A 108,994-nucleotide genomic window follows, 5' to 3' on the forward strand; every position below is an offset into this window, starting at 1 on the left:
GTTGAGCTAACCAATACTAATTGCCCGTGAGGCTTGACCATATAACACCCAAGCAATTTGAGTCGAAAGGCCAGATTGCGGTGACTGTGAAGACGACACAAACCGAAAGTTTGTCTCGCAAACAGCCTGATCTATCACATACCCATTTGCTGAAGCGTGCCGCAAGGCCACGACTCGGTACCCGAATTTCTTGACGACCATAGAGCATTGGAACCACCTGATCCCATCCCGAACTCAGCAGTGAAACGATGCATCGCCGATGGTAGTGTGGGGTTTCCCCATGTGAGAGTAGGTCATCGTCAAGATTAAATTCCGAAACCCCTCATCGCTTACGCGATGAGGGGTTTTGTTTTTGTGGATCAGAAAAACAGCTTTTGGTTTCTATGCATCATGCGTGCGCGTGGCTATCATGCGTGCCTCATTGCCAGGCGATCTATACATGCTGACGTTGTTAAAGCTTCTTGCTGACGGTGCCTTCCATTCCGGGCAAGTGCTCGGAGAGGCTCTTGGGGTTAGCCGAAGCGCCGTCTGGAAGCAGCTTCAGCTGCTCGAAGCTGATCTGGGTATTGAGATTCACAAGGTTCGTGGGCGCGGCTATCGGCTCGCCGCGCCGATCTCGCTTTTAAGTAGTGGTGCGATTACCCGCTCTGGGCTTCCTTCGGATTGGTCAGTGCATATCGTTGACTCCATCGACTCGACAAACGCCGAAGCGGCTCGCCTTATTGAAAATGCCAGCGGCATGCCGATGCTTGTGCTCGCGGAGCGCCAGCTTGCCGGTCGAGGGCGGCGGGGCCGCAAGTGGGTCAGTCCTTACGCCGAAAATCTCTATTACAGTCTCGTGGTGCGCATTGATGGCGGAATGCGTCAGCTCGAAGGTCTCAGTTTGCTCGTGGGGCTTGCGGTCATGAGTGTTCTGCAGGAGATCGGTGTCAAAGGTGCAGGCCTTAAATGGCCGAACGATGTTCTCGTGGGTAAACAAAAGATCGCCGGCATACTGCTCGAACTGATCGGAGACCCAGCTGATGTCTGTCATGTGGTTATTGGCGTGGGTATCAATGTGAATATGCAGGTGACGACTGAGGTTGACCAGTTGTGGACGTCTGTTCGCCTGGAGACTGGTCGCATGTCGAATCGTAATGATCTTGCGGCGCTTCTCAGTCAGAAGCTCGAGTCATTTATGCATAGGCACCGTCAGGAGGGCTTTTCGGCATTCCAGGAAGAATGGGAGCGTAATCATCTGTGGCAAGGTGCCCCGGTGACGTTGCTTTCTGGGATGGATGCTGTGAAGGGGATCGTGATGGGAATCGATGCGCTTGGTGCTTTGCGCCTCGACGTTGGTGGTGTAGAAAAAAGCTTTAGCGGTGGCGAGCTGAGTCTGAGGTTGCGCGATGATTCTTGAACTCGATTGCGGCAACAGCTTCATCAAATGGCGGGTTACCGGTAGAGGCACCGCTACCGTAATAGCCGGAGGGGTCGTGGACTCCGATGAAGCGTTGCTTCGATGTCTTCGCGAGTACCTTGGCCTGATGTTGAGTCATTGTCGTCTGGTGAGCGTGCGCAGCACTGAGGAGACAGACAGGCTTATGGCGGCCCTGTCGGATGCGTTCTCTATAGTACCTGTCTGTGCAGCGTCGGCTTCAAGCCTCGCAGGCGTGAAAAACGGTTACGAAGAATTCGAACGTTTGGGTTTGGATCGTTGGCTTGCACTTGTTGGCGCCTATCACGGGGCAGGGCAGGCGTGCCTGGTGATTGATCTTGGTACGGCTGTTACATCAGACTTCGTAAGCGGTGACGGAGAGCACCTCGGGGGGTTCATATGTCCTGGCATGCCTTTGATGAGGAGTCAGTTGCGTACGCACACGCGTCGAATCCGCTATGACGATGCCACCGGTCAAAGGGCCTTGGTGAGCTTCATTCCTGGCCGTTCAACCGCGGAGGCTGTAGAGCGAGGGTGTTCCTTGATGTTGCGTGGGTTTGTTTTGACTCAGGTCGAAATTGCGCGCGGATATTGGGGGGAAGATTTCACTGTTTTCGTTACTGGTGGGGATGCTGGTCTGGTCGTGGATGTACTTCCTGACGTCCGCATCGTTCCGGATCTGGTGTTCGTCGGCCTGGCATTGGCTTGTCCGTTAACCTGAGGTGTCTATGCGCTGGTTATTTCTCCTTCTGCTGATGCTGAACGGTTTGTACTACGTCTGGCATCAGCAGGAAGCTCCATTAAGGGCAAAAGAGGTTATGCCCTTGTCGTTGCATCGCGCTGCTCAGCAGGACATCCGCCTTATAAGTGAGTCCGATCCGTCTCGTCTATCCAGGGATGTCGACTCAAGCTGTCTCTATCTCGGCGGCCTGCCCCGGCAAGAGGATGCGCGCGCAGTTGAACAGCGTCTGACAAGTCTTGATATCCAGTCTCGGCTTGAGAGCTCGCAGTCAGCCTCTGCTGCGGGTTACTGGCTAAAAATTGCCCCGGAAAGCCGGCGGCTTGTTGAGGCTGGAGTCATAAGCCAGCTGACGCAGGATTTCCCGCAATTAAAAAACAAAATAATGTCATGCGAGGGCGTTGCAACTGCCGATTAGTTTGCATAGAATGGCGCCCGCTTCGCAGTGAGCTGTAAATCTCGCGAACGAAGTGAGTATCGTCAACGCTTGTAAGCTCAGGTTTTTAATGAGAAAAAGGTTGACAGAAGGGTAGCATGAGTTGAGAATGCTGCCTCGCTTAGGAGGGGTTCCCGAGCGGCCAAAGGGATCAGACTGTAAATCTGACGTCTACGACTTCGAAGGTTCGAATCCTTCCCCCTCCACCATATTTAGCGCGAGCTGCAAATTGCGCGGGTATAGTTTAGTGGTAGAACCTCAGCCTTCCAAGCTGATGATGCGGGTTCGATTCCCGCTACCCGCTCCACGTTTGCGGTTCAAGCAAGTTGTTTTGCTCTTGTAGCTCAGTTGGTAGAGCACACCCTTGGTAAGGGTGAGGTCAGCGGTTCGAATCCGCTCAAGAGCTCCATTGCTAAAGGCAGATATGAGAATATCTGCCTTTGTTTTAAGTGGTCCGGTTGTGCTTGGTCCGCTTAAGCTTTGTTCGGTTTGCTGCTCAGTGATGGGTAGATATGAATGAAGTGTTGAAAAACTCTCGTCAGGTCCGCATAATGTTCGGCCTGATTTTGCTTTTAGGTCAGTAGCTCAATTGGCAGAGCGACGGTCTCCAAAACCGTAGGTTGGGGGTTCGATTCCCTCCTGACCTGCCAGATTCTCTAGATGTAATCTGGCTTTCTTTTCACAGGATCTCCGTAGATGAATCCCAAGGCTGAAGCATCAGACTCTCGCTTTGATTTGCTGAAATGGCTCTTGGTAGTCGTTTTGGTTGTCGTGGGCGTTGTCGGCAATCAGTACTATTCTGCTGAGCCGATCCTGTATCGTGTTCTCGCTCTGCTTGTTATTGCTGCTGCTGCTGCGTTTGCAGCGCTGCAGACCGGCAAGGGCAAGGCTTTTTTCGTTTTGGCGAAGGAAGCTCGCGCAGAGATTCGTAAAGTCGTTTGGCCTACTCGCCAAGAAACCACGCAGACCACGCTGATTGTTGTCGCGGTTGTGTTGGTTATGGCGTTGCTGTTGTGGGGGCTTGATTCCCTGCTCGGCTGGCTTGTTTCCTTGATAGTTGGCTAAGGGTGTCCCGTGGCTAAGCGTTGGTACGTAGTGCATGCTTACTCGGGTTACGAGAAGCATGTCATGCGCTCGTTGGTCGAGCGTGTGAAGCTGGCAGGCATGGAAGATGGCTTCGGCGAAATTCTGGTTCCCACTGAAGAAGTGGTTGAAATGCGTAATGGCCAGAAACGCAAGAGCGAACGCAAGTTCTTCCCAGGTTATGTGCTTGTTCAGATGGACATGAACGAGGGTACTTGGCACTTGGTCAAGGATACCCCGCGTGTCATGGGCTTTATCGGCGGAACTGCTGATAAGCCTGCGCCTATTACCGACAAAGAGGCGGAAGCAATTCTGCGTCGTGTTGCTGATGGTAGCGATAAGCCAAAGCCGAAGACGTTGTTCGAGCCGGGCGAGGTCGTCAGAGTTACGGACGGTCCGTTCGCCGATTTCAATGGCACGGTCGAAGAAGTAAATTACGAAAAGAGCCGTATTCAAGTGGCGGTGCTCATTTTCGGACGCTCTACTCCGGTAGAGCTTGAGTTCAGTCAGGTCGAAAAGGCATAGCTGAGCTGGAATCCCACACCCCGCAGCCCTAGGCTGTGGGGTTTTTTCGTCACTGGGAAATACGCGTAAGTAACCGGGGAGCCTTTGTTGGCGTTCGAACCCGTAATTGGAGTGCCTCATGGCCAAGAAGATAACCGCATACATCAAGTTGCAAGTGAAAGCCGCTCAGGCTAACCCAAGCCCGCCAGTTGGCCCGGCCCTGGGTCAGCACGGCGTGAACATCATGGAATTCTGCAAAGCCTTCAACGCCCGTACTCAGGGCATTGAGCCAGGTCTGCCGACTCCAGTGATCATCACTGTCTACAGCGACCGTAGCTTCACTTTCGAAACAAAAAGCACCCCTGCTTCGGTTCTGCTGAAGAAGGCTGCAGGCTTGACCAGCGGCTCGGCTCGCCCGAACACCGTTAAAGTTGGCACCGTGACTCGTGCTCAGCTGGAAGATATCGCTAAAGCAAAAAATGCGGATCTGACTGCTGCAGACATGGATGCGGCCGTGCGTACTATCGCCGGCTCCGCTCGTAGCATGGGCCTTAACGTGGAGGGTGTGTAATGGCTAAGCTGACCAAGCGTCAAAAGGCTATCGCTGGCAAAATTGAAGCTGGCAAGTCGTACAATTTCGTAGACGCAGCTGCTCTGCTGGCTGAGCTGTCGACTGTCAAGTTCAGCGAGTCTGTAGACGTTGCTGTCAACCTGGGCGTTGACCCTCGCAAGTCTGACCAGGTTGTTCGTAGCGCAACAGTTCTGCCGCACGGCACTGGTAAAACTGTACGCGTTGCAGTGTTCACCCAGGGTCCTGCTGCTGAAGCTGCTTTGGCTGCTGGTGCTGACCGCGTAGGTATGGATGATCTGGCTGCTGAAATGAAAGCTGGCGATCTGAACTACGACGTCGTAATTGCTTCTCCGGACGCAATGCGTGTTGTGGGTCAGTTGGGTCAGGTTCTCGGTCCTCGTGGCCTGATGCCTAACCCTAAAGTCGGTACCGTTACTCCTGACGTTGCTAACGCCGTCAAGAACGCCAAGGCTGGTCAGGTTCGTTATCGCACCGACAAAAACGGCATCATCCACACTTCCGTTGGCAAGGTCGGTTTCGACGCTGTCAAGCTGAAGGAAAACGTTGAAGCACTGATCGCTGACCTCAAGCGTATCAAGCCAGCTTCTTCAAAAGGTATTTACGTCAAGCGCGTTACCCTGAGCACCACTATGGGCCCGGGCCTGGTCATCGACCAAGGTTCGTTGGACGCGTAAGACGCAGGCGACACGCTGATGTGTCGTTGAAAAAATTGGGGTCCCTGCCTGGCGGGGGCTATCCAAGACCGTAGGCGACTCAGGTCTTAAAAGAACAGCCTACGCAGATGGTGCTCCCGGTTCCTTACCGAATCAGACACCAAAACGACATCTGGCCTTGGTCAGATGAAACGGTAACAAGCAGGAGTTAAACCCGTGGCAATTAAACTCGAAGACAAGAAGGCCATCGTCGCTGAAGTCAACGAGGCTGCCAAAGTCGCTCTGTCCGCTGTTGTGGCTGATGCCCGTGGCGTGACAGTAGGTGCAATGACCGGACTCCGTAAAGAGGCTCGTGAAGCTGGCGTTTACGTACGTGTTGTACGTAATACCCTGCTCAAGCGCGCAGTTGAAGGTACTGATTACAGTGTCCTCAACGACGTGTTCACAGGCCCGACCTTGATCGCTTTCTCCAACGAACATCCAGGCGCTGCTGCCCGCTTGTTCAAAGAGTTCGCGAAAGGTCAGGACAAGTTCGAGATCAAGGCAGCTGCGTTCGAGGGCAAGTTCCTCGCAGCTAATCAGATCGACGTGCTGGCAACCTTGCCGACCCGTGACGAAGCAATCTCCCAGCTGATGAGCGTGATTCAAGGCGCTACCAGCAAGTTGGCTCGTACTCTGGCGGCTATTCGCGACCAAAAAGAAGCTGCTGCAGCCTAAGGCTCCGCACCTTCTCTCGCGTATTTTTGTTTATTTCGATGGTCGCGTAGGCCGTCCCCCAATTCAGGAATTAGATTCATGTCTATCTCTCAAGACGATATCCTCAACGCAGTTGGCGAAATGTCCGTTCTGCAGGTTGTTGAGCTGATCAAAGCCTTCGAAGAAAAGTTCGGTGTTACTGCCGCTGCTGCTTCGGCTGGCCCAGCTGCTGCTGCCGCTGTTGTTGAAGAGCAAACTGAATTCAACGTCATGCTGCTGGAAGCTGGCGAGAAGAAAGTTAACGTGATCAAGGCTGTTCGTGAGCTGACCGGTCTGGGCTTGAAAGAAGCCAAGGCAGTAGTTGACGGCGCTCCAGCAATGGTTCTGGAAGCAGTTGCGAAAGACGCTGCTGACAAAGCCAAAGCTACTCTGGAAGAAGCAGGCGCTAAAGTCGAGCTGAAATAAGCATCGATTTGAGTGTCCAGCCAACGCGTTAAGCGAAGGGCTGATGGCTGGTGGCTTTTGCCACCGGCCTTTTTCCGTTACGGATGATTGGCAATGCCAGCGTCCTGACGTGCAAGAGCCACCGATGACGGTGGCGCAAACCAAGGGGTTTGCACGATTTTCTGGCTGCTTCCGTCGGGAGGGAGCCAAACAAGCAGGTGACCAAGCTGGGGAACGCTGATGGCTTACTCATATACTGAGAAAAAACGTATCCGCAAGGACTTTAGCAAGTTGCCGGACGTAATGGATGTGCCGTATCTATTGGCCATCCAGCTGGATTCGTATCGCGAATTCCTGCAGGCGGGAGCGACCAAAGATCAGTTCCGCGACGTCGGTCTGCATGCAGCCTTCAAATCCGTTTTCCCGATCATCAGCTACTCCGGCAATGCTGCGCTGGAGTACGTAGGTTATCGCTTGGGCGAACCGGCATTTGATGTCAAGGAATGCGTGCTGCGTGGTGTTACATACGCTGTACCTTTGCGAGTCAAGGTTCGTCTGATCATCTTCGACAAAGAGTCGTCGAACAAAGCGATCAAGGACATCAAAGAGCAAGAAGTCTACATGGGTGAAATCCCCCTGATGACTGAAAACGGTACCTTCGTAATCAACGGTACCGAGCGCGTTATCGTGTCTCAGCTTCACCGCTCCCCTGGCGTATTCTTCGACCACGACCGTGGCAAGACGCACAGCTCCGGTAAGCTTTTGTACTCCGCTCGTATCATTCCTTACCGCGGTTCGTGGCTGGACTTCGAGTTCGATCCGAAAGACTGCGTATTCGTCCGTATCGACCGTCGTCGCAAGCTGCCTGCGTCCGTACTTCTGCGCGCGCTGGGTTACACCACCGAGCAAGTGCTCGATGCTTTCTACACCACCAACGTTTTCCATGTGCGCGGTGAAAATCTGAGCCTGGAGCTGGTGCCACAGCGCCTGCGTGGTGAAATTGCCGTCCTGGATATTCTGGACGACAAGGGCAAGGTCATTGTCGAGCAGGGTCGCCGTATCACTGCCCGTCACATCAACCAGCTGGAAAAAGCCGGGATCAAAGAGCTGGAAGTACCTCTGGACTACGTCCTGGGTCGTACGACTGCCAAGGTCATCGTGCATCCTGCCACGGGTGAGATCATTGCTGAGTGCAACACCGAGCTGAACAGTGAAATCCTGGCAAAAATCGCCAAGGGTCAGGTCGTTCGCATCGAGACTCTGTACACCAACGATATCGACTGTGGTCCGTTCGTTTCCGATACGTTGAAGATCGACTCCACCAGCAACCAACTGGAAGCGCTGGTCGAGATTTATCGCATGATGCGTCCTGGTGAGCCACCGACCAAAGACGCTGCTGAAACACTGTTCAACAACCTGTTCTTCAGTCCTGAGCGTTATGACCTGTCTGCTGTAGGTCGTATGAAGTTCAACCGTCGTATCGGTCGTACCGAGATCGAAGGTTCGGGCGTGCTGTGCAAGGAAGACATCGTTGCGGTCCTCAAGACCCTCGTTGACATCCGCAACGGCAAAGGCATTGTCGACGACATCGACCACTTGGGTAACCGTCGTGTTCGCTGTGTTGGCGAAATGGCCGAGAACCAGTTCCGTGTCGGTCTGGTCCGTGTTGAGCGCGCTGTCAAAGAGCGTCTCTCCATGGCAGAAAGCGAAGGCCTGATGCCTCAGGACCTGATCAACGCCAAGCCTGTTGCGGCAGCGGTCAAAGAGTTCTTCGGTTCCAGCCAGCTGTCCCAGTTCATGGACCAGAACAACCCGCTGTCCGAAATCACCCACAAGCGTCGTGTTTCTGCACTCGGCCCTGGCGGTCTGACTCGTGAACGTGCCGGCTTTGAAGTTCGAGACGTTCACCCGACTCACTACGGTCGCGTGTGCCCGATTGAAACGCCGGAAGGTCCGAACATCGGTCTGATCAACTCCTTGGCGGCTTATGCTCGCACCAACCAGTACGGCTTCCTCGAAAGCCCGTACCGTGTTGTGAAGGAAGGTCTGGTTACTGACGAGATCGTGTTCCTTTCGGCGATTGAAGAAGCGGACCACGTCATTGCACAGGCTTCGGCCGCAATGAACGACAAGCAAGAGCTCATTGACGAGCTGGTTGCTGTGCGTCACTTGAACGAATTTACGGTCAAGGCGCCTGCCGATGTAACCCTGATGGACGTATCGCCCAAGCAGGTAGTTTCGGTAGCAGCTTCCCTGATCCCGTTCCTCGAGCACGACGACGCCAACCGTGCGTTGATGGGTTCGAACATGCAGCGTCAGGCTGTACCTACTCTGCGCGCTGACAAGCCGCTGGTTGGTACTGGCATGGAGCGCAACGTTGCGCGCGACTCCGGCGTCTGCGTCGTGGCTCGTCGTGGCGGCGTGATCGACTCGGTTGATGCCAGCCGTATCGTTGTACGTGTTGCTGATGACGAAGTTGAAACCGGTGAGGCGGGTGTAGATATCTACAACCTGACCAAATACACCCGTTCCAACCAGAACACCTGCATCAACCAGCGTCCGCTGGTGAGCAAGGGTGATCGTGTTCAGCGCAGCGACATCATGGCGGATGGTCCTTCCACCGACATGGGTGAGCTGGCGCTGGGTCAGAACATGCGCATCGCGTTCATGGCCTGGAACGGTTTCAACTTCGAAGACTCCATCTGTCTCTCTGAACGTGTTGTTCAGGAAGACCGCTTTACCACGATCCACATTCAGGAACTGACCTGTGTGGCCCGTGATACCAAGCTTGGGCCTGAAGAAATCACAGCCGACATCCCGAACGTCGGTGAAGCGGCTCTGAACAAGCTCGACGAAGCGGGTATCGTTTATGTCGGTGCCGAAGTTGGCGCTGGTGACATCCTGGTGGGCAAGGTCACTCCGAAAGGCGAGACACAGCTGACACCAGAAGAAAAACTGCTGCGCGCGATCTTCGGCGAGAAGGCCAGCGATGTTAAGGACACCTCCCTGCGTGTGCCAACCGGCACCAAAGGTACTGTCATTGACGTACAGGTCTTCACTCGTGACGGCGTTGAGCGTGATGCACGTGCTCTGTCGATCGAGAAATCGCAACTCGACGAGATCCGCAAGGATCTGAACGAAGAGTTCCGTATCGTTGAAGGCGCTACCTTCGAACGTCTGCGCTCCGCGCTGGTCGGTCGTGTAGCAGAAGGCGGAGCTGGCCTGAAAAAAGGTCAGGACATCACCGATGAAATTCTCGACGGTCTAGAGCATGGTCAGTGGTTCAAACTGCGCATGGCTGAAGATGCTCTGAACGAGCAGCTCGAGAAGGCCCAGGCCTACATCGTTGATCGTCGTCGCCTGCTGGATGACAAGTTCGAAGACAAGAAACGCAAACTGCAGCAAGGCGATGACCTGGCTCCGGGTGTGTTGAAAATCGTCAAGGTCTACCTGGCAATCCGTCGTCGCATCCAGCCGGGCGACAAGATGGCCGGTCGTCACGGTAACAAGGGTGTGGTCTCTGTGATCATGCCAGTTGAAGACATGCCGCATGATGCCAATGGCACGCCGGTTGATATCGTCCTCAACCCGTTGGGTGTACCTTCGCGTATGAACGTTGGTCAGATTCTCGAAACTCACCTGGGCCTTGCAGCCAAAGGTTTGGGCGAGAAGATCAACCGCATGCTCGAAGAGCAGCGTAAAGTTGCTGAACTGCGCAAGTTCTTGAACGAGATCTACAACGAAATCGGCGGTCGTCAGGAAAGCCTGGAAGACCTGTCCGACAAGGAGATCCTGGACCTCGCCAAGAACCTTCGTAACGGCGTGCCTATGGCAACTCCGGTATTCGACGGAGCCAAGGAAAGCGAAATCAAGGCAATGCTCAAGCTGGCAGATATGCCGGAAAGCGGCCAGATGCAGCTGTTTGATGGCCGTACGGGCAACAAGTTTGAGCGCGCTGTAACGGTTGGCTACATGTACATGCTGAAGCTGAACCACTTGGTGGACGACAAGATGCACGCGCGTTCCACTGGTTCTTACAGCCTGGTTACCCAGCAGCCGCTGGGTGGTAAGGCACAGTTCGGTGGTCAGCGTTTCGGGGAGATGGAAGTGTGGGCGCTGGAAGCATACGGCGCGGCGTACACTCTGCAAGAAATGCTCACAGTGAAGTCGGACGATGTGAACGGTCGTACCAAGATGTACAAAAACATCGTGGACGGCGATCACCGTATGGAGCCGGGCATGCCCGAGTCTTTCAACGTGTTGATCAAAGAAATCCGTTCGCTCGGTATCGATATCGATCTGGAAACCGAATAACACGTGACGCGAATCGGGGGCAGGGCGGTATTGCCTGCTCCCTGCTCCGCCAGGAGGAAAAGCCTTGAAAGACCTACTGAATTTGCTGAAAAACCAGGGTCAAGTCGAAGAGTTCGACGCAATCCGTATCGGACTTGCATCGCCTGAGATGATCCGTTCATGGTCGTTCGGTGAAGTTAAAAAGCCGGAAACCATCAACTACCGTACGTTCAAACCTGAGCGTGATGGTCTGTTCTGCGCCAAGATCTTTGGCCCGGTAAAAGATTATGAGTGCCTGTGCGGTAAGTACAAGCGCCTGAAGCACCGCGGCGTCATCTGCGAAAAATGCGGTGTTGAAGTGGCTTTGGCCAAGGTTCGTCGTGAGCGTATGGCTCACATCGAACTGGCTTCCCCAGTTGCACACATCTGGTTCCTGAAATCGCTGCCGTCCCGTATCGGCTTGCTGATGGACATGACCCTGCGTGATATCGAGCGTGTTCTCTATTTCGAGAGCTATGTCGTTATCGATCCGGGCATGACCACCCTTGAAAAAGGTCAGCTCCTGAACGACGAGCAGTATTTCGAAGCGCTGGAAGAGTTCGGTGATGACTTCGATGCCCGCATGGGTGCCGAGGCTGTCCGTGAGCTGCTGCATGCCATCGATCTGGAGCACGAAATTGGCCGTCTGCGCGAAGAGATTCCGCAAACCAATTCCGAGACCAAAATCAAGAAGCTGTCCAAGCGTTTGAAGCTGATGGAAGCTTTCCAGGGTTCTGGCAACCTTCCTGAGTGGATGGTGCTGACCGTTCTGCCGGTTCTGCCGCCAGATCTGCGTCCTCTGGTTCCGCTTGACGGTGGTCGTTTCGCGACCTCTGACCTCAACGATCTGTATCGTCGAGTGATCAACCGTAACAACCGTTTGAAGCGTCTGCTGGATCTGTCCGCTCCTGACATCATCGTGCGCAACGAAAAGCGCATGTTGCAGGAAGCTGTCGATGCACTGCTCGACAACGGCCGTCGCGGTCGTGCTATCACCGGTTCGAACAAGCGTCCTCTGAAGTCCCTGGCTGACATGATCAAGGGTAAGCAGGGTCGTTTCCGTCAGAACTTGCTCGGTAAGCGTGTTGACTACTCGGGTCGTTCGGTAATTACCGTGGGGCCGACCCTGCGTCTGCACCAGTGCGGTCTGCCGAAGAAAATGGCTCTCGAGCTGTTCAAGCCGTTCATTTTCGGCAAGCTGGAAATGCGTGGCCTGGCAACGACCATCAAAGCTGCCAAGAAGATGGTTGAGCGTGAGCTGCCGGAAGTGTGGGACGTTCTCGCCGAAGTGATTCGCGAACACCCAGTGCTTCTGAACCGTGCACCGACGCTTCACCGTCTGGGCATCCAGGCGTTTGAACCTGTACTGATCGAAGGTAAGGCTATTCAGCTGCACCCTCTGGTCTGTGCTGCGTACAACGCCGACTTCGACGGCGACCAGATGGCTGTTCACGTACCTTTGACGCTGGAAGCCCAGCTCGAAGCGCGTGCGCTGATGATGTCGACCAACAACATCCTGTCGCCAGCCAACGGTGAGCCAATCATCGTTCCTTCGCAGGACGTTGTATTGGGTCTGTATTACATGACTCGCGAAGCGATCAACGCCAAAGGCGAAGGTCGTGTGTTTGCGGATCTGCAGGAAGTCGACCGCGTATTCCGCGCCGGCGAAGCGGCTCTGCACGCCAAGGTCAAGGTTCGCATCAACGAAACCGTCAATGATCGTGATGGTGGCAGCGTCAAGAACACTCGTATCGTCGACACCACTGTCGGCCGTGCGCTGCTGTTCCAGGTGGTTCCGGCCGGCCTGTCTTACGACGTCGTCAACCAGCCGATGAAGAAGAAAGCGATCTCCAAACTGATCAACCAGTGCTATCGCGTGGTTGGTTTGAAAGAGACCGTCATCTTTGCTGACCAGTTGATGTATACCGGTTTTGCCTATTCGACTATTTCGGGTGTTTCCATCGGTGTTAACGACTTCGTTATTCCGGATGAAAAAGCTCGCATCATCGACGCGGCGACCGAAGAAGTAAAAGAGATCGAAAGTCAGTACGCCTCCGGCCTGGTAACCCAGGGCGAGAAGTACAACAAGGTAATCGACCTTTGGTCCAAGGCAAACGACGAAGTCTCCAAGGCGATGATGTCGAACCTGTCCAAAGAGCGTGTTATCGACCGTCACGGCGTCGAAGTTGATCAGGAATCCTTCAACTCGATGTACATGATGGCTGACTCCGGTGCTCGTGGTTCGGCAGCCCAGATCCGTCAGTTGGCGGGTATGCGTGGTTTGATGGCCAAGCCAGACGGCTCGATCATCGAAACGCCAATTACTGCAAACTTCCGTGAAGGCTTGAGCGTACTTCAGTACTTCATCTCAACTCACGGTGCTCGTAAGGGTCTTGCGGATACCGCGTTGAAGACAGCTAACTCCGGTTATCTGACTCGTCGTCTGGTAGACGTCGCGCAGGATCTGGTGGTTACCGAGGTTGACTGCGGTACCGAGCACGGCCTGCTGATGACGCCGCACATTGAAGGCGGTGACGTTGTAGAGCCTCTGGGTGAGCGCGTGCTGGGTCGAGTAATCGCTCGCGACGTATTCAAACCAGGTACTGAAGAAGTCATCGTGCCTGCAGGCACGCTGGTCGACGAGAAGTGGGTTGAGTTCATCGAGCTGAACAGCATCGACGAAGTTATCGTTCGCTCGCCAATCAGCTGTGAAACCCGCTATGGCATCTGCGCCAAGTGCTACGGTCGCGACCTCGCACGCGGTCACCAGGTCAACATCGGTGAAGCTGTCGGCGTAATCGCTGCACAGTCGATCGGTGAGCCGGGTACTCAGCTGACCATGCGTACGTTCCACATCGGTGGTGCGGCAAGCCGGACCTCGGCAGCAGACAGCGTTCAGGTCAAGAATGGCGGTACCGTCCGTCTTCATAACCTGAAGCATGTTGAGCGCGTCGACGGTTGCCTGGTAGCGGTATCCCGCTCCGGTGAACTGGCTATCGCTGATGACTTCGGTCGTGAGCGTGAGCGTTACAAACTGCCATACGGTGCAGTGATTTCGGTGAAGGAAGGCGACAAGGTCGACGCTGGCTCTATCGTGGCCAAGTGGGATCCGCACACTCACCCAATCGTTACCGAGATGAAAGGTACTGTTACCTACGTCGGCATGGAAGAAGGCATCACGATCAAGCGTCAGACAGACGAATTGACCGGTATGACCAACATTGAAGTGCTTGACGCAAAAGACCGCCCAGCTGCCGGCAAGGACATCCGTCCAGCCGTCAAGATGGTCGGTCTGGATGGCAAGGATCTGCTGTTGCCAGGTACTGACGTACCGGCTCAGTACTTCCTGCCGGCAAACGCCCTCGTTGGTGTTGCTGACGGTGCTCAGATTGCGATCGGTGATGTTATCGCTCGTATTCCGCAAGAAACTTCGAAGACCCGTGACATCACCGGTGGTCTGCCGCGTGTTGCCGACCTGTTCGAAGCTCGTCGTCCGAAAGAGGCGTCGATCCTTGCTGAAGTCAGCGGTACCATCGCATTCGGTAAAGAGACCAAAGGCAAACGCCGTCTGGTCATTACCCCGAACGACGGTAGCGATCCGTACGAAGAGCTGATTCCAAAGTGGCGTCACCTGAACGTCTTCGAAGGCGAACAAGTGAACCGTGGTGAGGTTATCTCTGACGGTCCTAGCGATCCACACGACATCCTGCGTCTGCTGGGTGTAAGTGCGCTGGCCAAGTACATCGTCAACGAGATTCAGGACGTATACCGTCTGCAAGGCGTGAAGATCAACGACAAGCACATCGAGACCATCCTGCGTCAGATGCTGCGTAAAGTTGAAATTGCCGAGTCTGGCGATTCCAGCTTCATCAAGGGCGACCAGATGGAGTTGACTCACGTACTCGTAGAAAACGAGCGTTTGAGCACGGAAGACAAGTTCGTCTCCAAGTTCACTCGTGTGTTGCTGGGTATCACCAAGGCATCGCTGTCCACCGAGTCGTTCATTTCCGCGGCCTCCTTCCAGGAGACTACCCGCGTACTGACCGAAGCGGCTGTGACAGGCAAGCGCGACTACCTGCGCGGCCTGAAGGAAAACGTGGTTGTGGGTCGTTTGATCCCTGCCGGTACCGGCCTGGCTTATCACAGCGAGCGCAAGCGTCGCCGTGAAATGGACAAGCCTTTGCGTGTCAGCGCCAGCGAGGTAGAAGCTGCCCTGACCGAAGCGTTGAACTCCAGCGGTAACTGAGACTAGAGCCTCGGCATTTTTCTTCGACAAACAGCACTATTGTGAGGTTTGTCGGGGGAGGAGGTCGGGGCTTTGTCTTGACTGGGGGCAGGATCCTCTTTAGACTCTTGTACCCCTAAATTTGGCGGGGCTTGCGCCCTGTCATTTTGCTTTTCTTGCAAGACAATAGCGTCGCAAGACAACAGTGGAGCTAGTAGATGGCAACTATCAACCAGCTGGTACGTCAGCCGCGTAAGCGTATCGTCGAGAAATCCGACGTGCCTGCGCTGCAGAACTGCCCGCAACGTCGCGGTGTGTGCACTCGTGTGTATACCACCACGCCGAAAAAACCTAACTCGGCATTGCGTAAAGTCTGCCGTGTGCGCCTAACCAACGGTTTCGAGGTTTCCTCGTACATCGGTGGTGAAGGTCACAACCTGCAAGAGCACAGCGTGGTACTGATCCGCGGCGGTCGTGTAAAAGACTTGCCAGGTGTTCGTTATCACACCGTTCGTGGTTCTCTGGATACTTCCGGCGTTAAAGGCCGTAACCAGGGTCGCTCGAAATACGGTACCAAGAAGCCTAAGTAGTAATTGGCTTCTGTTAAAAATTGCAGATTTCTATTTTTCTGAGTCGATAAGAGTAAGGTCGGGCGCATCCTTTTTTGGATGGTGGTCCCGAGCTAACCTGAAGACCGTTTGAGGGCTTATCCATGCCAAGAAGACGCGTAGCAGCCAAGCGCGAAGTGCTTGACGATCCAAAATACGGAAGCCAAATTCTGGCCAAGTTCATGAACCACGTTATGGAAAGCGGCAAGAAAGCCGTTGCCGAGCGTATCGTTTATGGCGCGCTGGAAAAGGTTAAAGAACGCAAGAACAGCGATCCCCTGGAAATCTTCGAGAAAGCTCTCGACGCCATCGCTCCGCTGGTCGAAGTGAAGTCGCGCCGTGTAGGCGGTGCTACTTACCAGGTTCCTGTCGAAGTTCGTCCGTCCCGTCGTAATGCTCTGGCAATGCGTTGGCTGGTAGACTTCGCGCGCAAGCGCGGTGAGAAGTCTATGGCTCTGCGTTTGGCTGGCGAACTGTTGGACGCCGCCGAAGGTAAAGGTGCTGCGGTCAAGAAGCGTGAAGACGTGCACCGTATGGCCGAGGCCAACAAGGCTTTCTCGCACTACCGCTTCTAATTTCAGCGTCACTAATTTTGCGAGGGCTTTATGGCTCGTACTACTCCGATTAACCGCTACCGTAACATCGGTATCGTTGCTCACGTGGATGCTGGTAAAACCACCACCACCGAGCGCGTCCTTTTTTACACTGGCGTAAATCACAAGATGGGCGAGGTGCATGACGGCGCCGCGACCATGGACTGGATGGTGCAGGAGCAGGAGCGTGGTATTACTATCACCTCCGCTGCAACCACGGCCTTTTGGTCGGGTTCTGCCAAGCAGTTCGACAAATATCGCTTCAACATCATCGATACTCCCGGCCACGTTGACTTCACTATTGAAGTTGAGCGTTCGCTGCGTGTACTCGACGGTGCTGTCGTTGTTTTCTGCGGCACCTCAGGTGTTGAGCCTCAGTCGGAAACCGTATGGCGTCAAGCCAACAAGTACGGCGTTCCGCGTCTTGTTTACGTAAACAAGATGGACCGTGCTGGTGCGAACTTCCTGCGCGTGATCGGTCAGATCAAGCAGCGTCTGGGTCACACCCCAGTGCCTATCCAGTTGGCTATCGGTGCAGAAGACAATTTCCAGGGTCAGATCGATCTGATCTCCATGGAAGCTGTCTACTGGGATGATGCTGACAAGGGTATGGCTGCTCGTCGCGAGCCGATCCCTGCTGAATTGCAGGAACTGGCTGAAGAGTGGCGCAGCAACATGGTAGAGGCTGCGGCCGAAGCCAACGAAGAGCTGATGAACAAGTACCTCGAAGGTGAAGAGCTCACCATCGAGGAAATCAAGGCCGCTCTGCGTCAGCGTACTATCGCTGGCGAAATCGTACTTGCTGTTTGCGGTTCTTCGTTCAAGAACAAGGGCGTGCCTCTGGTTCTTGATGCTGTTATCGACTACCTGCCTGCACCGGTCGACATTCCTGCCATCAAGGGTTCCGACCCGGATGACGAGACTGTTGAAATGGAGCGTCACGCAGACGACAGCGAGCCGTTCTCGGCTCTGGCGTTCAAGATCGCTACCGACCCGTTCGTAGGTACCTTGACGTTCGCTCGCGTTTACTCGGGTGTTTTGAGCTCCGGCGACGGCGTGATCAACTCGGTAAAAGGCAAGAAAGAGCGCGTGGGTCGTATGGTGCAAATGCACGCAAACACCCGCGAAGAAATCAAGGAAGTACGCGCTGGCGACATCGCGGCCTTGATCGGCATGAAGGACGTCACCACTGGTGATACTCTCTGCTCCGCTGACAAGCCAATCATCCTGGTTCGTATGGACTTCCCGGAGCCGGTTATTTCGGTTGCCGTTGAGCCTAAAACCAAGGATGACCAGGAAAAAATGGGTATCGCTCTGGGCAAGCTTGCTCAGGAAGATCCATCTTTCCGCGTCAAGACTGATGAAGAGACTGGTCAAACGATCATCTCTGGCATGGGCGAGTTGCACTTGGACATCCTGGTTGACCGGATGCGCCGTGAGTTCAACGTTGAAGCCAACATCGGTAAACCACAGGTTTCCTATCGTGAGAAGATCACGAAGGCTTGTGAGATCGAAGGCAAGTTCGTTCGTCAATCCGGCGGTCGTGGTCAGTTCGGCCATTGCTGGATTCGTTTTGCACCTGCTGACGAAGGTCAGGAAGGTCTGCAGTTCGTGAACGAAGTGGTTGGTGGTGTTGTTCCCAAGGAATACATCCCTGCCATCCAGAAGGGTATCGAAGAGCAGATGAAGAACGGTGTTGTTGCCGGCTATCCGCTGATCGGCCTGAAGGCTACCGTTTTCGATGGTTCTTACCACGACGTCGACTCCAACGAGATGGCGTTTAAGGTGGCAGCCTCCATGGCGACCAAGCAACTTGCTACCAAAGGTGGCGGTGTTGTTCTTGAGCCGATCATGAAGGTTGAAGTTGTAACACCTGAGGACTACATGGGTGACGTGATGGGTGACCTGAATCGTCGTCGTGGTCTGATCCAGGGTATGGAAGATACGGTTTCTGGCAAGGTAATCCGCGCCGAGGTTCCGTTGGGTGAGATGTTCGGTTATGCGACCGACGTCCGTTCCATGTCTCAGGGTCGCGCGAGCTACTCTATGGAATTCTCCAAATACTCCGAGGCTCCGTCGAACGTCGTCGAAGCTATCGTTAAAAAACAAGGCTGATTCAGCCCCTTTAGGCTAGGAGTTAATTGTCGTGGCTAAAGAAAAATTTGATCGTTCCCTACCGCACGTCAACGTTGGCACAATCGGTCACGTTGACCATGGTAAAACCACTCTGACTGCTGCTCTGACTCGCGTCTGCTCCGAAGTTTTCGGTTCGGCTCGTGTTGACTTCGACAAGATCGACAGCGCACCAGAAGAAAAAGCTCGTGGTATCACCATCAACACTGCTCACGTTGAATACAACTCGGCTGTGCGTCACTACGCTCACGTTGACTGCCCGGGTCACGCTGACTATGTGAAAAACATGATCACCGGTGCTGCCCAGATGGACGGCGCGATCCTGGTTTGTTCGGCTGCTGATGGTCCGATGCCACAGACTCGCGAGCACATCCTGCTGTCCCGTCAGGTTGGCGTTCCGTACATCGTGGTCTTCCTGAACAAGGCTGACCTGGTAGACGACGCTGAGCTGCTGGAACTGGTTGAGATGGAAGTGCGCGATCTGCTGAGCACTTACGACTTCCCGGGTGACGATACCCCAATCATCATCGGCTCTGCCCGTATGGCGCTTGAAGGTAACGACGAGAACGAGATGGGCACCACTGCCGTCAAGAAGCTGGTTGAGACTCTGGATAGCTACATTCCTCAGCCTGAGCGTGCTATCGACAAGCCGTTCCTGATGCCTATCGAAGACGTATTCTCGATCTCCGGTCGCGGTACTGTTGTGACTGGTCGTGTTGAGCGCGGTATCGTCAAGGTCCAGGATCCTCTGGAAATCGTTGGTCTGCGTGACACTACCGTCACCACCTGCACCGGCGTTGAAATGTTCCGCAAGCTGCTGGACGAAGGTCGTGCTGGTGAGAACTGTGGCGTTCTGCTGCGTGGCACCAAGCGTGACGACGTTGAGCGTGGCCAGGTTCTGGTCAAGCCAGGCACCGTCAAGCCGCACACTCAGTTCGAAGCTGAAATCTACGTTCTGAGCAAAGAAGAAGGCGGTCGTCACACTCCTTTCTTCAAAGGCTATCGTCCACAGTTCTACTTCCGTACTACCGACGTAACTGGTAGCTGCGAACTGCCGGAAGGCGTTGAGATGGTAATGCCAGGTGATAACGTTAAAGTTTCCGTTACCCTGATCAAGCCAATCGCAATGGAAGACGGTCTGCGTTTCGCTATTCGTGAAGGCGGTCGTACCGTCGGCGCTGGCGTCGTAGCCAAAATCATCGCGTAAGTGATGAGTTGAAAAAAAGCCCCCGCTTGCGGGGGCTTTTTTATTGGGTTGACACCCTGTTCGCTCGTCTATAGAATTGCGCCTCCTTTTAACGGGCGTATTGCGCTCGGTGGGAACAGCAATCTGGAGTCTGAATCCAATGCAAAACCAGCAAATCCGTATCAGGTTGAAGGCTTTTGACCATCGCCTGATCGACCAATCAACCCAGGAAATCGTGGAAACCGCGAAACGTACTGGTGCACAGGTGCGTGGTCCGATTCCACTGCCGACTCGTAAAGAGCGGTTCACCGTTCTGGTTTCCCCGCACGTCAACAAAGACGCGCGCGACCAGTATGAGATCCGTACTCATAAGCGCGTCCTGGACATCGTCCAGCCAACGGATAAAACCGTTGACGCTCTTATGAAGCTTGATCTTGCGGCCGGTGTGGAAGTTCAGATCAGCCTCGGCTAAGACTTGGGTCTTAGTCGTGTAACGCTCTGAAATGGGCGGCCATAGCGGGTGAAAGCCCCGTACACTCATGAGGTTTACAACATGACTATTGGTGTAGTCGGTCGTAAATGCGGTATGACCCGTATTTTCACCGAAGAAGGTGTCTCCATTCCGGTCACGGTCATTGAGATCGAGCCGAATCGCGTCACTCAGTTCAAAACCGAAGAAACCGATGGCTATCGTGCAGTGCAAGTCACTGTCGGCGAGCGTCGTGCTTCGCGTGTTACAGCCGCGCAGGCTGGCCACTTCGCCAAGGCGAACGTAGCTGCCGGTCGAACCGTAATGGAATTCCGTCTTGAAGAAGGCGACTACCAGGCCGGCGACCAGATCAACGCTGAAATCTTCGCTGCTGGTCAACTGGTTGATGTAACCGGTCAGTCCAAAGGTAAAGGCTTCCAGGGTACGATCAAGCGCTGGAATTTCCGTGGTCAGGATAACACCCACGGTAACTCCGTCTCCCACCGCGTCCCAGGCTCTATCGGCCAGTGCCAGACTCCTGGTCGTGTATTCAAGGGCAAAAAAATGTCCGGTCATATGGGCGCTGAGCGCGTGACCGTGCAGTCCCTGGAAGTAGTGCGCGTGGACGCTGAACGCAATCTGTTGTTGGTCAAGGGTGCTGTTCCTGGCGCTACTGGCGGCAACCTGGTTGTACGTCCGGCAGCCAAGGCTCGCGGTTAAGGGGAAGCTGACATGCAATTAAATGTAAATGACGCTCAAGCAATCGAAGTTTCCGAACTGACATTTGGCGGCGAATTCAACGAGACGCTGGTTCACCAGGCAGTCGTGGCCTACATGGCTGGCGGTCGTCAGGGTAGCAAGCAGCAAAAGACCCGTTCTGATGTTTCCGGTGGCGGTAAGCGCCCGTGGCGTCAAAAGGGTACTGGCCGTGCTCGTGCCGGTACTATCCGTAGCCCAATCTGGCGTGGCGGCGGTACCACTTTCGCAGCTCGTCCACAGGACCACTCTCAGAAGCTCAACAAGAAGATGTATCGCGCAGCACTGCGCTCCATCCTTGCTGAACTGGTTCGTACTGATCGTCTGGTCGTGGTTCAGGATTTCGCTGTTGAAGCACCGAAAACCAAAGACCTGCTGAACAAGCTGACTGGCATGGGCCTGACTGACGTCCTGATCGTGTCTGACGCTGTTGACCAGAATCTGTACCTGGCTGCTCGCAACCTGCCGCACGTTGATGTACGTGACGTTCAAGGTTCCGATCCAGTTAGTCTGATCGCATACGACAAGGTGTTGATCACTGTGTCGGCCGTGAAGAAATTCGAGGAGCTGCTGGGATGAACCAGGAACGCGTATTTAAAGTTCTACTTGGCCCGCACGTTTCCGAGAAGGCCACGGTTCTGGCTGACAAGAAAGGCCAGTTCGTTTTCAAGGTTGCAACTGACGCAACCAAGCTGGAAATCAAGAAGGCCGTCGAAAGCCTGTTCAGCGTGAAAGTTGAGCGTGTTACTACCCTGAACGTTCTGGGTAAGAGCAAGCGCACTGCTCGCGGTCTGGGCAAGCGTAATGACTGGAAGAAGGCAGTTATCTCCCTTCAGCCAGGCCAAGATCTCGATTTCAGCAGCAGTGCTGAGTAAGGAAGGGGTGCATCATGGCAATCGTTAAATGCAAACCGACTTCCCCTGGCCGCCGTTTTGTGGTCAAGGTGGTCAACCAGGAGCTGCATAAAGGCGCTCCTCACGCACCGCTGCTCGAGAAAAAATCGAAGTCTGGTGGTCGTAACAACAATGGCCGTATCACTACCCGTCACATCGGTGGTGGCCATAAGCAGCATTATCGTCTGGTCGACTTCCGTCGTAACGACAAGGATGGCATCGCTGCCACTGTCGAGCGTATCGAATACGATCCAAACCGTACTGCTCACATTGCTCTGCTGCTTTACGCAGACGGCGAGCGCCGCTACATCATCGCCCCTAAAGGCGTGAGTGCTGGCGACCAGCTGATTGCAGGTGCTCTGGCACCAATCAAGCCGGGCAACGCTTTGCAACTGCGTAACATTCCAGTTGGTAGCACCGTACACGGCATCGAATTGAAGCCAGGTAAAGGCGCACAGATCGCACGTTCCGCTGGTGCATCCGCACAGCTGATCGCTCGTGAAGGCGTGTACGTTACCCTGCGTCTTCGCTCCGGTGAAATGCGTAAAGTATTGGCTGAATGCCGTGCGACGCTTGGCGAAGTCTCGAACTCCGAGCACAGCCTTCGTTCGCTGGGTAAAGCTGGTGCCAAACGCTGGCGTGGCGTTCGCCCAACCGTTCGTGGTGTTGCCATGAACCCGGTTGACCACCCACATGGTGGTGGTGAAGGTCGTACCTCTGGTGGTCGTCATCCGGTATCGCCGTGGGGCTTCCCGACTAAGGGCGCGAAGACTCGTGGTAATAAGCGTACCGACAAAATGATCGTCCGTCGTCGCAAGTAAATAGAGGGATACGACAGTGCCACGTTCTCTGAAAAAAGGTCCTTTTATCGATCTTCACCTACTGAAGAAGATCGAAGTGGCGGCGGAAAAGAATGATCGCAAACCGGTGAAAACCTGGTCGCGTCGTTCGATGATCCTGCCACAAATGGTCGGTTTGACCATTGCAGTGCATAACGGTCGTCAGCATGTTCCCGTTCTCGTGAGCGAAGACATGGTCGGCCATAAACTGGGCGAGTTTGCCGGTACCCGCACATATCGTGGGCACGTGGCAGACAAGAAAGCCAAGCGTTAAGGGGTAAGGAACGATGGAAGTAGCCGCTAAGTTGTCGGGCGCTCGAATCTCCGCCCAGAAAGCCCGCTTGGTCGCCGACCAGATCCGCGGGAAGAAGGTGGGCGAAGCGCTCAACCTGTTGGCTTTCAGCAGTAAGAAAGCCGCCGAGATCCTGAAGAAAGTGCTGGAGTCGGCTGTAGCCAACGCCGAGCACAACGAAGGCGCAGACGTTGATGACCTCAAGGTCTCCACCGTTTTCGTCAACGAAGGGCGTTCGCTGAAGCGCATCATGCCACGTGCTAAAGGCCGTGCTGATCGCATCGTCAAGCGGTCTTGCCATATCACTGTCAAGGTTGCTGACAAGTAACGGAGTCGAAGAGATGGGTCAGAAAGTACATCCCATTGGCATTCGCCTGGGAATCGTCAAGGAGCACACCTCCGTCTGGTACGCAGACGGTCGGACTTATGCGGACTATTTGTTCGCTGATCTGAAGGTGCGCGAGTATCTCCAAGACAAACTAAAAAGCGCGTCCGTAAGCCGTATCGATATCCATCGTCCGGCTCAGACAGCACGTATCACCATCCACACCGCTCGTCCTGGCATTGTGATCGGGAAGAAAGGTGAAGATGTTGAGAAACTGCGTCAGGACCTGACCAAGCAAATGGGTGTGCCTGTGCACATCAATATCGAAGAGATCCGCAAGCCGGAGCTGGACGGTATGTTGGTTGCGCAGAGCGTAGCTCAGCAGCTGGAGCGTCGCGTAATGTTCCGTCGCGCTATGAAGCGCGCTGTACAGAACGCCATGCGCATTGGTGCCAAAGGCATCAAAATCCAAGTGAGCGGTCGTCTCGGCGGTGCTGAAATCGCACGTACTGAATGGTATCGCGAAGGTCGTGTGCCATTGCACACACTGCGTGCCGACATCGACTATGCCAACTACGAAGCTCACACCACTTACGGTGTGATCGGTGTAAAGGTTTGGATCTTCAAAGGCGAAGTAATTGGTGGTCGCCAAGAAGAACTGAAACCACAAGCACCAGCGCCTCGTAAAAAAGCTGCTAAGTAAGGGGTACGCCAAATGTTGCAACCAAAGCGTACGAAGTTCCGCAAGCAGATGACCGGCCACAACCGTGGTCTGGCACTGCGCGGTAGCAAAGTCAGCTTCGGCGAGTATGCGCTGAAGTCTGTTGCTCGTGGTCGTCTCACCGCTCGTCAGATCGAGTCAGCGCGTCGTGCACTGACCCGTCACGTTAAACGTGGCGGCAAGATCTGGATCCGTGTATTCCCGGACAAGCCAGTTACCAAGAAGCCCCTAGAAGTTCGTATGGGTAAAGGTAAGGGTAACGTGGAGTACTGGGTTGCCCAGATTCAGCCAGGCAAAGTCCTGTATGAAATCGAGGGTGTTTCTGAAGAGCTGGCGCGTGAGGCTTTCGCCCTGGCTGCTGCAAAGCTGCCGCTCGCCACCTCCTTTGTTAAGCGGACGGTGATGTGATGAAAGCGAATGAACTTCGTGAAAAATCAGCACAGCAGCTGAACGAGCAACTGCTCGGCCTGCTGCGCGACCAGTTCAATCTGCGTATGCAGAAAGCAACTGGCCAGTTGGGGCAGTCGCACCTGCTCTCGCAAGTCAAGCGTGACATTGCTCGCGTGAAGACTGTGCTCAACCAGCAGGCAGGTAAGTAATCATGGCTGAAGCCGAAAAGAACGTCCGTACGCTGACTGGCCGTGTTGTCAGCGACAAAATGGACAAGACCATCACCGTTCTGATTGAGCGTCGCGTCAAGCACCCAATCTACGGTAAATACGTTAAGCGTTCGACTAAGCTGCACGCGCACGACGAAACCAATCAATGCCACATCGGCGACAAAGTCACGATTCGTGAAACTCGTCCGGTAGCCAAGACCAAGTCTTGGGCGTTGGTTGATATCCTCGAACGCGCTGTGGAAGTCTAAGGACTAGGGGTCGGAGAAATTATATGATTCAGACTCAATCCATGCTCGATGTGGCCGATAACAGCGGCGCTCGCCGCGTTATGTGCATCAAGGTGCTGGGTGGCTCCCATCGTCGTTACGCTGGTATCGGTGACATCATCAAAGTGACCGTCAAGGAAGCAATTCCGCGCGGCAAGGTGAAGAAAGGCCAAGTGATGACTGCAGTAGTAGTCCGCACTCGCCATGGTGTTCGTCGTGCAGACGGCTCCATCATCCGCTTCGATGGCAACGCTGCTGTTCTGTTGAACAACAAGCAAGAGCCGATCGGTACCCGTATCTTTGGGCCAGTGACCCGTGAACTTCGTACTGAGAAGTTCATGAAGATCGTCTCGCTCGCCCCAGAAGTTCTGTAAGGAGATCCGACATGCAAAAGATTCGTCGTGACGACGAGATCATCGTGATCGCCGGCAAAGACAAAGGTAAGCGCGGTAAGGTGCTCAAGGTTCTCGCTGATGACCGTCTGGTCGTTGGTGGGATCAACCTGGTGAAGCGTCATACCAAGCCTAACCCGATGTCGGGCGTACAGGGCGGTATCGTCGAGAAAGAAGCGCCACTGCACGCTTCCAACGTCGCCATTTTCAACGGCGCAACCAACAAGGCTGACCGCGTTGGTTTCAAAGTTGAAGACGGCAAGAAAATTCGTGTCTTCAAGTCGACCCAAAAAGCGGTTGATGCTTGAACACTGCTAGGTAGAAGACCATGGCACGACTAAAAGAGATTTATCGGAAGGAAATCGCTCCGAAGCTTAAGGAAGAACTTAAGCTCGCGAACGTGATGGAAGTTCCGCGCGTTACCAAAATCACCCTGAACATGGGTCTGGGCGAAGCGATCGGCGACAAAAAAGTCATCGAGCACGCTGTTGCTGACCTGGAAAAGATCACCGGTCAAAAAGTCGTTGTGACTTACGCTCGGAAATCCATCGCTGGCTTTAAAGTCCGTGAAGGATGGCCGATCGGCGTCAAAGTGACTCTGCGCCGCGATCGTATGTACGAATTCCTGGATCGTCTGCTGTCGATCTCCCTGCCTCGGGTTCGCGACTTCCGCGGCCTGAATGCCAAGTCCTTCGATGGTCGTGGTAACTACAGCATGGGCGTGAAAGAGCAGATCATTTTCCCGGAAATCGACTACGACAAGATCGATGCTCTCCGTGGTCTGGACATCACCCTGACCACCACTGCCAAGAACGATGACGAAGGTCGCGCATTGCTGCGTGCTTTCAAATTCCCGTTCCGCAACTGATTGGAGTAGGAAAATGGCCAAGAAGAGCATGAAGAACCGTGAGCTGAAGCGTCAGCTCACAGTTGCCAAGTACGCCAAGAAGCGTGCTGAGCTGAAAGCTATCATCGTTGATCTGAACGCAAGTCCAGAAGCGCGTTGGGAAGCTACCGTAGCTCTGCAGAAGCAACCACGTGATGCAAGCGCTGCGCGCATGCGTAACCGTTGCCGCATCACTGGTCGTCCACACGGTGTTTACCGCAAGTTCGGCCTCGGCCGTAACAAGTTGCGTGAAGCAGCTATGCGTGGCGACGTTCCAGGTCTGGTTAAAGCCAGCTGGTAAGGCGTACTTCTCGTTTCTTTCCGATCGGCGGCGCAAGTCACTGGTCGGGATGAAGCCTGAATTTGAATCAAGCCCCTTTTGGGGCTTGATTCATTTCTGGGGTAGGACTAGAATTGCCGGCTCGCCTGAGCCCGTGTTTTTACTTGCCCGGAAAAATCTCGGCGATAAGCTGTAGCCGTAAGGCTAATTATTTTGTTTTAGGAGCGTCTAGCCCATGAGTATGCAGGACCCGTTAGCGGACATGCTAACTCGTATCCGTAATGCCCAGATGGCTGAAAAGCCCGTCGTAAGCATGCCATCTTCCACGTTGAAGGTTGCTGTAGCCAAAGTCCTCAAGGACGAAGGTTACATTGCGGGTTATCAGATCAGCAGCGAAGTTAAACCATCGCTGTCCATCGAGCTTAAGTACTTCGAAGGCCGTCCGGTCATTGAAGAAGTTAAGCGCGTCAGCCGCCCAGGCTTGCGTCAGTACAAGTCCTCCGACGATCTGCCAAAAGTTCGTGGCGGTCTCGGTGTGTCTATCGTCTCCACCAACAAAGGTGTGATGACGGATCGTGCTGCGCGCGCTGCCGGTGTCGGCGGCGAAGTGCTTTGCACTGTGTTCTAAGGGGGGGATAAGCATGTCACGCGTAGCTAAGAACCCCGTTAAGTTGCCATCCGGCGTCGAAGTTAAACTCGTCGGCCAGCAGCTTTCGGTGAAGGGTGCCAAGGGCACTCTAGAACTGAACGTCCATTCGTCTGTTGAGATTGTTGAAGAAGCTGGTGAGCTGCGTTTCGCTGCTCGCAATGGCGATCAACAAACCCGCGCAATGGCAGGCACGACTCGTGCACTGGTTAACAACATGGTCCAAGGCGTAAGCCAAGGCTTCGAGCGCAAGCTCCAGCTGGTCGGTGTTGGTTACAAAGCGCAAGCAAAAGGCACGGTCCTGAACCTGGCACTTGGCTTCTCGCACCCGGTGGATTACGAATTGCCGAATGGCATCACCGCTGAGACCCCCAGCCAGACCGATATCCTGATTCGCGGTATCGATAAGCAGTTGGTTGGTCAAGTGGCCGCTGAGATCCGCGACTTCCGCCGTCCTGAGCCTTACAAAGGCAAAGGTGTGCGTTACGCGGACGAAGTCGTCCGCCGTAAAGAAGCCAAGAAGAAGTAGGGCATAGCAAATGACCGTCAAAAAAGTTACCCGACTGCGTCGCGCTCGCAAAGCACGCCTGAAAATGCACGAGCTAGAAGTCGTGCGTCTCTGCGTGCACCGCTCTTCGCAGCACATTTATGCCCAGGTCATTTCGGCCGACGGCAGCAAAGTCCTGGCAAGCGCCTCGACTTTGGACAAAGAACTGCGTGATGGCGCCACTGGCAACATCGACGCGGCCACTAAGGTTGGCAAGCTGGTCGCCGAGCGTGCAAAAGCCGCGGGCGTATCGCAAGTGGCTTTCGACCGTTCTGGCTTCAAGTACCACGGCCGTGTCAAAGCGCTGGCTGATGCTGCTCGTGAAGGCGGGCTGGAGTTCTAAGTTATGGCAAATAACGACCAAAAACGCGACGAAGGCTACATCGAGAAGCTGGTTCAAGTTAACCGCGTGGCCAAAACCGTAAAAGGTGGCCGTATCTTCACTTTCACTGCGTTGACCGTAGTGGGTGATGGTAAAGGGCGCGTTGGCTTCGGCCGTGGCAAGTCACGTGAAGTGCCTGCTGCAATCCAGAAAGCGATGGAAGCTGCACGCCGCAACATGATCCAGGTTGATCTGAACGGCACCACTCTGCAGTACGCAATGAAGTCCGCTCATGGCGCTTCGAAGGTGTACATGCAGCCTGCTTCTGAGGGTACCGGTATCATCGCTGGCGGCGCTATGCGCGCAGTGCTGGAAGTTGCTGGTGTTCAGAACGTGTTGGCCAAGTGCTACGGCTCGACTAACCCGGTAAACGTGGTTCACGCTACGTTCAAGGGTCTGAAGGGCATGCAGTCTCCTGAGTCCATCGCTGCCAAACGTGGCAAGCGTGTTGAGGAGATCATCTGATCATGGCTACCGTTAAAGTAACGCTGATCAAAAGCATGACCGGCCGCATCCCTAACCACAGACTGTGTGTTAAGGGTTTGGGTCTGCGTCGCATCGGTCACACTGTAGAAGTCCTGGATACTCCCGAAAATCGCGGGATGATCAACAAGGCTTACTACATGCTGCGAGTCGAGGGTTAATCGATGAAACTCAATGATCTGAGTCCAGCGCCGGGTTCCCGTCGCGAAAAGCATCGTCCGGGCCGTGGTATCGGTAGCGGTTTGGGTAAGACTGGTGGCCGCGGCCACAAAGGTCAAACCTCCCGCTCCGGTGGCACCATTGCTCCGGGCTTTGAGGGCGGCCAACAGCCGCTGCATCGTCGCCTGCCAAAATTCGGTTTCGTATCCCTGAAAGCCATGGATCGCGCAGAAGTGCGTTTGTCCGAGCTGGCTAAAGTGGAAGGCGACATCGTAACTGTGCAGTCCCTGAAAGATGCCAACGTGATTAACCAGAACGTTCAGCGTGTGAAAATCATGCTGTCGGGCGAAGTTACTCGCGCTGTCACCATCAAGGGTATCGCCGCCACCAAAGGTGCGCGTGCGGCTATCGAAGCAGCTGGCGGCAAGTTCGAGGAATAAATGGCTAAGCAAGGTGCTCTCTCAGCGCTCAGCAAAGGCGGGTTATCCGAGCTCTGGGCTCGACTGCGTTTTCTATTCCTGGCGATTATCGTCTATCGGATAGGTGCGCATATCCCAGTTCCCGGTATCAACCCAGATCGGCTGGCGGAACTGTTTCGACAGAATGAGGGGACCATTCTTAGCTTGTTCAACATGTTTTCCGGTGGTGCGCTGGAACGGATGAGTATCTTTGCATTGGGGATCATGCCGTACATTTCGGCATCGATCATCATGCAGTTGATGACCGCCGTCAGCCCACAACTGGAGCAGTTGAAGAAGGAAGGTGAGGCTGGTCGTCGTAAGATCAGCCAGTACACCCGCTATGGCACCGTCGTCCTGGCCCTGGTTCAAGCGATCGGCATGTCCGTTGGCTTGGCCGGTCAGGGCGTTGCTTTCTCTGGCGACCTGGGTTTCCACTTTGTGGCCGTTACCACCTTCGTGGCTGGTGCGATGTTCATGATGTGGCTCGGGGAGCAGATTACAGAGCGCGGTGTTGGCAACGGTATCTCGATGTTGATTTTTTCGGGTATCGTCGCCGGTCTTCCGAGAGCAATAGGGCAGTCTTTCGAGTCTGCACGTCAGGGCGATATCAATATCTTCGCTCTGGTTGCGATCGGTTTGCTGGCAGTAGCGATTATCGGTTTTGTGGTGTTCATTGAGCGTGGCCAGCGTCGTATCGCTGTTCACTACGCCAAGCGTCAGCAGGGCCGCAAGGTCTTTGCTGCGCAGACCAGCCACTTGCCGCTGAAAGTGAACATGGCTGGTGTGATTCCAGCTATTTTCGCGAGCAGCATCTTGCTGTTCCCGGCTTCGTTGGGTTCCTGGTTCGGTCAGTCTGAAGGTTTGGGCTGGTTGCAGGATATCTCGCAGTCGATCGCTCCTGGTCAGCCGTTGAATATTCTGCTGTTTAGTGCAGGGATTATTTTCTTCTGCTTCTTCTATACGGCGTTGATGTTCAATCCGAAAGACGTAGCGGAAAACCTGAAGAAGTCCGGTGCCTTTATTCCGGGTATCCGTCCAGGCGAGCAGTCTGCGCGCTACATTGATGGCGTTCTGACTCGCTTGACCATGTTCGGTGCTCTATATATGACGGCCGTGTGTCTGCTTCCCCAGTTTCTGGTGGTTGCGGCAAACGTACCGTTCTACCTTGGCGGGACCTCGTTGCTGATCGTGGTCGTGGTTGTGATGGACTTTATGTCTCAAGTGCAATCCCACCTCGTTTCGCACCAGTATGAATCCCTGATGAAGAAAGCCAACCTGAAGGGCTACGGTGGCAGCGGCGGTATGCTGCGCTGAAGCACCCCTAAGGTTCGAGGAGTTGGTGATGAAAGTTCGTGCATCGGTGAAAAAGCTGTGCCGTAACTGCAAGATTATTCGCCGCGAAGGTGTTGTTCGAGTAATTTGCAGCGCGGAACCACGTCATAAGCAGCGCCAAGGCTGATTGTGATTTGTGCTTAAGCCCAGCAGCTAGTGCGCTGCTGGGTTGATTATTTGTTACTACAGCGATATTATCTCGCGCCCTATTTCTTGGCTTCCGGGGCGTAGGTAGCTGTCAATTGGAGTCCCACTGAATGGCCCGTATTGCAGGCGTTAACATTCCAGATAACAAGCATACTGTTATCTCGCTGACCTACATCTATGGTGTTGGTCGCACCACCGCACAGAAAATTTGTGCAACCACCGGGGTTAACCCGGCGGTGAAGATCAAAGATCTGAGCGACGAGCAGATTGAACAGCTGCGTGGCGAAGTGGCGAAGTTCACCACTGAAGGTGACCTGCGTCGCGAAATCAACATGAAAATCAAGCGCTTGATGGACCTGGGCTGCTATCGCGGCCTGCGTCATCGTCGTGGTCTTCCAGTGCGCGGTCAGCGTACCAAGACTAACGCGCGTACTCGCAAAGGTCCGCGTAAGCCGATCCGCAAGTAATCGCTCCAGCGCAACGACAGGAATTTAGTCATGGCAAAACCTGCTGCTCGTCCTCGTAAAAAAGTTAAAAAGACAGTGGTTGATGGCATCGCCCACATCCACGCGTCTTTTAACAACACAATCGTCACCATCACCGATCGTCAAGGTAATGCGCTTTCTTGGGCTACCTCCGGCGGTTCGGGTTTCCGTGGTTCCCGCAAGTCCACCCCGTTCGCTGCTCAAGTAGCTGCTGAGCGTGCTGGTCAAGCTGCGCTGGAGTACGGTCTGAAGAACCTCGACGTCAACGTCAAGGGTCCAGGCCCAGGTCGCGAATCCGCTGTCCGTGCATTGAACGGCTGTGGCTATAAGATCGCCAGCATCACCGACGTGACGCCAATCCCGCACAACGGGTGCCGTCCGCCGAAGAAGCGCCGCGTGTAATCCAGGAGACTGTAAAAAATGGCTCGTTACATTGGTCCAAAGTGCAAGCTTGCTCGTCGTGAAGGCACCGATCTCTTTTTGAAGAGCGGCGTTCGCGCTATCGAATCCAAGTGCAACATCGAAGCAGCTCCAGGCATCCACGGTCAGCGCCGCGGTCGCCAGTCCGATTACGGTACTCAGCTGCGTGAAAAGCAAAAAGTCCGTCGTATCTACGGCGTTCTCGAGCGTCAGTTCAGCGGCTACTACAAAGAAGCCGCCGGCAAGAAAGGCGCAACAGGTGAGAACCTGCTGCAGCTGCTCGAATGCCGTCTGGACAACGTTGTATATCGCATGGGCTTCGGCTCTACTCGTGCAGAATCCCGTCAATTGGTTTCGCACAAGTCGGTTAGCGTGAACGGCAAAACCGTTAACGTTCCTTCTTACCAGGTTCGTGCTGGCGACGTAGTTGCTATCCGCGAAAAGGCTAAGAACCAGCTGCGTATTGTCCAGGCTCTCGATCTGTGTGCCCAACGTGGCCGCGTAGAATGGGTAGAAGTAGACACTGAGAAGAAATCGGGCGTTTTCAAAAGCGTACCAGCTCGCAGTGATCTGTCCGCCGACATCAACGAAAGCCTGATTGTCGAGCTCTACTCCAAGTAAGGGCTAGAAAATAGGTGCATCCATGCAGATTTCGGTAAATGAGTTCCTGACACCCCGCCACATTGATGTGCAGGTTGTCAGTCCAACCCGCGCCAAGATCACTCTCGAGCCTCTCGAGCGTGGTTTTGGCCATACCCTGGGCAACGCGCTTCGCCGCATTTTGTTGTCCTCCATGCCCGGCTGTGCAGTAGTCGAGGCCGAGATTGACGGTGTACTCCATGAGTACAGCGCCATCGAAGGTGTACAGGAAGACGTCATTGAAATCCTGTTGAACCTTAAAGGTCTGGCTATCAAGCTGCACGGTCGAGACGAAGTTACGCTGACCTTGTCGAAGAAGGGTTCGGGGGTGGTTACCGCTGCCGATATTCAGCTGGATCATGATGTCGAGATCGTTAATCCCGATCACGTAATCGCTAACCTGGCGTCTAACGGCGCCTTGAACATGAAGCTCACCGTAGCTCGTGGTCGTGGTTATGAGCCGGCAGACTCGCGTCAAAGCGATGAAGACGAAAGCCGCAGCATTGGTCGCTTGCAGCTTGACTCTTCGTTCAGCCCGGTTCGCCGTATCGCATACGTGGTGGAAAACGCCCGTGTCGAGCAGCGCACCAACCTGGACAAGCTGGTTATTGATCTGGAAACCAACGGTACTCTAGATCCTGAAGAGGCTATTCGCCGCGCTGCAACCATTCTGCAACAGCAGTTGGCTGCGTTCGTCGACCTCAAAGGTGACAGCGAACCAGTGGTAATCGAACAGGAAGACGAGATCGATCCGATCCTGCTCCGTCCGGTTGACGATTTGGAACTGACTGTACGTTCGGCTAACTGCCTTAAGGCGGAGAACATCTACTACATCGGCGACCTGATTCAGCGCACCGAAGTAGAGCTGTTGAAAACTCCGAACCTTGGGAAGAAGTCTTTGACTGAGATCAAAGATGTTCTGGCCTCCCGTGGTCTGTCCCTCAGCATGCGCCTCGACAACTGGCCGCCGGCATGTCTTAAGAAGGACGACAAGGCTACGGCCTGATCGTCGTAATCACCGAACGTGAGTTTGGTAAGGAATGAACCATGCGTCATCGTAAAAGTGGACGTCACCTGAGCCGTACCAGCTCGCACCGCAAGGCCATGTTTCAAAACATGGCGGTGTCGCTGTTCGAGCACGAGCTGATCAAGACTACCCTGCCGAAAGCCAAGGAACTGCGCCGCGTTGCCGAGCCGCTGATCACTCTGGCCAAGGAAGACAGCGTAGCTAACCGTCGTTTGGCTTTCGACCGTACTCGCTCGAAAGAAATCGTCGGCAAGCTGTTCAACGATCTGGGCAAGCGTTATGCAACCCGTCAGGGCGGCTATCTGCGAATCCTCAAGTGCGGTTTCCGTGCTGGCGACAACGCGCCAATGGCGTACGTCGAGTTGGTTGATCGTCCTGTTGGTGGCTCTGTAGAAGCCGCTGAATAAGACATCAGTTTGTACAAAAGACCGGGCCTAGTGCCTGGTTTTTTGTTCATGGAAATTGATGAATGCTATCGACTTACGACAATTAATAAATTTCCTTGTTTTTCGCTCATGCACGATACTTCGCCTCAAGCCGATTAGCCGGCTCCAAGAGAGCCTGAGGAAAAAATTGCATGAGCCAGAAGACGCTTACGACCGCCAGTGGTGCGCCAGTCGCCGACAACCAGAACTCTCGTTCGGCGGGCCCCCGTGGTCCTTTGCTGTTGGATGACTTTCATCTTATCGAGAAGCTCGCCCACTTCAATCGCGAGAACATTCCTGAACGTCGCGTTCATGCGAAGGGTTCGGGTGCTCACGGTACGTTTACCGTTACCCGCGACATCACCCCCTACACCAGCGCCAACCTGTTCAATACCGTTGGCAAGCAGACTCCAATCTTCCTGCGTTTCTCCACCGTGGGTGGTGAGCGTGGATCGGCTGATACCGAGCGTGACCCACGTGGTTTTGCGGTAAAGTTCTATACCGAAGAAGGCAATTGGGACATTGTTGGCAACAACACGCCTGTGTTCTTCATTCGCGACCCCTTGAAGTTCCCGGACTTCATTCACACCCAGAAGCGCCTGCCTCAGACAAATCTTAAAAGCCCGCAGATGATGTGGGATTTCTGGTCGCACTCGCCTGAGGCGTTGCATCAGGTCACTATTCTGTTCTCGGATCGCGGTATTCCTGATGGCTACCGTCATATGCACGGCTTCGGCAGTCATACCTACAGCCTGATCAATGCTGCCGGTGAGCGGTACTGGGTGAAGTGGCACTACAAGAGCAAGCAAGGCATCAAGAATCTGACGCCCGCTGATGCTGCACGTATCGCGGGTACTGATCCGGATTACGCCCAGCGCGATCTGTTCTCCGCCATTGAACAGGGTGATTTCCCTAAATGGCAGGTGTGCATTCAGCTGATGACCGAAGCTCAGGCGGCGAGTCATCACGAGAATCCGTTCGATGTGACCAAGACCTGGTCGCAGAAAGAGTACCCGCTGATTGAAGTCGGCGAGTTGGAGTTGAATCGCAACCCTCTGAACTACTTTGCCGAAGTCGAGCAAGCGGCTTTCGGCCCGAGCAACATGGTCCCAGGTGTTGGTCTTTCCCCGGACCGTATGCTGCAGGGCCGCGTGTTTGCGTACGCTGATGCCCATCGCTACCGCGTAGGTACCAACCATCAGCAACTGCCTATCAACGCTCCGAAGAACCCGGTCTACAGCTACCAGAGAGATGGTTCGATGGCTTTTGGTACCAACGGCGGCGCGGCGCCTAACTACGAGCCAAACAGCTACACCGACGCGCCGAAACAGGATTCGCGTTATGCAGAACCTGCGTTGTCGCTGAGTGGCACGGCTGATCGTCACGATCACCGCGAAGACACTGATTACTACAGTCAGGCGGGAAAGCTATTCAATTTGATGGATGCCGATCAGAAGGCGTTACTGATCAACAACATTGCGGGTGCTATGGGGGGCGTATCCAGCGACATCGTCCAGCGTCAACTCCAGCACTTCTACAAAGCTGATCCAGCTTATGGTGAGGGTATTGCGAATGCGTTGGGCGTAAAGCTTGGCTGAGTCGAAGTGAGAAACAGAACCGCCCTCATTTGGGCGGTTTTTCGCTTCTGAACGGCGTAATATCGACGCTTTTTGTCTGTTTATTGCGTTTTTCTCAGTGACCTCAGGCAGCGCTTGGTTCAAACTGTTGCCTTTGAAGCAGGAGATCTGGTGCGATGCAAGGCCACCCGGACGTAATCGATTATCTCAACACATTGCTCACCGGCGAACTGGCGGCTCGTGACCAATATTTCATCCATTCACGCATGTACGAAGATTGGGGTTTCGCCAAGCTTTACGAGCGCATCAATCACGAAATGGAAGAAGAGGCGCAACACGCTGATGCGTTGATGCGTCGGATCCTGATGCTTGAAGGTACGCCACGCATGCGTCCAGATGATCTGGACATCGGTACGACGGTACCTGAGATGCTTGCCAGCGATCTGCGCCTTGAGTACAAGGTCAGGGCCGCGCTGTGCAAGGGCATTGCGCTCTGCGAGCTTCACAAGGACTACATCAGTCGGGACATTCTGCGTATTCAGTTGGCTGACACAGAAGAAGATCACACTTACTGGCTGGAACAGCAGATGGGGCTGATCAAGTCCATCGGACTGCAGAATTACCTGCAATCGCAGTTCTGACTTCACAACCGCATAAAAAAGCTCCTGCACGCAAGTGACAGGAGCTTTTTTGTATCCCGGGTCTGAGCGAAGTCAGACCCGGTTATTCACACTACGACACCTTAAGCCCTGTCACGTATCAACAGCGGTTTGAGGTAGTGCCCGGTATACGATTGCTCCATCTCGGCCACTTGCTCCGGTGTGCCGGTTGCAATGATCTGACCGCCTCTGGAACCGCCTTCCGGCCCAAGGTCGACCAACCAGTCCGCTGTTTTGATAACGTCCAGGTTGTGCTCGATCACTACGACCGTATTGCCGTGATCGCGCAGGCGATGCAGCACATCGAGCAGTTGCTGAATGTCGGCAAAGTGCAGGCCGGTAGTAGGCTCGTCCAGAATGTAGAGCGTCTTGCCGGTATCGCGCTTGGACAGCTCACGCGACAGCTTGACCCTCTGCGCTTCGCCGCCTGAAAGCGTCGTCGCCGACTGACCCAGTTTGATGTAGGACAGCCCCACATCCATCAGCGTCTGAAGTTTGCGGGCCAGCGCGGGGACCGCGTCGAAAAACTCACGCGCTTCCTCGATGGTCATTTCCAGCACTTCGTGGATGTTCTTGCCTTTGTACTTGATTTCAAGCGTTTCACGGTTGTAACGCTTGCTCTTGCACACATCGCACGGCACATAGATGTCCGGCAGAAAGTGCATCTCTACCTTGATCAGGCCATCGCCCTGGCAAGCTTCGCAGCGGCCGCCCTTGACGTTGAAGGAGAAACGCCCTGGTCCATAGCCACGCGAGCGCGACTCTGGCACGCCAGCAAAGAGTTCGCGGATCGGTGTGAACAACCCGGTATACGTCGCCGGGTTGGAGCGCGGGGTACGGCCGATCGGGCTTTGGTCGATGTCTACGACCTTGTCCAGGTGCTGCAGACCATTGATGCTGTCGTGCGTCGCAGCTTCGAGCGTCGTTGCGCCATTCAGGGCCGTGGCGCTGAGCGGGAACAGCGTGTTGTTGATCAGCGTCGATTTGCCCGAGCCGGAAACCCCCGTCACGCAGGTCAGCAAGCCAATCGGGATTTCCAGATTCACGTTCTGCAAGTTGTTGCCGCGTGCGCCTTTGAGGGTCAGCGACAGCTTCTTGTTGCGAGGCGTGCGTTTGGCAGGGACCTGGATTTTCACGCGGCCCGACAGGTATTTGCCCGTCAGCGAGTCAGGGTGCGACATCACTTCATCGGGCGTGCCCTCGGCAACGATATGCCCGCCATGCACGCCAGCCCCAGGGCCGATGTCCACAACGTAGTCGGCCAAACGGATGGCATCTTCGTCATGCTCGACCACGATCACCGTATTACCGATGTCGCGCAGATGCTTGAGCGTGCCCAGCAACCGGTCGTTGTCGCGTTGGTGCAGGCCAATGGACGGTTCGTCGAGGATGTACATGACCCCGACCAGCCCTGCGCCAATCTGGCTGGCAAGCCGAATACGTTGGGCTTCGCCGCCCGATAGCGTGTCGGCGCTACGGTCGAGTGTCAGGTAGTCCAGGCCGACGTTGACCAGGAACTGCAGGCGCTCACGGATTTCCTTGAGAATCTTGTCGGCAATTTCACCGCGTCGCCCTGTAAGCTTCAAACCATCGAAATAGCTGGTGGCGTCGCCAATCGGAAGATTGGTTACCGCAGGCAGCGTCTTCTCACCCACCCACACATGGCGCGCTTCACGGCGCAGACGTGTGCCACGGCAATCAGGGCAGGGCTGGGTACCCAGGAACTTGGCCAGTTCTTCGCGCACAGTGGCTGATTCGGTTTCGCGGTAACGGCGTTCTAGATTGGGCACGATGCCCTCGAACGGGTGTGCGCGTTTGACGATGTCACCGCGATCATTCAGGTAACGGAAGTCGACATTCTGCGAGCCGCTGCCGTTGAGCAGAATTTTTTGCTGGTCGGCGGGCAGCTCCTTGAACGGTACTTCAAGGCTGAAGCCGTAATGCTTGGACAACGAACCGAGCATCTGGAAGTAGTAAACGTTTCGTCTGTCCCAGCCGCGTATTGCACCTTCGGCCAGTGTCAGCTCAGCGTTCACCAGTCGCTTGATGTCGAAAAACTGTTTTACGCCCAGGCCGTCACAGGTCGGACATGCGCCAGCCGGGTTGTTGAACGAGAAAAGCTTGGGCTCGAGCTCGCTGATCGCATGACCGCAGATCGGGCAGGCGAAGCGTGCGGAGAAGATGACTTCCTCGCCTGGTTCGTCATCCATCGGCGCCACCAGGGCGATACCGTCCGCCAGTTTCAAGGCGGTTTCGAACGATTCGGCCAGACGCTGTTGCAGATCGGCACGTACCTTGAAGCGGTCGACGACCACGTCAATGGAATGCTTTTTCTGTTTATCCAGCTTTGGCAGCTCATCCAGCTCACATAACCTGCCGTTGACGCGGGCACGCACGAACCCTTGCGCGCGCAGCTCTTCGAAGACAGAAAGGTGTTCGCCCTTGCGCTCACGAATGACCGGCGCAAGCAGCATCAGCTTGCTGCCCTCAGGTTGAGTCAGCACCAGATCGACCATCTGGCTGACCGTCTGGGCTTCGAGTGGGATATCGTGATCAGGGCAACGAGGCTGACCGACTCGTGCGTACAACAGACGCAGATAGTCGTAGATCTCGGTGATCGTCCCGACCGTCGAGCGCGGGTTGTGAGACGTGGATTTCTGCTCGATGGAAATCGCCGGCGACAAACCTTCGATCGTATCGACGTCCGGCTTTTCCATCATCGACAAAAACTGCCGTGCATAGGCCGACAGCGACTCGACATAGCGCCGCTGCCCTTCGGCGTACAGCGTGTCAAAGGCCAGCGATGATTTGCCAGAACCGGACAGCCCGGTAATGACGATCAGCTTGTCGCGTGGCAGGGTGAGGTCAATATTTTTCAGGTTGTGGGTTCGAGCCCCACGAATCAGGATCTTGTCCAAAATGGCCTCGCACGGCGGGCGTCGAAAACGTAGCAGTATACGGGTAAATACTGGATGGATACACACTATCCCATCCGCTTTGCCGCTGCTGATGAAGACTCTGTCATCTAGACGCGTCAAAGCGTCGCGATATACCCCGTCAATCGATGGGACTGGTAGAATCGCCGCCGGTTCACACGAGGTTTATCCATGCACGATCTCCACAGCGAACGAATGAGCCGCGGCGAGACCCGCGCTGCAGGCGGTCTGGCGCTTGTGTTCGCGTTCCGCATGCTCGGCATGTTCATGGTGCTGCCGGTATTGGCAACCTATGGCATGGACCTGGCGGGCGCGAGTCCTGCACTGATTGGTCTGGCCATCGGCGCCTATGGCTTGACTCAGGCCGTTCTGCAGATTCCCTTCGGTATTATTTCCGACCGGATCGGCCGACGACCGGTTATCTATCTCGGCCTGATAGTTTTCGCCATTGGCAGCGTCGTGGCAGCAAGCGCCGATTCAATCTGGGGCATCATCGCGGGTCGCATTCTGCAGGGCGCCGGCGCTATTTCCGCAGCAGTCATGGCATTGCTCTCCGACCTGACCCGTGAGCAGCATCGCACCAAGGCGATGGCCATGATCGGCATGACCATCGGTCTGTCGTTCGCGGTTGCGATGGTCGTGGGCCCATTGTTGACCGGCGCGTTTGGCTTGTCCGGGTTGTTTCTGGCCACTGGCGGCATGGCGTTGCTGGGTATTCTGATCGTCGCTTTCATCGTACCCAAGGCCAACGGGCCGCTGCTGCATCGTGAGTCCGGTGTCGCCAGGCAAGCACTGGGCGCGACATTGCGTCATCCCGACCTGTTGCGTCTGGATTTGGGTATCTTCGTGTTGCACGCGATGCTCATGTCCAGTTTCGTGGCGTTACCGTTGGCACTGGTGGAAAAAGCCGGTTTGCCCAAGGAACAGCACTGGTGGGTCTACCTGACGGCTTTGCTGGTTTCGTTCTTCGCCATGATTCCTTTCATCATTTACGGTGAGAAGAAACGTCAGATGAAGCGCGTCCTGCTCGGGGCCGTATTCCTATTGATGCTGTCTGAGCTATTCTTCTGGAAGTTCGGTGACACGTTACGGGCACTGGTAATCGGTACAGTGGTATTCTTCACCGCGTTCAATCTGCTGGAAGCGTCTTTGCCGTCGCTGATCAGCAAGGTATCGCCGGCTGGCGGAAAAGGGACGGCGATGGGGGTTTATTCCACCAGCCAGTTCCTTGGTTCGGCGGCAGGTGGGATACTGGGCGGCTGGTTGTTCCAGCATGGTGGGCTCGATGTGGTGTTCCTGGGTGGTGCAGCCATGGCCGCCGTCTGGCTTGCTTTTGCAATGACCATGCGTGAACCGCCTTACGTGACCAGCCTACGTCTGCCGTTGGCGCCAGAGGCGCAGCGTGATGCAGGCCTGGCAGAGCGTTTAATGTCCGTAGCAGGCGTAACGGATGCAGTGGTGGTTGCCGAAGAGGCAGCTATCTATATCAAACTCGATACAAAATTATTGGATCGTGCCTCTCTCGAACAGCTGGTCAACCCGGCATCAGAAGCGCGCGAAACCTAGGAGAACGTTATGGCCCGTGGGGTTAACAAAGTCATATTGGTCGGTACATGCGGCCAGGATCCCGAAGTTCGCTACTTGCCTAACGGTAACGCCGTGACCAACCTGAGTCTGGCCACCAGCGAACAATGGACTGACAAGCAGAGCGGTCAGAAAGTCGAAAAGACCGAATGGCACCGTGTTTCGATGTTCGGCAAGGTTGCTGAAATTGCTGGCGAGTACCTGCGCAAGGGTTCGCAGGTCTACATCGAAGGCAAGCTGCAGACACGCGAGTGGGAAAAAGACGGCATCAAGCGTTACACCACCGAAATCGTCGTCGACATGCAAGGCACCATGCAATTGCTGGGTGGCCGTCCACAGGGCGACGCTCAACAAGGTCAGGGTGGCGGCAACTACAATCAGTCAGCTCCTCGTCCTCAGCAGTCGCGCCCGCAGCAGTCGGCACCGCCACAGCAGTCCTACAATCAGCAACCGCCACAACAACGCGAATCCCGCCCTGCGCCGCAGCAGCAAGCGCCGCAGCCAGCTGCTGATTTCGACAGCTTTGATGACGATATTCCGTTCTAGCGGTCACCTTAGACTTTTTTGTAAAGTTTTGTCTGGAGCCCCCGCACTGCGGGGGTTTTGCTTTTATAGCGAACTGCGATCGCGCCTCAGATACCACTTACACAGCGGGCCGCTTGTAAGTCATGCGTATTCAATGTGAATGCCGCGGTGTGCCGCTGCGGGCGATCACCCGCATGTGCAGGGTGGCGGGTTCCAGGCAGCCGCCTGTGGACAACTGGCCTACCAGTTGGCGGTAGAGTTCCTGCCAGGGCGTTTGTGACGGTGGGATCGAGGGCGTCCAGGCTTCGCGGCGCCGGACGAGTTCGTCTTCGTCGACCAACAGGTTGACCGAGCGGGCGTTGAGGTCAACGCGCAGTCTGTCGTTGGTGCGCAGCAGGGCAAGGCCGCCGCCGATGGCCGCTTCTGGGGACATGTTTAGGATTGACGGGCTGGCGGACGTGCCGCTTTGACGGCCATCGCCGAGGCAGGGCAGGGAGTCGATGCCGCTTTTGATGAGCGCGGCGGGCGGGTCCATGTTGACCACTTCAGCGCTGCCGGGATAACCGACGGTGCCTGCGCCGCGAATGACCAGGATGCAGCGCTCGTCGACGTCCAGCGCCGGGTCGTCGATTCGGGCGTGATAGTCCTCCGGCCCTTCGAACACGATAGCGCGGGCCTCGAAGCTGTTCTCGGCGCCGGGCTCGGACAGGTACGTCTTGCGGAAGGCTTCGCCGACGACCGACATCTTCATGATCGCGCTGTCGAAGAAATTGCCGCTGAGCACGATGAATCCGGCACTGTGTTTGAGGGGCGCGTCGTAAGGCAGAATCACCTCTGTATTGCTGGTGACTGCTGTGCGCACGATGTCGCCGATGGTTTTGCCGCTGACCGTGGCGCATTGTTCATGCAAGCGCCCGGCTTTTTGCAACTCATGCATCACCGCAGGTACGCCGCCTGCACGGTGGAAGCCTTCGCCGAGGTATTTGCCTGCGGGCATGCAGTTCACCAGCAGAGGGACGTCGACACCGATGCGCTGCCAGTCATCGAGGCTCAGCTCCACGCCCATGTGCCGCGCAATCGCGATCAGGTGTGGCGGGCAATTGCTCGAAGCGCCCAGTGCCGAGGCGACGGCAATCGCATTCTCGAAAGCCTCGCGTGTCATGATCTGTGACGGCCGCACATCCTGCATGACCAGTTCACAGATGCGCTTGCCTGTTGCATAGGCCATTTGCCCGCGCTCGCGATACGGTGCAGGGATGCTGGCGCAACCGGGTAACGACATGCCAAGCGCTTCGGCCAGCGCGTTCATCGACAGGGCGGTGCCCATGGTGTTGCAGTGGCCCACCGATGGCGACGCGGCGGTGGTCATGTCCATGAAACCTTCATAGTCGATTTCTTCCGCTGCCAGCAACTTGCGTGCATGCCACAGTACCGTGCCCGAGCCGATCAGGTCGCCCTTGTAATGGCCGTCGAGCATCGGTCCGCCCGACAGCACGATTGCGGGCAGGTCGGTGGTCGCAGCGGCCATCAGGCAGGCAGGCGTAGTTTTGTCGCAGCCGGTAGTGAGCACTACGCCATCCAGCGGGTAGCCGTGCAGAATCTCCACCAGCCCCAGGTAGGCCAGGTTACGGTCCAGCGCGGCGGTCGGGCGGCGGCTTTGCTCGGCAATCGGGTGTACCGGGAACTCCATCGGAATCCCGCCTGCGTCACGAATGCCCGCCTTTACCCGCTGGGCCAGTTCGATGTGATGGCGGTTGCAGGGCGTGAGGTCGCTGCCGGTCTGGGCGATACCGATGATCGGGCGACCGGACTGCAGCTCGCTGCGCGTCAGGCCGTAATTCATGTAGCGCTCGACGTACAGCGCAGTAAGGTCGGCATGTTCCGGATCGTCGAACCATTGCTGGCTGCGCAGTGGGCGTTTCGGGGGCAGGCTCATGGGCATGTTCTCTTGTTATGGGCTGATATCGGAGTGGTGCGCGAGAATGGTTCAGCGATTCAACAATCCTCGCGCCGCCAGATTATGGAACAGCGCGCCGAGGCCGAACGTCCAGGGCGTGGCCGCGTCACTGTAGGTGACCTGATTGTGCAGGCTGCCCAGCAACGGGCTGCTGATGCTCACGCGGTCGCCTTGTTTGTGGGTGAATCCGGCGCCGGGATGATCACGGTCCTGGGTGGGCGCGAACAGCGTTCCGAGGAACAGCACCAGCCCGTCGGGGTATTGGTGATTGGCGTTCAGCGTCTGCGCGACAATGTCCAGTGGATCGCGACTGATCTGATCCATCGAACTGGCACCGTGCAGCACATAGCCGTCATCGCCTTGTACCTCTAGATCGATAACGCTGCGACGCACATCGTCCAGGCTGAAATGCTCGTCAAAAAGACGAATGAACGGACCGATTGCACATGACGCGTTGTTGTCCTTGGCCTTGCCCAGTAACAAAGCACTGCGGCCCTCGAAATCGCGCAGGTTGACGTCATTGCCCAGCGCCGCGCCATGAACCTGACCACGGCTGTTGACCGCCAGCACGACCTCGGGCTCCGGGTTGTTCCATAGCGAACCGGGGTGAATACCGATCTGGCTGGCGCTACCCACTGCCGACAGCACCGGAGCCTTGGTGAAAATCTCGGCGTCCGGGCCGATGCCGACTTCCAGATATTGTGACCACATGCCTTTTGCGATCAGCACGGCTTTCAGGCGCCTGGCTTGTTCGGAGCCTGGCTTGACGGCGCGCAGGTTGTCGCCGATGACCTCACGCACCAGCGTTCTCACGCCCTCGGCCAGCGCCGCGTCCCCTCCGGCTTTTTCCTCGATCACGCGTTCGATCATGCTGGCAGCGAAGGTCACGCCTGCGGCCTTGATGACGTGCAAGTCCAGCGGCGCAAGCAGATAAGGTTTGGCCGGGTCGGCGTGTGACCCGGTGTTGGCCAGCAAGGCATCGATGCTGGTGACGAATTTGCCCGGCGCCTGCCGCACGGCCTCTAGAGGTGAGTCCCGCTCCAGCAGTTCGCTGACGGTGGCAAAGTGCGCGGACAGGTCGAACACCCCGTCAGCCCGCAGCACAATGGGCGAGGGGCCAGCCAGTGTGCCGGGGATCCAGGCGCGCCCGATCAGCGTGGCAGGTGAGCCATCCTTGGGCAGGGTATTTTCGGGCGTTAGGCTTATCGGCATGACACGCATCCTGATCCATAAAACCTGCACGCTAGGTCGCCGGGTGGATAAACTCCAATGGCAAATTTTCACTTATCGATAACCTGACGTTATTACCATGCCGAGGTGAGCCCTGTGTCCGATCTGTCGTTTTCCAGTTTCTGCAACTGGCTCAAATTCCGTCATTTGACGCTGATCGATACGTTGGGCCGTACCCAGAACATGCACGCGGCTGCTCAGCAGATGAACCTCAGCCAGCCCGCACTGAGCAAAATGCTCAAGGAAATCGAAAGCTTGTTGGGTTTTGCAATTTTCGAACGCTTGCCGCGCAGCATGGTGCCGACGTCACTGGGTATTCAGGTGGTGCGCTACGCCCAGTTGGCCCTGAACGATGCACGGACGTTCGTTGAACAGATCAACAACCTCAGCGCGGGCGGACATGGGCACCTCAAGGTTGGCGGGATCTTTGCCGCCACCGCGGTTGTGCTGCCCGAAGCGATTGTGCAGATCAAGGAGCGCTGGCCCCTGCTGGCAATCGAGGTGGTCGAGCAGACCAGCGACCACTTGATGGAAATGCTGGAAGAACGCACGCTGGACCTGGCGATCGGACGTTTTACCGAGCAGGGTCAACAACAACGCTACGACTTTCAGGCGTTGGCGCCAGAGCCGTTCAGTATCGTGGTCAACAGCCGTCATCCGCTGTGCGAAGCGGGGCCGATGACGTTGCGTCAGTTGGTGGACTGGCCTTGGATGCTTTACCCCAACGGCACGCCGATCCGCGGTCGTATGGAAGAGGCGTTCGCCAACGCAGGCGTCGATGTGCCTCGCAACACCATCGAAACCATCTCCATGCAGACTTTTTTGAAAGTCCTTCAGAGCGGCCCGATGATCGGCATGCTGCCCGATGCCATGGTGGCGCAGCATCTGGAGAGTGGCCTGCTCAGGACCCTGGAAACGCAGATGCATCTGGTCCCGCAGTTCTACGGCATTCTGACCCGCAAGAGCGAGCCGCTGACGGGCCCGGCATCTGAATTTGCCGCGATTCTGTTGGAAAACGCGCGCCTTACTCAAGCAAAAAACAACTGATTGCGCTGTTGACTCGATAACCAGAAGTTATCGTTTAATCAGCAAATGCCATTGGGATTGAATCGATCCCTGACCTAGATTACTGACCAGCACCTGCAACGGGGCGGTCAGTGATGTGTGCAGTGCCGCTCAGCCAGACCCACTCAATAAAAACAATGAGGCATGCCTGCATGCCAAGGGTTATTCACATGCAAACGAATGCCGAGCCGAACGCTCACGACGCTGATTTCGAGGACCGCACGTACCGTAAAGTCATCCTGCGAATTCTGCCGGTCCTGCTGCTGTGCTACATGGCCGCCTACCTGGATCGGGTCAACATCGGTTTCGCCAAGCTGGATATGCTCAACGACCTGCAATTCAGCAACACTGTCTATGCGCTGGGTGCGAGCATGTTCTTCTGGGGCTACTTTCTTTTCGAAGTGCCCAGCAACCTCTTGCTGCACAGGCTAGGCGCACGCTTCTGGATCGCCCGGATCATGTTCACCTGGGCGCTTGTGTCTATCGCAGTTGCCTTCACCGTGCCGCTCGCCCGATTTTTCCACATCGAATCGAGCACCATGTTTTACGTGCTGCGCTTCCTGTTGGGTATATGCGAAGCCGGCTTTTTCCCCGGCGTGATCCTGTACCTCAATTACTGGTTCCCGACCCATCGGCAAAGCCGCGTGATGTCGGGTTTTCTTATGGCGTTGCCGGTCAGTCTGACGCTGGGCGGCATGCTGTCGGGATGGTTGATGACCAGCATGAACGGCTGGCATGGCATGGCCGGGTGGCAGTGGATGCTGATCGTCGAGGGCATTCCGTCGATCATCATGGCGGTGGTGGTCATCGGTTTTCTGTGTGACAACATTGATTCAGCCAAATGGCTGTCAGCAGCCGAAAAGGCCATGCTCAAGGCTAACCTTCTGGCCGACAATACGGGCAAGGCTTCGAAGCTCAGTGAAGTCTTCTTCAATCCGCGTGTCTGGCTGCTGGTACTGATTCTGCTGACCTTCAATACCGGGTTTTACGGGCTGGCATTCTGGATGCCATCGATCATCAAGAGCGCCGGTATCGCCAATACTTTCCACATTGGTTTGTTGACCGCCATCCCTTACAGCATTGCAACCGTCGCCATGCTGCTCAATGCACGGCACTCCAATCGCACCGGCGAGCGTCGTCTTCATGCCGCGATCCCGGCGTTCATTGGCGGTGTTGGTCTGATTCTCAGCGCCTACTTTGCACACAACCTGGTGCTCTCCGTGCTGTTCCTCAGCGTGGCTGCATCCGGCATTCTCAGCTTGATGCCGATCTTCTGGACGCTGCCTGGCACCTTGCTTTCCGGTGTGGCGGCGGCAGCCGGTATCGGCATGATCAACGCCATCGGCAACCTGTCCGGTTTTACCGGTTCGATGATTACCGCCGTTGCGGAGACGATGACCGGCGACATCAATAACGGCACTTATGTGCTGGCGCTTTGCTTGCTGGTCAGTGGCGGGCTGATCCTGATGATCCCGCGCAGCATGTTGGGCAGAGCAAGCGCGGCCAAAGCCGCTGACGCATCGACCATCCTCGGCATGGAGAAAGCATGATGATGAATAACAAGCGCGTGCTGATCACCGCAGCCGGTCAGGGCATTGGTCTGGCCAGCGCCAGGGCGTTTGCCATGGCTGGCGCAACCGTTGTCGCAACCGACATTGAGCTCGGCAACCTTGAGGGCATCGAGGGGGTTGAGGCCATCAAGCTGGACGTGACGTCAATGCAGGATATCCAGGCTATCAGTGAACGTATCGGCCCGATCGACGTGCTGTTCAACTGCGCAGGCTACGTTCATTCCGGCACGATTCTGCAGTGTGACGAGGCGGCGTGGCAGCGTTCGATGGACCTCAACGTCACGGCGATGTATCGCATGATTCAGACGTTTCTGCCCGGCATGCTCAGTCGCGGCGGTGGCTCTATCATCAACATGGCCTCGGTAGCGTCCAGCGTCAAAGGCGTGCCCAATCGGTTTGCCTACAGTGCCAGCAAGGCAGCGGTTGTTGGGCTGACCAAGTCGGTCGCCACCGATTTCATTGGCCAGGGCATTCGCTGCAATGCTATTTGTCCGGGGACGGTGGACTCGCCCTCGCTGCGCCAGCGCATTGCCGCTCAGGCCCAACAGCAGGGTGTATCCGAGGCACAGGTTTACCAGCAGTTCGTTGACCGCCAACCCATGGGACGCATCGGCAGCGTCGAGGAGATTGCCCAATTGGTGCTCTACCTCGGCTCCGACGCCTCGTCCTATACCACAGGCGCAGTACATGTCATTGATGGCGGTATGAGCGTTTGACCCTGCTGCATTTGGGTAAAACGCAACGCGACCGCATGCACTTTGTTCAGAACAGGAGAACCCGATGAAATTGCTACGTTACGGTGACAAAGGCGCGGAAAAACCCGGCCTGCTTGATGCCAGCGGTCAGATTCGTGATTTGTCTGCGCATATCAAAGACATCGCAGGCGACGCGTTGACGCCAACCGGTCTCGCGGCGCTGGCGGCGCTTGATCCTGCCAGCCTGCCTGTGGTGTCAGGTCAGCCGCGCATTGGCGCCTGTGTCGGGAAGGTGGGCAAGTTTGTCTGCATTGGTCTGAACTACGCCGACCATGCCGCCGAGTCCAACATGGAGGTCCCGAAAGAGCCGGTGATCTTCAATAAATGGACCAGCGCCATCTGTGGCCCGAACGACAACATCGAGATCCCGCGTGGCTCGGTCAAGACCGACTGGGAAGTAGAACTGGGTGTGGTGATCGGCAAAGGCGGGCGTTACATTGATGAAGCCAATGCCCTGGAGCATGTGGCTGGCTATTGCGTGATCAACGATGTGTCCGAGCGGGAATGGCAACTGGAGCGCGGTGGTACCTGGGACAAGGGCAAAGGTTTCGATACGTTCGGGCCGCTTGGGCCCTGGCTGGTAACGCGTGATGAAATCGCCGATCCGCATGCGCTGGATTTGTGGCTGGAGGTAGACGGCCATCGTTATCAACAGGGCAACACCCGTACGCTGGTGTTTGGTATCCCGCAGTTGATTGCCTACCTGAGTCGCTGCATGAGCCTGCAACCAGGTGATGTGATTTCTACAGGCACGCCGCCGGGTGTCGGACTGGGCGTCAAGCCTGAGCCGGTATTTCTGCGCGCTGGGCAGCGTATTCGCCTGGGGATTGCGGGTTTGGGCGAGCAGAACCAACTGACCGTGCAGGCTGATTGATTCCGCGCGGTCCGATGAATGGCAGCCGCCCTCAAAGCGGATGCCATTCCCGCAGCAGGGTCAGCTTGAAACGAAGGCCAGCAGGTCTTCATTGAGCTGTTGGGCGTGAGTGACGGCGAAGCCGTGAGGTGCGCCTGTGTAAACCTTCAGCTCGGCACCTTCGATCATCGAAGCTGCTGCCTTGCCTGTGGTCTCGAATGGCACGACCTGATCGCCATCGCCATGAATCACCAGCGTCGGCACATTGATCTTCGCCATGTCCGGGCGGAAATCGGTCTCGGAAAATGCCGTAACGCAATCCACAGTACCTTTCAGCGACGCCATCAGTGCAATGTTCAAGGTCTGGGTCAGCACGCCGTCCGACACTGTCTGGCCTTTGTTCAGGCCATAGAACGGGGTGGAAAAATCAGCGATGAACTGCGCGCGATCTTTCAACAAACCTGCCTTGATACCCTCAAAGACTGACTTGTCGACGCCTTCAGGATGGTCCGCTGTCTTGATAAAAAATGGCGTTACGGCACCCAGCAAGGCCAGTTTGGCGACGCGTCCAGTGCCGTGGTTTGCAATGTAGCGCGTGACATCACCGCCGCCCATCGAAAAGCCCACCAGCGTGACGTCGTTCAGGTCGAGATGTTCGATCAGTTGCGCGATGTCATCGGCGAACGTGTTGTAGTCATAGCCTGTCCACGGCTGGCTCGATCGACCAAATCCGCGGCGGTCGAAGGCGATGGTGCGGTAGCCTCGGCTGCTCAGGTATTCCATCTGGTATTCCCACATGTCTGCGTCCAGCGGCCAGCCGTGGCTGAACAAGACGGGTTTGCCGGTGCCCCAGTCCTTGAAGTAAATCTCGGTGCCGTCTTTGGTCGTGAAGGTGCTCATGCAGATTCCTCTCGTGTCGGGTTTATGGACAGACGCTGTGGTCTGGCTGCGCGATGTCAGTATTCACCCATGTCGCAAGCAGTAATTGCGCGGATGTGCTCATCTGATTCAGTGCTGAACTCGGCACATCCAGACAATTTCTGGCAGCAGGCTCGCCGCATAATTCCCGTGAATCAATCCCCGCAAGAGACTCCGGATCATGCTGCCAACTGCACCGCACCATCAGTTCGACGCGAGGCTGCCGAGCGCTTCGGCGACGCTGGCCTGGGGCCTTTTATTCATGCGGATCAGCGTTTCGCTGTTGCTGCTGGTCGTGCATGGGCTCCCGAAGCTTTTCAACTGGAGCACCGAAGTACACCGCATCGAGGATCCGTTCGGTCTGGGTGGCAGCCTGACGCTGGGCTTGGCAGTGTTCGCAGAAGTGATCTGTCCGCTGCTGCTGATACTGGGTATTTATGCACGTCTGGCGTGCCTGCCGGTGCTAGCCGTGCTGGCGATCGCGGTGCTGGTGGTGCATCCCGAATGGTCGCTCGAACAAGGCCAGTTCGCCTGGCTGCTGATTATCCTGTTTGCCGGTCTGGCGCTGACAGGCCCCGGCCCGCTTGTCTTGAGGGTGAAATGAGCGAATCGCCAGTCACCTGACGTCTTGATTTCGACGAACTCCTGAAACATCGGCTCATGTATTTCCCCGCCAAAAACGAACTTGCCGCGCTAACGGGAATCAGTTTCATGGGGTTAAAGTCCCCCTCGATCTGTCCCCTGGAGAAAAACGCGTGGCGTCTCAGCTGAAAACCTTGATCCTGACGGGTCTGCTGTTGTTCGCGGGCAGTTCCCATGTCCAGGCGGCCGACGTGCCGTTACTGCCCATGGGGGCAGCGGTGCCTCAGGACAATAAGGCGGCCGAAAAGGCCGACGCGAAAGCAGATGCCAAGGCGGCTGACAAGCCTGCGGCGAAAGCCGACGAAAAGACTGTCGAAAAAGCAGACGCCAAACCGGAAGAGGGTACCGACGCTGCGGCGGCTGAGCCAACTGCGGAAATCCTGGTTCAGGGTGGTCTGCTCGGTGCCATAAGCTCAAGCATTGATGACATCCAGCAAAAGCTCAATCTGGATGACAACCTGCTGGATGCCTGGCAAGTTCGGGCCGACAAGGCTGCGGACGAACTCGACAAGCTGGTCAACAAGCGCACGACTCGCTCGCCCTGGAGCGTTGTCGGTGACTTCCTGATCCTTTCTTTTGTGTGGATCGCAGCCTTCGCAATTTTGACCACCAGTGGCCGGTTTCTGGCCGTTCGACTGTGCCGAACGGCCTTCCTCCGCGTTCGTCAGCGCAGTCAGGCGTTGCTCAAATACGTACTGCCTTTCACGTTGCCCGCGATTATCTGTCTGCCGCTGACCCTCTACGTCAGTCACTTCATGCCGTCGTCGGTCGGCCGGGCCCTGGCCCTGTGTTTTGCCTACGCCACCAGCAGCGGCATTGTTTCCACATCCGTGCTGCTGTGCGTGATCGTGATGTTCAACTCGGGCCACAAACGCGCAGCCGTGCGCATGATTCGCCGTTACTCACCGAGGCCGCTGTTTGTGGTCGGCTTTCTGGCTGCGCTGAGTGATGCGCTGACCAGCCCGCAGATCGCCCGCCAGTTGGGCAGCAACGTCACCACCAGTGTCGCGGTGTTTACCGGGCTGTTTGCGTCCGTAGTGTTCTGCATGCTGATCATCAAGGTGCGCCGTCCGGTGGCGCACCTGATCCGTAACCGCTCGCTCAGCAGCCGATTGCAGCGGCCAGCGCTGCAACAGTCACTGAAAGTGTTTTCCAGCCTGTGGTATTTGCCGATTCTGCTGATGATTCTGGTCTCGGCAATCAACCTGATCGGCGCAGGCGAAGACAGCCAGGAGGCGTTGCGCTGTGCGCTGCTCACCACCATTCTGCTGATCGCTACGGTGTTTTTGAGTACAGTCTTTCAACACCTGTTCAAGCCTGCTGAAGCACTGGGTCGCGGCGGGCATGCCTACAAGGCGCGCCTGCTGAGCCTGTTGTATGCCGTGCTGCGGATTGGCCTGGCAATCACGTTCATTGAAGTGCTGGGTCGGATCTGGGGCTTCTCGATGTTCGAGTTCGCTCAGCGCAATACGTTGGGACGCGTGATCAGTGATTCGCTGAGCAGCATTGGTCTTATTTTCGTGGTCACCTGGTTGCTGTGGGTGGTGCTGGACACGGCGATTCAGGAAGCGCTCAAGCCGCCGCTCAACCATCGCAACTCCCGTCAGCCCAGTACCCGGATCAAGACCATCCTGCCGTTGCTGCGTAATGCCGTGAAAATCATTCTGGTGGTGATCTGTGCGATCACGACCATGGCTAATCTGGGCATCAACGTCGCACCGCTCCTGGCGGGTGCTGGTGTGGTCGGTCTGGCGATCGGTTTCGGTTCTCAACAATTGGTACAGGACGTGATCACCGGTCTGTTCATCATCGTCGAAGACACCTTCTCCATTGGCGATTGGGTCGTGCTCAGTACCGGGCACTCCGGCACCGTCGAAAGCCTGACGATCCGTACCGTACGCCTGCGCGACGGCAAGGGGTTTGTGCATTCGGTACCGTTCGGGCAGATCAAGGCAGTCACTAACCAGTCGCGCCAATTTGCTTACGCCTTCTTCTCGGTGCAGTTCACCTACGACTCTGATATTGATGACGCACTCTCGTTGATTCGTGAAGTGGGGCAGTCGATTACCGAAGACATTCTGCTCAAAAACAATCTGCAAGGACCGCTTGAAGTCTTCGGCGTGGACCGCATGGACCTAAATGGTGTGGTACTGACGGCACAGTTTCGGACCTCGTCGGGTGGGCAGTACGCAGTCGGGCGTGCATTCAACGAACGGCTCAAACGGCTTGTGGATAAACATCCTTCGGTACGGTTCGCCCAGACTTATCCACAGATGGTCATGAGCCCTGGCTTCAATTCGCCTCAGCCCGGCACCGAGGCCGAAGGGCCGCCCGCGCCACCCGCTTCTTCCGCACCGCTTGGGTTGCCCAAGGGCGGCGGCACACCTGGTCCGGCGGCTCAATAAACCCCCAGGCAACGCATCTGGTGTCGAGGCTGTATGGCTTCAATACGGTCGCGCAGCGCCATTAACCTGTCGGGCAGCGCAACTGTTGGGGGTTGGCGGCCAACGTGTTATGTTTGCAGGCGTTTTTCATTTGTTAATTTGACGATTCTGATACCGAGCCTGCTGACTCTATGCGAATGCGCCTTATGCTATTGGGCGGCGGGAATGCCCTCGGGCAGGCGCTGATCCGTCTGGGTGCCGAGGAAGACATTGGTTTCCTCGCGCCGCGTCCACCGCAAGACGGTTGGGATGTGGCGAGCCTGACGCAACTGCTCGATGACACCCGTCCTGATGCCCTGATCAACCTTGCTTACTACTTCGACTGGTTTCAGGCGGAGACCGTGAGCGAATCGCGTCTCACCCACCAGGAACGTTCTGTCGAACGCCTGGCCGAACTGTGTCAGCACCACAGCATCACGCTGGTCCAGCCTTCCAGCTATCGAGTCTTCGATGGTTCCCGTGCGACCGCCTACAGCGAAAAAGACGAGCCAGTACCGTTGGGCCTTCGCGGTCAGGCGCTATGGCGGATCGAGCAGAGCGTGCGCGCGACCTGTCCGCAGCATGTACTGGTGCGCTTCGGCTGGTTGCTCGATGACAGCGCCGACGGTGTACTGGGGCGGTTTCTTTCGCGTGCCGAAACCCCTCAGGAGCTGCTGCTGGCCGATGATCGGCGCGGCAATCCGACACCTGTGGACGATGCAGCCCGTGTCATCATCTCGGTCCTCAAACAACTCGATTGCGAGGCGCCCTTGTGGGGCACCTATCATTACGCTGGCCACGAGGCGACCACGCCGTTGGCGCTGGGCCAGGCGGTACTGACCGAGGCGCGTCTGCTGCGCGCGTTGGCTGTCGAAGCGCCGACCGCTCAGGCACATGCCGCCCGTCCCGATGCGGGCGAAGAGCCGCAGCACGCGGTGCTGGCCTGCAAGAAAATTCTCCATACCTTTGGTATCAAACCCCGCGCCTGGCGTGCGGGGCTGCCAAGTCTGCTGGATCGGTATTATCGACATGTCTGATGCACCTGTTCTGATCACTGGTGGCGCGGGATTTATTGGCTCGCACCTGACCGACGCATTGCTGGCTCAAGGGCACGCTGTGCGTATCCTTGATGACCTGTCAGCAGGCAAGCGCAGCAACCTGCCGCTGGACAATCCCGCCGTCGAACTGATCGTCGGTGATGTGGCGGATGCGGCGCTGGTAAAACGCGTGGCGCAGGGCTGCAAGGCGGTCGTGCATCTGGCGGCTGTCGCCTCGGTGCAGGCGTCGGTGGACGACCCGGTAAGGACGCACCAGAGCAACTTCATTGGCACCCTGAACGTGTGTGAGGCCATGCGCGAAGCAGGTATCAAGCGTGTGGTCTTCGCCTCTAGCGCTGCGGTTTATGGCAACAATGGTGAAGGTGAGTCAATCCACGAAGACGTCACCAAGTCGCCGCTGACTCCCTATGCTTCGGACAAACTGGCTGGCGAGCAATACCTGGATTTCTATCGTCGTCAGCACGCGCTTGAACCGGTCATTTTCCGTTTCTTCAATATTTTCGGCCCGCGCCAGGATCCTTCTTCGCCTTACTCGGGTGTGATCAGCATCTTTGCCGAGCGCATCGAGAAGGGACAGCCGATTGTGGTGTTTGGCGATGGAGAGCAGACGCGTGATTTCTTCTACGTCGGTGATCTGGTCAAACTGCTGCTTCAGGCGCTGAGCCTGGACCACGCCATCGAGGGCGCGATCAACGTCGGCCTCAACCAGACCACCTCGCTCAACGAGCTTCTGGCGGCGCTGTCGCAGGTGGTGGGCAAGCAGCCAGACGTGACCCATCAGGCTCCCCGCTCAGGTGATATCAAGCATTCACGGGCGAGTAATCAGCGCTTGCTGGAGCATTTCGATCTGGGCGAGCCAACGCCGCTGCAGGTTGGTCTGAAGCAATTGTTGGGGCGCTGAAAGCAAGCCTGTCGTTGACGCTGATGTAGGTCTTATAGGTTGTCGTCGTGGGCTTTTCTTCGTCACCCGGTAGGAAGTGTCCGAGTTTTTTGTAGTGGGGGCGTTCAAGGTTTTCAGGCTTTGAAATGGCTCTTAGCATCCGTCGTCCTTTTACACTGGACGTACGGCATGCAAGACGAAAACGAAGTTGATACCCGCAAGAAAATTGCGGTTCATTCCATGCCCTGTGAACTGATCGTCCCGGGTTTTACTGACGAGTATTCGGCGTATCTGCGAGCGGACGGCGCCGACGGCTTTGGGTATGGCTTCGTCACCATTCTGGGCTTCATCCTGCTGGTGCTGGGCGGTGTCACGATCTTGCTCGGTCCTGACTCGATTTGGCTTGCCTATGGTGCGAGCCCTACCTTCTTTGAGTACATTCAACTCTATCCTGGCCCGATCGCAACGATCGGGGGGCTTCTGCTCGCTTTCGGCAAATCCATCGACAGTCATGACGCAAACCTCACGATGACGCCGGAACAGTTTCTGGTCAGCGCTTATCAGCTGAGTTTGCCGGAAAACACGGACCTCGAAAAAACGCTCACGATCACCCATGTCGAAGCCGGGTTGTTTGAGCTCGACGATATCTGATCCGCGCCCGGGAACGAAAGAGGCACCCGATAAGGGTGCCTCTCCTGTTGGTAAAGAGCGATCAGGCCGAGGTCAGAACTTGTAACCCACGCCAACCATATAGACCCACGGATCAATGTCCACGTCGACTTTGGTCTGGCCGACCGCCAGGGCTGAAGGACCGTCCACAGTGGCCTTGGTGTCGATGTCCACGTACCAGACCGAGGCGTTGACGAGCACGTTGTCAGTGATCATGTAGTCCATGCCCAACTGTGCGGCCAGACCGACCGAGTCCTTGAGCTTGAGGTTGCTGAAACCCTGGCTCTTGCGATTGCTGGCCAGGTCTTCATCGAAGAACGTGGTGTAGTTGATGCCAATACCGGCATAGGGCTGGAACCGGGAAGACGGCTCCATCGGGTAGTACTGCAACGACAGGGTCGGTGGCAGGTGTTTGACATCGGCCAGCTTGCCGTCAAGGCCAGGGCCCAGGCCTTTGACCGATACGGTGTGGTTGAACGGGGTGGCTGCGAGCAGCTCGATGCCGACGTGCGAGGTCAGCATGTAGGCGAAGGTCAGGCCCAGTTGGGTATCACCGTCGAGCGTGCCCTTTGTGCCGGAAACCTTGGCACCGTCGAGCCTGACTTCACCGCTGTCTTCGTTGGGCTGGACGTGTGCGGCACCCGCGCGGACGATGAAGTCTCCGGGCTCGTAGGCGTAGGCTGCGGTGGGCGCAGCGATGGAGAGCGCGACGAAAGACGCGCGTAGCAAATGCTTGTTCATTGAGGCTCCAGGAAATCAGTCAAAATTTATGGGCGTAATGTTAAAGCGCTGTCGAGCGGCGACTTTGACTCAGCTCAATGAAATCGCTGGGAACCTCGTTCTCCTTATGTGTCTGGCAATTCGTAGACAAGAATCTTGTCTGCCTGCATCTGGTAACCCGCTTCTGCCAATTCGCTGGTCGACGATTTGGCCTGCATCGGTCCCTCGATCCAGTACGGCTGATACAGCTCATCGACCTTCACGCCCAGCTCACTCGTGACATGCACGATCTGGTTCGCTGGTGGCGGCGGCACATGGATGCAGGCGCCGAAATACGGCACCAGCAAAAACTCCGTCACTCTGCCTTCCTCACTGACCTCCAGCGGGACGATATAACCCGGCAGACGCACCTGCTTGCCATCCAGCGCCTTGACCACCGGTGCGTGCGGAGCCAATTGGCTGGCCGCTGGTGCCTGCTCCATGGCCAATGCATCGGACATTTTCGACAGGTCATGCATCGGGGTCGTCACAGGCTTCACGACAGGTGCGTCAGGCGGAATCATCTCGGCCCAGGTCAGTACACGCGGCTCGGCGGCCCACAGCGATGTGGTAACCGAGAGCAGCAAAGTGAGTAGCATGCGCCGCATCATGAAGGTCCTCATAAACGAATTGACAGTCCATCGGCCAGTGACTGCCTGTAGGCTCGCCAGGCTGGCACGGTTCCCATCAACAGCGCGCAACCGAGAATGCCTGCCAGCAGTTTCCATTCATATTGGCCAGGTGGCATAGGCGAGAGGTATAAACCGTAACTATTCACTACATAGTCCTGAGCCAGAAAGATACCGATATTGAGCAGTGCCAGGCCACTGATGACGCCGGTAAGGGCTAGGGCAAAGGCTTCAAGAATCAACAGGCTTGCGATGTGCCAGGGCCTTGCACCGACCGAGCGCAAGATTGCCATTTCGCGGCGTCGCTCGTTGAGGCTGGTGAGAATTGCGGTCAGCATGCCGATCAGCCCTGTCAGCACTACGAACAATGAAATCACGAACAGGGCTTTTTCAGCAGTGCCCATCAGGCTCCATAGCTCTTGCAACGCCACGCCTGGCAGAATCGCCAGCATGGGTTCGCCGCGGTACTCATTGATCTCGCGCTGCAGGCTGAAGGTCGAGATCTTGCTGTTCAAACCGAGCATGAACGCGGTGATTGCTGCTGGCGTCAGGTCCATGTTGCGCGCCTGATCGGCGGAAATACGCTCGTTGCCACGCGCCGGTGCGCCGTTGTGCCAATCGATGTGGATCGCTTCCATCCCGCCCAGGCTGATGTGCAGCGTGCGGTCTACCGGCGTGCCGGTGGGCTTGAGAATCCCGACCACCGTGAACGGTTTGTCGTCGTGTTTGACGAGGCTGATCGCCGCGACGCCATGGGCCAGCACCAGCTTGTCGCCGAGCTTGTAATGCAGGGCCTTGGCCACTTCAGAACCCAGCACCACTTCAAAGGGATCGGTCTGGAATTCACGCCCTTGGGCAAGCTCCAGATGCTGCTGACGGCCGAACTGATAATGCTCGAAATACGCAGCGCTGGTGCCCATCACGCGATAGCCGCGATGGGAATCGCCCAGCGAAACAGGTATCGCCCATTTGACCTGCTTGCTGTTGGCAAAATGCTCGAAGCTGTCCCAACGGATATTGTTGGTTGCATTGCCGATACGAAACACCGAATACAGCAGCAGATTGATCGAGCCGGAACGTGCGCCGACGATCAGGTCCGTGCCGCTGATAGTGCTGGCAAAGCTGGCACGTGCTTCGGTGCGAACCCGTTCGACGGCCAGTAACAGGCAGACCGAAAGGGCGATGGCGAAGGCAGTGAGAAACGCAGTGAAACGGCGATTGGCCAGACTCGCCAGGGCCAGACGAAACAGATACATCTCAGATCTCCACGGCAACGGCGGCGCGATTGAGGTCGCTCAGGGACAGGTTGCGATCAAACAGCGGGGCCAGGCTCTGATCGTGGCTGACAAATAGCAGGCTGGCACCGGCCTCGCGGCATTCGGCAAACAGCAAGCGGATAAATGCTTCACGTGAGTCTGCATCCAGCGCCGACGTCGGTTCGTCTGCGATGACCAGCTCAGGCTGACCAATCAACGCCCGAGCCGCCGCGACACGTTGCTGCTGGCCGATGGACAGCGAGTCCGCGCGACGCAGCAGCATCGCCGGGTCTTTCAGCCCCAGGTGGGCGAGCAGGGTGGTCGTGGCGTTCTCGACGCTGCCGTGCCGCTGCTTTGCCCGCTCGGCACGGACCTTTGAAAAGTGACAGGGTAGCTCAATGTTTTCGCGCACCGAGAGAAACGGCAGCAGGTTGAATTGCTGGAAGATGTAGCCGGTGTGATCGACCCGGAAGCGGTCGCGGGCGGCAGCCGACAAAGCGGACAAGTCCTGGCCCAGCAAACGGATACTGCCACTGGTTGGCTTCTGCACGCCGCCCAGCAGACCCAGCAGTGTAGTTTTACCGCTGCCGCTGGGGCCTTTGAGAAAAAGAGTCTCGCCTGTCTCCAGACGAAAGGTGGGGATGTCCAGCAACTGCGGTTGCCCAGGCCAGTTGAAGCTCAGGTCCGACAGTTCGATCAGTGCTTGGGTCATGGCTGACTCACGCTCGCTTTAAATTAAAAGACCGGGCCATGCCCGGTCGTTGCACCCTGCAAGGCGATCAGAATTTCAGAGTGGGGTTCGCTGCAATCACTTCTGCACCCGACTGGCCACTTGGCGAGATCAGTTGTACCTGAAGCTTTTTGGTATCGGGGAAGGTTTTGAAGATTTGCGACAGATCGAGCTTTTTCAGAATGGCCGGTGCATCACACACGAATTTGTAATGGCCGTGTATTTCGCTGTGTTCATGATGATCGGCGTCGGCGCCCTTGGCGTGATCTTCGTGATCGTCATCCTTGTCACCGAACAGCGGGCTTTCCAGTTTTACTGAGGTAGCCGAGCAGTTCGCTGCGTCGGCAATGCTGAACAATGCGTTCGGCTTGAGCAGCAACTCACGAGCCTTGGCCACTTTGGCCTTGTCTTCGGCGGAGGTCGGCAGATGCTCGAAACCCACGATGTTCATCGCCGGGCTGTCAAACTCGAACTCCAGCGTCTTGCCTTCCAGTACTACGTCCAGGCGACCCACGCCGTGTTCATGGGCACCAAGGCTGCCATGTTCTGCGCCGTGATCATGGTCATGTTCTTCTGCAGCATGAGCGACAGCAAGGGGCAGCAGGGCAAAAGGCAGAGCGAGTAGCAGACGGCGCATGGCGGACTCCGGGTAGGCTTTCGAAAATTCTGTTATGTGATCTTATAACAACTGATGCTCTGAAGCCGTTGTTTTTTGTTCGCCGACAATCGGTTTGGCGTGTATCGAGGCCTCGCTTCGCGAATGGAATAGTCAGCATCGGGCTCATGCCAATCCGGTCTCTCGATACCGGAAAACCCGACCTATCCTTGGTCAGAGTCAGCCTGTTGATGCCGGATGCATTGACGGTGCTTTGCCAGGCATGAAGTTTCAACGCGCACCAGGACCCGCGATTTGGCGTTCGTCAAACGCACTATCAAGGAAGAAGATCACATGAAAAAGCTCCATGCGAATGTAGAAACCCTGCGCGCCGTTTACAAGGATCTGACGCGAATTGCCGAGTTCGCTGACAACGACATCGTGCTGCATAAAGCTGACCGTAGCAGCTGTCGAAGTCTGTCGATGATCATCGGCAAGCTGGCGGTACGCAACCACCAGCTCGACCTGATCGAGCACAGCCGGCAGACCCTGTACATGGACGTTCAGGAGATCGTCGCGAATGATCATTTTGGTTCGGTCCTGGGCCACATGCGCACCAGCTGTGAGCGCAAGACCATGGGTATGCCGTTCTGTGGCCTGTGGCGCTTTCGTGACGGCAAGATCATCGAGCATTGGGAGAATGTCTACGACAGCCAGGCGCTGGGCAGTTTTCTCATGGGTGAGGAGCCCCGCGTCAACCGCTGGCTTTGCAACTGAGCGTGGGCACAGGCGTCAGCCTGTGGGAGCATGCGTGCTGACTGTCAGCAGGGGTGCATCATGTTGCGTATTCGGGGAGCCGTGGGCCAGTGGCCGGTGGATTTGACCATTGAACTGGACGAGGGCGATTGGGCTCAGTTGGGCGCGCAGCTCAAGGCGGCTGCGCCGGAAGCGCCAGAGGTCTCGGCGCAGAGCAAGCCGCTCAATCAGGACGACAGGTTGTGGCAGGTTGCGCAGGACGTGCTGCAGAAGGCTGGTCAACTCAGTGGGCCGGATCTGTTGGCACAGCTGGAAGGCTTGGCGGGCAGCACAGCGGCGGGCAAACGTCTGTTGGTACGGTTACGCCACTGTGCGACGGTGAAAGTCGATAGTGGCGCAGATGCGCCGCTTTACAGCTGGGTAGAGCCTGCCTGATGTAAGGTCGCCGTCATGCAGGCACCTTTGCGTGCCTGCTGACAGCGCGGGCACATCAGTACAGCGCTGCGAACAACTTGCGACGATAGGTCGTGACCAGTGGGTGATCGTTGCCCAGCAGGTCGAACACCTGAAGCAGCGTCTTGTGCGGCAACCCTTCCAGGTAGTTGCGATTGCGGATGAACAACTTGAGCAGGCCTTCCAGCGCCGCTTCGTACTGTTGGCGCGACAGTTGTTGTACAGCCAGTTGATACGCCGCTTCGTCGTCCTGTGGGTTCTGCGCCAGACGGCTTTTCAGCTCGGCAGCATCCGGCAGCGTTGCTGCTTCGGCCAGGAACGTGAGCTGCGCCTTGGCACCTGCCAACTCGGCCTTGTGTGCGTCGCCTGTCACGGCGTCCAGCACCGTACGCGCTTCGCCCAGCTCGCCACGCTCTGCCAGGCAGCGGGCATACAGGATCAGGGCTGCTGCGTTGGTGTTGTCTTCACCCAGCACGACTTTGAGCACGGCTTCGGCGTCGGCAAAGCGACTGTCCGCAAACAGCTCTTGGGCCTGTTTGAACGGATCGGCAGCTGGCGGCGGAGGCATGACCACGTGCTGTTCGAGGATCTTGCGAATCTCGGACTCCGGCTGCGCACCGGCAAAACCATCCACCGGCTGGCCATCCTTGAACAGCACAACAGTGGGCAGGCTGCGAATGCCGAAGCGGGCAACAACGTCCGGCTCAAGGTCGCAATTGACCTTGGCCAGGAGCAACTCGCCCTGATAACTCTCGGTAATTTGCTGGAGCAGCGGCATCAACACCTTGCAGGGCGCACACCACTCGGCCCAGAAGTCGACCAGTACCGGTTGATCGAATGACTTGTCGATCACCAACTGATCGAACGTTGCCGTGGTTGCATCAAAGATGTAAGCGGTGTCCTGGCTCATTGCGCGTCTCGGAGAATCTGAATGGCGCCAACTATAAAGCCCGCAGGGCAATGCTGAAAGCGGCGCGGTAGTGAGTGGCGATATTGTCTGCGGTGCAGATGCTTGCTGGGCTGCAGGCGAAATTCAGCCGCGGGCACTTTATCCTCGTGCGCTGTGATACAGACTCACGTCTCTGAACTCATGTGGCTCGGCCAGATCCGGCAGTGTATGGGCGTTGAGCACCGCCATGCGTTGATAGGCCGGATGCTTGAAGTCGCGAACCCTGGAGTCGGCGACCAGCGCCTGGCGGCCGCGGCTCAGGAAGTGATCCAGCAGCGGCAGGTTGGCGCGGTCGTACAGCACGTCTGCTACCAGAATCAGGTCGAAACGATCGGCCTCGGCGAAGAAATCACCCGAGCAGTCGAGTTGCACCTGATTGAGTTCGGCGTTTGCCCGGCATGCAGCCAGTGCCAGAGGGTCAAGGTCACAGGCGACCACTTCGAGCGCTCCGGCCCTTGCCGCTGCAATAGCGGCAACGCCTGAGCCTGCACCGAAATCCAGCACTCTCTTGCCATACACCCAGTGCGGGTGCGATGCCAGAAACCGCGCCAACGCAAGGCCGCTGGCCCAGCAAAAACTCCAATAGGGTGGCTCGTGCAGGATCCGGCGTGTTTCGTCGGGGCTGAAGGCGCGGTCCATATTGTCGGCGTCGATCAGCCACAGCTTCAAGTCGGTATCCGGAAGTGCCGTGACGGCCAGTCGTGCGTCGCCGAGCAATTCGCTCAGTGCCTGTTGAAGATATGGCGGTGCGATCATGGCGCGCTGACGAACTGCAACTGTCCGAGCGCCTGAGTGGTCGCCTGTTCAATACGCATCGACGGAAGATGCAGAATCAACTGACCTGACTTGCTGGCCCGACCTCGCAGTTCGACACGTCCGCCCACTGGAAAGGCTTCCGGGTTGAAGCGCAATTGAAAGGGCAGCGACTGACCGTTGCCCTTTAGCAAGGTGCTGGTCAGCAGTTTCTGCGGACGCCCGCGCTCATCAATCACCAGCATCGCCAGTTCGACTTCAGCGCCAGCCGGCACGCCCAGCAATTGACCGCTGAGCTCACGTTGATAAGGCAGCAGCGGTCCGGGCCCTGCAGGGATTTTCACCGCGGGGGCGGCTGGTTTGGCCGGCGCAACCTGAGGGGTATCGTTGCTGCTGCAGGCGGCCAGAAAACCGAAAAGGCCAAGCAGGACAAGGGGTCGTAACGTCATCAAGAGCTCCACAAGACAAAATTCGAAAGGCTGTACGACGCTGGCGGCTGTTCCAGTATTGCCGAGCTCTGGCAATTGCACATCGCATTGTTGGCGTCTATATACCGTAAACCCCAAGCCTTGTCTTGCGAGCGGGATGCGCTACCATGGCGTTCCTCTTTCTTTTGTTGCCTGCCACCATGCACTGTCCCTTCTGCGGTGCCAATGACACCAAAGTCATCGACTCCCGCCTAGTCGCCGAAGGCGAGCAAGTACGCCGACGTCGCGAATGTCTGGCGTGCGGCGAGCGCTTCACTACATTCGAGACCGCCGAGCTGGTCTTGCCGCGTCTCATCAAGCAGGACGGCAGCCGCCAGCCCTTCGATGAAGAAAAACTGCGCGCAGGCATGCAGCGCGCCCTGGAAAAACGCCCGGTGAGTGTCGAACGTCTCGAAGCCGCGCTGGTGCACATCAAGCACAAGCTGCGAGCGACGGGCGAGCGCGAGGTCAAATCCCTGGTGGTGGGTGAACTGGTCATGACCGAACTGCAAAAACTCGATGAAGTGGCCTATATCCGTTTTGCATCGGTTTACCGACGCTTTCAGGATCTCAACGAATTCCGCGAAGAAATCGACCGATTGGCGCGTGAGCCGGGCAAGGAATAAGTGCATTGCTGACTGAACAGGCTGCTCTGGACGTTCACTATATGGCTCGCGCGCTGGAATTGGCGCGCAAGGGGCTCTATTCCACCCATCCCAATCCGCGAGTCGGTTGCGTGATTGTGCGCGACGGCAAGATCGTCGGTGAGGGCTGGCACGCACGGGCCGGTGAGCCGCACGCCGAGGTCCACGCCTTGCGTCAGGCCGGCGAGCTGGCCCGGGGTGCGACCGCCTACGTCACGCTTGAGCCTTGCAGTCACCACGGTCGAACCCCGCCGTGCGCCGATGCGCTGGTCAACGCCGGGCTGTCGAGAGTGGTCGCTGCCATGCAGGACCCCAATCCAGAAGTCTCTGGTCGCGGTTTGTTGCGCCTGATCACTGCCGGCATAACAGTGCAGTGCGGTGTACTTGAAGCTGAAGCGCGAGCGCTGAACAAAGGCTTCATCAAACGCATGGAAACCGGGCGTCCGTACGTCAGGATCAAACTGGCGATGAGTCTTGACGGTCGCACCGCCATGGCCAGTGGCGAAAGCCAATGGATCACCGGGCCGCAAGCACGTTCGGCGGTCCAGCGACTGCGTGCTCAATCGAGCGTGGTGCTCACGGGCGCTGACACGGTACTGGCCGACAAGGCCCGCTTGACCGTGCGGCCTGATGAGCTGGGGCTCAATGCCGAGCTGACTGCACTGGCCTCCGCCCGGCCGCCATTGCGGGTGTTGATCGATGGTCGTTTGCGCGTGCCGCTGGAGGCGCCTTTTTTTCAGGCAGGCAGTGCCCTTGTGGTGACCTGTGCTGCAGCATCGGCGCGGGGCCGTTATCACGACGACGGTCATGAGATGCTTGCGTTGGCTGACAGCGCCGGTCACGTCGATCTGCGTAAACTGATGAACGAGCTGGCAAGCCGCGGCGTCAACGAAGTACTGGTTGAAGCAGGTCCGCGTCTGGCAGGTGCATTCACACGTCTGGGGCTGGTCGACGAGTTTCAGATTTTCATCGCAGGCAAGTTTCTTGGCTCATCGGCTCGACCGCTGCTTGATCTGCCGCTGGCGCAGATGAGCGAGGCGCTGGAGCTGAAGATTGTGGAGATGCGAGCCGTTGGTGATGACTGGCGAGTCATTGCTCTCCCTGTCCGCCCAGCCGGCGTATAATTCCAGGCTTTCGCTCAGCGCGAAGCCCCTGTTGTCCCGGAGGACCCATGTTTACCGGCATTATCGAATCCATTGGCAGCATCCGCGCTTTGACTCCAAAAGGCGGCGACGTCCGCGTTTATGTCGAAACCGGCAAACTTGATCTGAGCGACGTCAAATTGGGCGACAGCATCGCCGTCAACGGCGTGTGTCTGACCGCCGTCGAATTACCAGGCGATGGCTTCTGGGCTGACGTCAGCCGCGAAACCCTGACCGTTACCGCGTTTGTCGATCTGAAGAGCGGCAGCCGGGTCAATCTGGAAAAAGCCCTCACGCCGACGACCCGTCTTGGCGGCCACCTGGTCAGCGGCCATGTGGACGGCGTCGGCGAAATCGTTTCGCGTGAAGAGAACGCCCGAGCGATTCAGTTTCGCGTACGTGCGCCGCGCGAACTGGCCAAGTACATCGCCCACAAGGGTTCGATCACCGTCGATGGCACCAGCCTGACCGTCAACTCGGTCAACGGCGCCGAATTCGAGCTGACCATCGTTCCGCACACTTGGAGCGAAACCATCATGGCCGACTACCAGCCGGGCCGTAAGGTGAACCTGGAAGTCGATCTGTTGGCGCGCTATCTGGAGCGGCTGCTGCTGGGCGACAAGGCAGCAGAACCCGGCCACGGCACGATCACTGAAAGCTTTCTGGTCGAGAACGGCTACCTCAAATCCTGAATTGATTGAAGGGGGTGCCGCGTGGCGCTCAACAGTATCGAAGAGCTGGTCGAAGACATTCGCCAAGGCAAGATGGTCATTCTCATGGATGACGAGGATCGCGAAAATGAAGGCGATCTGATCATGGCTTCAGAGTGCGTCACGGCCGAGCATATCAACTTCATGGCGCGCTTTGCCCGCGGCCTGATCTGTATGCCAATGACCCGTGAACGCTGTGAAACGCTGAAGCTGCCGTTGATGGCGCCGCGCAATGGCTCGGGGTTCGGCACCAAGTTCACCGTGTCTATCGAAGCGGCAGAAGGCGTCAGCACCGGCATTTCCGCAGCGGACCGTGCGCGCACCGTGCAGGCGGCCGCGGCCAGGGACGCTAAGGCTGAAGACATCGTCAGCCCCGGTCACATCTTCCCGTTGATGGCGCAGCCTGGCGGCACGCTCGCGCGCGCAGGCCACACCGAGGCGGCCTGTGACCTGGCGCGCATGGCGGGTTTCGAGCCCAGCGGCGTGATCTGCGAAGTCATGAACGATGACGGCACCATGTCTCGTCGGGCCGAACTTGAAGCCTTTGCTCTCGAACACGACATCAAGATCGGCACCATTGCCGACCTGATCCATTATCGAATGATCCACGAACGTACCGTTCAGCGGATTGCCGAGCAGCCGATGGACAGCGAACTGGGTCATTTCAACCTGGTGACCTATCGCGATTCGGTTGAAGGCGACGTGCATCTGGCCCTCACGCTGGGCAAGATCTGCGCTGAAGAGCCAACACTGGTGCGTGTGCACAACATGGACCCGCTACGCGACCTGCTGATGGTCAATCAGCCGGGCCGCTGGAGCCTGCGGGCCGCCATGAGCGCGGTTTCCAAGGCTGGCAGCGGTGTGGTCCTGCTTCTGGGGCATCCGCTGGATGGTGATGTGCTGCTGGCGCATATTCGCGAAACTGCCGGGCAACAACCGATCAAGACGCCGACTACGTACAGCACGGTTGGCGCCGGTTCGCAGATCCTTCGTGACCTCGGTGTGCGCAAAATGCGCCTGATGAGTTCGCCGATGAAGTTCAATGCGATATCCGGTTTCGATCTGGAAGTTGTAGAATACGTGCCCTCCGAATAAATAACGGCAGGTTGGTACATGCAAACGCTGGTTTTTGCATGTTTTGGCCTGACGGTTGCGATTCGTGGCCTAATATCCCTCAAAGTCCGCCTCAAGGCGGGCTTGCTCTTTAATACGAGACTCACCGAATGACCTTGAAGACCATCGAAGGTACCTTCATCGCCCCACAAGGCCGCTATGCCTTGGTAGTAGGCCGTTTCAACAGCTTCGTCGTGGAAAGCCTGGTGAGCGGTGCCGTTGATGCGCTGGTACGCCATGGCGTGAGCGAAAGCGACATCACCATCATCCGCGCGCCGGGTGCTTTCGAAATCCCGCTGGTTGTACAGAAAGTCGCTCAGCGCAGCGAGTTCGCAGCCATCGTCGCCCTGGGCGCGGTCATCCGTGGCGGCACCCCGCACTTCGAATACGTTGCGGGCGAGTGCGTCAAAGGCCTGTCTCAGGTGTCCATGGAATTCGGTGTTCCGGTCGCTTTTGGTGTATTGACCGTCGACTCGATCGAACAGGCCATTGAGCGTTCCGGCACCAAAGCCGGTAACAAGGGCGCAGAAGCTGCGCTGTCCGCCATTGAAATGGTCAGTCTGCTGTCGCAGCTGGAGGCCAAGTGATTTCCGACGATAGCGATCAGTTCAACCCGCGCGACGCCAAGTCGCCCGAAGCCGCCAAAGGCAAGAGCGCCAAGCGTCGCGAAGCGCGTCAAATGGCCACTCAGGCCCTGTATCAGTGGCACATGGCAGGCCATTCGCTGAACGAGATCGAAGCTCAGTTTCGTGTAGACAACGATTTCAGCAACGTCGATGGCACTTACTTCCGTGAACTGCTGCACGGTGTGGCGACCAACAAGACCGAGATCGACACTGCGCTCTCGCCTTGCCTGGACCTGACCATCGAAGAACTCGACCCGGTTGAGCTGGCCGTTCTGCGCCTGTCCACCTTCGAGCTGCTCAAGCGCATCGACGTGCCTTATCGTGTCGTGATCAACGAAGGCATCGAGCTGGCGAAAGTCTACGGCTCAACCGACGGCCACAAGTTCGTCAACGGCGTGCTGGACAAACTGGCGCCGCGCCTGCGTGAAGTCGAAGTGAAGGCCCACAAGCGCTGATCAGCGCCTGACCTGCATGGGAGAGTTCGAGCTGATCCGCAATTACTTCGCCGCTGCGCCATGTGCGCAAGCGGGCGGAGACGTTGCACTGGGGATCGGCGACGACTGCGCGCTGCTGGCGTTACCGCCCGGCGAGCAGTTGGCGATCTCGACCGATACCCTGGTTGCCGGGGTTCATTTCCCGGAAATCTGCGATCCATTCCTGCTCGGTCAGCGTGCGCTTGCGGTGTCTGCCAGTGATCTGGCGGCTATGGGCGCCCGTCCTGTTGCGTTTACCCTCGCTCTGACTCTGCCTGACGTGAATGTCGATTGGCTGCAAAATTTTGCTCGCGGTTTGAGCCATATGGCGCAGGGCTGTTCGATGCGCCTGATAGGTGGTGATACCACGCGCGGTCCGATGAGCCTTACGTTGACCGTCTTCGGCGCGGTGCCCTCTGGGCTGGCCTTGACGCGTGGCGGTGCGCTTGCAGGCGATCTGCTCTGTGTCGGCGGCGCTCTGGGCGATGGTGCGGGTGCGCTTGCACTGGTGCTCAATGAGCGTATTGCCGAACCTGCAATCGCCGAGCCGTTGCTGGCTCGCTACTGGTCACCGCAACCCCAGCTTGCATTGGGGCAGGCGTTGCGTGGCAAAGCCTCCGCTGCACTGGATATCTCTGACGGCTTGCTCGCCGACTGCGGCCATATCGCCTTGGCGTCAGGTGTGCGGTTGTTGATCGAGCGCGATCGGCTGCCGTTATCCGATCCGCTGCTGGCGTTGTTCGACATGCCCGCTGCGCAACAGGCGGCGCTGAGCGGTGGGGATGATTATGTGCTGGCGTTCACGCTGCCCGCCGAACATTTTTCCCGACTCAGAGACGCTGGCTGGCCTGTGCATGTGATTGGACGAGTAGAAGCCGGGGAAGGGGTGGTTCTGGTCGATGCTCTGGGGCACGACGTCACCCCCGTCAGCCGTGGCTATCAGCATTTCCGGGGCGAGCAGTGATTACCGGTCTGGGCTATATACATCGAACATTACGATCTGAATGCCCGGAAATTCAGCCTGAGCGTCTGCCAGAACCTGCTGTTACAATGCTCTCCTTGCGAATTTACAGTCTTCATACTGATTAGGAGCACCCGGTGCCCGTCGTATTTGTCGCCGCTTCCAAGCTGCCTACACCTTTTGCAGAATTCGCCATGCATGGCTTTATCGAGTCCGCGACCGGACGCGAGCACGTTGTCCTGAGCCTGGGCGACGTGGCAGATGGCGCCCCTGTGCTTGGCCGGATTCATTCTGAATGCCTGACCGGCGACGCCCTGTTCAGCCAGCGCTGCGACTGCGGCTCTCAGTTGGAGGCCGCATTGCGAGCCATCGCCACCGAAGGTCGCGGCGTTCTGCTGTATCTGCGTCAGGAAGGGCGCGGTATCGGCTTGATGAACAAGATCCGCGCTTATGAACTGCAGGATGGCGGTGCAGATACCGTTGAAGCCAACGAACGCTTGGGTTTCGCTGCAGACCAGCGCGATTACGCGATCTGCCTGCCCATGTTGCAACACCTGAATGTGGAGTCGTTGCGTCTGATGACCAACAACCCGCGTAAAGTCAAAGCCTTGACTGATATGGGTATCAAAGTTGCTGAGCGGGTACCGTTGCACACAGGACAAAACCCGCACAATCGGCTTTATCTGGCGACGAAGGCGGGCAAGCTGGGCCACATGATGGGTAATGAGCATCAAAGCGAGGTGGGGCCCGTTTGACGCGCAGTCAGGTACGTCAGCGGCTGGAAATGGCCTGGTGGCGCCAACTTGGGCTGACGCTCGCACCGCTGCTGGTTATCTGTGTGTTCTTTGGCTCCAACGAACCGATCGTGTCCGTGCTGGCTATCCCGCTGTTCGTGGCTGGTTTGGGTTCTATGTTTTTCAGTCTCAAGCCATTTGGCGCTTATCAGCGCGCATTGGCCGCCACGCAGACTTCTCTGGATACGCCTGATGAACCCGCCGCGTGGCTTAAGCTGGCGGCCGTACGCCGTATGGCTTTTCTGATCGCGGGTCTTCCTGCCTGGATTGCCGCCGTCGCGGTGCTCTTCGGGCTGCATCCTTTGCCTGTCTGTCTGTTGATGATCTGCAGCGTTGTCCTGCTGATGCTGTATCGAATCCCGCGGAAATTGAGCTGACGTTCGCGGTTGAAGTGGTCAGCGAGCCTGGCGATTGCTTCACCAGAAAAATATCGGGCACAAAAAAAAAAGGCGCTCGATGAGCGCTTTTTTCGTTTTGCATCAATCAGCCAATCAGAACAAGTCGCTCGTTGATCGCCGCTTCGATGCCGGCGGCATCAAGCCCGCACTCGGCAAGCATCTGTGCAGGTTTTGCATGTTCGACATAGGCATCCGGCAGACCCAGGTGCAGCACTGACTTGAGGATGTTTTCCCGGGCCAGGAACTCGCTGACAGCAGCGCCAGCACCGCCCATCACTGCGTTCTCTTCGAGGGTCACCAGCAGCTCGTGACTGGCGGCTGCTTCACGCACCAGTGCTTCGTCCAGCGGTTTGACAAAGCGCATATCAATCACCGTGGCGTCCAGCTTTTCAGCCACTGAAAGCGCCTGAGCCAATTGCACGCCAAACACCAGAATGGCAGTGCCCTGACCCTGACGACGCAAGATACCTTTGCCGATTTCAATGGGCTCCAGATCGTTCTCGATCAGCGCATTCGGACCGGTGCCGCGCGGGTAGCGCACCGCCGCCGGGCCGATATGCAGATAGCCCGTGCTGAGCATCTTGCGCAACTCGTTCTCATCACTCGGCGTCATGACCACGATGCCGGGGATGCAACGCAGATAGGACAGATCGAAGCTGCCCGCGTGAGTCGGGCCGTCTTCGCCAACCAGTCCGGCACGGTCGATAGCGAACAGTACGTCGAGGTTCTGCACCGCCACGTCATGCACCAATTGGTCATAACCGCGTTGCAGGAACGTGGAGTAGATTGCCACGACCGGTTTACTGCCTTCGCAGGCCATGCCTGCCGCCAGGGTCACTGCATGTTGTTCGGCGATGGCTACATCGAAATAACGATCAGGGAAGCGCTCACTGAACTCGACCAGATCCGAGCCTTCTTTCATGGCCGGTGTAATGCCGACGAGCAGAGGGTCCGCCTCGGCCATGTCACAGATCCACTGGCCAAACACGCTCGAATACTTTGGCCCGCCGACTTTTTTGGGTACAGCAACAGGGGCATTCAGCGGCTCGAGCTTGGTGATGGCGTGGTAGCCGATGGGGTCGACTTCTGCTGGTGCAAAGCCTTTGCCTTTCTTGGTTACGACATGCAGAAACTGCGGACCTTTGAGGTCGCGCATATTACGCAACGTGGCGATCAAGGTCGGCAGATCATGGCCGTCGATAGGGCCGATGTAGTTCCAGCCCAGTTCCTCGAACAAGGTGCCAGGGACCAGCATGCCTTTGGCGTACTCTTCGGTGCGGCGGGCAATTTCCCATGCGCCGGGCAAGCGCGACAGCACTTTCTTGCTGCCTTCACGCATGCTGGCGTAGGTGCGACTGGACAGAATCTTGGCCAGATAATTGGACAGACCGCCTACGTTGCGCGAGATCGACATGTCGTTGTCGTTAAGGATCACGAGCATGTTCGCGGCGACTTCCGGAGCATGGTTCAGCGCCTCGAAGGCCATGCCGGCGGTCAACGCGCCGTCACCGATCACGGCAATCGACTTCCGATCACTGCCCTGCAGGCGTGAGGCAATCGCCATGCCCAGCGCGGCAGAGATCGAGGTGCTCGAATGACCGACTCCAAATGTGTCGTACTCGCTTTCGCTGCGGCGGGGAAACGCTGCCACACCGTCTTTCTGACGTAGCGTGGACATGCGCTCGCGGCGTCCGGTCAGGATCTTGTGCGGGTAAGCCTGATGACCCACGTCCCAGACCAGACGGTCGTCCGGCGTATCGAATACGTAGTGCAGCGCAATGGTCAGCTCGATGACGCCGAGGCCGGCACCAAAGTGCCCTCCGGTCTGGCCCACGGAGTAGAGCAGTTCCAGGCGCAGTTCATCGGCCAGGGTTTCCAGCTCGGCTTCAGCCAGGCGGCGCAGGCCATCCGGTGTGTTGGCGCGGTCGAGCAACGGCGTAACCGGGCGCTCGCGGGGAATGTCTTTGAACGTCGTGGGCATCAGGCGAATCGTTATTAGTAAAAGAGGCGGCAGTTTACCTTATGCATCGCAAGCTGCCCATGAAGTGCATCAGTGGCGTCCGAAGTGCACCGGACCTGATGACTGTGACCCGATGAACCTCAGTTGATTCATCGGATTTCGATAGTCGGTATCGCGATCAGTGACGACGCTCGACGATGTATCTGGCCAGGTCGCGCAGAGGCTCGGCGGCGCCGTCAAAGGTCTGCAACGCATACAGCGCCTGATCCCTTAGATCCACGGCATAGCTCTTGGCTGCATCAAGGCCCAGCAATGCCGGGTAGGTTGGCTTGTCGCGAGCGATATCCGCACCCTGACGTTTGCCCAGTGTGGCGGTATCGCTTTCTACGTCGAGGATGTCGTCCTGCACCTGAAAAGCCAATCCAACCGCCCTTGCATACGCTTGCAAGGCATTCAGTCGGGTCTGATCAGCATGGCCGCTGGCGAGTGCGCCGAGCCTGACGCTGGCCTCGATCAACGCGCCTGTCTTGTGGCGATGCATGTATTCAAGTGCCGCTTGATCAAGCTTGAGCCCTACCGAGCCCAGGTCAATGGCCTGGCCGCCCACCATGCCGGATGGCCCTGCCGCTGCCGCCAGCGTACTGACCATTTGCAAGCGTGTTTCAGCATCCCGCGACGTCAGACCGGGGTCGAGCAGAGCGGTGAACGCCAGGCTCTGCAGGCCGTCACCGGCCAGAATCGCGCAGGCTTCATCAAACGCTTTGTGAGTGGTCGGCTGGCCCCGGCGCAGGTCGTCATCGTCCATGGCTGGCAAATCGTCATGCACCAGTGAATAGGCATGGATCAACTCAACCGCACAGGCCGCGCCGTTGGCATCATCCGGAACACCACCGAGAGCTTCACAGGCTGCATATACCAACAGGGGGCGCACGCGTTTGCCGCCGTTCATCACGCTATAACGCATCGCGTCATAAAGACGATCGAGCTCCGGGCCGGGCGCCTGAAACAGCGCTTGAAGTGCCGCGTTGACGCGAACCTGGCTTTGCGCTTGATAGCTCGCGATCATTCAGGCAATTCCGTGTCGTCAAACGGCTCTTCAGCCAGTTCACCATCACGTTCGAGCAATACCTGTACCTTCTGTTCGGCTTGAGTGAGTGCGCTTTGGCAGTCACGCGTCAGGCGCACACCTTGCTCGAAGGCCGTCAGCGAATCTTCGAGCGACAGTTCACCATTCTCCAGCCGCTCTACCAGTGTTTGCAGATCAGCGAGGGATTGTTCGAAATCCAGTGCAGCTTTCTTGCGGGCCATTAGGAGCGTTTTCCGGTAGGTATTGAACCGAGCGACACTAGCAGAGCGAGGGCCTCCGGGCAAATGACGCCGACCTGCGCGCGGTCGGCAAGGTGCCTGTAAAGGGGGCTTGCAGAGCGTTCTGCGCCGCTCACCCTGCCGTGAAACCGGCCTGCAGGTCGGCGATCAGGTCATCTGGGCTTTCAAGGCCGATCTGTAATCGCAGCATAGGGCCGTAGCCCTTGCTCGGGCCGTGATGTTCAACCTCTGTGACAAGACTTTCAAAGCCGCCCCACGAATAACCGATACCGAACAGCGTCAACGCGTCGACAAATCGATCCAGCACCTGGCGATCGGTGGTTGTGAACTCGAAACTGAGCAACCCGTTGCAGCCATGAAAGTCCCGCTTCCAGATAGCGTGACCCGGATCGGTCGGCAGCGCCGGGTACAGAACCCGTGCAACCTGTGGTTGGTCCTGAAGCCATTGTGCGACCTGCATCGCGTGGCGTTCATGCATGGCCATTCGTGCTGCCAGACTGCGAGCGCCGCGCAGTACCAGATAGGCATCGTCAGGACTGACGGTATTGCCCACCGCGGTGTTCATGGTCTTGAGCGCCTTCCAGTGCACTTCGGTCGTACTGACGCTGCCCATCATCACGTCGGAATGCCCCGCCACGTACTTGGTCAGGGCCATCAATGAAATGTCCGCACCCAGCTCAAGCGGCTTATACAAAATGCCTGAGCCCCAGGAGTTATCCACAGCGAGCAACAGGTCGTTTGCTTTGCACAATTGTGACAAGGCAGGCAGGTCACACAGGTCGAAGGTCAGTGAGCCCGGCACTTCGGCGTAGATCATGCGCGTGTTGGTCCTGATCATCGATTCCACATCGCTGCCGTCGGCCGCGTAGAAATCGAACTGGATGTCGAATGCTGTCAGCATCGTCCTGACCAGCCGTCGTACGGGGCCGTAGACCGACTCTGTAATCAGCACATGATCACCGGGCCGCAGGAATGCCTGGAACATCTGCGCCACCGCTGCCAGCCCTGTCGGGTACAAGCACGTACCATGCGCACCTTCGAGTTCGGAGACAAGGTCCTGCAGTGCAAATGCAGTGGGGTTGCCGTTGGCACCGTAAGTCAGGGAGCGCTCAGGCCCGGCAGTCAGAACCTCAGCTTCACGCAGACTGGCAAGGCTGTCGAACAGCACGGTACTCAGGCGAACGACCGGCGGATTGACCGAAAGCCCCGCGCCGCTGGTAGCGCTGCGGCCACGTTGCGATAGCGCAGTATGGGCGCGAGGGTCTTTGTCTTGCGGCATTTGATGCTCCGTGTGTGCGAAAGCGGGCAGGTCAGGGGTAGCCAGAGTCCCGGCTGCTTGCGCTCGATCAGTCCGATGGCGAAGTGCTTACCTGACAAGGCTACCAAAGGATGGCTCACAGGAGGGAGTGGGGCGCCCATTCATATGAGCGCGTGCTGGCTGTTCACCTCAATGACTTGGCTGGATCAGCCGTCATCAATCCTCCTGCGACGAACTGTTCACCGCGTAAAACTCCTGGAGCTTGGCCAAGAGCAATTGTTTGTCCGGCAGTCGTGTCTGGTATTCGGCGATCAGGGCGGGTGACAACGAGCGATTGAGCGCGTACTCAACCATCTCATCGTTCTTGCTGGCGCACAGCAGCACGCCAATGGCCGGATTTTCATGAGGTTTGCGCTCGTTCTGATCGAGCGCTTCCAGATAGAAATTCAACTTGCCCAGGTATTCCGGTTCGAACGAGCCCACCTTGAGTTCAAACGCCACGAGGCAATTGAGCCCTCGATGGAAAAACAGCAGATCAAGTGCAAAATCCCGTCCGCCGACTTGCACGGGGTATTCAGAGCCGACGAAGCAAAAATCCCGACCCAGTTCGATAAGGAAGTTTTTCAGGTGAAGCAACAGGCCTCGATGCAGGTCGACTTCGGCATGACCGGCAGGCAAGTCCAGAAATTCGACCATGTACGCGTCGCGAAATACGTCAAGCGCTGCGGGTCTGGTCTGCTTCAAGAGAGCAGAAGCTGCGGCTGGTTGGGTGACGCTGCGTTCGAACAGGGCGTTCTTGAACTGGCGTTCGAGCTCCCTGCTTGACCACTTCTCCTGGATCGACATGCGCACGTAGAACTCGCGCTCTTCCGTGCGCTTGCTTTGCCCGAAAATGATCAGGTGATGGGTCCATGGTAATTGTGTCAGCACTGCTGACACTTTCTCGTTATCCCGATAAATCTCGTAGAACTGCCGCATGCGGAACAGGTTTCGCCGGGTGAAACCACGCAACCCCGGCTGAGTTCGTGCCAGATGCTCGGCCAGTTGAGTGACCACCGCATCACCCCATTCGGCTTTTTCGATCTTCTGGCTGATGTAGGCGCCTACCTGCCAGTACAGCTCGATCAGGCGTGTATTGACCGCTTTTGCAGCGTGCTGGCGGGCCGTTTGGATCATGGCCAATACTTCATCGAAGCGGTCGTTCGCAGACGGTTGAGCAGGGGTAAGCGAGGGCATGTGTGCGCGCCCGTGGGCAGTTTATGGAGGCGGCGGATTCTAACCGACCTCCATAAGCCTCCATTGCATAACTATTTACCGACATGTTGCCGTAACTTCGTGTCTCATCTATCCAGGTCAGAGGCCTGGTGCCGCTCCGATACCTGACCAGACTCTTCGCCCCAGGTCCTGTTGACCTTCTTGCCACGGATGACGGCCGGCCGCGCGGCGATCTCCTCAGTCCAGCGGATGAGGTGTGGATACTCATGCACGGACAAAAACTCAGCCGCCGAGTAAACCGCGTTCTGCACCAGCGCGCCGTACCAGGGCCAGACGGCAATGTCTGCGATGGTGTAAGTGTCGCCCGCCAGATAACGGCTTTCGGCCAGGCGCCTGTTCAGCACATCGAGCTGACGCTTGGCTTCCATCGCGAAGCGGTTGATCGGGTATTCCATTTTCTCCGGCGCGTAGGCATAGAAATGTCCGAAACCGCCACCCAGATAAGGTGCCGCACCCATCTGCCAGAACAGCCAGTTCAAGGTTTCGGTACGTCCTGCCAAGTCGGCAGGCAGAAAGCTGGAAAATTTCTCGGCCAGATAAAGCAGGATTGAGCCTGACTCGAATACCCGGACTGGGGTCTCATGACTACGGTCTACGAGTGCAGGTATCTTGGAGTTTGGATTGACCTCGACAAAACCGCTGGAGAATTGATCACCCTCTGAAATACGGATCAGCCAGGCATCGTATTCGGCGCCGCTGTGACCCAGCGCCAGAAGCTCCTCCAGCAAAATGGTGACTTTCACGCCGTTGGGCGTTGCCAGCGAATAAAGCTGGAGCGGATGCTTGCCGACGGGCAACTCCTTGTCATGCGTCGGCCCGGCGACAGGGCGGTTGATACTGGCAAACGTGCCGCCTGAGGACGTTTCGTGCTGCCAGACCCTGGGCGGGGTATACGGGGTGGTTGTCATGAGTGAACCTCTCGTGTCACGTCAGTCATTGGCAGGGCGCCGTTTCCATGAGACAGCTCATGCATCCGGGCAGCTCAACCGCTTCAGCCATCTACCTTATCCGCTGGCGGCATCATCGGGTAGCACCTCGGGAATCGAAGGGGTTTGCGGCCAGCATAGAGGTTCATTTAAGCGCCGTGGAAAATCATGGAATATTCCTACAGTCCTTGAGGCCGTGTCTTATAGCCCTTTGCAGGCAAAAAAATAGATCATGGCTCGAAGCAGTAAATGATAGGAACACAGATGATCATCATGCTGTAGTGAATAGTTGAACTCAGTCTCTCTTGACTACGGGACATTCCATGTCGTTAATAAAAAAAACAGGCGTCATTCAGTGGCGAGACCTGGTCTTTAATCTTGTGGCAAAGGAAATCAAGATTCGCTACATGGGCGCTACATTAGGTTTCATGTGGTCGTTGGGTAATCCCCTGGTAGTAACACTCACGTATTACACTGTATTTACCTATATTTTACCCAGTGGTCTAGACCGTTTTGCACTTCACTTGATCACAGGTATTGTCCACTGGATGCTTCTGGCGCAAACGCTCACTCAAAGCGGTGAGTGGCTGATCAATAACAGCAACCTGATCCGTAAATTGCGTTTTCCACGGATACTCCTGCCGCTGTCAGGTGCGATTACAGTCCTTGTGTTCTGGGTCGGCTGCATGGTCGTCTATGCTGCATTGTTCAAGTTTCTGGGTGGGGTTGTGACGGTTGCATTGCTGTTTTATCCCCTGGTGCTGCTTTCTTATATGGCACTTATCATGGGGATTGGTTTGGCATTGAGTGTCATCCAGGTCACAGTCCGCGATGCCAAGCATTTGATGGATGTATTTTTGCCATTGGTGTTCTGGTTAACGCCTATTGTATGGATGACATCCTCTCTGCCTGCCGGTATTGCCAGCGTTGCTGCCTACAATCCGTTAGCACTTTATTTCAACAGTTTCAACGAAATTCTCCATCAGGGTGTCATTCCGAACGCCGTCAATTTGACGCTGTGCATGTTGTTGGGTTTTATATCTCTTGTTACAGGTCTCGCCCTGTTCCGCAAGGTTGATCACATCGTGGAGTATTTATGAGCGATATTGTTGTCAGCGCAGAGAACCTGACCAAGCAATTCACTCTTCGTCATAATCGAGGGGGACTCAAGAAAAAATTCATGGGGCTCTTTGATGCTGAATGTCGCGAACGCGTGGAGGTATTCAGCGCCGTCAATGACGTCTCGTTCACGCTGCGAAAAGGCGAGTCATTAGCGCTGGTTGGCCATAATGGATCAGGCAAAAGTACGTTGCTGCAGATGGTTTCCCGGATCCTTTTGCCCTCCAGCGGACGTCTTGCTACCGTCGGCCGCGTCGCTCCCTTGATTGAAATCGGTGTGGGATTCCACCCTGAGCTGACGGGCGAGGAAAATATCTACCTCAACGCAAGTCTGTTTGGGCTGAGCAACAAGGAAATACGGGGTAGGCTCAACGAGATTATTGATTTTTCCGGGTTGGGTGAATTCATTGATACCCCGGTCAAAAACTATTCGTCGGGTATGTACATGCGGTTGGGTTTTTCGGTAGCGGTCCATGTCGAACCACAAACATTACTTGCAGACGAGGTGTTGGCTGTGGGTGATGAAGCGTTCAAGAAAAAATGCCATGTTCGAATCCGGAGTATGCAGGATGATGGAATGGCATTGATTCTTGTCACCCACGCAGTGGAGGAGGGGCGTGCTTTCTGTCAGCGTTACTTGACCCTCGAGCGCGGCAGGGTTATCGATCAAGGTAGTTATTGATTCTACATCTATCAAGCTTTCGCGTCGGATTGGCATGGCTGAATACTTAAAGGATTATCATGTTGTAGATTATTGTTCCAATGGCTGGAGCCGGAAGTCGCTTTGCTGTGGCTGGGTATAAAGATCCGAAACCTTTGATTTCTGTACATGGTGTTCCGATGATCAAATTGGTCATTGATAATTTGACGCCGGACTGTCCACACAAGTTTATTTTTGTTTGTCAGGCGTCGCATGTCGTGTCCTACGCGTTAAGAAAAAAGCTCGAAGCCTGGGCGCCCGGCTGTGACATCTTAGAGTTGTATGGGTTGACTGAAGGTGCAGCGTGCACTGTATATGCGGCAAGGCACAGCATCGATATGAGCCAGCCTGTCATGATTGCCAATAGTGATCAGTATGTTGATGTTGATATTGACGATTATTTGCACGCGTTGCATGAAAGCGCTGCAGATGGCTTGATCATGACAATGAAAGCCTCGGATGCAAAATGGTCATTCGTTGGGTTTGATGCTGATGGGCATGTCAATAATGTCGTTGAGAAGGAAGTCATCTCCGATGAGGCGACTGTCGGGATTTATAATTTCCGACGCGGAGACCAACTGATCACCGCGATCGAGTCGATGTTCACCAAAAATCTTCGTGTCAACGGCGAGTTCTATGTCGCACCTGCCTATAACGAGCTCATTGAGCGGGGCGCTAGAATTATTCACTACAGTATTGGTTCTGAAGGTCATGGGATGTATGGCCTCGGTATTCCGGCAGATTTGAATCATTTCCTGTCGCTGCCGTTAAGTGAGCGCGCCTGCTCACGTGCCGAAGGCTGATATGCGGATAATCAGCCACCGTGGCTACTGGCTGCAAAAGCCGGAGAGGAATCTGCCTGAAGCATTCCATCGATCATTCGACCTGGGTTTTGGCACCGAGACCGATGTACGAGATGTCGCCGGGGAACTGGTGATTTCGCACGACATGCCCGCCGGTAACGAGATGACTCTCGACGATTTACTTGAGCTGATGGCAGGGAGAAATCTGCCGCTCGCGATCAACGTCAAAGCAGACGGATTGGCTCAGTCGCTAAAAAAGACGTTTTCCCGCCATGGGCACACCAATTGGTTCGCCTTCGATATGGCTGTTCCTGACATGCGCAGCTACTTTCAAGCGCTTCTTCCTGCGTACACACGGCTCAGTGACGTGGAGCCAGTGGCCGCCTGGCTCGAAAGCGCCGCAGGTGTCTGGCTTGATAGTTTTGGCACCGAGTGGTTCCCCAACAAAGTCGTTGGCGATCTTCTCTCCCAAGGCAAGCCAGTCTGCATTGTCTCTCCTGAACTTCACCAACGTAACAGTGCAGCGTTGTGGCAGCAGTTGCTCGAATTCAAGGCCGAGAGTGGAGTAACGCTGTGCACCGATCTACCCGAAGATGCAGCTAATTTTTTCAAGTGAGGCAGTCATGATCAAGGCAGTTATTTTCGATATGGATGGTGTTCTCATCGAGGCCAAAGAGTGGCATTACAACGCTCTGAACAAGGCGCTTAATCTGTTTGGCTACAACATCAGCCGACACGAACATCTGACCGATTACGATGGTCTGCCAACGTCGCGCAAACTGGACATGTTGAGTGTCGAGCGCGATCTGCCGACCGGCTTGCACGCGTTCATCAATGAGATGAAGCAGCTGTACACCATGGAGATCGTTCATGGGCAATGCAAGCCGACATTCGTGCACCAGTATGCGCTGTCATCGCTCAAGAACCTGGGCTACAAGCTTGCGGTTGCGTCCAACTCTATCCGCAACACCGTCGAGGTGATGATGGACAAAGCTGATCTGAGTCGATATCTGGACCTCCAGCTTTCCAACGAGGATGTATCACGCGCCAAGCCTGCCCCTGATATTTATACCAAAGCCATTTTTGATCTGGGCCTGACGCCCGAAGAGTGCCTGATTGTTGAAGACAACGAGAACGGCATCAAGGCCGCCAGGGCTTCCGGTGCACACGTCTTGGTCGTGACTGAAACGTCTGATGTGAACCTCACCAACATTCTCGAAAAAATAACAGCGCTCAACTTCGAAACGGTGACTGTCTCGTGAGTACATTGAATATCCTTCTGCTTTCAGGCAAACGAGCCGACGTGGCACTTGGCGATGGTGAATACCCTGAGTACCTGCGTGAGCACAATGGCAAGCCGCTGATCCATTCCTTGATTGATAACTGCGCGAAGCTCTATCCCGCAAAGATTATCTGCACGTTTTCTAACGGGGACATTTCCCGCCTGCATTTGCGTCACATGCTTGAGCAGATGCACCCCTCGGCCAGTGTTCTTCCCCTTCACAGCACGACCCAAGGCGCTGCATGCACTGCGCTTCTCGCGAGTGAGCAGATAGACAACAGCGACGAGCTGCTGATTCTTGGCGTCAGCGACCTGCTGGAGGTTTCACTGACCGACATCGTAAGTGCCTTCCGCAAGAACGGTGACGATGCAGGTGTCGTGATATTCAATTCCCTGCACCCTCGCTACTCGTTTGTTCGTCTGGACGCCGAGAACCGTGTTATCGAAGCTGCCGAAAAGAAGCCGATCAGCGCGAATGCGGTCGCGGGTATGTACTGGTTCAAGTCGGGTTCACTTTTTGTTTCTGCAGCAAAAAACATGATTCGCAAAGATGCGAGGGTCAATGACAATTTTTTCATTGCGCCTGTACTGAATGAGCTGGTGCTTCAACACAAGAATATAGGCACGTGTCGCGTCGAGCCTCACCACTATCGTCCGTTAAAAACCCAAACTCAGCTTCATGCCTTCGAAACAGGTGATGCTCGATGAAAACGGCAAGGCTGGAAAACATGGTCAAAGGGTGGTTTGTGGGTGGATTTGAGCCTGCTGTTTTCAGTACCCAATCCTGTGAGGTTGGAGTCAAGCATTACAAGGCAGGAGACAGGGAAGCAGCTCACTATCACAAGGTCGCAACCGAGCTGACGGTCGTGCTTTCAGGTTCGGTCCGGATGTGTGATCAGCTTTGGGGTGAAGGTGACATCATCGCTCTGGCGCCTGGTGACATAACGGCATTCGAGGCGCTCACCGATGCCATTACGGTAGTCGTGAAGCTGCCGGGCGCCCTTGATGACAAGTACATCGTCTGAATATGCAGAGCATTCATCTCAATCATCATCCGCGTCTTGGTTACATGTCTGCGAACGCGTTACGTCACCTTCCTGCTGAGTTGCAATTGCCACTCGGGTGCTCGAACTTCATATCCTTCCGCAAGCACCCCTCCAGAAAGGCCGATACCGTTCTCAAGGGACTGCATGCAGCGCAACGGCCTTTGGCGATTTATGGTGACGGGGCGTTCTGCTTTTTCGGTGTTCAAAGCGATTCGCCGCTGGCGCCTTTATTGCTGTGGGACGGAGCTCATTTCCTGCATGTCGGTCAGACCGTCACGGTCATGGAGGACACGCCCTTCGAGTGTTATCTGGATCGTGAATACTTTTCAGCGTCGCTTAAGGTCGTCTCACGCTCAGCGACCTCGGTTACCTACGAAAAAGTGTCCAGACTTGCCGCAGAATCCAATGATGACCTCGACAGCTGGACCTTCGGCATTCCGGTTGGTCCCGAGGATGCTACGGTTCTGAACGCCGTCGTGAAGCGCATTCTGGAGATCGACATTCCTGACAAGGAAATACTCCTGTGCGGTACGCCTGGCAGCAACTTCGCCTATTTTGACAAGGTTAGAATTGTTGGCGAAGACATCACTGCGCCGCCCGTACAGATCTGCAAAAAGAAGAATCGCCTTGCTCAGGAAGCTCGGTGCAACAATCTCGTGATCCTGCATGACCGCGTATTCCTGCCCAAACACTTCGGAGAAATGGTTCGTCGCTTTGGGCCGCGCTATCCACTGATGACCCTGCAAAGCATGTTCTTTGACAATCCGTTCAGCATGCATCCCCGTCGATACTCTGATTACGGGATGGTGATGGGGGAAATTGCTCAAGGATTGTTGGGATTACATCGGAACAGCGGTAAGGCAGTCGCGTTTGCCCCTTCAATTTTTACTGAAGTGGATCGCACCGGATTTCGATTCGCCAACCCGATGCGTTACAATAGCGACTTCAACTATCCAACTGGCAGCCTTTATATATGCCGCAAGGAGGTTTGGAATAGCTTTCCACTGGATCAATCTCTTTATTGGGTTGAGTTTGAAGATATTGAACATGCACTGCGTGCATCAAAATCGGGTATTCCAAGCCGCGTAAATCCATTCGGTATTACACAATCAATTACTTCAAGAGCGCTTTTAGGGTGCAATGCGTGCGTAGAGTCTGTGTCAGGGGGCAATGCACTGACCGGTCCACGGAATCTTTCGATGTTAAAAAAGAAACCGCTTGTAAGGGTTTCCAGTGAGATTGCATTGAGCAAGCTCCGCCAATTTGCTGCCAAATACTCGGTGGTTTCAACTACGGTCACTATTCCGACTGGCGCGGCAGGTATGAGCCCCCGGGCATGGCTGGAGCTGATCAACAGTATTATTCACCAGTCTGCGTTTAAAAATGATATTGAAACGGTTGAGGAGTTTATTGGTGACTTTGAAAGGCTCATTCTCATGGATCAGATGAGCTGTACCAGTAAAGAACTCCTGGTTCGCCATTTTATGGTGGATCCGGTACAAGCCAAGCAGAACCTGATTATCCACAGTGCAGAAATCTGTAATATGCTTCGTCAGCGCGCTTCCCAGTCTTGGTTTGCAGACGACTTGAGCGACTTCTTCCATGTCGAGGCGCTGTCGCTCCCAGGTATTTTGCTCTCAGCTCTGCGCGCTTATTACAGTAACGACCATATATTCTATTTTGAGAGTTTCCGTGGGGCAGTAAGGGCTATTTATAATTCTACGCCCTTCAAGTCTTATGCCAAGGGCCCGAAGTGAATATATTTGTCGTGTCTCACAGCAATTTAAAGGCTGACCGTCAGGCGTTAATCAATGAGTTGTCTCGTATCCAATTTGAACCTTCAAGGGTAACGCCCGTGGTGGTTGTAGATCAATATTACAACCTGTCTGAGCTGCCCGGCGAAGCGCAGCCAGAAGTCTATGTGAATTTTGTTCTCGCAAATTTTCTCTCTCCTACTGTTGGCAGTGTTGAACCTAATAGAATAGCCCACTGTATAGGCACCGCTGATGCTGACTGGATACTGATCGATTTCGATCAATATGATGCATCTATATACCTTGATTTTATAATAAAGCTTGGCCGTTACAACTATGTCAGTCCGCGACTTCGTAAATGCAACTTGGTGATTACCTTGCCAGCCGTTCACCTTTGTAATGTTGCAAGAGCATTTAATGCTTCGTTTAATAATTTACCTCTGAGTGAGGAGCAAGGCGCTAGCCTGTATCAGGTGAAGAGGATGTATTTACGAGCCTATGCGGAAAGGCTTTTCGCCAGTTTGCCTTTGCCGGCGGTGATTCTCCGCTTCGTCAAACTTTTCATTTTCGGGCTGTATCGAATTCTGAGGCGCATGGTTTAAGCTCGTTTTAAGCTATCTGCAGTTATTGTCGATAGGCTAGGCGTGCGCTTGCCAGATTACTTGGCCTTGAGTGGGTTTTTAGATGTTTATGAGATATAAAGTTTATGCGTCAATTAGCAGTTGTTGATTCCAGAGTAATAAGCGTCATCATTCAAGGGCCGTTGTGCCGTCAGCTCAGCCCCGAAAGAAATATTTTCACGTGCATTTCCTCAATCAGAAAGTATCTGCCTGAGGCGGAAATCATCGTATCGACCTGGGATCATGAGGATACCTCTGGAGTCCAGGCTGAAAAAATCCTGCGTTTGGAAGACCCTGGTTGCTTTGTCGAGCAGTCGGGCAATCAGATCAATACCAATCGCATGTTGAAATCGACCTTGGCAGGTATTCAGGCCTCGACCAGGCCCTACATCATGAAGTTTCGCGCCGATCATAATTTGACCAGCGCTGCTCTGGCGGTGATCGGCCTGCCAGTATCTGAGGTTGGACCGCAAAAGCTGTTCGACCTTCCTGTCACCATGACAACGCTCTTTATTCGTAATCCCAGGCGAGTACCGCTGTTGTTCCATATTTCTGATCTGGTTCAGTTCGGCACCCGAGAAGCCATGCTCGCGCTGTGGGATCAGCCGTTGCTCAAAAAAGAAGACATTCTTCACCATCGGCCGTTTCGTAATCCACTTGGTAATTTCGTAGGGTTCTCTGCCGCTTACCGTATTGCAGAGCAGAGTTTAATGCTGGGCGCGATGCAGAAGCAGGGTATTAACGTTCGATTGAATCGCCCTTGCCAGGTCCGCTTGGGCAATTTGAAGCTCTGGGATTGCGTCCTGAGGCTTAACTTCACGGTACTGGACCACGACAAGGCTGGTGTAGATTTCCCGGAACGGTTTTTCATCGTCGCCTCTGCCGCGAAGACACTTTATACCGCTTCGGATATTGAGCGCCTGCCTCTGACGGGCTCGTGGAGCTACCGTTTACGGCTTGCGGACATCTGGTTCAATCAATACGTGCTGAGCTGTATGCGACTCAATTGGTGGGTTTCGCTGGCATCCATCATCCTGTTCAGTAACGCACCTGGTCTTGCAAAAACCTTGCGCTCTTACTGGAGAAAGATCAGGAAGGTAACTCACCCTGATTCTCATCGGACTTAGGGTTGCGATGCCAAGGGTGCTGCAGCTTGAGGACGAACCTCCAGGGGCTGTGATAAATTATTACAGGCATTAAAAAGCCGGCTTGTGGCCGGCTTCTCGTGGGCAATCCTGGTTTATTTTTGGTAAACCGCAATCGCCTGCAACAGTTTGCGTCCGCAAGGGATGCTGATAGGTAACAGGGCAGAGGTGTCGTTTGCCGTGTTCTGACATCGTTTGCCATGGGCGTTGATGCGTTCAGATGGCCGACAGGATACCGGGGTTTGCCACTTCTGCCCAGACTTGAGTGTCACGCCAGCGACGTCACAGCAGTAACATGGCGTTACGGCGGCTGTTCAACGTAGACCACCAGAACACCCATCCCAGAATGCGGATGTTTTCGCGTTCTATGTCTTCGGCGCTGAAGATTTCATCGGGGTATTCGACATCGTTGTGGCTTCGCAGTCGCAGGCCGCCGTTGGGCTGGCGATAGAGATAGCGCACACGCAGTATGCCGCCGTGCTCGATCGCGTAGATTTCCCCGTCGATGACTTGGGTGAGCTCGCGGTCTACACCGAGTATTGAGCCGTCCTGAACCTTGTCTGCCATGCTGTTGCCGACCATGGCCACGCACATGCAGTTTTTAGCATCGATGCCCATGGTCTGCAGCACTTGCAACGGGAGACGGATTTTCTGCCCGGGCGCTTCGGCGAGGACGGTTTTACCGACGCCGTGGGTGGACTCGATTTCCTTGAATATCTGAATTTCCACGTCCCCACGCAGAACGTTTTTTCCCTGATGGCTGATCAGACGGGTTTCGCCGCCGGTGTTTTCATTGGCGGAGTCAGAAGGGTGTTTGGGGCCATCGCCTGTGCGTAACCAGCGGGCGTTGACGGTTAATAGTTCAGCCACCTCGTCAATACGTGCCATGGGCACACCGCGTTTGAACCAATTATTGACGTGTTGCGGGGTGATTTTGCGGTTGGCGGCAAAATCAGTCGCAGTGAGATGGCACTCCCTTAGGAGGACGCGTAGTCGATCACCTGATGTATTCATGGGGTGAAGTTTACGGCGGGTATGACCTCCTTTAAATGAACGAGGTGTTGAGATCGACATTATCCCCAGACCGTTGCGGCTAATGGGATTACAGACTATATGAATATCCTGTGGTCCCATTCCGTAATCGCTGAGATTGGATTAAACGCGGGGTGTCACGTTTACCTTGGCTATACGGGCATTAACGAAGTGTTTATTACGGCCATGGCGATCGGCGTATTTCTAAACGTCTTTTTTGAAGGCGCCAGGTATCTGTACGGTCAGGTTCGCGGCCGGTTGGTTGTTTCGATGGCGAAGTTACAAGAAGGGGGCGGTATGGGTGATGAATCGGGATACCTGCTTTGAGGTATCCCGAAAGGGGATCGATGATCAGCCTTTGAATGCTTCAACCGATTTCATGATTTCGGCGCGGGCAGCATCAGCGTTGCCCCAACCTTCGATCTTGACCCATTTGCCTTTTTCGAGATCCTTGTAGTTCTCGAAGAAGTGCTTGATCTGCTCAAGCAGCAGCGCTGGCAGGTCGGTGTACTCTTTCACATCAACATACAGCTGGGACAGCTTGTCGTGCGGCACCGCAATAACCTTGGCATCGCCGCCGCCATCGTCAGTCATGTGCAGGATGCCGACCGGGCGTGCACGGATGACCGAGCCAGGAGAAACCGGGTAAGGCGTCACGACCAGCACGTCGAGGGGGTCGCCATCGTCAGCCAGGGTATTGGGGATGAAACCGTAGTTGGCCGGGTAGAACATTGGGGTGGCCATGAAGCGATCAACGAACAGGCAATCGGTGTCTTTGTCGATTTCGTACTTGATCGGCGCATGGTTGGCCGGGATTTCGATCGCGACGTAGATGTCGTTCGGAAGGTCTTTGCCTGCCGGAATCTTGCTGTAGCTCATTGGGCATTGCCCCCATAGTTGACCAGACAGATTTTGGCGCGAACCGCCAAAAAGTGGTCCGAATTATAGGCATATTCTGTTTTGGTTGCCACGCGCGACATTGGATCAATGGTGGCTATGGTGATGGCTTTGATAGGCCGGATCCTGCTGCTGCAACGCCTTGAGTCGCGCCAGTGTGTCCTGTCGATAAAAGGCTTTCAGTTGCGCGTAGACAGCGGGATAAGAGCTGTGGAGCAGGTCCGGGGCGCTGAAGAAGTATTCACTGGTCACAGCGAAGAACTCGGCGGGGTCTTGCGCCGCATACGGGTCGATGACGGTATCGACTTCAGGGTCCAGGTCCAGTTGGCGGTTCAGGTCGTCGTAAGCGCTTTGCATGGCGCTGGCCCAGTCGGTGATCCGCATGTCGCTGTGCAGCGGCGGCAGGCCGTTGGCCTCGCCGTTGAGCATGTCGAGTTTGTGCGCCAGCTCGTGAATCACCAGGTTATAGGCGTCCCAGTCGCCGCTGGACAGCACGCCGGGCCAAGCCAGAATGACCGGGCCCTGGTACCAGGCCTCGCCACTGTGTTCGCCGTCCCATTCGTGCTCTATACCACTGGCGTCGCGATGGCGTTGCGGGCTGACGAAGTCTTCGGGGTACAGCACAATCTCGTGAAAGCCCTGATACCAGTTCAGGTCACCCAGACTCAGTAACGGAAGTTGGGCCTGTGCCGCGAGGAACAGGCGTTGCTCATCATCCAGCTCTACGCCCGGCAGCGCCGTCAGGTGTTTGTCTTCGAGAAACAGGATGCAGGCATCGCACAGCTGCGATGCCTGCTCGTCGCTCAAACCGTCAAGGATCGGCAAACGCTGGCGGATCGCTTGCCACAACTGTGGGGCGACCGGGTTTTTAGCCAGCGTGCGTTGCCTGCGCCAGTGACGGAATGACCACATGGTTCAGCGGGCGTCGACAGAACGGCCTGTGCGGCTGCGGACGAGGCCTATGATCATCGGCAGCAACGACAGGACGATAATGACCAACACCAGAAGCGTCAGATTTTTCTTGATGAAAGGGACGTTGCCGAAAAAATAGCCCAGCGTGACCAGGCTGCCGACCCACAGGATCGATCCCAATACGCTGAAGCCCACGAAGCGCGGGTAGGCCATTCGGCCAACGCCTGCAACGAACGGCGCGAAGGTGCGGATGATCGGCAGAAAGCGTGCAAGCGTTACGGTCTTGCCGCCATGGCGCTCGTAAAAGACCTGGGTGCGCAGCAGGTAGTCGCGACGAAAGATTCGGGACTTGGGATCACTGAACAATTTTTCGCCTGCGGTACGGCCGATGACGTAGTTGGTGCTGTCGCCAAGAATTGCCGCGAACATCAGTAGCCCGGCAAGCAATACCGGGTCCATGCCGCCACCGGCTGCTACTGCGCCTGCAATGAAGAGCAGCGAGTCGCCAGGCAGAAAAGGCATGATGACCAGCCCGGTTTCGCAAAAAATGACCGCGAACAGAATCGCGTAGATCCAGGGGCCATAGTTGGTCACCAGCAGGTCGAGGTAGACGTCGAGATGCAGGATGAGGTCGAGCGGGTTGAATTCCATTGAAGCACCTGAGGCGAGAACCCTGAGCAGGTTCGCATGCGGAAGAAACTACGTGTGCAGTACGCGCGGCATTATAGAAGGAGAATGCAGCAAGGGGACCGTCAAGATTTGATACGGTTTTGTGCGGTGTGAATGTTGGCTGTCGCGAGCGCCCGAAAAGGTCGTGCGCCCGTGAGTCGCCGGTCAGTCTGGCTGGATGGGCAGTACGTAGTTTTTGAACTGGGTGTCCTCTTTGAAACCGATGGACTCGTAAACCTTCTGCGCGACTTCGTTGTTGCTGCTGGTGGAGACGCGCATGCGGATAGCCTGGGTTTCCTTGGCCATTTTCTTGGCTGTTTTCATCAAGTGATCAGCGACCAGCTGGCGTCGCGCATCTTCTGCCACGTAGATGTCGTTGAGAATCCAGACGCGCTTGAGCGACAGCGAGGAATAGCTTGGGTAAAGCTGACAGAAACCCAGTAACCGGGTGTCATCATCGTCTGCCAGTGCCAGGTAGATGATTGATTCCTCACGGCGCAGGCGCTTTTCCAGAAAGTCCCGTGACGAGTCCGGGAAGGGCATTTCGCCATAGAACTCGCGGTATTTCACGAACAGCGGGCAGAGCAGGTCCAAGTGTTCAAGGGTGGCTTTGATTATCCGCATGGGGGGCCTCAACTTCACTATGGGCTAATGCAGCATAGGCTAATGCAGCATAGGCTAATGCAGCGCGCCTGAAAGGGTTCTGGGGATGCTGCCTCGCAGCTTTAGAAAGCGCAATCTAATGCGGGTCGGCAGGGCCGTCGAGCAGGAAATTGCTGCCAGGGTTGATTGAGTTATCGGCGCCGTCGCTTGATTCCAGAGTCTTCAGTTCGGCCTCATCCTTGAGGTTAACGCCGGAAACCTGCCGACGACAGGCTTCGCGCATTAGATAAAGCAGGCGATGAGCAGCCATTGCATAGCTCAGGCCTTCCAGACGTATGTTTGAAATGCAGTTACGGTGAGAGTCATTCAATCCGACCTTGGGCGCGTAAGTGAAATACAGCCCCAGGCTATCTGGCGAGCTGAGTCCAGGGCGCTCTCCGATCAGGATTACCACCATTTTTGCGCCGAGCAATTCGCCAATTTCGTCTGCTACGGCGACGCGGCCCTGCTCGACCATGATCACCGGCGACAGACTCCAGCCGTCTGCATTGGCCTGTTCTTCCAGGCGAGTCAGGAAAGGTACCGCATGGCGATGAACTGCCAGCGCAGAAAGTCCGTCAGCCACCACTACCGCAAGGTCCAGCCCGCCGGGGTGAGAGGCGGCGTACTCGCGAAGCTGGTGCGCTGACTCTTCGTTCAGGCGTCGTCCCAGATCAGGACGTTGCAGGTAACTGTCACGGTCCGCGGCCGCACTGTGAAGGCGCAGCGATTCCCGGCCCTTTTCCTTTAACTGAGCGCTGATCGCTTCATGATCGAACGCCAGATGCACGGCATCGCGTGCCTGAGCGTGAGCCAACTGGAAGTCCAGCTGCGCAGCGGTGGGCAGGCTGGTGCCAGTGCGTCCCAGTGCGATGCGCGCAGGCGTCAGGCGTCGCAACTCCAGCCAGGGATTGGGCGGTAGTGTGTCTGAGGTGACGTGTTTGTCCTGATCGTTCATGGGGCGTTCGCTCATGCCAGATGCGCCAGTGCCTGGCGAAAGGCCGGTGGCAGGCTGTCGCCGAAACGCACACGTCCATCGGCCTGAGTGAAAATACCCATGCGTTCCAGCCAGGCTTCGTATTCCGGGGCGGGGCGCAGGCCGAGGCTTTGTCGGGCATACAATGCGTCGTGAAATGAAGTGGTCTGGTAGTTGAGCATGATGTCGTCGGACCCGGGAATGCCCATGATGAAGTTGATTCCAGCAACGCCCAGCAAGGTCAGCAGGGTGTCCATGTCGTCCTGGTCGGCTTCGGCATGATTGGTGTAACAGATGTCACAGCCCATCGGCACGCCCAGTAATTTGCCGCAGAAGTGATCTTCGAGACCAGCGCGAATGATCTGTTTGCCGTTGTACAGGTATTCCGGGCCAATAAACCCGACCACTGTGTTGACCAAAAACGGGTTGAAGTGCCGGGCCACCGCATACGCGCGCGTTTCACAGGTTTGCTGATCGACACCGTGATGGGCGTTGGCTGACAGCGCGCTGCCTTGGCCGGTTTCGAAATACATGAGGTTCTTGCCCAGTGTTCCGCGATTCAGACTCAGGCCCGCTTCGTAGCCTTCTTGCAACAACTTCAGAGTGATGCCAAAGCTGGCATTAGCGGCTTCGGTGCCGGTAATCGACTGGAACACCAGATCGACAGGCACGCCACGGTTGATCACTTCTATAGAGGTCGTGACGTGAGTCAGCACGCAGGACTGGGTCGGAATTTCGTAGCGCTGCACGATCGCATCAAGCATTTCCAGCAGCGCGACAATGGAAGAGGTGCTGTCCGTGGCCGGATTTATACCAATCATGGCATCGCCATTACCGTACAGCAGTCCATCAAGCACGCTGGCCGCAATGCCAGACGGGTCGTCGGTAGGGTGGTTGGGTTGCAGGCGCGTCGACAGTCGACCACGCAGGCCCACGGTGTTACGGAAGCGGGTCACGACGCGGATCTTCTGTGCCACCAGCACCAGATCCTGCACACGCATGATTTTCGACACCGCCGCTGCCATCTCGGGCGTCAGGCCAGGTGCCAATGCGCTGAGGCTGCTTTCATCAGCCTGGTCACTGAGCAGCCAATCACGAAAGCCGCCTACGGTCAGATGACTGACCGGCGAGAAGGCCTGTGTGTCGTGGGTATCAATGATCAGGCGGGTGACTTCATCCTGTTCATAAGGGATCAGCGCTTCTTCAAGAAAATGCTTGAGCGGGATATTGGCCAGCGTCATCTGCGCGGCGACGCGCTCGGCGTCGTTTTGCGCCGCCACTTCAGCCAGAAAATCACCAGAGCGGGCAGGGCTGGCTTTGGCCATGACTTCTTTGAGGCTGTCGAAACGGTACGTCAGCGCACCGACAGAATGGGAAAAGCTCGCCATACAGATTCTCCATGACGTCCTGCTGCTTGCAGTGGACGTAGTCTTTCGGCCAAACCGGTGACGTCCCGGTTCAAACGACTGTGGGAAGCGATGTAAGCAATTAATACTCCATCCCGGCCGGGAGTGCGAGTTTACGGGACTTGAATGGCATCCTCGCGAGCGCTGTGCCTCAGCGAAGCGCCTCGCGTCCATGCATCGCGCACAGCGTTGGTGCGCAGTACAGACTGCTCCCGGAAGACCGGAGCGCGTCCCGGAGGCGGGACATCAGCCCAGCTCCCGGGTGCACGGTCGGAAGAATGTCAGGCGATCAGAAGAAGCCCAACGGATTGGTGTCGTAGCTCACCAGGAGGTTCTTGGTCTGCTGATAGTGCTCAAGCGCGATCTTGTGGGTTTCGCGCCCGACGCCGGACTTCTTGTAACCACCAAACGCGGCGTGGGCCGGGTACAGGTGATAGCAGTTGGTCCAGACGCGACCCGCCTTGATCGCCCGGCCTACGCGGTAGGCGCGGTTGATGTCACGGGTCCACAGGCCAGCGCCCAGGCCAAACTCGGTATCGTTGGCGATGGCCACAGCTTCGGCTTCATCCTTGAACGTGGTCACGCTGACTACTGGGCCGAAGATTTCTTCCTGGAAGACGCGCATCTTGTTGTTGCCCTTGAGTAGCGTCGGCTGGATGTAATAGCCGCTGGACAGGTCGCCTTCCAGTTTCTCGACCTTGCCGCCCGTCAACAGCTCGGCGCCTTCGCCCTTGGCGATGTCCAGGTACGAAAGAATCTTGTCGAATTGTTGCTCGGACGCCTGAGCACCGACCATGGTGTCGGTATCCAGCGGGTCGCCGCGCTTGATCTTCTCGACCTTGCGCATGACGGCTTCCATGAATTGTGGATAAATCGATTCCTGGACCAGCGCGCGGGAGGGGCAGGTGCAGACTTCGCCCTGATTGAAGAACGCCAGTACCAGACCTTCTGCGGCTTTCTCGATGAACTCCGGCTCGGCGCTCATGATGTCTTCGAAGAAGATGTTCGGCGACTTGCCACCCAGTTCCACAGTGGACGGGATGATGTTGTCCGCTGCCAGTTTCATGATGTGCGAACCCACAGGCGTCGAACCGGTAAAGGCGATTTTGGCGATACGTTTGCTGCTGGCCAGCGCTTCGCCCGCTTCACGGCCATAACCCTGCACGATGTTCAGCACACCAGCGGGCAGTAAATCGCCAATCAGCTCGATCAGTACGCTGATGCCCAGCGGAGTTTGTTCGGCAGGCTTGAGCACAATGCAATTGCCCGCCGCCAGCGCTGGCGCGAGTTTCCAGGCGGCCATCAGAATCGGGAAGTTCCACGGAATGATCTGCCCGACCACGCCCAGCGGCTCATGGATATGATAAGCGACGGTATTGCCGTCGATCTCGGCGGCGCTGCCTTCCTGCGCACGCAATACGCCCGCAAAGTAGCGGAAATGGTCGGCGGCCAGCGGGATATCGGCGTTCAGGGTTTCGCGAATGGCCTTGCCGTTGTCCCAGGTTTCAGTGATCGCCAGGGTTTCGAGATTGGCTTCGATGCGGTCGGCAATTTTCAGCAAAATCAGCGAGCGCGCCTGCACCGAGGTCGAGCCCCACGCCGCAGCGGCAGCATGTGCAGCGTCCAGTGCTTTATCAATGTCCTCAGCGGTGGAGCGAGGGAATTCGGCGATGGCCTTGCCGGTAACCGGCGAAGTGTTGGTGAAATACTGACCTTTGACCGGGGCAACGAATTCGCCGCCGATGTAGTTACCGTAGCGTTCCTTGAAATTGACGATGGCGCCTTCGGTACCGGGATGAGCGTAACGCATGGTGATGTCTCCTGATTCTTTTTGTGAGGGAGTCTGTATCGATTCAGCGTTCAAGCGTCTGGCAGGGAGTTCTCAAGAGTAGGCTATTTGCAGCCCGCCCGTGGTTTGAACTTTAGGCTTATGTCAGAGCTTCGAAAAGCCCCTGCTTCGCGACGCCGCGGACAAACTCAGGGTGCCATTTCAGCGTCCCTACGTTAACCTGCGCGGATGTTCTGAGAGGTTGGTCATGCATATTCATATCCTTGGTATCTGCGGCACGTTCATGGGTTCGCTGGCGGTGCTCGCCAAAGAGTTGGGGCACCGGGTCACGGGTTCTGACGCCAATGTCTATCCGCCGATGAGTACGCAGCTCGAAGCTCAAGGCATCGAACTGACCCAGGGTTATGACCCCGCTCAACTGGACCCTGTTCCGGATCTGATCGTGATTGGTAATGCGTTGTCGAGGGGCAACCCCGCGGTGGAACATGTCCTGAACAAGGGCCTGCCTTATGTGTCTGGCCCACAATGGCTGGCTGACCATGTGCTGCAGGGCCGTTGGGTGTTGGCAGTTGCCGGTACGCATGGCAAGACCACCACCAGCAGCATGTTGGCCTGGGTACTGGAACATGCTGGCATGAGCCCCGGCTTTTTGATTGGCGGCATCCCGCAGAACTTCGCAGTGTCCGCTCGGCTGGGCGACACGCCGTTTTTCGTGGTCGAGGCTGACGAATACGACAGCGCTTTCTTCGACAAGCGCTCCAAGTTTGTGCACTACCGGCCACGCACGGCGATCCTCAACAACCTTGAGTTCGACCACGCCGATATTTTCCCTGACTTGCCAGCCATCGAACGTCAGTTTCACCATCTGGTTCGCATCATCCCGAGTGAAGGCCTGGTGATCCACCCTACGACCGAGCCCGCGTTGTCGCGTGTGATCGGGATGGGTTGCTGGACGCCGGTGCAGACCACTGGTGAAGGCGGGCAGTGGCAGGCACGGCTGTTGAGCGAAGACGGATCGCGTTTTGAAGTGTTGTTCGACGGTCAGGTCCAGGGCGAAGTCGACTGGGGAATGACGGGGCAGCACAACGTTGCCAATGCTCTTGCAACGCTTGCGGCTGCGCGGCATGTAGGCGTGGTTCCGTCGCTGGGTGTGCAGGCGTTGAGCGCTTTCAAAAGCGTCAAACGTCGTATGGAAAAGGTCGCCGAGGTGCGCGGCATCACGATTTATGATGATTTCGCCCACCACCCGACCGCCATCGCTACGACGCTCGACGGGCTGCGCAAAAAGGTCGGTGATGCGCCGATCATTGCCGTGGTCGAGCCGCGCTCCAACTCCATGAAGCTCGGCGCGCACCGTGATGGTCTGCCGCAAAGCGTACAGCAGGCTGATCAGGTGGTCTGGTATGCGCCCGCCAACCTGGGCTGGGACCTTGGCGCGACGGCCGCTGATTGCACCGTGCCTGCTGTGGTCTGCGACTCCATCGAGGCAATCATTGCGCGGGTCACGAGCCAGGCTCAACCGGGCACTCACATCGTGATCATGAGCAACGGTGGTTTCGGCGGGCTGCACGGCAAGCTGGCCGAGGCCTTGAAATGAGCGGCCCGGAGCGCATTACGGTCGCGATGACCGGCGCCTCCGGTGCGCAATATGGTCTGCGTCTGCTGGACTGTCTGGTGCGTGAAGACCGTGAAGTGCACTTCCTGATATCCAAGGCAGCGCAACTGGTGATGGCGACTGAAACCGATGTCCGCCTGCCGCCCAAGCCGACGATGATGCAGGCATTTCTCACCGAATACACCGGTGCTGAAGCCGGGCAGATCCGGGTATATGGTCGTGACGACTGGATGTCGCCGGTGGCGTCGGGTTCGGGCGCGCCCAGTGCAATGGTCGTGGTGCCATGCTCGACCGGCTCTTTGTCGGCGATTGCTACCGGGGCTTGCAACAACCTCATCGAGCGCGCCGCTGATGTCACGCTGAAAGAGCGTCGTCAGCTGATTCTGGTGCCTCGCGAGGCGCCGTTTTCCAGCATCCATCTGGAGCACATGCTCAAGTTGTCGAATATGGGCGCGGTGATTCTGCCTGCGTCTCCCGGTTTCTATCATCAGCCGCAGACTATCGACGACCTTGTGGATTTCGTCGTCGCTCGCATTCTCAATCTGCTGAACATTCCACAGGACATGCTCCCGCGTTGGGGTGAGCACCATGTGGGTGGCGATGAATAAGCTGGTGCTGATAGCGCTGGCGCTGGCAATGACCGGCTGCGCCACTGCGCGTACGCTCAACGCTGCCCAGCCCGGCGCGCCCGTCGTATACGCGGGCACGCGCCTTGATCTGTATGCCATGCAGGGCGGTTGCTGCGCGAAGGGCCGGTTCGGTGCCGAGGCGCCGGGCTATCCGGGGCTGGATTTGCCTGGCAGCGCTGTGCTCGACACCTTGTTGCTACCGTTGTCTGTGCTGACCGCGCTGGGTTTGGGTGTTCAAGCCTCGGGCGGTCTATAGCTTTCGCTCGTACGAGCCGTTATTTGCCCAGCTTGCGAAGCTCATCCGACTCGACAATCCGCTCGCCCGCCTGCTCTTCCAACGCCAGTCGCCACATGGCACGTGCCAGTTGGCAGGCTTCTATGGCGCCATATTTGCCGGGTATCAGCTTGGCAATAGGGGCCGCGAGTTGTTCAACCCAGCGGGTTTCAGTGCGATTGCCGACCAGCAGCGATGGGCGGGCAATGGTTAGCTGCGGCCAGCCCTGAGCACGGAGCGCCTGCTCCATCTCACCTTTGATACGGTTATAAAACACACTCGATGTTGCGTCTGCGCCAATGGCGCTCACGACCAGAAAATGCCGGGCACCCAGTTCGCGTGCGCGTCTGGCGAAAGCCACGACCAGATCCAGATCGACGGCTTTGAAGGCATCCTGTGAACCGGCCTGCTTGATGGTGCTTCCCAGGCAGCAGAAGGCGATATCGACCTGGCCGTCCAGTGACGACAGAAGGGCATTGACGTCGCCGACAGGGTTTTCCAGATGAGGGTGCTCTGCGAGCGGACGACGGGTTGGCGCCAATACACGGCTGACAGTCGGTTCGTTAAGCAGGCGATCCAGCAAGTGCTCACCCGTCAGGCCAGTGGCCCCTGCAAGCAGGATGTGTTGCGGCGTCAAGTACATAATGTTTCTCCCTTGATACGGATAAGCCTAGCGGCTAGTGGAGGTCTTCGCTTCCTTGCGAGTCAACGTCGTATTCAACGCGCGTTCGGCCTGATTCTTGCGCAGCAGTTGCCAACGGGCAATAACGCCTTTTGGAGCCCATATCTGTGGCTCTGAGGCCTCGAAATTGTCTTCGATTTCTCGCTGCGCCACATAGTCTCTGGCCTCACTGAATGCCTGCTGCAAGTCATCCGTTTCGACCAGCGCCTTGCCAAATAGTGCATCGCCAAAATACGTGAAGTCGGCCTCCTCCGAGCACCCGAAGGACACGCGGTCTGCGCGCGACGCCGTTATGATCATCGTCCGCTCGTCTTTAAGGTCCGGGATGAAACCGCCCGAATAGCAGGCGGAAATAACCACCACCTTGTCACGGTTTTTAAGTGGCGCGAGTGCTGCGGCCAGTGCATCGGCTGGCAGGTCGGCGAGCGAAAGACGCGGTTGATCGAGCACCAGTTCGTGGTCCTGAGTGCCGTGGCTGGTCAGATAGATGAACACCAGGTCTTCCGGTCCGGTGCGCTGGGCGAGGGTTTGTACTGCGCGGGTAATGGATTCGCGCGTCGCCATGGGACGATCGTCCATGTGATCACGGTGATTGTCCAGACTGATCTGCCCGACTGCGCCAAACCTCGAGGCCAGTAAGTTGCTGACGTAATCGGCTTCGCGCAGGAACACGCTTTGCTTGCCGTCGCCCGCTACTACCAGGCTGTAAAGCTCGGGTACAGGGGTCGAAACCGGCACCGAGGCCAGCGCCTTTTCAAGCAGCGCGCCCTGGGCGAGCAGACCAGCTTCCAGCATGTCCGGGAGCAATTTGCCCTTTGCGTCGCGTATGCGTTGCCCGTTTGCCCAGATGCCCTGCTGCACCTGGCCGTCCGGCGAGGTCAGCGTGCCGTCGCCCTGATAGGTGTCGTCGGCAAACTGGCCCACGTAGCGGCTGCCATCGGCCAATAACAGATGACCCTGGCCTTCGAAGCGCCAGTTGTTGAAGTCGCCTTGATAGCGACTGCCATCGGACCCGATCAACTCGCCTTTGCCGGTGAGCGCCCCTTCCTTGAAGTCACCGCTCCAGACATCGCCATCGCTGTTTTCGTAGCGACCCTTGCCGTCCAGCTGGCTATTGCGAAAGCTGCCGACGTACTGATCGCCGTCAGCACTGGTGAAGCTGCCGTTGCCTTGCAGCAGACCGTTGACGAATTTACCGCTGTATTGATTGCCGCTGGCGTCGCTGCGCACACCTTCACCGTTGGCCTTGCCGTGTGCGAACTGCCCCTGATGCTGGCTGCCATCTTCCAGCTCGAGCCGGCCAGCACCGTCGTACTGCCCGGCCTTGAACTGGCCACGGTAAAGCAGGCCCTTGTCTTTGAAAGTGCCTTCGCCATCGCGTCGACCCAGCTTGAAGCCACCCACATAGCTGGTCCCATTGCTGCTGTTCAGCTTGCCTTGACCACTGAACAGACCTTGTTCGAAGCTGCCTTTGTAGACATCGCCATTGCTGGCGTGCCATTCGCCAGCGCCTTGCCACACGCCGTGTTCGAACTGGCCCTGATACCAGCTGCCATTGGGGTAATCAATGCGACCCTGGCCCTGCAGCAGTCCGTTGACCAGGTCACCACGGTAGCGTCCGCCGTCGGGCAGGCGGCCATCAGGGGGCAGCAGTGATTCGCCATCACCGCAGCCTGCGATCAAGAGTGTCAAAGCCAGTGGAGCAAGCGCGCGCATGTGAGATCCCAAGAAAATGATTCCGGGCGTGACCCAGGCTTTCCAGCCTGACTCTGCTTCAGCAGATGTGGGTGTCACAACCGCAAGGGAGTATGCCGCAGCGAGTAAGCGAGACGAAACAGTCTGTAACGACTGTTTCGTGTTTCAGACGTATTACACGAAGCACATGGACAGAGGTTCAGCTACAAAAGCAGGTTTTTCCTGACCTTCGATCTCCATGGTGGTGGTGGCCTTGAGCAACCATTGGCCAGGCTTTTTCTCGGTCGCGTCCGTCAACTGTACCTTCAGGCGCACCCTGGAATTGACACGTACCGGCTGGATGAAACGCACGCTGTCCAGTCCGTAGTTGATCACCATCTTCATGCCTTCGGGCATGACCAGCAGGTCTTCCATCAGCTTGGGAATGAGTGACAGCGAGAGCAGGCCGTGGGCGATGGTTCCACCAAACGGCGTTTGCGCGGCCTTTACCGGGTCGACATGAATGAACTGAAAGTCTCCGGTCGCTTCAGCGAAGAGGTTGATGCGTTCTTGATCGATGGTCAGCCAGTCGGAACATCCCAGTTCCTTGCCGATGTAGTTCGTGAGCTCTGTAACAGGTACAAAAGGCATATCACTCTCCCTGATCATGATGTGGTGTCACACACTGCTGTGGCCCTCATCAGTACTGCTTGAGGGCGGATGACAAGATCAGCAGAGGGTTGTCGGTTGGTCAAGCAACGTCATGAATGCGAATACCTGCTCATAGCAGCCGACGAGGCGTGTTTATAATGCGGCCTTGAATTCGCCGGGTTCGATTTTTCTGCTGGAGTTCCCATGCTGCTACGGGGTTTGACATGGCTGGTGCTGTTCCAGTTGTTGGGAACAGCGCTTAATCATCTGTTTCTGTCGATGTTGCCAGGGCCGATCATCGGTCTTGTGCTGCTGATGATCTATCTGATGGTGCGTGGCGAAGTGAGTGAGCCCGTCAGCATGGCCGCAAGCAGTCTGCTGCGTTATTTGCCATTGTTGCTGGTGCCGCCTGCTGTCGGCGTGATGGTCTATGCCGCTGCGATCGCCGAGGACTTCTGGGCCATTTTCGGCACGCTGTCCCTGTCGCTGATGATTTCACTGACCTTCGTCGGCTGGTTGATGCAGAAACTCATCGAGCGTCAGGCGCGCCGTCAGGAGCAGCCATGAACCTGGACTGGCATGGCGCCTGGATGTCGGTGATCCATCACCCGCTGTTCGGCATCGCAATTACACTCGGCGCTTATCAACTGGCCATGGCGGCTTATGAAAAAACGCGCTGGCTGTTTCTGCAGCCGGTGCTGGTGTCGATGATTGTGGTCATCGGTATCCTGTTGGCGTGCGGCCTTGATTACACCGAATACCGTAAAACCACCGAAATACTGGGGATTCTACTGGGACCTGCCACGGTCGCGCTGGCCGTGCCGCTTTATCTGAATCTGCGCAGGATTCGACAGTTGTTCTGGCCAACCTTAACTACGCTGGTGATTGGCGGCGTTTTCGCTACCGCCTTGTGTGTAGGGCTTGGAATGCTGTTCGGGGCTGACCACATGATTCTGATGACCATGGCGCCCAAGTCAGTGACGTCGCCCATCGCCATGCTGGTGGCTGAGCAAATGGGCGGGGTTGCGGCGCTGGCAGCGGTTTTTGTGTTGATCACAGGCGTATTTGGTGCCATTTTCGGCCCCGGTCTACTGTCGCTCGCTGGTGTACAGAACCATGCGGCTCGCGGCATGGCGCTGGGTTTGACGGCTCACGCAGTTGGGACGTCGGTGGCCCTGCAGGAAGGCGAGGAATCGGGGGCTTTTGCTGCGTTGGCAATGAGTTTGATGGGTGTTGCAACGGCACTGTTCCTGCCGTTGGCAATGTCGTTGGTCGTTTAGAGGGGCTTTTTATGACGTTGCCTTTGTTTCCATTGAACGCTGTGCTTTTCCCTGGGTGCGTGCTCGATCTGCAGATATTCGAGGCGCGGTATCTGGACATGATCGGTCGCTGCATGAAGCAGGGCGAAGGGTTCGGTGTGGTCTGCATAACCCAGGGCAGCGAAGTGGGTTCATCCCCGAGCGGCTACTCGCTGATCGGCTGTGAAGCGCTGGTCCAGGATTTTCAGCAGCAGGACAACGGTTTGCTGGGGATTCGGGTCATCGGCGGACGTCGCTTCCGGGTGGTCGGCGCAGAGACCCAGCGCGACCAGTTGCTGGTGGCAAACGTCGAGTGGCTGGACGACCCTGAAGAGCGGCCTTTGCAAGAAGAAGACGCCGATCTCGTCGCGTTGCTCGAGGCGCTGGCGGAACACCCGATGGTGGCCTCATTGAATATGGGCGTGACGGCCAGCGGTCAGCATTCGCTGTCCAACCAGTTGGCCTATCTGCTGCCTTTCAGTGAAGAGGACAAGGTCGAACTGCTGGAAATCGACGATCCCGAAGAGCGTCTGGACGCCATTCAGGAATTGCTCGATGAAATGCAGGGTGACTTGCAGGCGTGATTTTTCTTCGAGCGTCGCGTCGGCCTGGACTGGGCGTTCCCGTCCAGGCGAATGTGTTTCACGGGCATCAATACTGGTAACGCAGTACCCCGTGCGACAAGGCGTGCACGGCGAACGTGCCGAGCAGAGCGGTCAGGGCCGGTATAATCAGCCACCAGACTTTGGCGGACATGGCCGGCAACGCTTCGCGGTGCTGGATAATGGTCAGGCTGGCCGCGCACACGCAGAATGCCAGCAGCATCCCGGCCAGAATATCCGTCGGCCAGTGCACGCCCAGGTACACCCGTGACAGGGCAATCGCCAGCGCGGGAATCCCGCCCACCAGCAGCCATGTCAAACGCAACCGCACAGGTTGCCCCCGTCCGGCCAGCACAGCGAGTGTCATGAACAGCGCGAACGATGCAGAGCTGTGTCCGCTGGGCATGCTGTAGGTGCTGAGCGGATCAAGCAGTACTTCGGGTCGTGCGCGGGCGAAAAGCATCTTCAACGTACCGTTCGCCATCGCGGTGCCCAATGTCGCAGCCAGCGCGAAGGCCGCATGACGCCATTGCCTGGCGATCAATAACACGATGATCAGCACCGAAGCTGCCAGCAGTTGGGCTTTGAAGTCGCCAATGCTGGTGACCAGAATCACGATATTCTGGGCGGCCTCGCTGCGATGCTCCTGCACCAGCGTCATCAGGCCGTTGTCGAAATCGTTCAGGTAAGGCCAGCCAATGAACAGCGCGGCGACCAGGATCATGCTGATTGCGGAAATAAGCCGGGTCGCATAGCGCTTTTTGCGCAGACTGCTTTGAATGCTCAGGCCGAACAACAGCGCAAGACCGGCACCCACAATTGCGGCCTCGGTCCAGAAACCTTCAGGCAGCGGCAGGCGAATCGCAGCGCCGGTGGCCCATCCGGGCATCAGGTACACAATGGACCAACCCGCTGCGGCGATCACGCTCACGGCGGCAAAGCGCGGGAACGGCATGTCGCACATGCCGGCAATCATCGGCAGCATGGGGCGCAGGGGGCCGATGAACCGGCCCACCAGCAGGCTCGCAATACCGTAGCGATGGAAATAGGACTCGGCTCCGGTCATCCACTCGGGATGTGTGCGCAGGCCGGGTAATTGGCGAATGTTCTGGTGAAACCGTCGACCGATGAAATACGACACTGCGTCGCCGAGCAGTCCGCCCAGGAAGCCCAGCAGCAGCACCTCGCTCAACGGCAATATGCCGCTGCCTGCCAGCGCAGCGATGGCAAACATGATAACGGTGCCCGGCACGACGATGCCGACAATCGCAACACACTCGATAAATGCCACCAGGAAAATCGCAGCAGCAACCCACGAGGGGTTCGCTGTCAGCCAGCCGGTCATGCCATTGAGCAGGTCGCCCATGGGTCAGTTTCCTTGATCGAGAAGTAAGTAGTCGCGGCCTTCGACCTGACCACGTCTGAGAGGGTTCCGTGTGCAGAAACGGGCGTAATCGGCGTCGACAAAGCGGTACATCAAGTGTTCGTCACGGCCTGTGGGTATGCCCAGCCGTGTTGTCTGGATAATGCGCTCCGGTGTCTGGCCGACATCCTCGACCAGCAACCTGAGGGGATCGAAGCGTTTGGCGTCCCACATGGGCACCTTGAGACCCAGCGCCTTGCACAGCAGCGTCTGGCCCGCGCACAGGCGTTGCGGCGAGCGGGTTGCCCCGCTGGCGTCTGGATTGTTCAGTTGCATTTGCGCCAACGCATTTTCATCGCTGATAGCATCGGTCCAGGGGTAGGCCGACTTGATCAGCACGGCATTGCCCGGCCCTTGCGCGCTGAAATTCAACGAATCGCCGCCTCGGGCGTAATACATATAGATATGGCCACCGTCGAGAAACAGTGCCTTGCGCTTTTCCGTGTAGCCCAATGACGCATGGCTGCCTTTTTCCTCGAAGTAATACGCTTCGGTTTCAATCACCCGGGCCGCAAGCCATAAGTCGCCGACTTTGTGCCTGATGACCTTGCCCAGCAGATCACGCGCCAGAAGCTGGGCATCTCGGTTGAAGAAACTGTCGGGAAGGGCAACTGGCATAGGCTGACTGATGAGATCGAAAGGTGACCGATAATAACAAGCACAGCTTGAATTGCAGCTGAATGTGTCATGGGAGCCGAGTTTGTTGTTTCTGAAAATGACGGGCTTTCAATAAGTCCTGTCCAATCGTTTCCCTCGCCATGCAGTGCGTTGCTTCGTGATCGGCCGGTGCCATCAGGCGTTGATGGAGCGCGAGAAGTGCCGAGAGTTGCAGAAATCTGCGCACTGTTATCGACCATCCGCCTGTCTGCGCTGTCGTTCGCGCGGCCCGACAGCTATAATCGGCCGCTTTCCTCTCTGCCAAGACCTCTGAGACCATGACTGAGTCCGTTCTTGACTACATGACCCGCCTGGGTCGCGCTGCCCGCGATGCTTCGCGAGTGATTGGCCGTGCCAGCACCGCGCAGAAAAACCGCGCTTTGCTCGCCACCGCAGCCGCTCTTGACGAAGCACGTGCCGAGCTGTCCGCCGCCAACGCGCTGGACCTGGCCAATGGTCAGGCCAGCGGCCTTGAGCCTGCGATGCTTGAGCGTCTGGCCCTGACCCCCGCACGTATCGACAGCATGATCGTCGGGTTGCGTCAGGTTGCCAGTCTGCCGGACCCGGTAGGCGCCATCCGCGACATGAGCTATAGGCCGTCGGGTATTCAGGTAGGCAAGATGCGTGTGCCGCTGGGTGTTGTCGGCATCATCTATGAGTCACGTCCAAACGTTACCATCGATGCAGCCAGCCTTTGCCTGAAGTCGGGTAACGCGACCATTTTGCGTGGCGGCTCGGAAGCCATTCATTCCAATCGGGCGATTGCAGCCTGCATTGAGCGCGGTCTGGCCGAAGCTGATCTGCCCGCTGCCGTGGTGCAAGTGGTCGAAACCACTGATCGCGCCGCTGTTGGCGCGCTGATCACCATGCCCGAGTACGTGGACGTCATCGTTCCGCGCGGCGGCAAGGGCCTGATCGAGCGTGTCAGTCGTGACGCTCGTGTGCCGGTCATCAAGCATCTGGACGGCATTTGCCACGTATACGTCAGCGCCCACGCCGACCTGTCGAAAGCACAGAAAATTGCCTTCAACGCCAAGACCTATCGTTATGGCATCTGTGGCGCAATGGAAACGTTGCTGGTCGACCAGACCATCGCCGCCGATTTTCTGCCGCCAATGGCCGCTCAGTTTCGCGAGAAGGGTGTTGAATTGCGCGGGTGCGAGCGCACTCGCGACCTGATCGACGCAGTCCCTGCGACCGAAGATGACTGGAATACCGAGTATCTGGCAGCGATCCTGTCCATTCGAATCGTTACCGGGCTGGATGAAGCCATCGAACACATCAACCACTATGGCTCGCATCACAGCGATGCCATCGTGTCGGATCATCAGGGTCAGACCCGCCGTTTCATGGCGGAAGTCGACTCAAGTTCGGTCATGGTCAACGCACCGACCAGCTTCGCCGATGGCTTCGAATATGGATTGGGTGCCGAGATCGGCATCTCAACTGATAAGCTGCACGCCCGAGGTCCTGTTGGCCTCGAAGGCCTGACCTGTGAGAAGTACATTGTGATCGGTGACGGTCAATTGCGCGGGCAAGCCTGACTTGAGCGAGCCCACGGCAGCGATGCCCAGACGTATCGGCATGCTCGGGGGCACGTTCGATCCGGTTCATATCGGGCACCTGCGCGGCGCGCTTGAGGTGGCTGAACTGCTGAAACTCGATGAGTTGCGCCTGACGCCCAGCGCCAGGCCACCCCATCGCGACATGCCGAGCGTTACTGCCGAGGACCGTCTGGCGATGGTCCGCAGTGCGGTTGCTGGTGTGTCACCGCTGACGGTGGATGACCGTGAACTGAAGCGGGACAAACCGTCGTATACCCTCGACACACTGGAATCGATGCGTGCCGAGTTGACGCCTCAGGACCAGTTGTTCCTGTTGTTGGGTTGGGATGCCTTTTGCGGGCTGCCCTCCTGGCATCGGTGGGAAGAGTTGCTGGAGCACTGCCATATCGTGGTGCTGCAACGCCCGGACGCAGACAGCGAGTCGCCGGATGCCTTGCGCAACCTGCTGGCGGCACGTGCAGTCAGCGATGCCAAGGCCCTGAAAGGGCCGGGCGGACACATTACATTCGTCTGGCAGACACCTTTATCAGTGTCTGCCACCCAGATCCGTCAACTGCTGGCCAGCGGTAAGTCGGTACGTTTTCTGGTGCCAGACGCGGTACTGGCCTATATCGACGTGCACGGGCTTTACCGTGTGCCGAACACTGATGGACCGTCCTGAAAACTGCTTTTATCGATAAGCGTCTGGACGGTTCCACACATACGAGCTGAATGAGTTTTATATGACAAAGCAAAAAATGAGCAGTGAAGAAGTCGTGAAGCTGGCAACAGCAGCACTGGAAGACGTCAAGGGTGCAGACATCCTGGCTATCGATGTGCGTGACAAGACCAGCATCGCCGACTACATGCTGATCTGCACCGGTACCTCCAATCGCCAGCTGAACGCGCTGGTGGACAAGGTTCGTGAAGACGTCAAGGCCGCTGGCCTGATGCCGTTGAGCGAAGAAGGCAAGGGTGACAGCGACTGGGTTCTGCTGGACCTGGGCGATGTGATCGTGCACGTGATGACGGCTGCTGCTCGCCAGTTCTACGACCTTGAGCGTCTGTGGCAGGGTGCCGAGCAAAGCCGTGCAGCCAGCGCTGCGCACCACACCCCAGGTAACGAATAAGGCTTTATTGTGCGTTTGCGTCTGATTGCCGTTGGTTCGCGCATGCCCAAGTGGGTAGAAGAGGGTTGGCACGAGTACGCCAAGCGTATGCCTTCCGAGCTTGCGCTTGAACTGGTGGAAATTCCGCTCAACACCCGTGGCAAGAATGCCGACGTCGCACGCTTTATCCGTCAGGAAGGCGAGGCGATGCTGGCCAAGGTGCAGCCGGGCGAGCGAATCGTGACGCTGGAAGTGCATGGCAAACCGTGGAGCACCGAACAGCTGGCGGTCGAGCTTGATCGCTGGCGTCTGGATGCGCGCACGGTGAACCTGATGGTAGGCGGCCCCGAAGGGCTGGCACCGGAAGTCTGTGCACGCAGCGAACAACGCTGGTCCTTGTCGCCGCTGACCTTACCGCATCCGCTGGTGCGCATTCTGATCGGTGAACAGATGTATCGCGCCTGGACAGTTCTGTCCGGGCACCCTTATCACAAGTAGCACTGTTTTTACTGTGAACACGGCCTAAATGTCTCAACCGATCCGCCTAAAAGACCATGAAAAAGACGCACGCCTGGTGCGCGGCAGGGTCGTGTTCGGTGCTGTGGCGGTCATGTTGCTGGTGTGCGTGCTGGTTGCCCGTCTGTATTTTTTGCAGGTCATTCAGTACGACTACCACTCGACCCTTTCAGAAAACAACCGTGTTCACGTCCAGCCGATTCCGCCCAGTCGTGGCCTGATCTATGATCGTAACGGTGTTGTTGTGGCGGATAACCGTCCCAGTTTCAGCCTGACTGTTACCCGCGAACGCTCCGGCGAATGGTCTCAGGTACTCGACACCATTGTTGAGGTGCTGCAACTCACACCTGATGACCGCATCATCTTCGAAAAACGTATGAAGCAGGGGCGCAGGCCGTTTGAACCCGTGCCGATCCTGTTCGAACTGACCGAGGAGCAGATTGCCCTGGTGGCGGTCAACCAGTTCCGTTTGCCCGGCGTCGAGGTAGTTGCGCAATTGGTCCGGCATTACCCACAGGGTCCGCATTTTGCGCATTCTGTGGGCTATATGGGTCGGATCAACGAGAAGGAGCTCAAGAGCCTTGATCCGATCAACTACAGCGGCACCCACCATATTGGCAAAACCGGTATCGAGCGTTTCTACGAAGCCGAGCTGCACGGCCAGGTGGGTTACGAAGAGGTCGAAACCAACGCCCGTGGTCGAGTGCTGCGTGTGCTCAAGCGAACTGACCCGATCCCCGGCAAAGACATTGTCTTGAGCCTGGATATCAACTTGCAGGAAGCGGCCGAAGCGGCCCTTGCCGGGCGCCGTGGCGCTGTGGTTGCGCTGGACCCGAAAACGGGCGAAGTACTGGCGATGGTCAGCGCGCCCAGTTTCGATCCGAACCTGTTTGTGACCGGCATCAGCTTCAAGGCCTACGCCGAGTTGCGCGATTCCATTGATCGACCACTGTTCAACCGGATTCTGCGCGGTCTTTACCCGCCCGGCTCGACGATCAAGCCAGCTGTGGCCATTGCCGGGCTTGATGCTGGCGTGGTGACGCCGGGTTCTCGGGTGTTCGACCCAGGCTTTTACCAGTTGCCCAATTACGACCACAAATACCGAAACTGGAACCGGACCGGCGATGGCTGGGTGGATCTGGACACGGCAATCATGCGCTCCAACGACACCTATTTTTACGACCTGGCCCACAAGCTGGGCATTGACCGTCTTTCGATCTACATGAACAAGTTTGGTATCGGCCAAAAAGTCTCGCTGGACATGTTCGAAGAGTCACCCGGGCTGATGCCATCGCGAGACTGGAAGCGTGCGACCCGCCGCCAGGCATGGTTCCCGGGCGAAACCCTGATTCTGGGTATTGGCCAGGGCTACATGCAGGCAACGCCGCTGCAACTGGCGCAAGCAACTGCGCTGGTCGCCAACAAGGGCGTCTGGAACCGGCCGCATCTGGCCCGGACCGTTGAAGGCAAGCCACCGGTCGACGAAAACCCGATGCCTGACATTATTTTGCGCGACCCGGCCAACTGGGGACGCGTCAATCACGGGATGCAGGAAGTGATGCACGGCGCCCGAGGCACGGCCCGCAAGGCCGCCATTGGCGCGCAGTATCGTATCGCCGGAAAAAGCGGTACGGCCCAGGTCGTGGCGATCAAGCAGGGTGAAAAATACGACCGTACCAAGGTTCAGGAACGTCATCGTGACCACGCCCTGTTCGTCGGCTTCGCGCCCGCCGACAATCCCAAGATCGTAGTGGCAGTGATGGTAGAGAACGGCGAGTCCGGCTCCGGCGTCGCTGCACCTGTTGTGCGTCAGGTCATGGATGCCTGGCTGCTTGACGAGAACGGCCAGCTCAAGCCCGAGTACGCCGGTTCCCTGAATCTGGAGGCTGCGGCCCGTGAAGAGTAATTTCGACCGCATCCTGTCCAGCGAAGATGTGATGCGCCGTCGCGCCACCTTCCTGCAGCGCATTCATATCGACGGTCCTCTGCTGATCCTGTTGCTGACCCTCGCAGCCGGCAGCCTGTTTGTGCTGTATTCCGCCAGCGGCAAGAACTGGGATCTGTTGATCAAACAGGCCAGTTCGTTCGGCATCGGTCTGGTGGCGATGATCGTCATCGCTCAGCTTGAGCCGCGCTTCATGGCGCGCTGGGTGCCGGTGCTTTATGTCCTCGGCGTGCTGTTGCTGGTGGTGGTGGATGTGATGGGGCATAACGCCATGGGCGCGACCCGCTGGATCAACATCCCCGGGGTGATTCGCTTCCAGCCGTCCGAGTTTCTGAAGATCATCATGCCAGCGACCATTGCCTGGTATCTGTCCAAACGCACCCTGCCGCCGCACCTCAAACATGTGGTGGTGAGCCTTGCGCTGATCGGCGTACCGTTCATCTTGATCGTGCGCCAGCCTGACCTGGGTACCTCGCTGCTGATCCTTGCGTCCGGTGCCTTCGTCTTGTTCATGGCAGGTCTGCGCTGGCGCTGGATCATCAGCGTGCTGGCGGCAGCCGTTCCGGCAGCGGTGGCCATGTGGTTCTTCTTCATGCACGACTACCAGAAGCAGCGGGTCCTGACGTTCCTGGACCCGGAGAGCGATCCGTTGGGCACCGGCTGGAACATCATTCAATCCAAGGCTGCCATCGGTTCAGGCGGTGTCTTCGGCAAGGGCTGGCTGCTGGGGACTCAATCGCACCTGGACTTTCTGCCGGAAAGCCACACCGACTTCATCATTGCCGTGCTGGGTGAGGAATTCGGTCTGGTGGGGATCTGTGCGCTGCTGATCATCTATCTATTGTTGATTGGTCGCGGTCTGGTGATTACCGCCCAAGCGCAGACGCTGTTCGGAAAACTGCTCGCCGGTGCGCTGACCATGACGTTTTTTGTTTACGTTTTCGTCAACATCGGTATGGTCAGTGGCCTGCTGCCGGTCGTGGGCGTACCGCTGCCCTTTATTAGTTACGGCGGAACTTCGCTCGTGACCCTACTGTCAGCGTTTGGGGTTTTGATGTCGATCCACACACATCGTAAATGGATCGCTCAGGTTTGATTAAGGTGAACAAGTCAATGCAAGCAATGCGTAGCTGGGCTCGATATGCTCCGGTGGTCGGCCTTGTGGGCATCCTTGGATCAGTGCAGGAGGCTCTTGCCGGAGACTATGAGGGTTCGCCTCAGGTCGCGGAGTTTGTCGGTGAAATGACCCGTGATCACGGGTTTGCCGGCGAGCAATTGATGAGCTTGTTTCGTGAGGTAGAGCGCAAACAGCCGATCCTCGACGCAATTTCCCGTCCTGCCGAGCGGGTCAAGCAGTGGAAAGAATACCGGCCAATGTTCATCACCGACGCGCGCATTGCCCGCGGTGTTGATTTCTGGCGTCAGCACGAAGCCGCTCTGACGCGTGCCGAGCAAGAATACGGGGTGCCAGCGCAGATCATCGTTTCAATCATTGGCGTAGAAACGTTTTTTGGTCGTAATACCGGCAATTATCGTGTGATAGATGCCTTGTCGACGCTGGGCTTCGACTACCCGCCGCGTGCTCAGTTTTTCCGCAAGGAGCTGCGCGAGTTTCTCTTGCTGGCGCGAGAGCAGCAGGTCGATCCGCTGACTCTGAAAGGCTCTTACGCTGGCGCAATGGGCTTGCCGCAGTTCATGCCGAGCAGTTTTCGCGCTTACGCCGTGGATTTCGACGGTGACGGTCACATCAATATCTGGACCGACCCGGATGATGCCATTGGCAGTGTCGCCAGCT

At 56.7% G+C, this 108,994-nt stretch carries 122 protein-coding genes, 4 tRNA genes and 1 rRNA gene (1 of these 127 cut by a window edge); 96 read left to right on the forward strand and 31 right to left on the reverse strand.

The genetic code is table 11. The features are described 5' to 3' along the window. Positions 1-189: 189 nt before the first annotated feature. The 50 genes from rrf (at position 190) to bfr (ending at position 35,751) form a co-directional block, all read left to right on the forward strand. Positions 190-305, forward strand: a 5S ribosomal RNA gene (rrf, locus tag KDX37_RS13465). 134 nt (positions 306-439) lie between these two features. Further along, positions 440-1,399, forward strand: coding sequence for a bifunctional biotin--[acetyl-CoA-carboxylase] ligase/biotin operon repressor BirA (birA, locus tag KDX37_RS13470; RefSeq protein ID WP_231653205.1), 960 nt, complete (start codon positions 440-442; stop codon positions 1,397-1,399). Next, positions 1,389-2,138 carry a pantothenate kinase gene (locus tag KDX37_RS13475; RefSeq protein WP_231653206.1) on the forward strand — a complete coding sequence of 250 codons (750 nt, stop codon included), beginning with the start codon at positions 1,389-1,391 and terminating at the stop codon, positions 2,136-2,138. The genes birA and KDX37_RS13475 overlap by 11 nt, the downstream gene beginning before the upstream one ends. Positions 2,139-2,145: 7 nt before the next feature. Beyond that, positions 2,146-2,574, forward strand: coding sequence for a hypothetical protein (locus KDX37_RS13480; protein ID WP_231653207.1), 429 nt, complete (start codon positions 2,146-2,148; stop codon positions 2,572-2,574). 142 nt (positions 2,575-2,716) lie between these two features. Further along, positions 2,717-2,801: transfer RNA gene (locus KDX37_RS13485), tRNA-Tyr, on the forward strand. Positions 2,802-2,825: 24 nt separating this feature from the next. Beyond that, positions 2,826-2,899 (forward strand) — tRNA-Gly (locus KDX37_RS13490). 26 nt (positions 2,900-2,925) lie between these two features. Then, positions 2,926-3,001: transfer RNA gene (locus tag KDX37_RS13495), tRNA-Thr, on the forward strand. Between the two features lie 165 nt (positions 3,002-3,166). Continuing rightward, a tRNA-Trp gene (locus tag KDX37_RS13500) sits at positions 3,167-3,242 on the forward strand. A 46-nt stretch (positions 3,243-3,288) separates the two neighbouring features. Beyond that, complete coding sequence (gene secE / locus KDX37_RS13505; protein ID WP_231653208.1) at positions 3,289-3,657, forward strand: preprotein translocase subunit SecE; 369 nt, start codon at positions 3,289-3,291, stop codon at positions 3,655-3,657. Between the two features lie 9 nt (positions 3,658-3,666). After that, on the forward strand, positions 3,667-4,200 hold the full coding sequence (gene nusG / locus KDX37_RS13510) for a transcription termination/antitermination protein NusG (RefSeq protein WP_003317113.1): 534 nt from the start codon (positions 3,667-3,669) through the stop codon (positions 4,198-4,200). A 118-nt stretch (positions 4,201-4,318) separates the two neighbouring features. Further along, the gene (gene rplK / locus KDX37_RS13515; RefSeq protein ID WP_065833634.1) at positions 4,319-4,750 is read left to right on the forward strand and encodes a 50S ribosomal protein L11; all 432 of its coding nucleotides are present in this window, start codon (positions 4,319-4,321) and stop codon (positions 4,748-4,750) included. After that, entirely contained in the window at positions 4,750-5,445 is a 696-nt protein-coding gene (gene rplA / locus KDX37_RS13520) for a 50S ribosomal protein L1 (protein ID WP_231653209.1), read from the forward strand. The genes rplK and rplA overlap by 1 nt, the downstream gene beginning before the upstream one ends. Before the next feature lie 195 nt (positions 5,446-5,640). After that, positions 5,641-6,141 carry a 50S ribosomal protein L10 gene (gene rplJ, locus KDX37_RS13525; protein ID WP_231653210.1) on the forward strand — a complete coding sequence of 167 codons (501 nt, stop codon included), beginning with the start codon at positions 5,641-5,643 and terminating at the stop codon, positions 6,139-6,141. Positions 6,142-6,219: 78 nt separating this feature from the next. Next, on the forward strand, positions 6,220-6,585 hold the full coding sequence (gene rplL, locus KDX37_RS13530) for a 50S ribosomal protein L7/L12 (protein WP_032626521.1): 366 nt from the start codon (positions 6,220-6,222) through the stop codon (positions 6,583-6,585). A 219-nt stretch (positions 6,586-6,804) separates the two neighbouring features. Next, positions 6,805-10,878 carry a DNA-directed RNA polymerase subunit beta gene (rpoB, locus tag KDX37_RS13535; protein ID WP_231653211.1) on the forward strand — a complete coding sequence of 1,358 codons (4,074 nt, stop codon included), beginning with the start codon at positions 6,805-6,807 and terminating at the stop codon, positions 10,876-10,878. A 64-nt stretch (positions 10,879-10,942) separates the two neighbouring features. Next, the gene (gene rpoC / locus KDX37_RS13540; RefSeq protein WP_231653212.1) at positions 10,943-15,142 is read left to right on the forward strand and encodes a DNA-directed RNA polymerase subunit beta'; all 4,200 of its coding nucleotides are present in this window, start codon (positions 10,943-10,945) and stop codon (positions 15,140-15,142) included. Between the two features lie 197 nt (positions 15,143-15,339). Then, entirely contained in the window at positions 15,340-15,711 is a 372-nt protein-coding gene (gene rpsL / locus KDX37_RS13545; RefSeq protein ID WP_002555494.1) for a 30S ribosomal protein S12, read from the forward strand. A gap of 122 nt (positions 15,712-15,833) precedes the next feature. Then, positions 15,834-16,304: a 30S ribosomal protein S7 gene (gene rpsG, locus KDX37_RS13550; RefSeq protein WP_002555493.1), complete on the forward strand. Its 471-nt coding sequence runs from the start codon at positions 15,834-15,836 to the stop codon at positions 16,302-16,304. A gap of 30 nt (positions 16,305-16,334) precedes the next feature. Then, positions 16,335-18,437, forward strand: coding sequence for an elongation factor G (gene fusA / locus KDX37_RS13555; protein ID WP_231653213.1), 2,103 nt, complete (start codon positions 16,335-16,337; stop codon positions 18,435-18,437). A gap of 31 nt (positions 18,438-18,468) precedes the next feature. Further along, a complete protein-coding gene (gene tuf / locus KDX37_RS13560) occupies positions 18,469-19,662 on the forward strand; it encodes an elongation factor Tu (protein WP_122778597.1) in 1,194 nt (397 codons plus the stop codon). Between the two features lie 139 nt (positions 19,663-19,801). Further along, entirely contained in the window at positions 19,802-20,113 is a 312-nt protein-coding gene (gene rpsJ / locus KDX37_RS13565; protein WP_003186070.1) for a 30S ribosomal protein S10, read from the forward strand. Positions 20,114-20,194: 81 nt separating this feature from the next. Further along, positions 20,195-20,830, forward strand: coding sequence for a 50S ribosomal protein L3 (gene rplC, locus KDX37_RS13570; protein ID WP_002555490.1), 636 nt, complete (start codon positions 20,195-20,197; stop codon positions 20,828-20,830). A 12-nt stretch (positions 20,831-20,842) separates the two neighbouring features. Then, on the forward strand, positions 20,843-21,445 hold the full coding sequence (gene rplD / locus KDX37_RS13575) for a 50S ribosomal protein L4 (protein ID WP_231653214.1): 603 nt from the start codon (positions 20,843-20,845) through the stop codon (positions 21,443-21,445). Next, on the forward strand, positions 21,442-21,741 hold the full coding sequence (gene rplW / locus KDX37_RS13580; RefSeq protein ID WP_002555488.1) for a 50S ribosomal protein L23: 300 nt from the start codon (positions 21,442-21,444) through the stop codon (positions 21,739-21,741). Before rplD ends, rplW begins: the two co-directional genes overlap by 4 nt. A gap of 14 nt (positions 21,742-21,755) precedes the next feature. After that, positions 21,756-22,580 (forward strand): 50S ribosomal protein L2, encoded by an 825-nt coding sequence (rplB, locus tag KDX37_RS13585; protein ID WP_003186055.1) that lies wholly within the window; start codon positions 21,756-21,758, stop codon positions 22,578-22,580. A 16-nt stretch (positions 22,581-22,596) separates the two neighbouring features. After that, positions 22,597-22,872, forward strand: a complete 276-nt coding sequence (rpsS, locus tag KDX37_RS13590; RefSeq protein WP_004883670.1) for a 30S ribosomal protein S19 — start codon at positions 22,597-22,599, stop codon at positions 22,870-22,872. Between the two features lie 13 nt (positions 22,873-22,885). Next, complete coding sequence (gene rplV, locus KDX37_RS13595; RefSeq protein WP_002555485.1) at positions 22,886-23,218, forward strand: 50S ribosomal protein L22; 333 nt, start codon at positions 22,886-22,888, stop codon at positions 23,216-23,218. 13 nt (positions 23,219-23,231) lie between these two features. Beyond that, complete coding sequence (gene rpsC, locus KDX37_RS13600; RefSeq protein ID WP_003176422.1) at positions 23,232-23,918, forward strand: 30S ribosomal protein S3; 687 nt, start codon at positions 23,232-23,234, stop codon at positions 23,916-23,918. Between the two features lie 12 nt (positions 23,919-23,930). Continuing rightward, positions 23,931-24,344 carry a 50S ribosomal protein L16 gene (rplP, locus tag KDX37_RS13605; RefSeq protein ID WP_027898303.1) on the forward strand — a complete coding sequence of 138 codons (414 nt, stop codon included), beginning with the start codon at positions 23,931-23,933 and terminating at the stop codon, positions 24,342-24,344. Further along, the gene (rpmC, locus tag KDX37_RS13610) at positions 24,344-24,535 is read left to right on the forward strand and encodes a 50S ribosomal protein L29 (protein WP_002555481.1); all 192 of its coding nucleotides are present in this window, start codon (positions 24,344-24,346) and stop codon (positions 24,533-24,535) included. The genes rplP and rpmC overlap by 1 nt, the downstream gene beginning before the upstream one ends. Positions 24,536-24,537: 2 nt before the next feature. Next, positions 24,538-24,804, forward strand: coding sequence for a 30S ribosomal protein S17 (gene rpsQ / locus KDX37_RS13615; RefSeq protein WP_020290702.1), 267 nt, complete (start codon positions 24,538-24,540; stop codon positions 24,802-24,804). A gap of 23 nt (positions 24,805-24,827) precedes the next feature. Then, positions 24,828-25,196, forward strand: coding sequence for a 50S ribosomal protein L14 (gene rplN, locus KDX37_RS13620; protein WP_002555479.1), 369 nt, complete (start codon positions 24,828-24,830; stop codon positions 25,194-25,196). 11 nt (positions 25,197-25,207) lie between these two features. Continuing rightward, positions 25,208-25,522 (forward strand): 50S ribosomal protein L24, encoded by a 315-nt coding sequence (rplX, locus tag KDX37_RS13625; RefSeq protein ID WP_002555478.1) that lies wholly within the window; start codon positions 25,208-25,210, stop codon positions 25,520-25,522. A 20-nt stretch (positions 25,523-25,542) separates the two neighbouring features. Beyond that, entirely contained in the window at positions 25,543-26,082 is a 540-nt protein-coding gene (gene rplE / locus KDX37_RS13630) for a 50S ribosomal protein L5 (RefSeq protein ID WP_004883677.1), read from the forward strand. A 13-nt stretch (positions 26,083-26,095) separates the two neighbouring features. After that, positions 26,096-26,401: a 30S ribosomal protein S14 gene (rpsN, locus tag KDX37_RS13635; protein ID WP_002555476.1), complete on the forward strand. Its 306-nt coding sequence runs from the start codon at positions 26,096-26,098 to the stop codon at positions 26,399-26,401. 214 nt (positions 26,402-26,615) lie between these two features. Continuing rightward, the gene (rpsH, locus tag KDX37_RS13640; RefSeq protein WP_004883681.1) at positions 26,616-27,008 is read left to right on the forward strand and encodes a 30S ribosomal protein S8; all 393 of its coding nucleotides are present in this window, start codon (positions 26,616-26,618) and stop codon (positions 27,006-27,008) included. A 13-nt stretch (positions 27,009-27,021) separates the two neighbouring features. Further along, the gene (rplF, locus tag KDX37_RS13645) at positions 27,022-27,555 is read left to right on the forward strand and encodes a 50S ribosomal protein L6 (RefSeq protein WP_004883684.1); all 534 of its coding nucleotides are present in this window, start codon (positions 27,022-27,024) and stop codon (positions 27,553-27,555) included. Between the two features lie 10 nt (positions 27,556-27,565). Beyond that, positions 27,566-27,916 (forward strand): 50S ribosomal protein L18, encoded by a 351-nt coding sequence (rplR, locus tag KDX37_RS13650; RefSeq protein ID WP_002555473.1) that lies wholly within the window; start codon positions 27,566-27,568, stop codon positions 27,914-27,916. Between the two features lie 3 nt (positions 27,917-27,919). Then, the gene (gene rpsE / locus KDX37_RS13655) at positions 27,920-28,420 is read left to right on the forward strand and encodes a 30S ribosomal protein S5 (RefSeq protein ID WP_024687031.1); all 501 of its coding nucleotides are present in this window, start codon (positions 27,920-27,922) and stop codon (positions 28,418-28,420) included. Between the two features lie 2 nt (positions 28,421-28,422). After that, positions 28,423-28,599, forward strand: coding sequence for a 50S ribosomal protein L30 (gene rpmD / locus KDX37_RS13660; RefSeq protein ID WP_010438202.1), 177 nt, complete (start codon positions 28,423-28,425; stop codon positions 28,597-28,599). A gap of 3 nt (positions 28,600-28,602) precedes the next feature. Next, on the forward strand, positions 28,603-29,037 hold the full coding sequence (rplO, locus tag KDX37_RS13665) for a 50S ribosomal protein L15 (RefSeq protein WP_007924183.1): 435 nt from the start codon (positions 28,603-28,605) through the stop codon (positions 29,035-29,037). Continuing rightward, entirely contained in the window at positions 29,038-30,372 is a 1,335-nt protein-coding gene (gene secY / locus KDX37_RS13670; protein WP_231653215.1) for a preprotein translocase subunit SecY, read from the forward strand. Positions 30,373-30,400: 28 nt separating this feature from the next. Continuing rightward, the gene (gene rpmJ / locus KDX37_RS13675; RefSeq protein WP_002555468.1) at positions 30,401-30,517 is read left to right on the forward strand and encodes a 50S ribosomal protein L36; all 117 of its coding nucleotides are present in this window, start codon (positions 30,401-30,403) and stop codon (positions 30,515-30,517) included. A 130-nt stretch (positions 30,518-30,647) separates the two neighbouring features. Then, positions 30,648-31,004: a 30S ribosomal protein S13 gene (gene rpsM / locus KDX37_RS13680; protein WP_002555467.1), complete on the forward strand. Its 357-nt coding sequence runs from the start codon at positions 30,648-30,650 to the stop codon at positions 31,002-31,004. 30 nt (positions 31,005-31,034) lie between these two features. Then, complete coding sequence (gene rpsK / locus KDX37_RS13685) at positions 31,035-31,424, forward strand: 30S ribosomal protein S11 (protein WP_002555466.1); 390 nt, start codon at positions 31,035-31,037, stop codon at positions 31,422-31,424. An 18-nt stretch (positions 31,425-31,442) separates the two neighbouring features. Further along, positions 31,443-32,063, forward strand: coding sequence for a 30S ribosomal protein S4 (rpsD, locus tag KDX37_RS13690; RefSeq protein ID WP_037017742.1), 621 nt, complete (start codon positions 31,443-31,445; stop codon positions 32,061-32,063). A 22-nt stretch (positions 32,064-32,085) separates the two neighbouring features. Continuing rightward, the gene (locus KDX37_RS13695) at positions 32,086-33,087 is read left to right on the forward strand and encodes a DNA-directed RNA polymerase subunit alpha (protein ID WP_231653216.1); all 1,002 of its coding nucleotides are present in this window, start codon (positions 32,086-32,088) and stop codon (positions 33,085-33,087) included. Between the two features lie 41 nt (positions 33,088-33,128). Then, a complete protein-coding gene (gene rplQ, locus KDX37_RS13700; protein ID WP_002555463.1) occupies positions 33,129-33,515 on the forward strand; it encodes a 50S ribosomal protein L17 in 387 nt (128 codons plus the stop codon). A gap of 170 nt (positions 33,516-33,685) precedes the next feature. Continuing rightward, complete coding sequence (locus KDX37_RS13705; protein WP_231653217.1) at positions 33,686-35,131, forward strand: catalase; 1,446 nt, start codon at positions 33,686-33,688, stop codon at positions 35,129-35,131. Between the two features lie 155 nt (positions 35,132-35,286). Further along, positions 35,287-35,751 carry a bacterioferritin gene (gene bfr, locus KDX37_RS13710; protein ID WP_231653218.1) on the forward strand — a complete coding sequence of 155 codons (465 nt, stop codon included), beginning with the start codon at positions 35,287-35,289 and terminating at the stop codon, positions 35,749-35,751. A 101-nt stretch (positions 35,752-35,852) separates the two neighbouring features. On the opposite strand, the gene uvrA is transcribed toward bfr, so the two are convergent. Continuing rightward, a complete protein-coding gene (uvrA, locus tag KDX37_RS13715) occupies positions 35,853-38,687 on the reverse strand; it encodes an excinuclease ABC subunit UvrA (protein ID WP_231653219.1) in 2,835 nt (944 codons plus the stop codon). A gap of 189 nt (positions 38,688-38,876) precedes the next feature. Between uvrA and KDX37_RS13720 the strand changes: the two genes are divergently transcribed. Continuing rightward, entirely contained in the window at positions 38,877-40,271 is a 1,395-nt protein-coding gene (locus tag KDX37_RS13720; RefSeq protein ID WP_231653220.1) for an MFS transporter, read from the forward strand. A gap of 9 nt (positions 40,272-40,280) precedes the next feature. Then, entirely contained in the window at positions 40,281-40,835 is a 555-nt protein-coding gene (locus tag KDX37_RS13725; protein ID WP_231653221.1) for a single-stranded DNA-binding protein, read from the forward strand. 130 nt (positions 40,836-40,965) lie between these two features. Here the strand turns inward: KDX37_RS13725 and KDX37_RS13730 are convergent, their stop codons facing one another. Both KDX37_RS13730 and KDX37_RS13735 read right to left on the reverse strand, forming a co-directional pair. Continuing rightward, positions 40,966-42,750 carry an IlvD/Edd family dehydratase gene (locus KDX37_RS13730; protein ID WP_231653222.1) on the reverse strand — a complete coding sequence of 595 codons (1,785 nt, stop codon included), beginning with the start codon at positions 42,748-42,750 and terminating at the stop codon, positions 40,966-40,968. A 51-nt stretch (positions 42,751-42,801) separates the two neighbouring features. Then, a complete protein-coding gene (locus tag KDX37_RS13735; protein ID WP_231653223.1) occupies positions 42,802-43,983 on the reverse strand; it encodes a fumarylacetoacetate hydrolase family protein in 1,182 nt (393 codons plus the stop codon). 114 nt (positions 43,984-44,097) lie between these two features. Between KDX37_RS13735 and KDX37_RS13740 the strand changes: the two genes are divergently transcribed. The 4 genes from KDX37_RS13740 (at position 44,098) to KDX37_RS13755 (ending at position 48,266) form a co-directional block, all read left to right on the forward strand. Further along, positions 44,098-45,048: a LysR family transcriptional regulator gene (locus tag KDX37_RS13740; protein WP_231653224.1), complete on the forward strand. Its 951-nt coding sequence runs from the start codon at positions 44,098-44,100 to the stop codon at positions 45,046-45,048. A 170-nt stretch (positions 45,049-45,218) separates the two neighbouring features. Next, the gene (locus KDX37_RS13745; protein WP_406642324.1) at positions 45,219-46,616 is read left to right on the forward strand and encodes an MFS transporter; all 1,398 of its coding nucleotides are present in this window, start codon (positions 45,219-45,221) and stop codon (positions 46,614-46,616) included. Then, positions 46,613-47,353 (forward strand): SDR family oxidoreductase, encoded by a 741-nt coding sequence (locus KDX37_RS13750; protein ID WP_231653226.1) that lies wholly within the window; start codon positions 46,613-46,615, stop codon positions 47,351-47,353. The genes KDX37_RS13745 and KDX37_RS13750 overlap by 4 nt, the downstream gene beginning before the upstream one ends. A gap of 64 nt (positions 47,354-47,417) precedes the next feature. Then, positions 47,418-48,266 carry an ureidoglycolate lyase gene (locus tag KDX37_RS13755; protein WP_231653227.1) on the forward strand — a complete coding sequence of 283 codons (849 nt, stop codon included), beginning with the start codon at positions 47,418-47,420 and terminating at the stop codon, positions 48,264-48,266. Between the two features lie 60 nt (positions 48,267-48,326). Here KDX37_RS13755 and KDX37_RS13760 read toward each other — a convergent pair whose 3' ends face one another. Further along, positions 48,327-49,145: an alpha/beta fold hydrolase gene (locus KDX37_RS13760; protein WP_231653228.1), complete on the reverse strand. Its 819-nt coding sequence runs from the start codon at positions 49,143-49,145 to the stop codon at positions 48,327-48,329. Between the two features lie 280 nt (positions 49,146-49,425). On the opposite strand from KDX37_RS13760, the gene KDX37_RS13765 reads away from it, so the two are divergent. The 5 genes from KDX37_RS13765 to KDX37_RS13785 all read left to right on the forward strand — a co-directional run bounded on the left by KDX37_RS13765 (position 49,426) and on the right by KDX37_RS13785 (position 54,817). Continuing rightward, complete coding sequence (locus tag KDX37_RS13765) at positions 49,426-49,767, forward strand: DoxX family protein (protein ID WP_231653366.1); 342 nt, start codon at positions 49,426-49,428, stop codon at positions 49,765-49,767. A 151-nt stretch (positions 49,768-49,918) separates the two neighbouring features. Continuing rightward, positions 49,919-52,210: a mechanosensitive ion channel family protein gene (locus KDX37_RS13770; protein ID WP_231653229.1), complete on the forward strand. Its 2,292-nt coding sequence runs from the start codon at positions 49,919-49,921 to the stop codon at positions 52,208-52,210. A 170-nt stretch (positions 52,211-52,380) separates the two neighbouring features. Next, positions 52,381-53,265, forward strand: coding sequence for a sugar nucleotide-binding protein (locus KDX37_RS13775; RefSeq protein WP_231653230.1), 885 nt, complete (start codon positions 52,381-52,383; stop codon positions 53,263-53,265). Further along, positions 53,258-54,187 (forward strand): NAD-dependent epimerase/dehydratase family protein, encoded by a 930-nt coding sequence (locus KDX37_RS13780; RefSeq protein WP_231653231.1) that lies wholly within the window; start codon positions 53,258-53,260, stop codon positions 54,185-54,187. The genes KDX37_RS13775 and KDX37_RS13780 overlap by 8 nt, the downstream gene beginning before the upstream one ends. A 168-nt stretch (positions 54,188-54,355) precedes the next feature. After that, entirely contained in the window at positions 54,356-54,817 is a 462-nt protein-coding gene (locus KDX37_RS13785; RefSeq protein ID WP_231653232.1) for a hypothetical protein, read from the forward strand. A 72-nt stretch (positions 54,818-54,889) separates the two neighbouring features. Here the strand turns inward: KDX37_RS13785 and KDX37_RS13790 are convergent, their stop codons facing one another. The 5 genes from KDX37_RS13790 to KDX37_RS13810 form a co-directional block, all read right to left on the reverse strand. Continuing rightward, a complete protein-coding gene (locus tag KDX37_RS13790) occupies positions 54,890-55,576 on the reverse strand; it encodes an OmpW/AlkL family protein (RefSeq protein WP_231653233.1) in 687 nt (228 codons plus the stop codon). A 104-nt stretch (positions 55,577-55,680) separates the two neighbouring features. Further along, entirely contained in the window at positions 55,681-56,205 is a 525-nt protein-coding gene (locus KDX37_RS13795; RefSeq protein ID WP_231653234.1) for a DUF3299 domain-containing protein, read from the reverse strand. Between the two features lie 8 nt (positions 56,206-56,213). After that, positions 56,214-57,479, reverse strand: coding sequence for an ABC transporter permease (locus KDX37_RS13800; RefSeq protein WP_231653235.1), 1,266 nt, complete (start codon positions 57,477-57,479; stop codon positions 56,214-56,216). A gap of 1 nt (position 57,480) precedes the next feature. Continuing rightward, positions 57,481-58,191: an ABC transporter ATP-binding protein gene (locus KDX37_RS13805; RefSeq protein ID WP_231653236.1), complete on the reverse strand. Its 711-nt coding sequence runs from the start codon at positions 58,189-58,191 to the stop codon at positions 57,481-57,483. Positions 58,192-58,258: 67 nt separating this feature from the next. Next, a complete protein-coding gene (locus KDX37_RS13810) occupies positions 58,259-58,846 on the reverse strand; it encodes a DUF2796 domain-containing protein (RefSeq protein ID WP_231653237.1) in 588 nt (195 codons plus the stop codon). Positions 58,847-59,158: 312 nt separating this feature from the next. Between KDX37_RS13810 and KDX37_RS13815 the strand changes: the two genes are divergently transcribed. Next, positions 59,159-59,581: a nuclear transport factor 2 family protein gene (locus KDX37_RS13815; protein WP_231653238.1), complete on the forward strand. Its 423-nt coding sequence runs from the start codon at positions 59,159-59,161 to the stop codon at positions 59,579-59,581. Positions 59,582-59,641: 60 nt separating this feature from the next. Beyond that, positions 59,642-59,995, forward strand: coding sequence for a hypothetical protein (locus tag KDX37_RS13820; protein WP_231653239.1), 354 nt, complete (start codon positions 59,642-59,644; stop codon positions 59,993-59,995). 55 nt (positions 59,996-60,050) lie between these two features. Here the strand turns inward: KDX37_RS13820 and trxA are convergent, their stop codons facing one another. The 3 genes from trxA to KDX37_RS13835 all read right to left on the reverse strand — a co-directional run bounded on the left by trxA (position 60,051) and on the right by KDX37_RS13835 (position 62,164). Then, entirely contained in the window at positions 60,051-60,923 is an 873-nt protein-coding gene (trxA, locus tag KDX37_RS13825; protein WP_231653240.1) for a thioredoxin, read from the reverse strand. 138 nt (positions 60,924-61,061) lie between these two features. Further along, positions 61,062-61,718: a class I SAM-dependent methyltransferase gene (locus KDX37_RS13830; protein ID WP_231653241.1), complete on the reverse strand. Its 657-nt coding sequence runs from the start codon at positions 61,716-61,718 to the stop codon at positions 61,062-61,064. Continuing rightward, positions 61,715-62,164 (reverse strand): hypothetical protein, encoded by a 450-nt coding sequence (locus tag KDX37_RS13835; protein WP_231653242.1) that lies wholly within the window; start codon positions 62,162-62,164, stop codon positions 61,715-61,717. The genes KDX37_RS13830 and KDX37_RS13835 overlap by 4 nt, the downstream gene beginning before the upstream one ends. Before the next feature lie 179 nt (positions 62,165-62,343). Here KDX37_RS13835 and nrdR point away from each other — a divergent pair, with 179 nt between their 5' ends. The 9 genes from nrdR (at position 62,344) to KDX37_RS13880 (ending at position 69,022) form a co-directional block, all read left to right on the forward strand. Then, complete coding sequence (nrdR, locus tag KDX37_RS13840; RefSeq protein WP_003317051.1) at positions 62,344-62,808, forward strand: transcriptional regulator NrdR; 465 nt, start codon at positions 62,344-62,346, stop codon at positions 62,806-62,808. Between the two features lie 41 nt (positions 62,809-62,849). Then, positions 62,850-63,950 (forward strand): bifunctional diaminohydroxyphosphoribosylaminopyrimidine deaminase/5-amino-6-(5-phosphoribosylamino)uracil reductase RibD, encoded by a 1,101-nt coding sequence (gene ribD, locus KDX37_RS13845; RefSeq protein ID WP_231653367.1) that lies wholly within the window; start codon positions 62,850-62,852, stop codon positions 63,948-63,950. A 47-nt stretch (positions 63,951-63,997) separates the two neighbouring features. Continuing rightward, entirely contained in the window at positions 63,998-64,660 is a 663-nt protein-coding gene (locus KDX37_RS13850; RefSeq protein WP_231653243.1) for a riboflavin synthase, read from the forward strand. Positions 64,661-64,681: 21 nt separating this feature from the next. Next, complete coding sequence (ribBA, locus tag KDX37_RS13855; RefSeq protein ID WP_231653244.1) at positions 64,682-65,773, forward strand: bifunctional 3,4-dihydroxy-2-butanone-4-phosphate synthase/GTP cyclohydrolase II; 1,092 nt, start codon at positions 64,682-64,684, stop codon at positions 65,771-65,773. 128 nt (positions 65,774-65,901) lie between these two features. Further along, positions 65,902-66,378 (forward strand): 6,7-dimethyl-8-ribityllumazine synthase, encoded by a 477-nt coding sequence (gene ribH / locus KDX37_RS13860; protein ID WP_002555427.1) that lies wholly within the window; start codon positions 65,902-65,904, stop codon positions 66,376-66,378. Then, entirely contained in the window at positions 66,375-66,872 is a 498-nt protein-coding gene (gene nusB, locus KDX37_RS13865) for a transcription antitermination factor NusB (RefSeq protein WP_231653245.1), read from the forward strand. Before ribH ends, nusB begins: the two co-directional genes overlap by 4 nt. 16 nt (positions 66,873-66,888) lie before the next feature. Continuing rightward, positions 66,889-67,854, forward strand: coding sequence for a thiamine-phosphate kinase (gene thiL / locus KDX37_RS13870; protein WP_231653246.1), 966 nt, complete (start codon positions 66,889-66,891; stop codon positions 67,852-67,854). A gap of 134 nt (positions 67,855-67,988) precedes the next feature. Beyond that, complete coding sequence (ribA, locus tag KDX37_RS13875) at positions 67,989-68,606, forward strand: GTP cyclohydrolase II (protein WP_231653247.1); 618 nt, start codon at positions 67,989-67,991, stop codon at positions 68,604-68,606. Beyond that, positions 68,603-69,022: an MFS transporter gene (locus KDX37_RS13880; RefSeq protein ID WP_231653248.1), complete on the forward strand. Its 420-nt coding sequence runs from the start codon at positions 68,603-68,605 to the stop codon at positions 69,020-69,022. The genes ribA and KDX37_RS13880 overlap by 4 nt, the downstream gene beginning before the upstream one ends. A gap of 106 nt (positions 69,023-69,128) precedes the next feature. On the opposite strand, the gene dxs is transcribed toward KDX37_RS13880, so the two are convergent. From dxs to yghU, 6 genes are all read right to left on the reverse strand, one after another. After that, entirely contained in the window at positions 69,129-71,024 is a 1,896-nt protein-coding gene (gene dxs / locus KDX37_RS13885; RefSeq protein WP_231653249.1) for a 1-deoxy-D-xylulose-5-phosphate synthase, read from the reverse strand. A 157-nt stretch (positions 71,025-71,181) separates the two neighbouring features. Then, entirely contained in the window at positions 71,182-72,069 is an 888-nt protein-coding gene (locus tag KDX37_RS13890; protein WP_231653250.1) for a polyprenyl synthetase family protein, read from the reverse strand. Further along, positions 72,066-72,311 carry an exodeoxyribonuclease VII small subunit gene (locus KDX37_RS13895; RefSeq protein ID WP_231653251.1) on the reverse strand — a complete coding sequence of 82 codons (246 nt, stop codon included), beginning with the start codon at positions 72,309-72,311 and terminating at the stop codon, positions 72,066-72,068. Before KDX37_RS13895 ends, KDX37_RS13890 begins: the two co-directional genes overlap by 4 nt. 130 nt (positions 72,312-72,441) lie before the next feature. Then, the gene (gene metC / locus KDX37_RS13900; protein WP_231653252.1) at positions 72,442-73,608 is read right to left on the reverse strand and encodes a cystathionine beta-lyase; all 1,167 of its coding nucleotides are present in this window, start codon (positions 73,606-73,608) and stop codon (positions 72,442-72,444) included. A 195-nt stretch (positions 73,609-73,803) separates the two neighbouring features. Further along, positions 73,804-74,823 (reverse strand): PDDEXK nuclease domain-containing protein, encoded by a 1,020-nt coding sequence (locus KDX37_RS13905; protein ID WP_231653253.1) that lies wholly within the window; start codon positions 74,821-74,823, stop codon positions 73,804-73,806. A 104-nt stretch (positions 74,824-74,927) separates the two neighbouring features. Continuing rightward, positions 74,928-75,770, reverse strand: a complete 843-nt coding sequence (yghU, locus tag KDX37_RS13910; protein WP_231653254.1) for a glutathione-dependent disulfide-bond oxidoreductase — start codon at positions 75,768-75,770, stop codon at positions 74,928-74,930. Positions 75,771-76,111: 341 nt separating this feature from the next. Between yghU and KDX37_RS13915 the strand changes: the two genes are divergently transcribed. From KDX37_RS13915 to KDX37_RS13960, 10 genes are all read left to right on the forward strand, one after another. Further along, the gene (locus tag KDX37_RS13915) at positions 76,112-76,888 is read left to right on the forward strand and encodes an ABC transporter permease (protein WP_231653255.1); all 777 of its coding nucleotides are present in this window, start codon (positions 76,112-76,114) and stop codon (positions 76,886-76,888) included. Next, entirely contained in the window at positions 76,885-77,589 is a 705-nt protein-coding gene (locus tag KDX37_RS13920; RefSeq protein WP_231653256.1) for an ABC transporter ATP-binding protein, read from the forward strand. The genes KDX37_RS13915 and KDX37_RS13920 overlap by 4 nt, the downstream gene beginning before the upstream one ends. A gap of 80 nt (positions 77,590-77,669) precedes the next feature. Next, positions 77,670-78,410: a glycosyltransferase family 2 protein gene (locus KDX37_RS13925; protein WP_231653257.1), complete on the forward strand. Its 741-nt coding sequence runs from the start codon at positions 77,670-77,672 to the stop codon at positions 78,408-78,410. A gap of 1 nt (position 78,411) precedes the next feature. Further along, entirely contained in the window at positions 78,412-79,026 is a 615-nt protein-coding gene (locus KDX37_RS13930; protein ID WP_231653258.1) for a PI-PLC domain-containing protein, read from the forward strand. 7 nt (positions 79,027-79,033) lie between these two features. Then, positions 79,034-79,672 (forward strand): HAD family hydrolase, encoded by a 639-nt coding sequence (locus KDX37_RS13935; RefSeq protein ID WP_231653259.1) that lies wholly within the window; start codon positions 79,034-79,036, stop codon positions 79,670-79,672. Next, positions 79,669-80,400 carry a glycosyltransferase family 2 protein gene (locus KDX37_RS13940; protein ID WP_231653260.1) on the forward strand — a complete coding sequence of 244 codons (732 nt, stop codon included), beginning with the start codon at positions 79,669-79,671 and terminating at the stop codon, positions 80,398-80,400. Before KDX37_RS13935 ends, KDX37_RS13940 begins: the two co-directional genes overlap by 4 nt. Next, on the forward strand, positions 80,397-80,717 hold the full coding sequence (locus KDX37_RS13945; protein WP_231653261.1) for a cupin domain-containing protein: 321 nt from the start codon (positions 80,397-80,399) through the stop codon (positions 80,715-80,717). Before KDX37_RS13940 ends, KDX37_RS13945 begins: the two co-directional genes overlap by 4 nt. A 2-nt stretch (positions 80,718-80,719) precedes the next feature. Then, the gene (locus tag KDX37_RS13950; RefSeq protein ID WP_231653262.1) at positions 80,720-82,495 is read left to right on the forward strand and encodes a hypothetical protein; all 1,776 of its coding nucleotides are present in this window, start codon (positions 80,720-80,722) and stop codon (positions 82,493-82,495) included. After that, entirely contained in the window at positions 82,492-83,094 is a 603-nt protein-coding gene (locus KDX37_RS13955) for a hypothetical protein (RefSeq protein ID WP_231653263.1), read from the forward strand. The genes KDX37_RS13950 and KDX37_RS13955 overlap by 4 nt, the downstream gene beginning before the upstream one ends. Before the next feature lie 104 nt (positions 83,095-83,198). Continuing rightward, positions 83,199-84,239 (forward strand): WavE lipopolysaccharide synthesis family protein, encoded by a 1,041-nt coding sequence (locus KDX37_RS13960; protein WP_231653264.1) that lies wholly within the window; start codon positions 83,199-83,201, stop codon positions 84,237-84,239. 300 nt (positions 84,240-84,539) lie between these two features. On the opposite strand, the gene KDX37_RS13965 is transcribed toward KDX37_RS13960, so the two are convergent. Next, positions 84,540-85,271 carry a LexA family transcriptional regulator gene (locus KDX37_RS13965; RefSeq protein WP_231653265.1) on the reverse strand — a complete coding sequence of 244 codons (732 nt, stop codon included), beginning with the start codon at positions 85,269-85,271 and terminating at the stop codon, positions 84,540-84,542. Between the two features lie 99 nt (positions 85,272-85,370). On the opposite strand from KDX37_RS13965, the gene KDX37_RS13970 reads away from it, so the two are divergent. Next, positions 85,371-85,616 (forward strand): hypothetical protein, encoded by a 246-nt coding sequence (locus tag KDX37_RS13970; protein WP_231653266.1) that lies wholly within the window; start codon positions 85,371-85,373, stop codon positions 85,614-85,616. Between the two features lie 24 nt (positions 85,617-85,640). Here the strand turns inward: KDX37_RS13970 and ppa are convergent, their stop codons facing one another. The 7 genes from ppa to exaC form a co-directional block, all read right to left on the reverse strand. Next, the gene (gene ppa, locus KDX37_RS13975; RefSeq protein WP_231653267.1) at positions 85,641-86,168 is read right to left on the reverse strand and encodes an inorganic diphosphatase; all 528 of its coding nucleotides are present in this window, start codon (positions 86,166-86,168) and stop codon (positions 85,641-85,643) included. A 105-nt stretch (positions 86,169-86,273) separates the two neighbouring features. Beyond that, positions 86,274-87,098, reverse strand: coding sequence for a M90 family metallopeptidase (locus KDX37_RS13980; protein ID WP_231653268.1), 825 nt, complete (start codon positions 87,096-87,098; stop codon positions 86,274-86,276). 3 nt (positions 87,099-87,101) lie between these two features. Further along, the gene (locus KDX37_RS13985; protein WP_231653269.1) at positions 87,102-87,749 is read right to left on the reverse strand and encodes a DedA family protein; all 648 of its coding nucleotides are present in this window, start codon (positions 87,747-87,749) and stop codon (positions 87,102-87,104) included. A 183-nt stretch (positions 87,750-87,932) separates the two neighbouring features. Further along, positions 87,933-88,391 (reverse strand): GNAT family N-acetyltransferase, encoded by a 459-nt coding sequence (locus tag KDX37_RS13990; protein ID WP_231653270.1) that lies wholly within the window; start codon positions 88,389-88,391, stop codon positions 87,933-87,935. A 115-nt stretch (positions 88,392-88,506) separates the two neighbouring features. Continuing rightward, on the reverse strand, positions 88,507-89,382 hold the full coding sequence (gene eutC, locus KDX37_RS13995) for an ethanolamine ammonia-lyase subunit EutC (protein WP_406642302.1): 876 nt from the start codon (positions 89,380-89,382) through the stop codon (positions 88,507-88,509). Continuing rightward, positions 89,379-90,773: an ethanolamine ammonia-lyase subunit EutB gene (locus KDX37_RS14000; protein ID WP_231653271.1), complete on the reverse strand. Its 1,395-nt coding sequence runs from the start codon at positions 90,771-90,773 to the stop codon at positions 89,379-89,381. Before KDX37_RS14000 ends, eutC begins: the two co-directional genes overlap by 4 nt. Before the next feature lie 307 nt (positions 90,774-91,080). Then, positions 91,081-92,601, reverse strand: a complete 1,521-nt coding sequence (gene exaC / locus KDX37_RS14005; protein ID WP_231653272.1) for an acetaldehyde dehydrogenase ExaC — start codon at positions 92,599-92,601, stop codon at positions 91,081-91,083. 226 nt (positions 92,602-92,827) lie between these two features. Between exaC and mpl the strand changes: the two genes are divergently transcribed. From mpl to KDX37_RS14020, 3 genes are read left to right on the forward strand one after another with little or no spacing between them, the layout of a single operon-like run. Then, complete coding sequence (gene mpl, locus KDX37_RS14010; RefSeq protein WP_231653273.1) at positions 92,828-94,177, forward strand: UDP-N-acetylmuramate:L-alanyl-gamma-D-glutamyl-meso-diaminopimelate ligase; 1,350 nt, start codon at positions 92,828-92,830, stop codon at positions 94,175-94,177. Next, complete coding sequence (gene ubiX / locus KDX37_RS14015) at positions 94,174-94,803, forward strand: flavin prenyltransferase UbiX (RefSeq protein ID WP_231653274.1); 630 nt, start codon at positions 94,174-94,176, stop codon at positions 94,801-94,803. Before mpl ends, ubiX begins: the two co-directional genes overlap by 4 nt. Next, entirely contained in the window at positions 94,796-95,080 is a 285-nt protein-coding gene (locus KDX37_RS14020; protein WP_231653275.1) for a YceK/YidQ family lipoprotein, read from the forward strand. Before ubiX ends, KDX37_RS14020 begins: the two co-directional genes overlap by 8 nt. A gap of 19 nt (positions 95,081-95,099) precedes the next feature. Here the strand turns inward: KDX37_RS14020 and KDX37_RS14025 are convergent, their stop codons facing one another. From KDX37_RS14025 to KDX37_RS14035, 3 genes are all read right to left on the reverse strand, one after another. Beyond that, complete coding sequence (locus KDX37_RS14025; protein WP_231653276.1) at positions 95,100-95,741, reverse strand: oxidoreductase; 642 nt, start codon at positions 95,739-95,741, stop codon at positions 95,100-95,102. A 27-nt stretch (positions 95,742-95,768) separates the two neighbouring features. Continuing rightward, complete coding sequence (locus KDX37_RS14030; RefSeq protein ID WP_231653277.1) at positions 95,769-97,496, reverse strand: C13 family peptidase; 1,728 nt, start codon at positions 97,494-97,496, stop codon at positions 95,769-95,771. A 153-nt stretch (positions 97,497-97,649) separates the two neighbouring features. Beyond that, positions 97,650-98,105 carry a MaoC family dehydratase gene (locus tag KDX37_RS14035; protein WP_231653278.1) on the reverse strand — a complete coding sequence of 152 codons (456 nt, stop codon included), beginning with the start codon at positions 98,103-98,105 and terminating at the stop codon, positions 97,650-97,652. A gap of 204 nt (positions 98,106-98,309) precedes the next feature. Here KDX37_RS14035 and KDX37_RS14040 point away from each other — a divergent pair, with 204 nt between their 5' ends. Genes KDX37_RS14040 through KDX37_RS14050 form a run of 3 tightly spaced genes read left to right on the forward strand, consistent with a single transcriptional unit; the run spans position 98,310 to position 99,987 of the window. Beyond that, positions 98,310-98,672 carry a CidA/LrgA family protein gene (locus KDX37_RS14040; protein ID WP_231653279.1) on the forward strand — a complete coding sequence of 121 codons (363 nt, stop codon included), beginning with the start codon at positions 98,310-98,312 and terminating at the stop codon, positions 98,670-98,672. Between the two features lie 2 nt (positions 98,673-98,674). Next, a complete protein-coding gene (locus KDX37_RS14045; RefSeq protein WP_231653369.1) occupies positions 98,675-99,385 on the forward strand; it encodes an LrgB family protein in 711 nt (236 codons plus the stop codon). An 11-nt stretch (positions 99,386-99,396) separates the two neighbouring features. After that, complete coding sequence (locus KDX37_RS14050) at positions 99,397-99,987, forward strand: LON peptidase substrate-binding domain-containing protein (RefSeq protein ID WP_231653280.1); 591 nt, start codon at positions 99,397-99,399, stop codon at positions 99,985-99,987. 67 nt (positions 99,988-100,054) lie between these two features. On the opposite strand, the gene KDX37_RS14055 is transcribed toward KDX37_RS14050, so the two are convergent. After that, a complete protein-coding gene (locus KDX37_RS14055) occupies positions 100,055-101,371 on the reverse strand; it encodes a bifunctional DedA family/phosphatase PAP2 family protein (RefSeq protein WP_231653281.1) in 1,317 nt (438 codons plus the stop codon). 3 nt (positions 101,372-101,374) lie between these two features. Then, entirely contained in the window at positions 101,375-102,046 is a 672-nt protein-coding gene (locus KDX37_RS14060; RefSeq protein ID WP_231653282.1) for a DNA-3-methyladenine glycosylase, read from the reverse strand. 317 nt (positions 102,047-102,363) lie between these two features. On the opposite strand from KDX37_RS14060, the gene KDX37_RS14065 reads away from it, so the two are divergent. The 7 genes from KDX37_RS14065 to mltB all read left to right on the forward strand — a co-directional run. Then, positions 102,364-103,629 (forward strand): glutamate-5-semialdehyde dehydrogenase, encoded by a 1,266-nt coding sequence (locus KDX37_RS14065; RefSeq protein ID WP_231653283.1) that lies wholly within the window; start codon positions 102,364-102,366, stop codon positions 103,627-103,629. Positions 103,630-103,651: 22 nt separating this feature from the next. After that, positions 103,652-104,311, forward strand: a complete 660-nt coding sequence (gene nadD, locus KDX37_RS14070) for a nicotinate-nucleotide adenylyltransferase (protein WP_231653370.1) — start codon at positions 103,652-103,654, stop codon at positions 104,309-104,311. A 61-nt stretch (positions 104,312-104,372) separates the two neighbouring features. Further along, positions 104,373-104,759, forward strand: a complete 387-nt coding sequence (gene rsfS, locus KDX37_RS14075) for a ribosome silencing factor (protein WP_231653284.1) — start codon at positions 104,373-104,375, stop codon at positions 104,757-104,759. Between the two features lie 9 nt (positions 104,760-104,768). Continuing rightward, positions 104,769-105,236, forward strand: a complete 468-nt coding sequence (rlmH, locus tag KDX37_RS14080; RefSeq protein WP_002555336.1) for a 23S rRNA (pseudouridine(1915)-N(3))-methyltransferase RlmH — start codon at positions 104,769-104,771, stop codon at positions 105,234-105,236. A 28-nt stretch (positions 105,237-105,264) separates the two neighbouring features. Beyond that, positions 105,265-107,160: a penicillin-binding protein 2 gene (gene mrdA, locus KDX37_RS14085; protein WP_231653285.1), complete on the forward strand. Its 1,896-nt coding sequence runs from the start codon at positions 105,265-105,267 to the stop codon at positions 107,158-107,160. Positions 107,161-107,191: 31 nt separating this feature from the next. Beyond that, positions 107,192-108,295 carry a rod shape-determining protein RodA gene (rodA, locus tag KDX37_RS14090; RefSeq protein ID WP_231653371.1) on the forward strand — a complete coding sequence of 368 codons (1,104 nt, stop codon included), beginning with the start codon at positions 107,192-107,194 and terminating at the stop codon, positions 108,293-108,295. Between the two features lie 17 nt (positions 108,296-108,312). Continuing rightward, on the forward strand, positions 108,313-108,994 hold the 5' portion of the coding sequence (mltB, locus tag KDX37_RS14095; protein ID WP_231653286.1) for a lytic murein transglycosylase B. 326 nt of this gene lie beyond the right edge of the window; the window shows 682 of its 1,008 coding nt (coding positions 1-682); the start codon lies at positions 108,313-108,315; its stop codon lies beyond the right edge, outside the window.

Source organism: Pseudomonas californiensis (assembly GCF_021147775.1).
Taxonomy (GTDB): Bacteria; Pseudomonadota; Gammaproteobacteria; order Pseudomonadales; family Pseudomonadaceae; genus Aquipseudomonas; species Aquipseudomonas californiensis.

What these genes read in the sequence shown, in the direction of transcription:
- KDX37_RS14065 (WP_231653283.1), top strand. Translation starts at nt 102,364, where the DNA reads ATGACTGAGTCCGTTCTTGACTACATGACCCGCCTGGGTCGCGCTGCC.
- KDX37_RS13990 (WP_231653270.1), bottom strand. Translation starts at nt 88,391, where the DNA reads ATGCGGATAATCAAAGCCACCCTTGAACACTTGGACCTGCTCTGCCCG.
- rpsE (WP_024687031.1), top strand. Translation starts at nt 27,920, where the DNA reads ATGGCAAATAACGACCAAAAACGCGACGAAGGCTACATCGAGAAGCTG.
- rplV (WP_002555485.1), top strand. Translation starts at nt 22,886, where the DNA reads ATGGAAGTAGCCGCTAAGTTGTCGGGCGCTCGAATCTCCGCCCAGAAA.
- rpsQ (WP_020290702.1), top strand. Translation starts at nt 24,538, where the DNA reads ATGGCTGAAGCCGAAAAGAACGTCCGTACGCTGACTGGCCGTGTTGTC.
- rpoB (WP_231653211.1), top strand. Translation starts at nt 6,805, where the DNA reads ATGGCTTACTCATATACTGAGAAAAAACGTATCCGCAAGGACTTTAGC.
- KDX37_RS13830 (WP_231653241.1), bottom strand. Translation starts at nt 61,718, where the DNA reads ATGATCGCACCGCCATATCTTCAACAGGCACTGAGCGAATTGCTCGGC.
- rplR (WP_002555473.1), top strand. Translation starts at nt 27,566, where the DNA reads ATGACCGTCAAAAAAGTTACCCGACTGCGTCGCGCTCGCAAAGCACGC.
- KDX37_RS13850 (WP_231653243.1), top strand. Translation starts at nt 63,998, where the DNA reads ATGTTTACCGGCATTATCGAATCCATTGGCAGCATCCGCGCTTTGACT.
- KDX37_RS13720 (WP_231653220.1), top strand. Translation starts at nt 38,877, where the DNA reads ATGCACGATCTCCACAGCGAACGAATGAGCCGCGGCGAGACCCGCGCT.
- rpsG (WP_002555493.1), top strand. Translation starts at nt 15,834, where the DNA reads ATGCCAAGAAGACGCGTAGCAGCCAAGCGCGAAGTGCTTGACGATCCA.
- KDX37_RS13735 (WP_231653223.1), bottom strand. Translation starts at nt 43,983, where the DNA reads ATGCCGATAAGCCTAACGCCCGAAAATACCCTGCCCAAGGATGGCTCA.
- rplA (WP_231653209.1), top strand. Translation starts at nt 4,750, where the DNA reads ATGGCTAAGCTGACCAAGCGTCAAAAGGCTATCGCTGGCAAAATTGAA.
- ribH (WP_002555427.1), top strand. Translation starts at nt 65,902, where the DNA reads ATGACCTTGAAGACCATCGAAGGTACCTTCATCGCCCCACAAGGCCGC.
- rplD (WP_231653214.1), top strand. Translation starts at nt 20,843, where the DNA reads ATGCAATTAAATGTAAATGACGCTCAAGCAATCGAAGTTTCCGAACTG.
- KDX37_RS13775 (WP_231653230.1), top strand. Translation starts at nt 52,381, where the DNA reads ATGCGAATGCGCCTTATGCTATTGGGCGGCGGGAATGCCCTCGGGCAG.
- KDX37_RS13915 (WP_231653255.1), top strand. Translation starts at nt 76,112, where the DNA reads ATGTCGTTAATAAAAAAAACAGGCGTCATTCAGTGGCGAGACCTGGTC.
- ribD (WP_231653367.1), top strand. Translation starts at nt 62,850, where the DNA reads ATGGCTCGCGCGCTGGAATTGGCGCGCAAGGGGCTCTATTCCACCCAT.
- yghU (WP_231653254.1), bottom strand. Translation starts at nt 75,770, where the DNA reads ATGACAACCACCCCGTATACCCCGCCCAGGGTCTGGCAGCACGAAACG.
- secE (WP_231653208.1), top strand. Translation starts at nt 3,289, where the DNA reads ATGAATCCCAAGGCTGAAGCATCAGACTCTCGCTTTGATTTGCTGAAA.
- rplN (WP_002555479.1), top strand. Translation starts at nt 24,828, where the DNA reads ATGATTCAGACTCAATCCATGCTCGATGTGGCCGATAACAGCGGCGCT.
- KDX37_RS13925 (WP_231653257.1), top strand. Translation starts at nt 77,670, where the DNA reads ATGGCTGGAGCCGGAAGTCGCTTTGCTGTGGCTGGGTATAAAGATCCG.
- rpsJ (WP_003186070.1), top strand. Translation starts at nt 19,802, where the DNA reads ATGCAAAACCAGCAAATCCGTATCAGGTTGAAGGCTTTTGACCATCGC.
- rpsL (WP_002555494.1), top strand. Translation starts at nt 15,340, where the DNA reads ATGGCAACTATCAACCAGCTGGTACGTCAGCCGCGTAAGCGTATCGTC.
- rplO (WP_007924183.1), top strand. Translation starts at nt 28,603, where the DNA reads ATGAAACTCAATGATCTGAGTCCAGCGCCGGGTTCCCGTCGCGAAAAG.
- rplC (WP_002555490.1), top strand. Translation starts at nt 20,195, where the DNA reads ATGACTATTGGTGTAGTCGGTCGTAAATGCGGTATGACCCGTATTTTC.
- birA (WP_231653205.1), top strand. Translation starts at nt 440, where the DNA reads ATGCTGACGTTGTTAAAGCTTCTTGCTGACGGTGCCTTCCATTCCGGG.
- nadD (WP_231653370.1), top strand. Translation starts at nt 103,652, where the DNA reads ATGCCCAGACGTATCGGCATGCTCGGGGGCACGTTCGATCCGGTTCAT.
- bfr (WP_231653218.1), top strand. Translation starts at nt 35,287, where the DNA reads ATGCAAGGCCACCCGGACGTAATCGATTATCTCAACACATTGCTCACC.
- trxA (WP_231653240.1), bottom strand. Translation starts at nt 60,923, where the DNA reads ATGAGCCAGGACACCGCTTACATCTTTGATGCAACCACGGCAACGTTC.
- KDX37_RS14030 (WP_231653277.1), bottom strand. Translation starts at nt 97,496, where the DNA reads ATGCGCGCGCTTGCTCCACTGGCTTTGACACTCTTGATCGCAGGCTGC.
- KDX37_RS13765 (WP_231653366.1), top strand. Translation starts at nt 49,426, where the DNA reads ATGCGGATCAGCGTTTCGCTGTTGCTGCTGGTCGTGCATGGGCTCCCG.
- KDX37_RS14020 (WP_231653275.1), top strand. Translation starts at nt 94,796, where the DNA reads ATGAATAAGCTGGTGCTGATAGCGCTGGCGCTGGCAATGACCGGCTGC.
- KDX37_RS13805 (WP_231653236.1), bottom strand. Translation starts at nt 58,191, where the DNA reads ATGACCCAAGCACTGATCGAACTGTCGGACCTGAGCTTCAACTGGCCT.
- rpmJ (WP_002555468.1), top strand. Translation starts at nt 30,401, where the DNA reads ATGAAAGTTCGTGCATCGGTGAAAAAGCTGTGCCGTAACTGCAAGATT.
- rplP (WP_027898303.1), top strand. Translation starts at nt 23,931, where the DNA reads ATGTTGCAACCAAAGCGTACGAAGTTCCGCAAGCAGATGACCGGCCAC.
- KDX37_RS13475 (WP_231653206.1), top strand. Translation starts at nt 1,389, where the DNA reads ATGATTCTTGAACTCGATTGCGGCAACAGCTTCATCAAATGGCGGGTT.
- rplQ (WP_002555463.1), top strand. Translation starts at nt 33,129, where the DNA reads ATGCGTCATCGTAAAAGTGGACGTCACCTGAGCCGTACCAGCTCGCAC.
- KDX37_RS13920 (WP_231653256.1), top strand. Translation starts at nt 76,885, where the DNA reads ATGAGCGATATTGTTGTCAGCGCAGAGAACCTGACCAAGCAATTCACT.
- KDX37_RS13985 (WP_231653269.1), bottom strand. Translation starts at nt 87,749, where the DNA reads ATGGAATTCAACCCGCTCGACCTCATCCTGCATCTCGACGTCTACCTC.
- KDX37_RS13780 (WP_231653231.1), top strand. Translation starts at nt 53,258, where the DNA reads ATGTCTGATGCACCTGTTCTGATCACTGGTGGCGCGGGATTTATTGGC.
- KDX37_RS13945 (WP_231653261.1), top strand. Translation starts at nt 80,397, where the DNA reads ATGAAAACGGCAAGGCTGGAAAACATGGTCAAAGGGTGGTTTGTGGGT.
- KDX37_RS13935 (WP_231653259.1), top strand. Translation starts at nt 79,034, where the DNA reads ATGATCAAGGCAGTTATTTTCGATATGGATGGTGTTCTCATCGAGGCC.
- rpsH (WP_004883681.1), top strand. Translation starts at nt 26,616, where the DNA reads ATGAGTATGCAGGACCCGTTAGCGGACATGCTAACTCGTATCCGTAAT.
- rpsN (WP_002555476.1), top strand. Translation starts at nt 26,096, where the DNA reads ATGGCCAAGAAGAGCATGAAGAACCGTGAGCTGAAGCGTCAGCTCACA.
- exaC (WP_231653272.1), bottom strand. Translation starts at nt 92,601, where the DNA reads ATGCGTTACGCTCATCCCGGTACCGAAGGCGCCATCGTCAATTTCAAG.
- KDX37_RS13745 (WP_406642324.1), top strand. Translation starts at nt 45,219, where the DNA reads ATGCCAAGGGTTATTCACATGCAAACGAATGCCGAGCCGAACGCTCAC.
- mrdA (WP_231653285.1), top strand. Translation starts at nt 105,265, where the DNA reads ATGTCTCAACCGATCCGCCTAAAAGACCATGAAAAAGACGCACGCCTG.
- KDX37_RS13705 (WP_231653217.1), top strand. Translation starts at nt 33,686, where the DNA reads ATGAGCCAGAAGACGCTTACGACCGCCAGTGGTGCGCCAGTCGCCGAC.
- rodA (WP_231653371.1), top strand. Translation starts at nt 107,192, where the DNA reads ATGCGCCGTCGCGCCACCTTCCTGCAGCGCATTCATATCGACGGTCCT.
- rpmD (WP_010438202.1), top strand. Translation starts at nt 28,423, where the DNA reads ATGGCTACCGTTAAAGTAACGCTGATCAAAAGCATGACCGGCCGCATC.
- KDX37_RS13755 (WP_231653227.1), top strand. Translation starts at nt 47,418, where the DNA reads ATGAAATTGCTACGTTACGGTGACAAAGGCGCGGAAAAACCCGGCCTG.
- KDX37_RS13750 (WP_231653226.1), top strand. Translation starts at nt 46,613, where the DNA reads ATGATGATGAATAACAAGCGCGTGCTGATCACCGCAGCCGGTCAGGGC.
- KDX37_RS14055 (WP_231653281.1), bottom strand. Translation starts at nt 101,371, where the DNA reads ATGGGCGACCTGCTCAATGGCATGACCGGCTGGCTGACAGCGAACCCC.
- eutC (WP_406642302.1), bottom strand. Translation starts at nt 89,382, where the DNA reads ATGAGCGAACGCCCCATGAACGATCAGGACAAACACGTCACCTCAGAC.
- rplX (WP_002555478.1), top strand. Translation starts at nt 25,208, where the DNA reads ATGCAAAAGATTCGTCGTGACGACGAGATCATCGTGATCGCCGGCAAA.
- KDX37_RS13905 (WP_231653253.1), bottom strand. Translation starts at nt 74,823, where the DNA reads ATGCCCTCGCTTACCCCTGCTCAACCGTCTGCGAACGACCGCTTCGAT.
- KDX37_RS13730 (WP_231653222.1), bottom strand. Translation starts at nt 42,750, where the DNA reads ATGAGCCTGCCCCCGAAACGCCCACTGCGCAGCCAGCAATGGTTCGAC.
- KDX37_RS14040 (WP_231653279.1), top strand. Translation starts at nt 98,310, where the DNA reads ATGCTGCTACGGGGTTTGACATGGCTGGTGCTGTTCCAGTTGTTGGGA.
- rplL (WP_032626521.1), top strand. Translation starts at nt 6,220, where the DNA reads ATGTCTATCTCTCAAGACGATATCCTCAACGCAGTTGGCGAAATGTCC.
- rpsM (WP_002555467.1), top strand. Translation starts at nt 30,648, where the DNA reads ATGGCCCGTATTGCAGGCGTTAACATTCCAGATAACAAGCATACTGTT.
- KDX37_RS13785 (WP_231653232.1), top strand. Translation starts at nt 54,356, where the DNA reads ATGCAAGACGAAAACGAAGTTGATACCCGCAAGAAAATTGCGGTTCAT.
- ppa (WP_231653267.1), bottom strand. Translation starts at nt 86,168, where the DNA reads ATGAGCTACAGCAAGATTCCGGCAGGCAAAGACCTTCCGAACGACATC.
- KDX37_RS13835 (WP_231653242.1), bottom strand. Translation starts at nt 62,164, where the DNA reads ATGACGTTACGACCCCTTGTCCTGCTTGGCCTTTTCGGTTTTCTGGCC.
- KDX37_RS13980 (WP_231653268.1), bottom strand. Translation starts at nt 87,098, where the DNA reads ATGTGGTCATTCCGTCACTGGCGCAGGCAACGCACGCTGGCTAAAAAC.
- KDX37_RS13965 (WP_231653265.1), bottom strand. Translation starts at nt 85,271, where the DNA reads ATGAATACATCAGGTGATCGACTACGCGTCCTCCTAAGGGAGTGCCAT.
- rpmC (WP_002555481.1), top strand. Translation starts at nt 24,344, where the DNA reads ATGAAAGCGAATGAACTTCGTGAAAAATCAGCACAGCAGCTGAACGAG.
- KDX37_RS14060 (WP_231653282.1), bottom strand. Translation starts at nt 102,046, where the DNA reads ATGCCAGTTGCCCTTCCCGACAGTTTCTTCAACCGAGATGCCCAGCTT.
- KDX37_RS13790 (WP_231653233.1), bottom strand. Translation starts at nt 55,576, where the DNA reads ATGAACAAGCATTTGCTACGCGCGTCTTTCGTCGCGCTCTCCATCGCT.
- rplB (WP_003186055.1), top strand. Translation starts at nt 21,756, where the DNA reads ATGGCAATCGTTAAATGCAAACCGACTTCCCCTGGCCGCCGTTTTGTG.
- KDX37_RS13815 (WP_231653238.1), top strand. Translation starts at nt 59,159, where the DNA reads ATGAAAAAGCTCCATGCGAATGTAGAAACCCTGCGCGCCGTTTACAAG.
- KDX37_RS13810 (WP_231653237.1), bottom strand. Translation starts at nt 58,846, where the DNA reads ATGCGCCGTCTGCTACTCGCTCTGCCTTTTGCCCTGCTGCCCCTTGCT.
- KDX37_RS13695 (WP_231653216.1), top strand. Translation starts at nt 32,086, where the DNA reads ATGCAGATTTCGGTAAATGAGTTCCTGACACCCCGCCACATTGATGTG.
- KDX37_RS13725 (WP_231653221.1), top strand. Translation starts at nt 40,281, where the DNA reads ATGGCCCGTGGGGTTAACAAAGTCATATTGGTCGGTACATGCGGCCAG.
- secY (WP_231653215.1), top strand. Translation starts at nt 29,038, where the DNA reads ATGGCTAAGCAAGGTGCTCTCTCAGCGCTCAGCAAAGGCGGGTTATCC.
- ubiX (WP_231653274.1), top strand. Translation starts at nt 94,174, where the DNA reads ATGAGCGGCCCGGAGCGCATTACGGTCGCGATGACCGGCGCCTCCGGT.
- mpl (WP_231653273.1), top strand. Translation starts at nt 92,828, where the DNA reads ATGCATATTCATATCCTTGGTATCTGCGGCACGTTCATGGGTTCGCTG.
- KDX37_RS13480 (WP_231653207.1), top strand. Translation starts at nt 2,146, where the DNA reads ATGCGCTGGTTATTTCTCCTTCTGCTGATGCTGAACGGTTTGTACTAC.
- rplE (WP_004883677.1), top strand. Translation starts at nt 25,543, where the DNA reads ATGGCACGACTAAAAGAGATTTATCGGAAGGAAATCGCTCCGAAGCTT.
- rpsD (WP_037017742.1), top strand. Translation starts at nt 31,443, where the DNA reads ATGGCTCGTTACATTGGTCCAAAGTGCAAGCTTGCTCGTCGTGAAGGC.
- KDX37_RS14050 (WP_231653280.1), top strand. Translation starts at nt 99,397, where the DNA reads ATGACGTTGCCTTTGTTTCCATTGAACGCTGTGCTTTTCCCTGGGTGC.
- rplW (WP_002555488.1), top strand. Translation starts at nt 21,442, where the DNA reads ATGAACCAGGAACGCGTATTTAAAGTTCTACTTGGCCCGCACGTTTCC.
- KDX37_RS14025 (WP_231653276.1), bottom strand. Translation starts at nt 95,741, where the DNA reads ATGTACTTGACGCCGCAACACATCCTGCTTGCAGGGGCCACTGGCCTG.
- KDX37_RS13950 (WP_231653262.1), top strand. Translation starts at nt 80,720, where the DNA reads ATGCAGAGCATTCATCTCAATCATCATCCGCGTCTTGGTTACATGTCT.
- rplK (WP_065833634.1), top strand. Translation starts at nt 4,319, where the DNA reads ATGGCCAAGAAGATAACCGCATACATCAAGTTGCAAGTGAAAGCCGCT.
- rpsK (WP_002555466.1), top strand. Translation starts at nt 31,035, where the DNA reads ATGGCAAAACCTGCTGCTCGTCCTCGTAAAAAAGTTAAAAAGACAGTG.
- KDX37_RS13960 (WP_231653264.1), top strand. Translation starts at nt 83,199, where the DNA reads ATGCGTCAATTAGCAGTTGTTGATTCCAGAGTAATAAGCGTCATCATT.
- KDX37_RS13800 (WP_231653235.1), bottom strand. Translation starts at nt 57,479, where the DNA reads ATGTATCTGTTTCGTCTGGCCCTGGCGAGTCTGGCCAATCGCCGTTTC.
- thiL (WP_231653246.1), top strand. Translation starts at nt 66,889, where the DNA reads ATGGGAGAGTTCGAGCTGATCCGCAATTACTTCGCCGCTGCGCCATGT.
- KDX37_RS13890 (WP_231653250.1), bottom strand. Translation starts at nt 72,069, where the DNA reads ATGATCGCGAGCTATCAAGCGCAAAGCCAGGTTCGCGTCAACGCGGCA.
- dxs (WP_231653249.1), bottom strand. Translation starts at nt 71,024, where the DNA reads ATGCCCACGACGTTCAAAGACATTCCCCGCGAGCGCCCGGTTACGCCG.
- KDX37_RS13820 (WP_231653239.1), top strand. Translation starts at nt 59,642, where the DNA reads ATGTTGCGTATTCGGGGAGCCGTGGGCCAGTGGCCGGTGGATTTGACC.
- metC (WP_231653252.1), bottom strand. Translation starts at nt 73,608, where the DNA reads ATGCCGCAAGACAAAGACCCTCGCGCCCATACTGCGCTATCGCAACGT.
- KDX37_RS13895 (WP_231653251.1), bottom strand. Translation starts at nt 72,311, where the DNA reads ATGGCCCGCAAGAAAGCTGCACTGGATTTCGAACAATCCCTCGCTGAT.
- KDX37_RS13970 (WP_231653266.1), top strand. Translation starts at nt 85,371, where the DNA reads ATGAATATCCTGTGGTCCCATTCCGTAATCGCTGAGATTGGATTAAAC.
- KDX37_RS14035 (WP_231653278.1), bottom strand. Translation starts at nt 98,105, where the DNA reads ATGCCTTTTGTACCTGTTACAGAGCTCACGAACTACATCGGCAAGGAA.
- rpsC (WP_003176422.1), top strand. Translation starts at nt 23,232, where the DNA reads ATGGGTCAGAAAGTACATCCCATTGGCATTCGCCTGGGAATCGTCAAG.
- rsfS (WP_231653284.1), top strand. Translation starts at nt 104,373, where the DNA reads ATGACAAAGCAAAAAATGAGCAGTGAAGAAGTCGTGAAGCTGGCAACA.
- KDX37_RS13760 (WP_231653228.1), bottom strand. Translation starts at nt 49,145, where the DNA reads ATGAGCACCTTCACGACCAAAGACGGCACCGAGATTTACTTCAAGGAC.
- nrdR (WP_003317051.1), top strand. Translation starts at nt 62,344, where the DNA reads ATGCACTGTCCCTTCTGCGGTGCCAATGACACCAAAGTCATCGACTCC.
- KDX37_RS13930 (WP_231653258.1), top strand. Translation starts at nt 78,412, where the DNA reads ATGCGGATAATCAGCCACCGTGGCTACTGGCTGCAAAAGCCGGAGAGG.
- KDX37_RS14000 (WP_231653271.1), bottom strand. Translation starts at nt 90,773, where the DNA reads ATGGCGAGCTTTTCCCATTCTGTCGGTGCGCTGACGTACCGTTTCGAC.
- rplF (WP_004883684.1), top strand. Translation starts at nt 27,022, where the DNA reads ATGTCACGCGTAGCTAAGAACCCCGTTAAGTTGCCATCCGGCGTCGAA.
- fusA (WP_231653213.1), top strand. Translation starts at nt 16,335, where the DNA reads ATGGCTCGTACTACTCCGATTAACCGCTACCGTAACATCGGTATCGTT.
- KDX37_RS13795 (WP_231653234.1), bottom strand. Translation starts at nt 56,205, where the DNA reads ATGATGCGGCGCATGCTACTCACTTTGCTGCTCTCGGTTACCACATCG.